At 67.6% G+C, this 113230-nt stretch carries 115 protein-coding genes and 1 pseudogene (2 of these 116 running past the window's edge); 68 read left to right on the plus strand and 48 right to left on the minus strand.

What is annotated here, in order from left to right; genetic code table 11:
• Positions 1 to 1563, minus strand: the 5' portion of a protein-coding gene (locus C5C17_RS03130; RefSeq protein WP_146079061.1) for an ABC transporter ATP-binding protein. Its footprint begins 219 nt before the window's first position; 1563 of the gene's 1782 nt are visible here — the first part of the coding sequence; the start codon lies at positions 1561 to 1563; its stop codon lies off the left edge, out of view.
• Positions 1564 to 1648: 85 nt separating this feature from the next.
• Between C5C17_RS03130 and C5C17_RS03135 the strand changes: the two genes are divergently transcribed.
• Positions 1649 to 2434 carry an AraC family transcriptional regulator gene (locus C5C17_RS03135; RefSeq protein WP_104251929.1) on the plus strand — a complete coding sequence of 262 codons (786 nt, stop codon included), beginning with the start codon at positions 1649 to 1651 and terminating at the stop codon, positions 2432 to 2434.
• A 39-nt stretch (positions 2435 to 2473) separates the two neighbouring features.
• Here the strand turns inward: C5C17_RS03135 and C5C17_RS18490 are convergent, their stop codons facing one another.
• Positions 2474 to 3292, minus strand: a complete 819-nt coding sequence (locus C5C17_RS18490; protein ID WP_181028460.1) for a hypothetical protein — start codon at positions 3290 to 3292, stop codon at positions 2474 to 2476.
• A gap of 159 nt (positions 3293 to 3451) precedes the next feature.
• Here C5C17_RS18490 and C5C17_RS18495 point away from each other — a divergent pair, with 159 nt between their 5' ends.
• From C5C17_RS18495 to C5C17_RS03160, 5 genes are read left to right on the plus strand one after another with little or no spacing between them, the layout of a single operon-like run.
• Positions 3452 to 4570: an ABC transporter substrate-binding protein gene (locus C5C17_RS18495; RefSeq protein WP_181028461.1), complete on the plus strand. Its 1119-nt coding sequence runs from the start codon at positions 3452 to 3454 to the stop codon at positions 4568 to 4570.
• A complete protein-coding gene (locus C5C17_RS03145; RefSeq protein ID WP_104251931.1) occupies positions 4567 to 5496 on the plus strand; it encodes a siderophore-interacting protein in 930 nt (309 codons plus the stop codon). The genes C5C17_RS18495 and C5C17_RS03145 overlap by 4 nt, the downstream gene beginning before the upstream one ends.
• Before the next feature lie 7 nt (positions 5497 to 5503).
• The gene (locus C5C17_RS03150; protein WP_104251932.1) at positions 5504 to 6622 is read left to right on the plus strand and encodes an iron ABC transporter permease; all 1119 of its coding nucleotides are present in this window, start codon (positions 5504 to 5506) and stop codon (positions 6620 to 6622) included.
• Entirely contained in the window at positions 6619 to 7839 is a 1221-nt protein-coding gene (locus C5C17_RS03155) for an iron chelate uptake ABC transporter family permease subunit (RefSeq protein WP_258065855.1), read from the plus strand. The genes C5C17_RS03150 and C5C17_RS03155 overlap by 4 nt, the downstream gene beginning before the upstream one ends.
• Positions 7839 to 8714, plus strand: coding sequence for an ABC transporter ATP-binding protein (locus C5C17_RS03160; RefSeq protein WP_104251933.1), 876 nt, complete (start codon positions 7839 to 7841; stop codon positions 8712 to 8714). Before C5C17_RS03155 ends, C5C17_RS03160 begins: the two co-directional genes overlap by 1 nt.
• A gap of 263 nt (positions 8715 to 8977) precedes the next feature.
• On the opposite strand, the gene araA is transcribed toward C5C17_RS03160, so the two are convergent.
• The 4 genes from araA to C5C17_RS03180 form a co-directional block, all read right to left on the minus strand.
• Positions 8978 to 10495: an L-arabinose isomerase gene (araA, locus tag C5C17_RS03165; protein WP_104251934.1), complete on the minus strand. Its 1518-nt coding sequence runs from the start codon at positions 10493 to 10495 to the stop codon at positions 8978 to 8980.
• Entirely contained in the window at positions 10492 to 11193 is a 702-nt protein-coding gene (locus C5C17_RS03170; RefSeq protein WP_104252278.1) for an L-ribulose-5-phosphate 4-epimerase, read from the minus strand. Before C5C17_RS03170 ends, araA begins: the two co-directional genes overlap by 4 nt.
• 35 nt (positions 11194 to 11228) lie before the next feature.
• Positions 11229 to 13076: a ribulokinase gene (araB, locus tag C5C17_RS03175; RefSeq protein ID WP_104251935.1), complete on the minus strand. Its 1848-nt coding sequence runs from the start codon at positions 13074 to 13076 to the stop codon at positions 11229 to 11231.
• A gap of 119 nt (positions 13077 to 13195) precedes the next feature.
• Positions 13196 to 14203, minus strand: coding sequence for a LacI family DNA-binding transcriptional regulator (locus tag C5C17_RS03180; protein WP_104251936.1), 1008 nt, complete (start codon positions 14201 to 14203; stop codon positions 13196 to 13198).
• Between the two features lie 177 nt (positions 14204 to 14380).
• Here C5C17_RS03180 and C5C17_RS03185 point away from each other — a divergent pair, with 177 nt between their 5' ends.
• The 8 genes from C5C17_RS03185 to C5C17_RS03220 all read left to right on the plus strand — a co-directional run bounded on the left by C5C17_RS03185 (position 14381) and on the right by C5C17_RS03220 (position 23270).
• Positions 14381 to 15370, plus strand: coding sequence for an ABC transporter substrate-binding protein (locus C5C17_RS03185; protein ID WP_307852801.1), 990 nt, complete (start codon positions 14381 to 14383; stop codon positions 15368 to 15370).
• A gap of 126 nt (positions 15371 to 15496) precedes the next feature.
• Positions 15497 to 17083: a sugar ABC transporter ATP-binding protein gene (locus tag C5C17_RS03190; RefSeq protein WP_374953890.1), complete on the plus strand. Its 1587-nt coding sequence runs from the start codon at positions 15497 to 15499 to the stop codon at positions 17081 to 17083.
• Positions 17080 to 18216: an ABC transporter permease gene (locus tag C5C17_RS03195; RefSeq protein WP_308471302.1), complete on the plus strand. Its 1137-nt coding sequence runs from the start codon at positions 17080 to 17082 to the stop codon at positions 18214 to 18216. Before C5C17_RS03190 ends, C5C17_RS03195 begins: the two co-directional genes overlap by 4 nt.
• A complete protein-coding gene (locus C5C17_RS03200; RefSeq protein ID WP_104251939.1) occupies positions 18213 to 19238 on the plus strand; it encodes an ABC transporter permease in 1026 nt (341 codons plus the stop codon). The genes C5C17_RS03195 and C5C17_RS03200 overlap by 4 nt, the downstream gene beginning before the upstream one ends.
• A gap of 83 nt (positions 19239 to 19321) precedes the next feature.
• The gene (locus C5C17_RS03205; RefSeq protein WP_104251940.1) at positions 19322 to 20596 is read left to right on the plus strand and encodes a M23 family metallopeptidase; all 1275 of its coding nucleotides are present in this window, start codon (positions 19322 to 19324) and stop codon (positions 20594 to 20596) included.
• Between the two features lie 279 nt (positions 20597 to 20875).
• The gene (locus tag C5C17_RS03210; protein ID WP_104251941.1) at positions 20876 to 21985 is read left to right on the plus strand and encodes a type III polyketide synthase; all 1110 of its coding nucleotides are present in this window, start codon (positions 20876 to 20878) and stop codon (positions 21983 to 21985) included.
• 109 nt (positions 21986 to 22094) lie between these two features.
• Positions 22095 to 22823 (plus strand): class I SAM-dependent methyltransferase, encoded by a 729-nt coding sequence (locus tag C5C17_RS03215; protein WP_258065857.1) that lies wholly within the window; start codon positions 22095 to 22097, stop codon positions 22821 to 22823.
• Positions 22824 to 22907: 84 nt separating this feature from the next.
• A complete protein-coding gene (locus C5C17_RS03220; RefSeq protein WP_104251942.1) occupies positions 22908 to 23270 on the plus strand; it encodes a hypothetical protein in 363 nt (120 codons plus the stop codon).
• A gap of 202 nt (positions 23271 to 23472) precedes the next feature.
• Here the strand turns inward: C5C17_RS03220 and C5C17_RS03225 are convergent, their stop codons facing one another.
• Positions 23473 to 24342, minus strand: coding sequence for a ThuA domain-containing protein (locus C5C17_RS03225; RefSeq protein ID WP_104251943.1), 870 nt, complete (start codon positions 24340 to 24342; stop codon positions 23473 to 23475).
• Positions 24343 to 24511: 169 nt separating this feature from the next.
• Here C5C17_RS03225 and C5C17_RS03230 point away from each other — a divergent pair, with 169 nt between their 5' ends.
• The gene (locus C5C17_RS03230) at positions 24512 to 25318 is read left to right on the plus strand and encodes a nitroreductase family protein (RefSeq protein ID WP_104251944.1); all 807 of its coding nucleotides are present in this window, start codon (positions 24512 to 24514) and stop codon (positions 25316 to 25318) included.
• Between the two features lie 151 nt (positions 25319 to 25469).
• Here the strand turns inward: C5C17_RS03230 and hutH are convergent, their stop codons facing one another.
• Positions 25470 to 27182, minus strand: coding sequence for a histidine ammonia-lyase (gene hutH, locus C5C17_RS03235; RefSeq protein ID WP_104251945.1), 1713 nt, complete (start codon positions 27180 to 27182; stop codon positions 25470 to 25472).
• A 594-nt stretch (positions 27183 to 27776) separates the two neighbouring features.
• On the opposite strand from hutH, the gene C5C17_RS03240 reads away from it, so the two are divergent.
• Positions 27777 to 28559: an IclR family transcriptional regulator gene (locus tag C5C17_RS03240; RefSeq protein WP_258065859.1), complete on the plus strand. Its 783-nt coding sequence runs from the start codon at positions 27777 to 27779 to the stop codon at positions 28557 to 28559.
• Positions 28560 to 28572: 13 nt separating this feature from the next.
• Here the strand turns inward: C5C17_RS03240 and C5C17_RS03245 are convergent, their stop codons facing one another.
• Positions 28573 to 28815, minus strand: coding sequence for a hypothetical protein (locus C5C17_RS03245; protein ID WP_104251947.1), 243 nt, complete (start codon positions 28813 to 28815; stop codon positions 28573 to 28575).
• Between the two features lie 156 nt (positions 28816 to 28971).
• Between C5C17_RS03245 and C5C17_RS03250 the strand changes: the two genes are divergently transcribed.
• A complete protein-coding gene (locus C5C17_RS03250; RefSeq protein WP_104251948.1) occupies positions 28972 to 29706 on the plus strand; it encodes an SDR family NAD(P)-dependent oxidoreductase in 735 nt (244 codons plus the stop codon).
• Positions 29707 to 30032: 326 nt separating this feature from the next.
• On the opposite strand, the gene C5C17_RS03255 is transcribed toward C5C17_RS03250, so the two are convergent.
• Positions 30033 to 31055 carry a VOC family protein gene (locus tag C5C17_RS03255; RefSeq protein WP_104251949.1) on the minus strand — a complete coding sequence of 341 codons (1023 nt, stop codon included), beginning with the start codon at positions 31053 to 31055 and terminating at the stop codon, positions 30033 to 30035.
• A gap of 175 nt (positions 31056 to 31230) precedes the next feature.
• On the opposite strand from C5C17_RS03255, the gene C5C17_RS03260 reads away from it, so the two are divergent.
• The 4 genes from C5C17_RS03260 to C5C17_RS03270 all read left to right on the plus strand — a co-directional run bounded on the left by C5C17_RS03260 (position 31231) and on the right by C5C17_RS03270 (position 34452).
• Positions 31231 to 31980 carry an IclR family transcriptional regulator gene (locus C5C17_RS03260; protein WP_104251950.1) on the plus strand — a complete coding sequence of 250 codons (750 nt, stop codon included), beginning with the start codon at positions 31231 to 31233 and terminating at the stop codon, positions 31978 to 31980.
• Between the two features lie 177 nt (positions 31981 to 32157).
• A complete protein-coding gene (locus tag C5C17_RS03265; protein ID WP_104252281.1) occupies positions 32158 to 33585 on the plus strand; it encodes an ice-binding family protein in 1428 nt (475 codons plus the stop codon).
• Positions 33586 to 33756: 171 nt separating this feature from the next.
• Positions 33757 to 33930, plus strand: coding sequence for a hypothetical protein (locus C5C17_RS18500; RefSeq protein ID WP_181028462.1), 174 nt, complete (start codon positions 33757 to 33759; stop codon positions 33928 to 33930).
• Positions 33931 to 34122: 192 nt separating this feature from the next.
• A complete protein-coding gene (locus C5C17_RS03270) occupies positions 34123 to 34452 on the plus strand; it encodes a MarR family winged helix-turn-helix transcriptional regulator (protein ID WP_181028463.1) in 330 nt (109 codons plus the stop codon).
• Positions 34453 to 34624: 172 nt separating this feature from the next.
• On the opposite strand, the gene msrA is transcribed toward C5C17_RS03270, so the two are convergent.
• The 3 genes from msrA to C5C17_RS03285 all read right to left on the minus strand — a co-directional run bounded on the left by msrA (position 34625) and on the right by C5C17_RS03285 (position 37265).
• Positions 34625 to 35134, minus strand: coding sequence for a peptide-methionine (S)-S-oxide reductase MsrA (gene msrA, locus C5C17_RS03275; protein ID WP_104251952.1), 510 nt, complete (start codon positions 35132 to 35134; stop codon positions 34625 to 34627).
• Positions 35134 to 35589, minus strand: a complete 456-nt coding sequence (msrB, locus tag C5C17_RS03280; protein WP_104251953.1) for a peptide-methionine (R)-S-oxide reductase MsrB — start codon at positions 35587 to 35589, stop codon at positions 35134 to 35136. Before msrB ends, msrA begins: the two co-directional genes overlap by 1 nt.
• Positions 35590 to 35795: 206 nt before the next feature.
• Positions 35796 to 37265 carry a sugar porter family MFS transporter gene (locus C5C17_RS03285; RefSeq protein WP_104251954.1) on the minus strand — a complete coding sequence of 490 codons (1470 nt, stop codon included), beginning with the start codon at positions 37263 to 37265 and terminating at the stop codon, positions 35796 to 35798.
• 139 nt (positions 37266 to 37404) lie between these two features.
• Here C5C17_RS03285 and C5C17_RS03290 point away from each other — a divergent pair, with 139 nt between their 5' ends.
• From C5C17_RS03290 to C5C17_RS03315, 6 genes are all read left to right on the plus strand, one after another.
• Entirely contained in the window at positions 37405 to 38418 is a 1014-nt protein-coding gene (locus C5C17_RS03290) for a Gfo/Idh/MocA family oxidoreductase (protein ID WP_104251955.1), read from the plus strand.
• A 104-nt stretch (positions 38419 to 38522) separates the two neighbouring features.
• Positions 38523 to 39275 (plus strand): TIM barrel protein, encoded by a 753-nt coding sequence (locus tag C5C17_RS03295; protein ID WP_219820471.1) that lies wholly within the window; start codon positions 38523 to 38525, stop codon positions 39273 to 39275.
• The gene (locus C5C17_RS03300) at positions 39272 to 40351 is read left to right on the plus strand and encodes a LacI family DNA-binding transcriptional regulator (protein WP_104251957.1); all 1080 of its coding nucleotides are present in this window, start codon (positions 39272 to 39274) and stop codon (positions 40349 to 40351) included. Before C5C17_RS03295 ends, C5C17_RS03300 begins: the two co-directional genes overlap by 4 nt.
• A gap of 179 nt (positions 40352 to 40530) precedes the next feature.
• Positions 40531 to 40905, plus strand: coding sequence for a hypothetical protein (locus tag C5C17_RS03305; RefSeq protein ID WP_258065860.1), 375 nt, complete (start codon positions 40531 to 40533; stop codon positions 40903 to 40905).
• A 9-nt stretch (positions 40906 to 40914) separates the two neighbouring features.
• Positions 40915 to 42126, plus strand: coding sequence for an MFS transporter (locus C5C17_RS03310; RefSeq protein ID WP_104251958.1), 1212 nt, complete (start codon positions 40915 to 40917; stop codon positions 42124 to 42126).
• Positions 42127 to 42417: 291 nt separating this feature from the next.
• Positions 42418 to 43125 carry a GNAT family N-acetyltransferase gene (locus tag C5C17_RS03315; protein ID WP_181028464.1) on the plus strand — a complete coding sequence of 236 codons (708 nt, stop codon included), beginning with the start codon at positions 42418 to 42420 and terminating at the stop codon, positions 43123 to 43125.
• A gap of 185 nt (positions 43126 to 43310) precedes the next feature.
• On the opposite strand, the gene C5C17_RS03320 is transcribed toward C5C17_RS03315, so the two are convergent.
• Positions 43311 to 43949 (minus strand): TetR/AcrR family transcriptional regulator, encoded by a 639-nt coding sequence (locus tag C5C17_RS03320; protein WP_104251960.1) that lies wholly within the window; start codon positions 43947 to 43949, stop codon positions 43311 to 43313.
• Between the two features lie 169 nt (positions 43950 to 44118).
• On the opposite strand from C5C17_RS03320, the gene C5C17_RS03325 reads away from it, so the two are divergent.
• Positions 44119 to 45438: an MFS transporter gene (locus C5C17_RS03325; RefSeq protein WP_258065862.1), complete on the plus strand. Its 1320-nt coding sequence runs from the start codon at positions 44119 to 44121 to the stop codon at positions 45436 to 45438.
• Positions 45439 to 45488: 50 nt separating this feature from the next.
• Here C5C17_RS03325 and C5C17_RS03330 read toward each other — a convergent pair whose 3' ends face one another.
• The 6 genes from C5C17_RS03330 to C5C17_RS03355 form a co-directional block, all read right to left on the minus strand.
• Positions 45489 to 46601 (minus strand): acyl-CoA desaturase, encoded by a 1113-nt coding sequence (locus C5C17_RS03330; protein ID WP_258065864.1) that lies wholly within the window; start codon positions 46599 to 46601, stop codon positions 45489 to 45491.
• Between the two features lie 200 nt (positions 46602 to 46801).
• Complete coding sequence (locus C5C17_RS03335) at positions 46802 to 47359, minus strand: hypothetical protein (protein WP_104251963.1); 558 nt, start codon at positions 47357 to 47359, stop codon at positions 46802 to 46804.
• Positions 47356 to 47736: a PadR family transcriptional regulator gene (locus tag C5C17_RS03340; RefSeq protein WP_104251964.1), complete on the minus strand. Its 381-nt coding sequence runs from the start codon at positions 47734 to 47736 to the stop codon at positions 47356 to 47358. The genes C5C17_RS03335 and C5C17_RS03340 overlap by 4 nt, the downstream gene beginning before the upstream one ends.
• Before the next feature lie 61 nt (positions 47737 to 47797).
• Positions 47798 to 48436 (minus strand): ABC-2 transporter permease, encoded by a 639-nt coding sequence (locus tag C5C17_RS03345; protein ID WP_104251965.1) that lies wholly within the window; start codon positions 48434 to 48436, stop codon positions 47798 to 47800.
• Positions 48433 to 49281 (minus strand): ABC transporter ATP-binding protein, encoded by an 849-nt coding sequence (locus C5C17_RS03350; RefSeq protein ID WP_181028465.1) that lies wholly within the window; start codon positions 49279 to 49281, stop codon positions 48433 to 48435. Before C5C17_RS03350 ends, C5C17_RS03345 begins: the two co-directional genes overlap by 4 nt.
• Entirely contained in the window at positions 49274 to 49654 is a 381-nt protein-coding gene (locus C5C17_RS03355) for a GntR family transcriptional regulator (RefSeq protein ID WP_104251967.1), read from the minus strand. Before C5C17_RS03355 ends, C5C17_RS03350 begins: the two co-directional genes overlap by 8 nt.
• Positions 49655 to 49816: 162 nt before the next feature.
• On the opposite strand from C5C17_RS03355, the gene C5C17_RS03360 reads away from it, so the two are divergent.
• Together C5C17_RS03360 and C5C17_RS18505 are read left to right on the plus strand one after the other, a co-directional pair.
• Positions 49817 to 50761, plus strand: coding sequence for a MerR family transcriptional regulator (locus C5C17_RS03360; RefSeq protein ID WP_104251968.1), 945 nt, complete (start codon positions 49817 to 49819; stop codon positions 50759 to 50761).
• A gap of 62 nt (positions 50762 to 50823) precedes the next feature.
• The gene (locus C5C17_RS18505; protein ID WP_181028466.1) at positions 50824 to 50976 is read left to right on the plus strand and encodes a hypothetical protein; all 153 of its coding nucleotides are present in this window, start codon (positions 50824 to 50826) and stop codon (positions 50974 to 50976) included.
• A gap of 68 nt (positions 50977 to 51044) precedes the next feature.
• Here the strand turns inward: C5C17_RS18505 and C5C17_RS03365 are convergent, their stop codons facing one another.
• Positions 51045 to 52070 carry a nitronate monooxygenase gene (locus C5C17_RS03365; RefSeq protein WP_104251969.1) on the minus strand — a complete coding sequence of 342 codons (1026 nt, stop codon included), beginning with the start codon at positions 52068 to 52070 and terminating at the stop codon, positions 51045 to 51047.
• 25 nt (positions 52071 to 52095) lie between these two features.
• Positions 52096 to 52527, minus strand: a complete 432-nt coding sequence (locus tag C5C17_RS03370; protein WP_104251970.1) for a MarR family winged helix-turn-helix transcriptional regulator — start codon at positions 52525 to 52527, stop codon at positions 52096 to 52098.
• Between the two features lie 107 nt (positions 52528 to 52634).
• On the opposite strand from C5C17_RS03370, the gene C5C17_RS03375 reads away from it, so the two are divergent.
• Entirely contained in the window at positions 52635 to 53549 is a 915-nt protein-coding gene (locus C5C17_RS03375; RefSeq protein WP_104251971.1) for an SDR family NAD(P)-dependent oxidoreductase, read from the plus strand.
• 9 nt (positions 53550 to 53558) lie between these two features.
• Here C5C17_RS03375 and C5C17_RS03380 read toward each other — a convergent pair whose 3' ends face one another.
• Entirely contained in the window at positions 53559 to 55241 is a 1683-nt protein-coding gene (locus tag C5C17_RS03380) for an amidohydrolase (protein WP_181028467.1), read from the minus strand.
• 148 nt (positions 55242 to 55389) lie between these two features.
• On the opposite strand from C5C17_RS03380, the gene C5C17_RS03385 reads away from it, so the two are divergent.
• A complete protein-coding gene (locus C5C17_RS03385; RefSeq protein ID WP_181028468.1) occupies positions 55390 to 56793 on the plus strand; it encodes an APC family permease in 1404 nt (467 codons plus the stop codon).
• A gap of 24 nt (positions 56794 to 56817) precedes the next feature.
• On the opposite strand, the gene C5C17_RS03390 is transcribed toward C5C17_RS03385, so the two are convergent.
• From C5C17_RS03390 to C5C17_RS03400, 3 genes are all read right to left on the minus strand, one after another.
• Entirely contained in the window at positions 56818 to 57402 is a 585-nt protein-coding gene (locus tag C5C17_RS03390; protein ID WP_104251974.1) for a TetR/AcrR family transcriptional regulator, read from the minus strand.
• A 142-nt stretch (positions 57403 to 57544) separates the two neighbouring features.
• The gene (locus tag C5C17_RS03395) at positions 57545 to 58390 is read right to left on the minus strand and encodes an HAD family hydrolase (RefSeq protein WP_181028469.1); all 846 of its coding nucleotides are present in this window, start codon (positions 58388 to 58390) and stop codon (positions 57545 to 57547) included.
• A gap of 9 nt (positions 58391 to 58399) precedes the next feature.
• A complete protein-coding gene (locus C5C17_RS03400) occupies positions 58400 to 59038 on the minus strand; it encodes an isochorismatase family protein (RefSeq protein ID WP_104251976.1) in 639 nt (212 codons plus the stop codon).
• A 124-nt stretch (positions 59039 to 59162) separates the two neighbouring features.
• On the opposite strand from C5C17_RS03400, the gene C5C17_RS03405 reads away from it, so the two are divergent.
• The 3 genes from C5C17_RS03405 (at position 59163) to C5C17_RS03420 (ending at position 61475) form a co-directional block, all read left to right on the plus strand.
• Positions 59163 to 60140: a GlxA family transcriptional regulator gene (locus C5C17_RS03405; RefSeq protein ID WP_104251977.1), complete on the plus strand. Its 978-nt coding sequence runs from the start codon at positions 59163 to 59165 to the stop codon at positions 60138 to 60140.
• A gap of 452 nt (positions 60141 to 60592) precedes the next feature.
• Positions 60593 to 60853 (plus strand): hypothetical protein, encoded by a 261-nt coding sequence (locus C5C17_RS03415; protein ID WP_104251978.1) that lies wholly within the window; start codon positions 60593 to 60595, stop codon positions 60851 to 60853.
• Between the two features lie 118 nt (positions 60854 to 60971).
• Positions 60972 to 61475, plus strand: coding sequence for a hypothetical protein (locus tag C5C17_RS03420; protein WP_104251979.1), 504 nt, complete (start codon positions 60972 to 60974; stop codon positions 61473 to 61475).
• A 78-nt stretch (positions 61476 to 61553) separates the two neighbouring features.
• Here the strand turns inward: C5C17_RS03420 and C5C17_RS03425 are convergent, their stop codons facing one another.
• The 3 genes from C5C17_RS03425 to C5C17_RS03435 all read right to left on the minus strand — a co-directional run bounded on the left by C5C17_RS03425 (position 61554) and on the right by C5C17_RS03435 (position 63173).
• Positions 61554 to 62021 (minus strand): hypothetical protein, encoded by a 468-nt coding sequence (locus C5C17_RS03425; protein WP_104251980.1) that lies wholly within the window; start codon positions 62019 to 62021, stop codon positions 61554 to 61556.
• A gap of 30 nt (positions 62022 to 62051) precedes the next feature.
• On the minus strand, positions 62052 to 62543 hold the full coding sequence (locus tag C5C17_RS03430; RefSeq protein ID WP_146079062.1) for a hypothetical protein: 492 nt from the start codon (positions 62541 to 62543) through the stop codon (positions 62052 to 62054).
• 150 nt (positions 62544 to 62693) lie between these two features.
• On the minus strand, positions 62694 to 63173 hold the full coding sequence (locus C5C17_RS03435; protein ID WP_104251982.1) for a MerR family transcriptional regulator: 480 nt from the start codon (positions 63171 to 63173) through the stop codon (positions 62694 to 62696).
• Positions 63174 to 63238: 65 nt separating this feature from the next.
• Here C5C17_RS03435 and C5C17_RS03440 point away from each other — a divergent pair, with 65 nt between their 5' ends.
• Positions 63239 to 64261: an arsenic resistance protein gene (locus C5C17_RS03440; RefSeq protein ID WP_104251983.1), complete on the plus strand. Its 1023-nt coding sequence runs from the start codon at positions 63239 to 63241 to the stop codon at positions 64259 to 64261.
• Between the two features lie 165 nt (positions 64262 to 64426).
• Positions 64427 to 64930 (plus strand): hypothetical protein, encoded by a 504-nt coding sequence (locus C5C17_RS03445; protein ID WP_181028470.1) that lies wholly within the window; start codon positions 64427 to 64429, stop codon positions 64928 to 64930.
• Positions 64931 to 65011: 81 nt separating this feature from the next.
• On the opposite strand, the gene C5C17_RS03450 is transcribed toward C5C17_RS03445, so the two are convergent.
• The 8 genes from C5C17_RS03450 to C5C17_RS03485 form a co-directional block, all read right to left on the minus strand.
• Positions 65012 to 65503: a hypothetical protein gene (locus C5C17_RS03450; RefSeq protein ID WP_146079064.1), complete on the minus strand. Its 492-nt coding sequence runs from the start codon at positions 65501 to 65503 to the stop codon at positions 65012 to 65014.
• A 696-nt stretch (positions 65504 to 66199) separates the two neighbouring features.
• Positions 66200 to 66952 (minus strand): ABC transporter, encoded by a 753-nt coding sequence (locus tag C5C17_RS03455; protein ID WP_104251986.1) that lies wholly within the window; start codon positions 66950 to 66952, stop codon positions 66200 to 66202.
• A complete protein-coding gene (locus C5C17_RS03460; protein ID WP_104251987.1) occupies positions 66949 to 67866 on the minus strand; it encodes an ABC transporter ATP-binding protein in 918 nt (305 codons plus the stop codon). Before C5C17_RS03460 ends, C5C17_RS03455 begins: the two co-directional genes overlap by 4 nt.
• Positions 67863 to 68090: a PLDc N-terminal domain-containing protein gene (locus C5C17_RS03465; RefSeq protein ID WP_104251988.1), complete on the minus strand. Its 228-nt coding sequence runs from the start codon at positions 68088 to 68090 to the stop codon at positions 67863 to 67865. The genes C5C17_RS03460 and C5C17_RS03465 overlap by 4 nt, the downstream gene beginning before the upstream one ends.
• Before the next feature lie 26 nt (positions 68091 to 68116).
• Complete coding sequence (locus C5C17_RS03470) at positions 68117 to 68695, minus strand: hypothetical protein (RefSeq protein WP_146079065.1); 579 nt, start codon at positions 68693 to 68695, stop codon at positions 68117 to 68119.
• A 230-nt stretch (positions 68696 to 68925) separates the two neighbouring features.
• Complete coding sequence (locus tag C5C17_RS03475; protein WP_258065871.1) at positions 68926 to 69237, minus strand: ATP-binding cassette domain-containing protein; 312 nt, start codon at positions 69235 to 69237, stop codon at positions 68926 to 68928.
• A gap of 46 nt (positions 69238 to 69283) precedes the next feature.
• Positions 69284 to 69637: an ATP-binding cassette domain-containing protein gene (locus C5C17_RS03480; protein ID WP_104251991.1), complete on the minus strand. Its 354-nt coding sequence runs from the start codon at positions 69635 to 69637 to the stop codon at positions 69284 to 69286.
• The gene (locus C5C17_RS03485; RefSeq protein WP_104251992.1) at positions 69637 to 70176 is read right to left on the minus strand and encodes a helix-turn-helix domain-containing protein; all 540 of its coding nucleotides are present in this window, start codon (positions 70174 to 70176) and stop codon (positions 69637 to 69639) included. The genes C5C17_RS03480 and C5C17_RS03485 overlap by 1 nt, the downstream gene beginning before the upstream one ends.
• A gap of 333 nt (positions 70177 to 70509) precedes the next feature.
• On the opposite strand from C5C17_RS03485, the gene C5C17_RS03490 reads away from it, so the two are divergent.
• Positions 70510 to 71886, plus strand: a complete 1377-nt coding sequence (locus C5C17_RS03490; protein WP_104251993.1) for an Imm61 family immunity protein — start codon at positions 70510 to 70512, stop codon at positions 71884 to 71886.
• 9 nt (positions 71887 to 71895) lie between these two features.
• Here C5C17_RS03490 and C5C17_RS03495 read toward each other — a convergent pair whose 3' ends face one another.
• Complete coding sequence (locus C5C17_RS03495) at positions 71896 to 72549, minus strand: hypothetical protein (protein WP_104251994.1); 654 nt, start codon at positions 72547 to 72549, stop codon at positions 71896 to 71898.
• Positions 72550 to 73216: 667 nt separating this feature from the next.
• On the opposite strand from C5C17_RS03495, the gene C5C17_RS03500 reads away from it, so the two are divergent.
• Positions 73217 to 73843: a hypothetical protein gene (locus C5C17_RS03500; protein WP_146079066.1), complete on the plus strand. Its 627-nt coding sequence runs from the start codon at positions 73217 to 73219 to the stop codon at positions 73841 to 73843.
• Between the two features lie 110 nt (positions 73844 to 73953).
• On the opposite strand, the gene C5C17_RS03505 is transcribed toward C5C17_RS03500, so the two are convergent.
• Positions 73954 to 74607: a response regulator gene (locus C5C17_RS03505; RefSeq protein WP_104251996.1), complete on the minus strand. Its 654-nt coding sequence runs from the start codon at positions 74605 to 74607 to the stop codon at positions 73954 to 73956.
• Positions 74604 to 76235: a sensor histidine kinase gene (locus C5C17_RS03510; RefSeq protein ID WP_308471303.1), complete on the minus strand. Its 1632-nt coding sequence runs from the start codon at positions 76233 to 76235 to the stop codon at positions 74604 to 74606. The genes C5C17_RS03505 and C5C17_RS03510 overlap by 4 nt, the downstream gene beginning before the upstream one ends.
• A 163-nt stretch (positions 76236 to 76398) precedes the next feature.
• On the opposite strand from C5C17_RS03510, the gene C5C17_RS03515 reads away from it, so the two are divergent.
• The 3 genes from C5C17_RS03515 to C5C17_RS03525 all read left to right on the plus strand — a co-directional run bounded on the left by C5C17_RS03515 (position 76399) and on the right by C5C17_RS03525 (position 80743).
• Positions 76399 to 77937: a CitMHS family transporter gene (locus C5C17_RS03515; RefSeq protein ID WP_104251997.1), complete on the plus strand. Its 1539-nt coding sequence runs from the start codon at positions 76399 to 76401 to the stop codon at positions 77935 to 77937.
• A 508-nt stretch (positions 77938 to 78445) separates the two neighbouring features.
• Positions 78446 to 79189, plus strand: a complete 744-nt coding sequence (locus C5C17_RS03520; protein ID WP_219820463.1) for a hypothetical protein — start codon at positions 78446 to 78448, stop codon at positions 79187 to 79189.
• A 174-nt stretch (positions 79190 to 79363) separates the two neighbouring features.
• Entirely contained in the window at positions 79364 to 80743 is a 1380-nt protein-coding gene (locus C5C17_RS03525) for a hypothetical protein (protein WP_219820464.1), read from the plus strand.
• Here C5C17_RS03525 and C5C17_RS18890 read toward each other — a convergent pair.
• The 4 genes and pseudogenes from C5C17_RS18890 to C5C17_RS03545 all read right to left on the minus strand — a co-directional run.
• A pseudogene (locus C5C17_RS18890) lies at positions 80740 to 81143 on the minus strand (IS5/IS1182 family transposase); the annotation flags it as partial. The gene C5C17_RS03525 and the pseudogene C5C17_RS18890 overlap by 4 nt on opposite strands.
• Positions 81144 to 81239: 96 nt before the next feature.
• Entirely contained in the window at positions 81240 to 82370 is a 1131-nt protein-coding gene (locus C5C17_RS03535) for an HNH endonuclease (protein ID WP_258065875.1), read from the minus strand.
• Between the two features lie 168 nt (positions 82371 to 82538).
• Positions 82539 to 82724 (minus strand): hypothetical protein, encoded by a 186-nt coding sequence (locus C5C17_RS03540; protein ID WP_104252001.1) that lies wholly within the window; start codon positions 82722 to 82724, stop codon positions 82539 to 82541.
• A gap of 308 nt (positions 82725 to 83032) precedes the next feature.
• Positions 83033 to 83626, minus strand: coding sequence for a recombinase family protein (locus C5C17_RS03545; protein WP_104252002.1), 594 nt, complete (start codon positions 83624 to 83626; stop codon positions 83033 to 83035).
• Between the two features lie 270 nt (positions 83627 to 83896).
• Between C5C17_RS03545 and C5C17_RS03550 the strand changes: the two genes are divergently transcribed.
• From C5C17_RS03550 to C5C17_RS03565, 4 genes are all read left to right on the plus strand, one after another.
• On the plus strand, positions 83897 to 84826 hold the full coding sequence (locus C5C17_RS03550) for an ABC transporter ATP-binding protein (protein ID WP_104252003.1): 930 nt from the start codon (positions 83897 to 83899) through the stop codon (positions 84824 to 84826).
• The gene (locus C5C17_RS03555; protein ID WP_104252004.1) at positions 84823 to 85668 is read left to right on the plus strand and encodes an ABC transporter permease subunit; all 846 of its coding nucleotides are present in this window, start codon (positions 84823 to 84825) and stop codon (positions 85666 to 85668) included. The genes C5C17_RS03550 and C5C17_RS03555 overlap by 4 nt, the downstream gene beginning before the upstream one ends.
• A gap of 101 nt (positions 85669 to 85769) precedes the next feature.
• Positions 85770 to 86969, plus strand: a complete 1200-nt coding sequence (locus tag C5C17_RS03560) for a sensor histidine kinase (RefSeq protein ID WP_146079067.1) — start codon at positions 85770 to 85772, stop codon at positions 86967 to 86969.
• Positions 86966 to 87634 (plus strand): response regulator transcription factor, encoded by a 669-nt coding sequence (locus C5C17_RS03565; RefSeq protein WP_104252006.1) that lies wholly within the window; start codon positions 86966 to 86968, stop codon positions 87632 to 87634. Before C5C17_RS03560 ends, C5C17_RS03565 begins: the two co-directional genes overlap by 4 nt.
• A 166-nt stretch (positions 87635 to 87800) precedes the next feature.
• On the opposite strand, the gene C5C17_RS18325 is transcribed toward C5C17_RS03565, so the two are convergent.
• A complete protein-coding gene (locus C5C17_RS18325; RefSeq protein ID WP_146079068.1) occupies positions 87801 to 88457 on the minus strand; it encodes a hypothetical protein in 657 nt (218 codons plus the stop codon).
• Between the two features lie 373 nt (positions 88458 to 88830).
• Here C5C17_RS18325 and C5C17_RS03570 point away from each other — a divergent pair, with 373 nt between their 5' ends.
• The 17 genes from C5C17_RS03570 to C5C17_RS03650 all read left to right on the plus strand — a co-directional run bounded on the left by C5C17_RS03570 (position 88831) and on the right by C5C17_RS03650 (position 106891).
• Positions 88831 to 89727, plus strand: a complete 897-nt coding sequence (locus C5C17_RS03570) for a hypothetical protein (RefSeq protein ID WP_146079069.1) — start codon at positions 88831 to 88833, stop codon at positions 89725 to 89727.
• Positions 89728 to 89926: 199 nt separating this feature from the next.
• Positions 89927 to 90592 carry a recombinase family protein gene (locus C5C17_RS03575; RefSeq protein WP_104252008.1) on the plus strand — a complete coding sequence of 222 codons (666 nt, stop codon included), beginning with the start codon at positions 89927 to 89929 and terminating at the stop codon, positions 90590 to 90592.
• Between the two features lie 339 nt (positions 90593 to 90931).
• The gene (locus C5C17_RS03580; protein ID WP_181028471.1) at positions 90932 to 91957 is read left to right on the plus strand and encodes a PASTA domain-containing protein; all 1026 of its coding nucleotides are present in this window, start codon (positions 90932 to 90934) and stop codon (positions 91955 to 91957) included.
• 60 nt (positions 91958 to 92017) lie between these two features.
• Positions 92018 to 92656 (plus strand): hypothetical protein, encoded by a 639-nt coding sequence (locus C5C17_RS03585; protein WP_146079070.1) that lies wholly within the window; start codon positions 92018 to 92020, stop codon positions 92654 to 92656.
• Between the two features lie 103 nt (positions 92657 to 92759).
• The gene (locus C5C17_RS03590) at positions 92760 to 93773 is read left to right on the plus strand and encodes a YhcG family protein (RefSeq protein WP_104252011.1); all 1014 of its coding nucleotides are present in this window, start codon (positions 92760 to 92762) and stop codon (positions 93771 to 93773) included.
• Between the two features lie 264 nt (positions 93774 to 94037).
• Positions 94038 to 95312: a 4-hydroxybenzoate 3-monooxygenase gene (locus C5C17_RS03595; protein ID WP_104252012.1), complete on the plus strand. Its 1275-nt coding sequence runs from the start codon at positions 94038 to 94040 to the stop codon at positions 95310 to 95312.
• Positions 95309 to 96172 (plus strand): protocatechuate 3,4-dioxygenase subunit beta, encoded by an 864-nt coding sequence (pcaH, locus tag C5C17_RS03600; RefSeq protein WP_104252013.1) that lies wholly within the window; start codon positions 95309 to 95311, stop codon positions 96170 to 96172. Before C5C17_RS03595 ends, pcaH begins: the two co-directional genes overlap by 4 nt.
• Complete coding sequence (pcaG, locus tag C5C17_RS03605) at positions 96165 to 96770, plus strand: protocatechuate 3,4-dioxygenase subunit alpha (RefSeq protein ID WP_104252014.1); 606 nt, start codon at positions 96165 to 96167, stop codon at positions 96768 to 96770. Before pcaH ends, pcaG begins: the two co-directional genes overlap by 8 nt.
• Positions 96767 to 98014 carry a lyase family protein gene (locus tag C5C17_RS03610; protein ID WP_104252015.1) on the plus strand — a complete coding sequence of 416 codons (1248 nt, stop codon included), beginning with the start codon at positions 96767 to 96769 and terminating at the stop codon, positions 98012 to 98014. Before pcaG ends, C5C17_RS03610 begins: the two co-directional genes overlap by 4 nt.
• Positions 98011 to 99258, plus strand: a complete 1248-nt coding sequence (gene pcaC / locus C5C17_RS18895) for a 4-carboxymuconolactone decarboxylase (RefSeq protein ID WP_104252016.1) — start codon at positions 98011 to 98013, stop codon at positions 99256 to 99258. Before C5C17_RS03610 ends, pcaC begins: the two co-directional genes overlap by 4 nt.
• Complete coding sequence (locus C5C17_RS03620; protein WP_104252017.1) at positions 99251 to 100069, plus strand: CoA transferase subunit A; 819 nt, start codon at positions 99251 to 99253, stop codon at positions 100067 to 100069. The genes pcaC and C5C17_RS03620 overlap by 8 nt, the downstream gene beginning before the upstream one ends.
• Entirely contained in the window at positions 100069 to 100725 is a 657-nt protein-coding gene (locus C5C17_RS03625) for a CoA transferase subunit B (protein ID WP_104252018.1), read from the plus strand. The genes C5C17_RS03620 and C5C17_RS03625 overlap by 1 nt, the downstream gene beginning before the upstream one ends.
• Positions 100722 to 101936: an acetyl-CoA C-acetyltransferase gene (locus C5C17_RS03630; protein ID WP_258065880.1), complete on the plus strand. Its 1215-nt coding sequence runs from the start codon at positions 100722 to 100724 to the stop codon at positions 101934 to 101936. The genes C5C17_RS03625 and C5C17_RS03630 overlap by 4 nt, the downstream gene beginning before the upstream one ends.
• 212 nt (positions 101937 to 102148) lie before the next feature.
• On the plus strand, positions 102149 to 102781 hold the full coding sequence (locus C5C17_RS03635) for a TetR/AcrR family transcriptional regulator (RefSeq protein ID WP_104252019.1): 633 nt from the start codon (positions 102149 to 102151) through the stop codon (positions 102779 to 102781).
• Positions 102782 to 102929: 148 nt separating this feature from the next.
• Entirely contained in the window at positions 102930 to 104198 is a 1269-nt protein-coding gene (locus tag C5C17_RS03640) for an ABC transporter substrate-binding protein (RefSeq protein ID WP_104252020.1), read from the plus strand.
• Positions 104195 to 105181: an alpha/beta hydrolase gene (locus C5C17_RS03645; RefSeq protein WP_258065881.1), complete on the plus strand. Its 987-nt coding sequence runs from the start codon at positions 104195 to 104197 to the stop codon at positions 105179 to 105181. Before C5C17_RS03640 ends, C5C17_RS03645 begins: the two co-directional genes overlap by 4 nt.
• 102 nt (positions 105182 to 105283) lie before the next feature.
• On the plus strand, positions 105284 to 106891 hold the full coding sequence (locus C5C17_RS03650; RefSeq protein WP_104252022.1) for a carboxylesterase/lipase family protein: 1608 nt from the start codon (positions 105284 to 105286) through the stop codon (positions 106889 to 106891).
• 217 nt (positions 106892 to 107108) lie between these two features.
• Here the strand turns inward: C5C17_RS03650 and C5C17_RS03655 are convergent, their stop codons facing one another.
• Positions 107109 to 107903, minus strand: coding sequence for a hypothetical protein (locus C5C17_RS03655; protein ID WP_104252023.1), 795 nt, complete (start codon positions 107901 to 107903; stop codon positions 107109 to 107111).
• Positions 107904 to 108006: 103 nt separating this feature from the next.
• On the opposite strand from C5C17_RS03655, the gene C5C17_RS03660 reads away from it, so the two are divergent.
• Positions 108007 to 108774 (plus strand): SDR family NAD(P)-dependent oxidoreductase, encoded by a 768-nt coding sequence (locus C5C17_RS03660; RefSeq protein WP_258065883.1) that lies wholly within the window; start codon positions 108007 to 108009, stop codon positions 108772 to 108774.
• 27 nt (positions 108775 to 108801) lie between these two features.
• Here the strand turns inward: C5C17_RS03660 and C5C17_RS03665 are convergent, their stop codons facing one another.
• Together C5C17_RS03665 and C5C17_RS03670 are read right to left on the minus strand one after the other, a co-directional pair.
• Positions 108802 to 109056, minus strand: a complete 255-nt coding sequence (locus C5C17_RS03665) for a hypothetical protein (RefSeq protein WP_258065884.1) — start codon at positions 109054 to 109056, stop codon at positions 108802 to 108804.
• Between the two features lie 90 nt (positions 109057 to 109146).
• Complete coding sequence (locus C5C17_RS03670; protein ID WP_104252025.1) at positions 109147 to 109602, minus strand: prevent-host-death protein; 456 nt, start codon at positions 109600 to 109602, stop codon at positions 109147 to 109149.
• 192 nt (positions 109603 to 109794) lie between these two features.
• Here C5C17_RS03670 and C5C17_RS03675 point away from each other — a divergent pair, with 192 nt between their 5' ends.
• The 4 genes from C5C17_RS03675 to C5C17_RS03690 all read left to right on the plus strand — a co-directional run.
• On the plus strand, positions 109795 to 110790 hold the full coding sequence (locus C5C17_RS03675; RefSeq protein ID WP_258065885.1) for a fumarylacetoacetate hydrolase family protein: 996 nt from the start codon (positions 109795 to 109797) through the stop codon (positions 110788 to 110790).
• 35 nt (positions 110791 to 110825) lie between these two features.
• Positions 110826 to 111836 carry a cyclase family protein gene (locus tag C5C17_RS03680; protein ID WP_104252286.1) on the plus strand — a complete coding sequence of 337 codons (1011 nt, stop codon included), beginning with the start codon at positions 110826 to 110828 and terminating at the stop codon, positions 111834 to 111836.
• 89 nt (positions 111837 to 111925) lie between these two features.
• On the plus strand, positions 111926 to 113059 hold the full coding sequence (locus C5C17_RS03685) for an FAD-dependent monooxygenase (RefSeq protein ID WP_104252027.1): 1134 nt from the start codon (positions 111926 to 111928) through the stop codon (positions 113057 to 113059).
• Positions 113056 to 113230, plus strand: the 5' end (the start) of a protein-coding gene (locus C5C17_RS03690) for an amidohydrolase family protein (RefSeq protein ID WP_104252028.1). 905 nt of this gene lie beyond the right edge of the window; only the first 175 of its 1080 coding nucleotides appear in the window; its start codon is at positions 113056 to 113058; the stop codon falls past the right edge of the window. Before C5C17_RS03685 ends, C5C17_RS03690 begins: the two co-directional genes overlap by 4 nt.

Genomic DNA, 113230 nt, shown 5'->3' on the forward strand with positions numbered 1-113230 from the left:
CAGCACGCGAGCGTCACTCGCGAAGGCGCGCGCGAGCAGGACGCGCTGGCGCTGCCCGCCCGAGAGGCGACGGCCGCGTTCGCCGAGCTGCCGGTCCCATCCGAGCGCGGAGACCTCCGTGAGTGCCGCCCGTTCGGCAGCCGTTTCCCGGCACGTGTCGGAGTTCGTCGGACGCCTGCCCGCCACCCCCGTCGCGAGAGTCCCCGTCCCCGTCCCTCGCTCCGCCGCTTCTGCCACTTCCTCCGCTTCAAGAAGGAGGTTCTCCTCGAGCGTCGCCGAGAAGACGATGGCGTCGTGGGGTGGCGCGAAGACGAGGCGCCGGTAGGCGTCGGGGCCGATCGTGCGGGCATCCAGGCCAGCGACCGTCACCTCGCCCGCCTCGAGCGGGACCCGGAACGCGAGCATGGCCGCGAGGGCCCGCGCCGACGCCGGCGTCGAGGGCCTGATGCCGACGAGCGAGCCCGGGGCCACGTCGATGAGGCTCCCGTCCGGTGCCCGCCAGGAGAACGACGCGGGGGAGTCGGCGCTCGCGCGCACCGCATCCACGAGCCCCGCGCCGCCGGAGTGCGTGTCCTCGATCGGCACGGAGTGCTCCTCGCCGAGCACTGCGACGACTCGGAGCGCCGAGGCCCGCTTGTGCAGCCAGTTGGAGGCGAAGGTGCCCACGTGCGCGAGCGAGCCCTGCAAGTACTGGCCGAGCCCGACGACGGCGACGAGCTCGCCGAGCGTGATCCGCCCCAGCGAGGCGAGTGCCGCCGCCGAGAACGCCAGGACCGCCAGGAACGCACCGGACGCGACACCGCTGACCGCGAGGTACCGCTGGATGCCGCGGTTCGCGGCGATCGCGCCGGTCTTCGCCTCCGCGCTCGCGTCCAGGTAGCGGCGCGTGGCCTCCGGCTGAGCGCGGATGCCGCGGATGATGCGGAGCCCGGCGACGAGGTCAGTCGCGACGTCGCTGGCGGCGCTCGCCGATGCCTGCTCTCGGGCACCTCTCGCTTCGATCGGCTTGGACGCTGCGTGCATGCCCACGAGGATCAGCAGCGACGCGACGAGCACCCCGATGCCGAGCGGCACCGAGATGGCGAGCAGCGCGGCGGACGATACGAGGATCGCCGCCGCGCTCGCCCCCTGCTGCACAACCGACCACGAGACGCCCGCGACTCGGTAGCTGTCGGAGGTCGTGATCTGCAGCAGCTCACCCGGGCTGCGGCGACTCGTGACCCCGTTGGGGTGCAGGACCCGCGTCAGCAGTGACCGCCGGAGCTCCAGCTCGCCGTGCCCGTAGATGCGCACCATGAGCCTCGCCGCCCACCGGTAGGAGAAGGAGAGGACGAGGAAGTTCGCGAGCAGCACGCCGAGCCACAACGCGAGCTGGGCGGCGTCGTCGGTGGCGATGGCGCGATCGATGATGACGCCGACGAGGACCGGCACCAGGGCCTCGGCAGCTTCATGGACGACGTAGCCGAGCGTCGCGAGCGTGAGCCGCCAGCTGCGTCCCGACGCGAACAGCGCGTCTCGCATGACGGATGCGGGGGTCGGGGCCTTGGGGTTCTCACGGGGCATCTGACGATAGTAAGGTTCACCTAAGTCCAGCTAGCGATACGTCCGGCCAACTTCTGTTGCGTTCCGGACAACCAGGAGATCCACCGTGTTCCAGGCGCTCGAATTCAGCCAAGGGCCTGCGACCGTCGAGGTCAGGCCCGTTGGCATCCCCGCACCGTTCCTCCTCACGACGGCCGTGCTCACCGGCCCGAACCTCGGGGGCCGGGAGCCGCACGTGCATCCCGAGGGCATGATCATGTGGCCGTCGCGCGGCAGTGTCGTGGTGCTCGTCGAAGGCGCCCTGCGCACGCTCGCCGTCGGGCAGGGCATCTGGGTGCCGTCCTTCACGCCGCACACGATGGAGGTCGACGCCTCGTCGACCGGTTGCTGCACCTACTTCACGAGCGACGTCGCCCCGGACTGGCCCTCGGTCGGCACCGTGCAGCTGGGCGCCGCCTTCCGCGAGCTGCTGCTGCACCTCGCAGAGTCGCCCATGCAGACCGACCAGCGCCTGCGGGCGCAGACGGTCGTCATCGAACTGCTGCCAGAGGCGACGAGCTACGTCGAGACGGTTCCCGTCCCCCGCGACGAGCGCCTCGCCCCGCTCGTGCGCCGCGTGCTGAACGACCCAGCTGACGATCGTGGCGTCGAGGCGTGGGCGTGGCAGCTGTCGCTGAGCGTCCGAACGATCGCCCGCATCTTCGCGGCCGAGGTCGGCATGACCTTCTCGCACTGGCGCACCATGGTGCGCATGGCCGCGGCCGCGCGGATGCTCGCCGACGACGTCCCCGTCGGCACCGTCGCGGGCCGCGTCGGGTACGCCACGACGAGCGCGTTCAGCGCCGCCTTCCGTCGCGCCATGGGGTCGAAGCCCAGCGACTGGCGGCCGTAGCAGCCCGACCAGCAAGGATCAGGCGTCAGGCATCGGCTGTCATTCGTCGGCGTCAGGCGCGCTGCGCTCGGGGCCAGGCAGGAAGTGCATCTGCTCGAAGCGCCCGTACTTCACGACGAGCGCCTCGACGAGGTCGCGCTGGTCCTCGTCGTCGATGCGGATCTGGGTGTGCCCGTTGTAGAGCAGCAGGTCATGGGCGTTGGAGAAGATGAGCCGCTCCCAGCGGCTCGACCAGAGTCGTCGCCCGCGCTCGTCGAACGCGACGATGTCGTCGTCGGTGAGGGTCATCATGGCGACGCCGTCGCTGCCACGCACGATCAGGCCGACCGGGAGCTCGGTCTTCTCGTACTCCTCGAAGTACACGTTGAAGCCCACGAGGGCGAGCGGATACACCGAGCGCAGCTCCCGAGAGACGCGGGAGACACGCATCTGCCGCACCTCCGGGATCTTCTCGGCGGCACAGACCGAAGGGGTGTCCCCGCCGGCATCTGCGCCCAAGGGGGCGGTGTCGGCAGTGGCCTCGGCGTCTTCCGCCTCGCTGCGGCCGCTGTTGTCGGCACTGTCCACGACTGGCTTCGGCGCGACCGGTTCCGACGCCACCGGAACGGCGACGATGCTGCCGGGGGTGTGGCTCTCGCGCCAGAGCTCCCAGAGACGCTGCTCGCTTGCCGGGAACGAACCCGTGGAGGTCGCGTAGGGCTGGTCCTTGCCGATGACGCGGTGCGTGTACTGCCAGACCGGCAGGCGGCGCGGACGGGGGCGGATGCTGAGGTCGCCGTACACCACGATCGTCGCGATCGCGATCACGGCGAGCACGAAGATGACGAGCAGCCCCCCGACCAGCTCACCTTGATTCACTCTCGAAGCGTAGCGCGGCGCGCGGGCGGCCCGCCGCCAGACGCGGTGGCAGGAATGCGACGCCGAGTGACCGCGGAGCGATACGCCACCTCCGTAGGCTCGGTGTGTTCTGAGGTAACCCTTACTTCTAGCGTCTGCACTCTGTCGAATGGAGCCACCTTGACCTCGACTGTCCCCCGCCGCTCGTCCGCCCCGCCCCGACCTTCGACGCACCGTTCCGCACGCCGTCGCTGGACCGGGGCTCTCGCCGCCACCACCGTCGGGGTGCTCGCGCTCGCGGGATGCGCATCCGGTGACACCGCGGCAGCCGACGGAGTGATGGCGACGCCAGCGGAGGAGGGCGCCCTGCCCGTGACGATGACCCACGCCTTCGGCGAAACGACGATCACGGAGGCCCCCGAGCGCGTCGTGACCGTCGGCTGGGCGACGCAGGATGTCGTCGCCGCCTTCGGCACTGTCCCCGTCGGGATCCCCGAGACCTGGGGTGGCGATGAAGCGGGCTACTCGCCGTGGTTCCGCGCCGAGGTCGAAGAGCTCGGCGGCACGATGCCCGAGATCCTCAACTACAGCGACGCCGGGGACCTCGACTTCGAGCAGGTGCTCGCCCTCGAACCCGATGTCATCCTCGCCCCGCACTCCGGCCTCACCGAGGTCGAGTACGACCGCCTCACCGAGATCGCCCCCACCGTCGCGTACCCCGAGAAGCCGTGGGCTTCCGAGTCGTGGCAGTCGCTCGTCGAGATCGTCGGCGACAGCCTCGGGCAGCCCGCGAAAGCCGACGAGATCATTGCGGAGACCCAGGGTCAGCTCGACACCGTGAAGGAGGAGAACCCCAAGTTCGCGGACACGACCTTCGCGTACGGCCTCACCCTCAGCGACGGTGGGACGGAAGCCGGTATCTACATTCCGACCGACCTGCGCGTGCAGTTCCTCACCGACCTCGGCCTGCAGAACACGCCAGCCATGGACACCGTTCTCGGCACCGTCGAGGGCGACAACTGGTACGGCGCCGTCAGCCTCGAAGAGCTCGACACCATCCCCGCCGACCTCTTCGTCGCCTGGTCCAACAGCCCGGAAGAGCTCGAGTACACGCTGAACCACCCCACGTTCAAGCTGTGGGAGCCCATCGCCACCGGCCACTACCTGTTCCTCGAGAGCGAGCCGCTCGCCATGGCCACCAACGCGCCGACGCCCCTCTCCATCCCGTGGGCCCTCGACGAATTCGTCCCCATGCTCAACTCGGCGATCGACGGCAACGGAGTAGGCGGCGCAGAATGACCTCCCTCGACACAACCGGAACCGGGGCGAGCGACTACGTCGAGCGCATCCACCGTGCGGTCGTGACGGGCGTGAAGCAGCTCGGACCCGGGATGATCCGCGTCACGCTCGGCGGCGACGACCTGCGCGACTACCCCACGACGGGCGTCGGCGACGAGTACGTGCGCCTCTTCTTCCCGGACGAGGCGCACCTCGAACCTCGCCTGCCGTTCGTCTCCGGCCGCGGCTGGGACTACGAAGAGGGCGTCGAGCCATCGCAGATGCGCACCTACACGATCCGCGACCACCGTCCGGGCGAGGTCGACATCGACTTCGTCGTCCACGAGGGCGGCATCGCGAGCACGTGGGTGCTCGGAGCGAAGCCGGGGTACGTGCTCGGCATCAACCCGCCGCGCGACCTCTACGTGCTGCCGGCGGGCGTGACGAAGCAGATGCTCATCTGCGACGAGCCCGCCCTCCCAGCGGCCCTGCGGGTGGCGGAGCTGACGCCGGACGTGGAGACGGAGATCGTCTGCGAGATCCGGGATGCGGGCTACGAGCTGTTCCCGTCCACAGACCTCAAGGCCGCGAACTGGGTGCGCGGTTCCGGCAATGGGCACCGCCCGAGCCGCCTGGTCGAGACCGTCAAGCGCCTCGACATCCCGAACGACGGCAGCGTCTACGTGTGGGTGGCCGGTGAGACCCGCGTCACGCGCGAGGTGCGCAGCCACCTGCGTCACACGCTTGGCCTGCCCGTCTCCGCGTACAAGGTCGTCGGCTACTGGACCTACGAGGTCGAGGCCTGGTCGGCGAAGTGGGAGGCGCTCGACGAGTCCGTCAGGCAGCAGATCATGGACCTCTACGCTGAGCCGGAAGACGGCGAGCAGGTCGACGAGGAGGCCCGCATCGACGAGGTCTTCCGCATCTACGCCTCGGTCGGGCTCTAACCGCGTCGTGGTCGCAGTCAACACGGCGGGGCCGCGGGCAGCAGGGGCTCGTCCAGGCTCGGATGCCCGCGGCAGCCGCCCGGATTCGCACAGCAGCGCCCAGGGTGCTCCCGGCAGCGGCCTGGCGAGCAGCAACGCGAAGCGCACCCTGGCCCTGGTCATCGCCCTCGTGGTGCTGGCTGGAACGGTCGCGCTGAGCATCTTCGTGGGCGCCCGCGCCATCTCACCGGATGTGGTCTGGGAGAGCATCCTCGGCTCGCGCGCCACCGAGGAGCACGTCATGGTGCTCGACCTGCGCATCCCGCGCACGCTCGTGGGGCTCGTCGTGGGACCTGCGCTCGGCCTGTGCGGTGCCCTCATCCAGGCGTTCACCCGGAACCCGCTCGCCGACCCCGGCATCCTCGGCGTCAACGCCGGTGCGAGCTTCGTCGTGACGCTCGCCGTCGGCATCTTCGGCCTCACCGCACCCGGCCAGTACGTGTGGTTCGCGCTCCTCGGCGCGTTCCTCGCGACCATGCTCGTCTACGCCATGGGATCCGTCGGCGGCGGCAAGTCGACGCCGCTGACCCTGACCCTGGCGGGGGTCGCGATCAGCGCCGTGCTCGGCGGCCTCACGTCGGCGATCGTGCTGAAGAACATCGACGCCCTCAACGTGACCCGCTTCTGGGGTGTCGGGTCGATCGGCGGCCGGTCCATGGACGTGCTCCTCACCTGCCTGCCCCTCATCGTCATCGGCGTGGTGCTCGCGCTGCTCTGCGCGCGCTCCCTCAACGCCCTGTCACTGGGCGACGAGCTCGCCGCCTCGCTGGGGGTGCGCATCCGCTCGACCAGAGCGCTCGTGGTCATCGCCGTGACGCTGCTCGCCGGCACTGCCGTCGCCATCGCGGGCCCCATCGGCTTCGTCGGCCTCATGGTGCCGCACGTCGTGCGCTGGTTCGTCGGCCCCGACCAGCGCTGGATCCTCGTCATGTCGATCGTCATGTCTCCGATCCTCCTGCTGGCCGCCGACATTCTCGGTCGCATCGTGCTGCCCTCCGGCGAGCTGCGGGTCGGGCTCGTGACGGCCATCATCGGCGCGCCCGTGCTCATCGGGCTCGTGCGCCGTAAGAAGGTGAGCGGGCTGTGACCAGAACACACGACGAGACACCGGTGGCCGCATCCAGAGTCGGGTCCACGGCCACGGCCACGGCCACGGCCACGGCCAAGACGCGGACGCGCGGCAACAGCCTGCACAGCGGGCGCACCGACGTCGTCGACCACGGCGCTCCGTTCGGCCCCGGAGCAGGCGCTCCGCGTGGCATCGACTTCGGCGGCCGCACCTACGCCGTCCGCTTCGGCCGGTTCTCGAACCTGCACCGACACCGCGCCGTCATCGTGTGCGGCGCGATCGTCGTCGCCATCCTGGCCCTCGGCGTCGTCTCGCTCGGCTCCGGCACGCTCGCCCTCTCGCCCGGCGAGGTGCTGGCGGCGCTCTTCGACGCGGATGCGTCGCGCGCGCACCGGCTCGTCGTGTTCGAGTGGCGTCTTCCGCGGTTCCTGTTCGCCGTGCTCGCGGGCCTCGCGCTCGGCGCGAGCGGCGCGATCTTCCAGTCGATCACCCGCAACCCGCTCGGTTCCCCCGACATCATCGGCTTCTCGACGGGCTCCTACACGGGCGCCATCATCGTGATGCTCTGGATCGGCTCGACCTCCTACTCCGCGATCGGCGCCGGAGCCCTGCTCGGCGGGGCCGCCGTCGCGGTCGTGGTGTACCTGCTCGCGTATAGGAAGGGACTGCGCCCGTTCCGGCTGATCATCGTGGGCATCGGGGCGAGCGCCATGCTCGCCTCCGTGAACTCGCTCATGATGATGCGGGTCAGCCAGGAGGAGGCGATGCTCGCCGCCGTCTGGGGGTCAGGCTCGCTCAGCGCGCTCGGCTACGCGCAGCTGCTGCCGGCCACGCTCATCTTCGCCGCACTCATCGTCGGGTGCGGCTTCCTCGGACGCCCGCTCGCGGCCCTCGAGGTCGGTGACGACGCGGCGCTCTCGCTCGGCGTGCACGCGAACCGAACCCGCGCGTTCTCGACGCTCGTCGGCGTCGCCCTCACCGCGCTGGTCACTGCGGCGGCGGGCCCGATCGCCTTCATCTCGCTCGCCGCCCCGCAGATCGCGCGGCGCCTCACGAACGGGGCCAGCCTGCAGCTGCTCCCATCCGCGCTCGTCGGCGCGCTCCTCCTCGTCGCGGCTGACCTCGTCGCGCAGATGGTCGACCTCCCCGTCGGCGTGCTCACCGTGTGCGTCGGCGGCATCTACCTCGCCTGGCTGCTCGTCCACGAGCAGGTCACGAAGAAGGGACGTCAGTGATGACGATCGAAGTGGACACGGAGTCACAGGCCCGTGGCTCAGCGCATCCCGCGGACGAGCGCTGCGCGCGCGGCCAGGTCAGCGCATCCGCCGACCTGGCGGCCCGCTCGGTGCACGTCGGCTACGACGACCAGCCCATCATCCAGGGCCTCGACTTCGAGGTGCCCGCCCACTCGTTCACAGTCATCATCGGGCCCAACGCGTGCGGCAAGTCGACGCTGCTGAAGGCCCTCGCGCGCCTCCTCAAGCCGAGCGAGGGCAGCGTCCTGCTCGACGGCGCCGACATCTGCACCCTCAAGACGAAGGACGTCGCCAAGCGCCTCGGGCTGCTGCCGCAGACCTCGCTCGCCCCGGAGGGCATCCGCGTCGCCGACCTCGTCGCGCGCGGCCGCTTCCCGCACCAGGGCATGTTCGACCGCTGGTCGGCGGCCGACGAGCGAGCCGTGACCGAGGCGATGGCCGCGACACGAGTGGATGCGCTGTCGTCGCGCTTCGTGGACGAACTGTCCGGTGGACAGCGGCAGCGCGTGTGGGTCGCGATGGCGCTCGCGCAGGAAGCCCCCGTGCTGCTGCTGGATGAACCGACGACGTTCCTCGACATCTCGCACCAGTACGAGCTGCTCGAGCTGTTCCGCCGGCTCCGCGGCGAGGGGCGCACGCTCGTCGCGGTGCTGCACGACCTCAATCAGGCTGCCCGTTTCGCGACGCACCTCGTGGTCATGCGCGACGGCGAGATCGTCGCGCAGGGCAAGCCGGGCGAGGTGCTCACGGCGGAGCTGGTCGAGGACGTCTTCTCGCTGCCCTGCCGCATCATCGACGACCCCGAGACGGGCACGCCGCTCGTGATTCCCCGCGAAGGGGTGTGGGCGGAGTAGGGGCACGCTCCCTCTGCTCTTCTTCTCCCCTTCCCCCGTCTCCCCGTCTCCTCTCCGCCTGCGCCGAGCCCTCCCTCCGCACAGCCCAGGTCTGTCATCAGCGGGAGGCGGAGGGAGCGGAGGGGCGGAGGAGGGCGCGCCACGGGGTGGCGCCGTTGGCCCTCTCCGAAGAAGAGTGGCGCCACCACGTGGTCATCGTGTGGTTGCCGCCGCCACAAGGAGGCGCAGCGGCGGCAACCCGTCTGAGATCCCCGGCGCGAGACCTACAGGCCCTGCGCGAGGCGGTAGTAGGCCTGGTTCCAGCGCACTTCCTTGCTGAACTCGCGCAGGGTGGTGTCGGCGTCGATGCGCAGCATCTCGGTCTTCGCGATGGTCGCGAAGTCCTCGAACACGTCGATGCCGACGGCGGTCGACATGACCGTGTGGTGCGCGGCGCCCGCCGTCAGCCAGGCAGCGGCCGACACCTCGAACGATGGCTCCGGCCTCCACACGGCGCGGCCCACGGGCAGCTTCGGCAGGGGAGCGGTGGGCTCCACGACCTCGATCACGTTCGCAACGAGGCGGAACCGGTCGCGCATGTCACTGAGCGCGACGACAACCGCAGGGCCCGGGTCGGCCGTGAAGACGAGGCGCACCGGGTCATCCTTCCCGCCGATGCCGAGCGGATGCACCTCGAGCGTCGGCTTGGCAGTCGTCAACGAAGGGCTCACCTCGAGCATGTGCGCGCCCAGGATGAGCTCGCTGCCCTCGGTGAGGTCGTACGTGTAGTCCTCCATGAGGCTCGCGCCACCTGGCAGGCCAGCGCCCATGACGTTCGCGGCGCGCACGAGGATGGCCGTCTTCCAGTCGCCCTCCGCGCCGAAGCCGTACCCGTCCGCCATGAGGCGCTGCACGGCCAGACCGGGGAGCTGCTTGAGCTCCCCGAGGTCCTCGAAGCTCGTCGTGAAGGCGCTGAACCCGCCTGCCTCGAGGAACGAGCGCAGGCCGAGCTCGATGGCGGCGCCGTCGCGCAGCGACTGGTGGCGCTCCGCGCCGAGACGCAGCTCGGGGGCGACGTCGTACAGCTCCTCGTACTCGGCCACCAGCGCATCCACTGCCGCATCATCGACCGCGGCGACGGCGTCGGCGAGCTCGTTGACGCCCCACGTGTTGACCTGCACGCCGAAGCGCAGCTCGGCCTCCGTCTTGTCGCCCTCGGTGACGGCGACGAAGCGCATGTTGTCGCCGAAGCGGGCGAGCTTCGTGGTGCGCACCGCCTGCCAGGCGGCCGCGGCGCGCGACCAGCTGTCGATCTGCCGCGTCACGCTGGCGCTCGACGCGTGTCCGACGACCGTCTTGCGGGGGATGCCGAGGCGCGTCTGGATGTACCCGAACTCGCGGTCGCCGTGCGCCGCCTGGTTGAGGTTCATGAAGTCGAAGTCGATGTCGGCCCACGGCAGCTCCACGTTGGCCTGCGTGTGGAGGTGCAGGAGGGGCTTCGCGAGCGCGTCGAGGCCCTGGATCCACATCTTCGCGGGGCTGAAGGTGTGCATCCACGCGACGATGCCGATGACGTTGTCGTTCGAGTTGACCTCGAGTGCCGCGCGGCGGATGGCGTCGGAGTCGGTGAGCACCGGCTTCCAGACGATCTTCACGGGCGTGCTCGGCGACTCGTTGAGGGTGTCGACGATGGCCTGCGACTGCTCGGCGACCTGACGCAGCGTCTCCTCGCCGTAGAGGCCCTGGCTGCCGGTGAAGAACCAGATCTCGTAGGCGTCGAAGGAAGTGGTGAGTGCGCTCAACTGAGGGCTCCTGTCGGGTCTTGTCCGTAGACGTTCTGGTAGCGGTCGAACAGCGAGTCGACGGCCTGCTGGGGGATGGGTTCCGGGCTCCCGAGCTGGCGGGAGATGTGCACGGTGCGGGCGACGTCCTCGACCATGACGGCCGCCTTGACGGCGTCGCGGGCGTCCTTCCCGATCGTGAACGGGCCGTGGTTCTTCATGAGCACGGCCCGCGAGCGGTGCCCGCGCAGCGTCTCGACGATGCCGCGGCCGATGGAGTCGTCGCCGATGATCGCGAACGGGCCGACGGGGATCTCCCCGCCGAACTCATCCGCCATCGCCGTGATGACGCAGGGGATCGGCTCGCCGCGCGCCGCCCACGCGACCGCGTAGTCGGAGTGCGTGTGCACGACCCCACCCACCTCCGGCATGTTGCGGTACACGTAGGCGTGGGCCGCTGTATCGCTCGAGGGGGAGCGGTCGGAACCAGGCGTGCCCGGAACGACGTCGCCGTCGAGGGTGCAGAGGATCATGTTGTCGGCGGCCAGGTCGTCGTAGCTGACGCCCGACGGCTTGATGACGAACAGGTCCGTGCCCGGCACGCGGCCGGAGATGTTGCCGCCCGTCCAGACGACGAGCCCGTAGCGCACGAGCTCGTCGTGCAGCGAGGCGACCTCGGCGCGGATGGCGTCGATGCTCGCCTGCACCTCCGGCGTGATGTCGGTGGCCGGCCCGGTGCGTGTGCCGTCGGTGCTCAAGCGCTGACCTCCTCAGGCTGACCGGCGGGGGCGGTGCGCGCGTCTGCGGGCGACGCGGACGCTGGCGCTGTGGACGCCTGCGACGCGGATGCGGCGGATGCTTCTGCGGGCGCCGCGGCAGCGGATGCGCCGGCGAGCGCCTCCCGGCGGCGTCGCTTGAGGCGCTTCATGACCTGGTTCGCGCCCCGCCCGAAGTGGTCGTGCAGCTCGTCGTACTCGGCGTAGAGCTCGTCGTAGGCGGCCACGGCGTCGGGGTTCGGCGTGTACCTGGCGCGCGTCACGCGGCCCATGGCTGCTGCCGCTGCGCGCGCATCCGGGTACGCGCCTGCCGCGATCGCGGCGTGGATGGCTGAGCCGAGCGCCGGACCCTGCGCGCTGTCGATCGTGGAGATCGGCATGCCGAGGATGTCGCTGTAGGTCTGCATGAGGAACGCGTTCTTGAGGAGGCCGCCGGCGGCGATGAACTCGGTGACCGGGACTCCGGAGGCGTTGAAGGTCTCGACGATCTTGCGTGTGCCGAACGCGGTCGACTCGAGCAGTGCGCGGTAGACGTCTTCTGTCTTCGTCGCGAGGGTCGCGCCGACGAGCAGGCCGGAGAGCTCGTGGTCGACGAGCACCGAGCGGTTGCCGCTGTGCCAGTCGAGCGCGATCAAGCCGTGCGCGCCAACCGGCTGCGAGGCCGCGAGGTTCGTGAGGTGTTCGTGCACCGAGATGCCGAGCTCGGTGGCTTCGCGCTCGTAGCGCGCTGGCACCTGGTTCTCGACGTACCAGGCGAAGATGTCGCCGACACCCGACTGGCCGGCCTCGTAGCCGTAGAGGCCCGCGACGATGCCGCCATCCACGACCCCGCACATCCCTGGCACCTCGGTGAGGGTGCCGGAGCTCATGACGTGGCAGGTGGAGGTGCCCATGATGGCGACCATCTGGCCGGGTTCGGTCGCTGCCGCGGCCGGGGCGGTGACGTGCGCGTCGACGTTGCCGACGGCGACCGCGATGCCCTCCGGCAGGCCGGTCCAGGCAGCTGCCTCCGCCGAGAGCGTGCCGGCGGCGTCGCCGAGCTGTCCGATCTCGTGCGCGAGCTTGCTGTCCACGAAGTCGGCGAAGTCCGGGTTGAGCGTCGCCATGAACTCGCGGCTCGGGTACTCGCCGTCCTGCAAGATGCCCTTGTAGCCGGCGGTGCAGGCGTTGCGGATGTACGTGCCAGTCAGCTGCCAGACGATCCAGTCGGCCGCCTCCACCCAGTGGTCCATGGCGGCGTACACCTCGGGGTCCTCCTCGAGCAGCTGGAGGCCCTTTGCGAACTCCCACTCGCTCGAGATGAGGCCCCCGTAACGGGGCAGCCACTTCTCGCCGCGATGCTCGGCGAGCTGGTTGATGCGGTCGGCCTGCGGCTGCGCCGCGTGGTGCTTCCACAGCTTCACGAACGCGTGCGGGCGAGACTCGAAGCCGGGCACCTCGTTGAGCGGGGTGCCGTCGGCGAGCGTCGGCACCATCGTGCAGGCCGTGAAGTCCGTGCCGATGCCGATGACATCCAGCGGGTCGATACCCGCGTCTGCGATGGCGGCGGGTACGGCGACCTTGAGCACGTCGACGTAGTCGCTCGGCACCTGCAGCGCCCACTCGGGTGGGAGCCTCTCGCCCGTTGCTGGCAGCTGCTCGTCGACCACTGCGTGCGGATACGGCAGCTCGCCGACGCCGAGCTCGGCGCCGTCCCGCACGCGCACGACGACGGCGCGGCCCGAGAGTGTCCCGTAGTCGACGCCGATGACGTAGCTGTCGCGCTCGGCTGGCCCTGCGTGGGCGGTGTCGTTGGCGCGCGATTCCGAGTTCGTCGCATGGCTCATCCTGGCGGTCTCCTTTGGCTCGACCGGACGTAATGTGATCGATCACACCACGGAGGAGCCGAGATGCGCAAGCCCGAGTCTGTCGGCGAGGACCGAGCGTGGGTGCGCTGAATCCGGAGTTATACCCGGCGCGTCGAGGCGCGCACGATCAGTTCCGGCAGCACGTCCGCAGCCCCCTGTGCGCCGTCGAGGAGGCGCGCGACGCATTGGGCTCCCGTCGCAGCGAAATGCTGGCGCACGGTGGTCAGCGGGGGCCAGAAGTGCGCGGCCTCGGGGATGTCGTCGAACCCCACGACGCTCAGCTGCTCCGGCACGGAGACTCCGGTGTCGTGAGCGGCGTGAAGCACTCCGAGGGCAGTCTGGTCGTTTGCGCAGAAGACGGCCGTCGCGTTCGACTCGAAGATGGTGGCGGCAGTGGCGTAGCCGGCTTCCGGGGACCAGTCTTGGGCGTCGACGTGCCGTGGCGTCAGTCCGCGAGACTCCATCTCGATGCGGAAGCCCCGGAGGCGGGACGTGGCATCGATCCAGTCACCGGGGCCGGCCAGGTGCACGATGTCGACGTGGCCCAGGTCGAGCAGGTGCGCGGTCGCGACCCGTGCGCCTTCGAGCTGGTCCTCGGCCAGGTCGACGCCCCCGTCGGTCGTCCAGGTCTGGAGGGTCACGAACGGGATGCCCGAGGTCATGTTGCCGAGCACCTCGAGCAAAGGGGTCTGCGGCGCGACCGCGACGATGCCCTCGACGTTGAGGCTCGCCAGGTTTCCCAGCGCCTCCTCGATCGACGCGACATCGAAGCCGTCCGTCTGCTCGACGATGGTCGTGTATCCGCGGGTTCGTGCGGCCTCGGTAATGGCGATGATGCTCGAGGAAGGGCCGTACTCGCCGCTGGCGGTCGAAAGGACGCCGAGTGTCCGACTCCGCTTCGAGGAGAGCGCCCTCGCGGCGAGGTTCGGGCGGTAGTCAAGCTCGCCCATCGCAGTCAGCACCTTCTGCCTGGTCGCGGGCCGCACGTTCGAGTGGTCGTTGAGCACTCTCGAGACGGTCTGGTGCGAGACCCCCGCCGCCCGGGCCACATCGAACACACTGGCAGCCCGCTTCGGCTTCGTCGCATCCACAGGTCCGCTCGTCATGCGGCAATTATGCCCGCACGGGCGTCGCTGCGCCGCCCGAAGAACAATTCAGATTGCTGGTTGCGCCAGCCCGATGTGATCGATAACATTCCCGACAGATGCCAGGAAGCATTCAACTGCGCAGCGTCACGACCGGCCACGGCACGAGTGAACTGCTCTCAACGAGGAGAGACCAGCGTGAACAAGACAACCATCAGGACCATCGCCGGAATCGCGATGGCAGGGGCACTCACCCTGAGCATGGCGGCCTGCTCCGGCGGATCGGGTGACGCCCCCGCCGGGAGCGACGGCGAGCTCATCACCGTCGGCTTCGTCGCCGTCGGACCCGAGGGTGGATGGCGCACGGCCAACGAGCAGAACATCCAGGACTCGTTCTCGACCGAGAACGGCTTCGAGCTCAAGTACGCCCCCGCCACCAACGGAGACCAGAACTCCCAGATCACCGCCTTCACCTCCTTCATCGACGAAGGCGTCGACGCCATCCTGCTCTCGGCAACCGAAGCAACAGGCTGGGAGAGCGTCCTGGAACGCGCCCAGGAAGCCGAGATCCCCGTCGTGCTCCTGGACCGCGGAATCGAACCGAACGACGAGGCGCTCTACACGAGCCACATCGCCCCGGACAACGTGGGCATCAGCTCGGCGGCCGCCGAATGGGCGAACGGCCAGTTCGCAGACGGCGGCAACTACGTCGTCCTCGAAGGCCCTCCCGGCCTCTCCGTGGTCAACGACCGCAACAAGGGCTGGGATGAGAGCATCGACTCGAACCTGACGAAGCTCGAGAGCCAGTCGGCCAACTGGTCGACGGAAGAGGCGAAGAGCGTCTTCGAGACGATCCTCAAGTCGAACAGCAATGACGTGCAGCTCGTCTTCGCCCAGAACGACGAGATGGGCCTCGGCGCCGCCCTCGCCGTCGAGGAAGCCGGCCTCAAGCCGGGCACCGACGTCAAGATCATCACGATCGACGGCACCAAGGCCGCACTCGAAGCGCTTGCCGCCGGCCGCCTCTCCTTCGTCGCCGAATACAACCCTCTCTTCGGAGACGTCGCCGTCGACGTCGTCAAGGCCGCCGTCGCAGGAGAGACCGTCGAGAAGAACATCGTCGTCGAGAGCGTCACCTTCGACTCCCCGGACGCAGCCACCGCCGCGCTCCCAGACCGCAAGTACTGACCCGAGTCACGCTCCCCGGTGCGCCACCGCTCTCTCGGCGGCGCACCGGGGCCCCACCCCGACACTCGACGCCGGCCACCGGCAGAACGCTAGGCGATCATGGCAGCGAACCAGCCAATCGTTGAGATGAGCGGCATCTCAATCGAGTTCCCCGGAGTCAAAGCACTCCAAGACGTGAGCTTCCGCCTCTTCCCCGGCGAAGTGCACACCCTCATGGGCGAGAACGGCGCGGGGAAGTCCACGCTCATCAAAGCCCTCACCGGCGTCTACAAGATCGACGACGGTGCCATCCGCATCGGCGGCGACGAGCGGCAGCTCAGGGGCACGGCCGACGCCCAAGCCGCAGGCATCTCCACCGTCTACCAGGAGGTCAACCTCTGCGACAACCTCTCCATCGGCGAGAACGTGATGCTCGGGCACGAGATTCGAGGCCCCTTCGGCATCAACTGGCGCAAGACGAATGCCGCAGCCCGGGAGGCACTCGCCGCGCTCGGACTCGACCACCTCGACCCGAAGCGATCCCTGTCCAGCATCTCCCTCGCGATGCAGCAGCTCGTCGCGATCAGCCGGGCCATGGTCATCAAGTCGAAGGTCCTGATCCTCGACGAACCCACGTCCAGCCTCGACGCACAGGAAGTCGACGGCCTGTTCGCCGTCATCCGCCAGCTCCGCGAGCAGGGCGTGGCGATCCTCTTCGTCTCGCACTTCCTCGACCAGGTGTACGCCATCAGCGACCGCCTCACCGTGCTCCGCAACGGCCAGTTCGTCGGCGAGTACGCCACCGCCGAGCTCAGCAGGAGCGACCTCATCTCGAAGATGATCGGCAAGGAGTTCTCCACCCTCGAGTCGCTCGGGGCGAACCGACGCGTCGACGCTCGCGACACCGCGGACATCCCCCTCTACCGGGCGCAGGGCATCGGCAGGAAGGGCTCGATCGACCCCGTCGACATCGAGGTGCACCGCGGCGAAGTCGTCGGCTTCGCGGGGCTCCTCGGCTCCGGACGCACCGAGCTCGGACGCCTGATCTACGGTGCCGACAAGCCGGACACCGGGTCAGCGCAGCTCAACGGGGATGACGTCGAAGTGCATTCTCCCGCCGCAGCGCTGCGCAAGCACATCGCCTTCTCCACCGAGAACCGGCGCGACGAGGGCATCGTCGGCGACCTCACGGTGCGCGAGAACCTGATCCTCGCCGTCCAGGCCCGACGAGGGTGGGCACGGCCCCTCTCCCGCCGCGAGCAGAACGAGCTCTGCGCGAAGTACCTCACGGAGCTCAACGTGCGCCCCGCCGACCCGGAGCGCGCCATCCGCAACCTCTCCGGCGGCAACCAGCAGAAGGTGCTCCTCGGCCGGTGGCTCGCCACCAGGCCCGAGCTGCTCATCCTCGACGAACCGACCAGGGGCATCGATGTCGGAGCCAAGGCCGAAATTCAGGAGACCATCGCGCAGCTCGCCGAAGACGGCATGTCGGTCATCTTCATCTCCTCCGAGCTCGACGAGGTGGTCAGGCTCAGCGAGCGGATCGTCGTCCTCAAGGACCACCGGAAGATCGCGGAGATCGCGAACGGGCCGGACGTCAACGCCGACCTCATCGTCCAGACCATCGCCGCAGACGGCGTCGACGCGGAGGACGTCGCCCCGGTCGCCGAAGACACGCCCTCCGCCCCGACCGCCCCACCCGCATCCGCTGACGCCGAGGGAGCACGCGCATGAGCCAGTCAACGGCCCCGCACACCACGTCGACGGCAGCCCCCTCGCCCCAGGAGCCGCGCCGGACGCCCGACGCCATGCAGGCGGCACGAGGCGCATTCCGGCAGCCCTACATCTGGGCCGTCGTCGCGCTCGTCCTGCTCATCATCATCAACCTGATCAAGGACCCAGGCTACCTCGGCGTCTCCGTCAACCAGGCCACCGGCGACCTCAACGGCAACCTCATCGACATCCTCCGCGCCAGCGCCCCGGTCATGATGATCGCCGTCGGCATGACCCTCGTGATCGCCACTCGCGGCATCGACCTCTCCGTGGGCTCGGTCATGGCCGTGGCCGGCGCCGTCTCGATGGAGTTCATGGCGTCCGCCCAGAACTCGTTCGGCTCGGCGCTCACCGCCATCGCGCTCGCCCTGCTCATCAGCGCACTCCTCGGCACCGTCAACGGACTGCTCGTCTCCGTGGTCGGCCTGCAGCCCTTCATCACGACGCTCATCATGATGCTCGCGGGGCGCGGGCTCGCCAAGGTCATCACGGCCGGTCAGAACACATCAGCCACCAACGACTCGTTCCGCTGGATCGCGAACGGCACCATCGCCGGGTTCCCCGTGATCTTCCTGCTCGCCGTCGGCATCGTCGTCCTCGTCGCGCTGCTCGTTCGACGCACCGCCCTCGGCCTCATGATCGAGTCCATCGGCATCAACCCGAAGGCATCCCGTATGGCGGGCATCCGCCCCATCGGGCTCCTGTTCTTCGTCTACATCTCGAGCGCCATCCTCGCGGGCGTCGCGGGCATCCTCAGCACGGCTACCGTCATGACGGTCGAAGTCGCCAAGACAGGATCGGCGTCGGAGATGGATGCGATCCTCGCCGTCGTCATCGGCGGGACCTCGCTCGCCGGAGGCAAGTTCTCGCTCACGGGCAGCGTCATCGGCGCCCTGCTCATCGCGACGCTGGACAAGACCGTCGTGTTCCTCTCCATCCCATCCTCAGCCACTCCCGCCTTCAAGGCCATCGTCATCGTCCTCGTCTGCCTCCTGCAGTCGCAGCGCGTCCGCGACTTCTTCAAACGGCGACGAGCCAAGACCCCCACCGGCCCCGCGAGTTCCGCACCAGCGCAGAAGGCAGTTGACGCATGACCACCATCGTCGAACAGACCAGCGAGGTCACCCGGCTCGCGAAGTTCAAGCCGAACCTCGACTCCCTCCCGACGCTCGCCGCCGTCGTCATCTTCGTCGGGATGCTCGCATACGGGGAGCTCGCCTACGGCGGCATCCTGCAGTTCAGCACCCTCTCCAACCTCCTCATCAACAACGCCTACCTGATCGTGCTCGCCATCGGCCTGACGTTCGTCATCCTGACCGGCGGCATCGACCTGTCCGTAGGTGCGGTCATCGCCGTCAGCAGCCTCATCGGGGTCATGCTCTCGAGCGCCGGACTACCCGCGATCCTCGTCATCGTGCTGATGATCGGCATCGGCTCCCTCTTCGGCCTCGCCTCCGGAATCCTCATCCATTACTTCCGAGTGCAGCCGTTCATCGCGACGCTCGCCATGATGTTCCTCGCCAGAGGGCTCGCCTCGATGCTCAGCACCGAACCGCAGCGGCTCGCGGACGACTCGCCCATCCGCGGCCTCTCCGCCGAGATCAAGATCATCGATGGCCCGAAAATCAACGACCTTGTCGTCACCCCGGCGGTCATCATCGCGGTCGCGATCATCGCGGTCGCCTTCTTCGTCCTGCACCGCACCCGCTTCGGGAGGACCGTCTACGCCATGGGAGGCTCGGAGCAGTCCGCGCTCCTCATGGGCCTCCCGGTCGCGCGCACGAAGGTCGCGATCTACGTCATCAGCGGCACCCTCGCGGGAATCGCCGCCGTGCTCTACACGTCGAAGCTCGGCATCGCGCAGAACATCACGGGCGTCGGCTGGGAGCTCGACGCCATCGCCGCAGTCATCATCGGCGGCACTCTGCTGACCGGTGGCGGCGGGTTCGTGCTCGGCTCGGTCGTCGGCGCACTCGTGCTGGGGCTCATGAACGTCCTCATCACCCGCGACGGCAGCATCCCCCCGGAAGCGACGACCATCATCACGGGTGGCATCCTGCTCGTGTTCGTGCTGCTGCAGCGGGCAGTGACCTCCAGGAAGCGCCGATCCCAGTAGGGGTCCCGCGTCCAGCCTTGGCGCTGCCGAGCCGGGGCGCATCTGCCCTGGCGGGGCTCCATCCGCGGGCATAAACTCAGGCCATGATCGGCATCAGGGCGGGGAAAGCGGGTGTCTTCGCGGCCGCCGTCGCCGTCGCGTGCCTCCTCGCCACGAGCGCCTGCTCGGCGAGCCCGGCCCTCACCATCGGGGCGGATGCGCCCCCGTCCGTCAGCGAGACGGCGCCGGTCGAAACGAGCCCTGGCGTCGTCGGCGAGCAGTTCACCCCTGTCGTCGTCTCCGCGCTCGCCGACCCGATCCCCGTGCTCGGAACCGACGAGCGCATCCACCTCGCCTACGAACTGCAGCTCACCAACGGGTCGCCGTCCAAGGTCAAGATCACGGGAGTCGAGGCGGGCGCGAACGGCACAATGCTGCAGGAGCTCAAGGGCGACGACCTCGACGACGTGATGCGCGTCGCCGGCACCACCGACGGCGGCGGGCTCGAACTCGGCCCCGGACAGAACGCAACCGTGTGGATGGACGCCACCATCGCATCCGACGCCGACGTGCCCGACCGCATCGAGCACACCGTCACCGTCGAGATGCCCAAAGCGCAGCCGCCCCTCTACGAGAAGACCATCGAGCAGAGCACGCAGGCCGTGAGCGTCGACAAGCGCGACGTCGCCGCCATCGGCCCGCCCCTCACCGGCGACAACTGGCTCGACGCCAACGGCTGCTGCGGACTCACCGCGCACCGCGGCGCCGTCAGCCCCATCAACGGCACCTACTGGGCGCCAGAACGGTGGGCCATCGACTACGTCAAGCTCACCCCCACGATGAAGCTCTCCGACGACGGCGCCCGCGACAACGCACGCAGCTACCCCGGCTACGGCCAGAACGTCATCGCCGTCGCCGACGGCCCCATCGTCACCATCACCACCGACCGCCCCGAACAGGAACCAGGCACCGCGCCCGGCCCAACCCTCACCCTCGACGAATACGGCGGCAACTACGTCGTGCAGGACATCGGCGGCGGCACCTACGCCTTCTACGCGCACCTCAAGACCGGCAACCCCTTCGACCTCCAAGTCGGGCAGCAGCTCACCCGCGGCGACCGCCTCGGCCTGCTCGGCAACACGGGCAACACCGACGCCCCCCACCTCCACTTCCACCTCATGGACTCCCCGAACCCACTCGCCTCCAACGGGCTGCCGTTCGTGTTCGACACGTTCACGCTCGACGGGAAGGTCACCTCGCAGGCCGCCCTCGACGCCGGCGAACAGGGCAAGGCCTACAAGGTCGACAAGGCAGACGCGGGGGAGCGAAGCGGCCAGGTGCCGCTCACCGGGGACCTCATGACCTACCCCGGCGAGTAGCGCGGGCGAGGGGGTCCCGCTTCCTCTCTGACGGGCTTCCCCGCTGACGCGTTCTCGCGGGTCTCTGAGTCTTCCGGGGATCGCCGAGTATCCCCGGTTCTCGCGGCTCCATCGCTGCCAGTCAATATGCCCTTCAGGGGCACCCGTCCGGGATCGCTGCCAGTCGATGTGCCCCTCTGGGCTGGCGAAAAGGGCCATCTCTCTGGCAGTGATCGTGCTGGGCCCGCACCGGTCCCCGCCTCGCGGGTGCTCTCAGGATGCGGGGCGTACCGTCGTGGCGTGAGCGTGCACATCCGCAGCATCGGCACCGCAGTGCCCCCGACCGAGCTGCCGCAGACCCAGGCCCGTGACCTGTTCGCAGGTCAGCCAGGCATCAACCGCCTCGGCGCGCGCCTCATCGGCGCGGCGTTCGACGGCTCGGCGATCGACCGCAGGCACACCGTCGTGGATGCGCTCGCGGGCGGAGAGGACTCGGCGCTCGTCGCCGGCGGCCAGGTCCTTGACGCATCGACGGGCGCCCGCAACCAGCTCTACGCCGAGCGCGTCCCCGAACTGCTCCTCGGTGCCACCCGCGCCGCGCTCGACGGCAGCGGCCTCGACACGGCCGACATCACGCACGTCGTCACCGTCTCCTGCACCGGCTTCTACGCGCCCGGCCCCGACTACGAGATCGTGCGCGGCCTCGGCCTGTCACCGCGCGTGCAGCGCTTCCACCTCGGCTTCATGGGCTGCTATGGAGCCTTCCCCGCGCTGCGGGCAGCGGATGCGTTCGCTCGCGCCGACCCGAACGCGGTTGTGCTCATCGTGTGCGTCGAGCTGTGCACCATCCACCTCACCAGCTCGAACGACCCCGAGCAGATCGTCGCGACCTCCGTCTTCGCCGACGGCGCGGCAGCGGCCCTCGTAACGGCGCGCCTCGCCCCGGCCGGCGCGAGCATCCTCACCATCGACGCCCTCGAGAGCACCATCACCGACGAGGGCGAGTCGGAGATGGCGTGGACCATCGGCGACAGCGGATTCCGGATGCGCCTCTCCGGGTACGTGCCCAGCATCATCGGAGCGTCCATCGGCGATGTCGTCGGGCCGCTTCTCGCGCCGACCGTGCCGTCGGAGACGCCGCTGTGGGCGATCCACCCCGGCGGGCGGAGCATCCTCGACAAGGTCGAGCAGTCGCTGGGACTCACGGAGGAGCAGCTCGCCCCGTCCCGCGGCGTGCTGCGCGACTACGGCAACATGTCGAGCGCGACGGTGCTGTTCATCCTCGAGCGGCTGCTCGGCGAGGGTGCCGACGACACCCACCTCGAAGGGGCTGGCGAGGCTCTCTGCGCGATGGCGTTCGGGCCCGGCCTCACGGTGGAAGTCGGCAGGTTCACGCGGATGCGTGCATGAGATCCGTGCTGGGGGCAAAAGTCGCGCGAACTCACGACCGCGGTGTCGGCGCTACCTGTGCCCGCCGCGTTGAGATCGCCACCGGCCACCCGCGCGAGGCCCCACGCCCGTGAGCGCGACCATTCTCACTTCGCTTCGTCCTCTGCCGCGCGACACGACCTCGCTCGAGCTCATGGACGACCCCGACTGCGACCGCGACCGCCTCTTCGCCACGTACGCGCAGTTCCGCGCGGTGAACGCGCTCGTCGCAGGATGGCGGCGCGTGTACCTGCGCGACGTGCGGCCCGTCCTCGACCGGCGGCGCGCATCCAGGCTGCTCGACATCGGCTTCGGCGGCGGCGACATTCCGCTCGCCCTCGCCGGCTGCGCGGCCCGCGACGGGCTCAGGCTCGAGGTCACCGCCATCGACCCGGATGAACGCGCGCACGAGTTCGTCGAGTCGCGCGGGCTGACGCGGCGCGGCGTGCACTTCCGGGCGGCGTCGAGCGGGGAGCTCGTGGCAGCGGGGGAGCGGTTCGACATCGTCACCTCCAACCACCTGCTGCACCACCTCGACCCGCACGCGCTTGCCAGCCTGCTCGACGACAGTGCGTCCCTCGCGCCGCTCGCCCTGCACAGCGACATCGAGCGCGGGCACCTCGCGCTCGCCGCGTTCGGCGTCGCGACGAAACCCCTCGACCGCGGGTCGTTCGTCCACTACGACGGCACCCTCTCCATCCGCCGCAGCTACACGGCCCCCGAACTTCGGGCAGCCGTGCCTCAGGGTTGGCACGTGCGACGCCAGTTCCCCTACCGACTGCTGCTGACCCGAGACGAGACGCTCACACCGCAGCGGTGAGCGGATGCGCGACCCGCAGTGAGCGCTGAGCTTCCGGCGCCAGCTCCAGCGTTCGCTTCAGGCCGCCCGTGTAGGTTCGGCGTCGTGAATGTGCCCCCGCTGCTGGTCGCCGCGACGACGAGCTACGCCGCCAACTGCGCGCTCGGCGCCGGGGTGGCGACCGGGGTCGTGCGAACCGGTCGCTGGCACTGGATCCATCACGCTCTCTACATCTGCACGTCCGCGCTGACACTCGCCGCGGGCATCGCGCTGCTCACGAGCCACGACGAGCGCCACCGCCGGGCCGGCCAGCTGCTGCTGCCGACCGCGGTGCCGCTCGCCGCGATCCCCTTCGCCGGCACGCACTCGCGGCGCCACCCGTCGATCGCCCTCACCGCCGCCCCCTTCTACGCGCTCGCGGTGCGCGCATCCACTCGCCCCGCATCTGGCGTCCTCGCCCAGCGCTGACCGCCGCCCCACTCTCCGGCTGACCGCCGCCCCGCATCGCTGCCAGAGAAACGGCCCTTCTGACCAGGCGAAAGCGGCACTTTGGCTGGCAACGCGCGCCAAGGGGGCAACCCAAGCGGCACTTTGGCTGGCAGCGATGAGGGCGAAGTCGAGAGCAGCCGTTCGGCTGGCAGCGTTCCGCCGCGATCCGAGAGGCGGCGCGTCAGCCCTCGCCGTTGTAGTACGGCCACGGGTTGATGCGTCGGTCGCCGCGGCGGTCCGGCCCGGTGAGCGTCACCTCGCCGGTCGCGGCCCACTCGACGCCGCGCGGGAACATGCGGATGAACTCGATGCGGCGGAACGTGTCGATGTCGTGCCCGATCGTGATCGTGAAGGAGCGGCCGGTGCCGTACTCATTGATCCAGGCGAGGGGCTGATCTGTGTTGATGCCAGGCAGCGCGGATACGCCCTCCGCTGGAATGGCGACGGGGTAGTGCGGCATCGGCCAGATGGGCGCCTTCTCGTAGGACTCGAGGTCGTCGAAGGTCGTGAGCAGCACCCGCGTGCCCTCATAGAGTTCGACGCCGACGAGGATGTCGTCCCCGGTGACCGTCCAGGTGTTGTTGATGCCGTCCGTGATGGCATGACGCGGTTCGGTCGTGCGCAGCTGGGCCTCACCCCACGGGCGGGGGCGGATGCCCGTCGGTACGCTGAGCTTCGAGCCGCGCATGACGTTGTACTCCTCCGGGTACCCCCAGTCGTCCTCCTGCACGGCCGAGCCGTGGAACCAGACGATGCCCTTGCCGTCGTCGTGCACGAACTTCAGGATCGCCGCATCCGTCTCCGACCCGAAGCCGGTGCCCTGATCGTGGTAGCCGTCGCGGCCCTCGAAGACGATGAGCAGCACATCGTACTTGTCGATGATCTCGGAGGTGAGACCGCGGGGGTCCTCGGTGACGCGCACCTTGAAGCGGCCCGTGTCTTCGAGGAGCGTCGTCAGCCACTGGTTGTGCTGACGGAAGCTGCGGAACTCGTTGTCATGCTCGGATGTCATGTGCCCCGAGAGGATGAGCACGTTGAGGGGACTGGTCACTGGTTCTCCTTTGAGCCGGGTGGCCCAGCCAGGCTGACACGCTTCTGTCGCATTCGCACATAAGAAATTCGGATCGCGACCATCATCCCTTCGGTGTGGACTTTTGCGACGCGATGTCACCTCTCACACGCTCGGCATAGGTTTCAGGCGGATGCGACAGACTCTGCGCATGGAATTCCTCGACGTTCTGCGACGCCGCAAGACCACGAACGGCCCCTTCCTCCCCGATCCCGTCAGCGAGGAGCACCAGCGCCTCCTCATGGAGGTCGCCGGCCGCGCGCCCTCGCAGCTCAACAGTCAGCCGTGGCGGTTCGTGGTGGTCGAGGCGCGGGAGACGATCGAGGCGATCGCGAGCATCAGCGGCGAGAGCATGACAACCGCCATGAGCAATGGCACCTTCTTCGAGCGCTACAAGCCGTACTTCCGCTTCAGCAAGGAGGAGATGGAGCAGCGGCGCGACGGGATGCTGTTCGACAAGCTCCCAGCCCCACTGCGGCCGTTCACGAGTCAGGTCTTCACGAAGCGCGGCCAGTTCCTCATGAACTCCCTGCGCGTGCCCAACACGCTCGGCGAGGAGAACCGGAAGCTCGTCGCCGGCTCCCCGCTCCTTCTCGGCGTCATGCTCGACCGCGCCGAGTACCGGCCGGGCGAGCTGTCGTCGTTCTACTCGGTGTTCAGCATGGGCGCGGCCATGGAGAACATCTGGCTCACGACGGGCGAGATCGGCATGGGAATCCAGTTCGTGTCGTTCCCCATGGAAGTGCCCGGCCAGTGGGACAAGATCGTCGACCTCCTGAAGGTGCCGGACGAGTTCGAGCTCATGGCCGTCTACCGCCTCGGCTACCTCCCCAAGGAGCAGCGCCGCCCCGCCATCGACTGGTCGTCGCACCAGCGCAAGCTGCCCTCTCAGTACGTATTCCGAGACACCTGCGAAACCCCGCAGCAAGGATGGGACGAGGCGCAGGCGGGCAGATAGCTCGGCTCGGCCACGAACCTGCCGCAACTCCGTTTCGGGATGGGAACCTTGCTTCGTTATGGGGAACTTCCCGCAACGAAGTGAGTTTCCCATCCTGAAATCGGGGGCTGCGCGCGAGCGAGCGGATGCGCGGGTCAGGACACCGCGTCTGTCACCTCGCGGAGTCAGGCGCGGTTGAGTTCGCGAGCGCGGTCCGCGCGACTTCGCCGGAGAGTACGAGTTCGGCCACGGCCTCCATCTCGGGGCTCAGGAAACGGTCGGGACCGGTGCCGGGCGAAACCGTGGCGACGAGGTCGCGGACAGCGCCCGTCGCGCGCCCCGGTTCAAGCGGAGCTCGCAGCTGCAGCGCCCGCGACCCCGTGAGCACTTCGATGGCGAGCACCCTCCCGAGCCCGTCGACGGCTCGGCGCAGCTTCCGCGCGGCGGCCCACCCCATCGACACGTGGTCCTCCTGCATCGCCGACGATGGGATCGAGTCGACCGATGCTGGCACCGCCAGCCGCTTCAGCTCAGACACGATGCCGGCCGCCGCATACTGCGCGATCATGAGGCCGGAGTCGACGCCCACCTCGTGGGCGAGGAACGGCGGCAGTCCCCGGTTGCGTGCCGGGTCGAGGGCCCGGTCGGTGCGCCGCTCGGAGATGCTCGCCACGTCGGCGACCGCGATCGCAAGGAAATCGAGCACGTACGCGAGGGGCGCCCCGTGGAAGTTGCCGTTCGACGCGACACGACCATCCAGGGTCACGACCGGGTTGTCGACGGCGGATGCGAGCTCACGCGAGGCGATCAGGGCCGCGTGCGCCACCGTGTCGCGGGCCGCGCCGTGCACCTGCGGGGAGCAGCGAAGCGAGTAGGCGTCCTGCACCCGGCCATCCTCCGGCCCGCGGTGGCTTGCGATGATGGGGGAGTCGGCGAGGAAGCGCCGCAGGTTCGCGGCCGAGTCGCGCTGCCCGAGCTGCGGGCGCAGGGCCTGAAGATCAGCGGCGAAGACGGCGTCTGTCGCGAACTGGCTCTCGACCGACATCGCCGCCGCGACGTCCGCCGTCGTGAGCAGCATCTCGATGTCGTGGAGAGCGAGCAGCAGCATGCCCAGCATCCCGTCGGTGCCGTTGATGAGCGCCAGGCCCTCCTTCTCGCGGAGCACAAGGGGCTCGATGCCGGCCGAGGCGAGCGCATCTCGCGCATCCACCTCGGTTCCGGATGCGTCGCGCACCGTGCCCTCGCCCGTCGCGGCGAGCGCCAGGTGGGAGAGCGGGGCGAGGTCGCCCGAGCAGCCGAGCGAGCCGTACTCGCGCACGATCGGCGTGATGCCAGCGTTGAGCATCGCCGCATACGTCTCGACGACAACCGGGCGTACGCCGGTCCGCCCCGTCGCGAGGGTCTGCAGGCGGAGCAGCTGCAGCGCCCGGATGACCTCGCGCTCCACCTCCGGGCCGGTGCCCGCCGCGTGCGAACGCACGAGGCTCGCCTGCAGCTGCACGCGCCGCTCGGGCGCGATGAACGTCGTCGCAAGCGCGCCGAACCCCGTCGAGATGCCGTAGTGCGGGTTCGGGTCATCGGCGAGGCACTCGATGAGCTCACGCGAGCGGGCGACCTCCGCCAGTGCAGTCGGTGCGATCTCGACGCGCGCGCCGTGGCGCGCGACCGCGACGACCTCGGCGGGCTCGAGCGGACGCAGCCCGAGGACGACGGCCTCTGAGTTGACGGTGCTGCTGCCGGTCCCGCTGGTGTCCGTCCCCGCGATGATGGTGCCGGCCCCGCCGGCCCCGCCGGCACCTTGCGCGGCACTCTGGGCGGCGCAGGTCGTGTCGGCGGCGCTGTCCTGGTGCTCGTTGTGACCCGTTGCGGGCGCTGCTGTGCTCATGCGTCGATTCCACTCCACCCGTTGCGCGATGTCTGCGCGGGGAGGACACTCAGTGTCTGTGATCTCAGACAACTGGCCTCATGGCGGCGAACGAAGACCTGCCGCGCAGTTGGCGGTCGGCTCGGTGTCCAACATGAGTGCAATTCCTGCCCATTCCTGGGCTTTCGGGTGTTCCAGGCCGCTTATCGCACTGATGTTGGTCACGGCTACCACTCACCGGTGTGCGGCGGTCCGGGTGCAGGTCCGGGTCCCAGTCCCAGTCCCAGTCCCAGTCCCGGCGCAGGTGCCCGCCCGCCCGGCCAACTTCGGTGATAATTCGGGCCGACGAGGGGGTTCGGTGCGCTCCGGGCCTCGTTTGTCACCGAAGTCGGCCACCGGTGCCGGGGACTCGGTTGCGTCGGACCAGTCTCTGGCGCTCGTGCTCCTGACCAACATGCGTGCAATACCCGCCTCCCGTGGGCTCTCAGCGCGGTTCTGGCCGTTTTTCGCACTGATGTTGGTCACCGTCACCGTCACCGTCACAGCCACCGGCACCGCGACCGGTACCGCCGACGACAGGCCGAGGTCCCGTCGATGCCTGGCAGGGGGAAGCGCGTGAACGATGTCAGCGGCGAAGCGCCCGCCCGCGCCCAGGTGCCGGCGGCCGATCAGACCCTGGCGATTCTCAGCTTCTTGAGCCATCAGCGGGGCCCCGTCGCGGCGAGCACCATCGCGACGCAGCTCGGCATTCCGCGTTCGACCGTCTACCACCTGCTGACGACGCTCCTCGAGCGACGCTTCGTGGTGCACCTGCGCGGAGAGCGACGCTGGGGGCTCGGCACGGCCGCGTTTGAGCTCGCCGGCGGATACGCGCGGCAGGAGCCCCTCGCCCGAATCGGCCATCCGGTGGTCGCCGACCTCGTCGACCAGGTGGGGGAGAGCGCGCACCTCGCCGTGATGAGCGGGCGGGACGTGCTCTACATCGTCGACGAGCGCGCGCCGCGCCGCCCGGTGCTCGTCGCCGACGTGGGCGTGCGGCTGCCGGCGCACCTCACCGCATCCGGTCGCGCGATGCTGGCCGCGATGCCGCAGAAGCAGGTGCGGGCGCTGTACCCGGACGCCGCGTCGTTCGCAGACCGCACGGGCCGCGGCCCCAGGAGCCCCCGCGAGCTGCGGGGGCTTCTGGACGGCATCCGCAGCGGCGCGTTCGCGTCGGAGAACGGCGAGGTGTCCGCTGGGATGCGTTCTGTGGGGATGCCCGTGCTCGACCACGAGGGTTGGCCCGCAGCGGCGCTCGCCGTCACGTGGTCCGAGGAGCGCCCGCAGGACGAGGCCCGCCTGCGGGCGCTGCTCGAGGGAGCCGCGGGAGAGATCAGGCGCCGTATCCACGGCCTGTAGGCGGCCCGGCAGCTCAGCTGAGGTGCGGTGGGTTGCTGGTGTCCGGCTCGTAGTCGGTGGTTCCGAGCGGATGCCGTCTGCGCTGCCTGGCGCCCTTGACCATCGTGACGACGCCGTAGCCGCCGGCGAATCCTCCCACCCAGGTGAGGGCGTGCAGGTAGGCGGGGCCGCCCATGAGGTCGGCGACGAGGGCGATCATGCCGAGTGCGAGCCCCGCGACGAGGTATCCGAGGGCGAGGCCTTCTTGTCGAGTCATGTCCTCCTCCTTGTGCCAGGCAAGCGTGGGGGCTGACGCCGCTGAGCGCAGGGCCGATCGATGCGGTCGCTGGGGCCCTTGAGCGGTGTCATCTTTCTGCGCTACGCGCGGGAAGGGCCAGGGTGTGCGGAACCCGGCGGGTGTGAGGATGGGCGCATGGCTCGCATCCTCATCACCGGGTCCACCGACGGCCTCGGCCGCGCGACGGCCGAGGCGCTCCTCGACCAGGGGCACGCGGTGATTGTGCACGCCCGCAACCCGGGTCGAGCGGATGCGGTCTCCGACCTGGTCGACCGAGGTGCGGACCTCACGATCGTCGACCTCGTCGACCTCGCAGCGGTGCTGGATGCCACGCGCGAGCTGAACGGCGGCGCAGCCATCGACGCGGTCATCCACAATGCAGGAGTTCTCTCGGGTCCGAGCCTGCTGCCCGTCAACGTGGTCGCGCCCTACCTCTTCACTGCTCTGCTGACCGCCCCGACCAGGCACGTCTACCTGAGCAGCAGCATGCACCGGGATGGCAGGGCGACGCTCGATGGACTCGACTGGGATGGCGGTTCGGCGACTGCGAGCTACTCCGACACGAAGCTGCTCGTCGCGGCCTTCTCGGCCGCGGTCGCAGAGCGTTGGGCTCCTCGCGTGCTCGCGAACTCCGTCGACCCCGGCTGGGTGGCGACGAAGATGGGCGGTGCCGGGGCCCCAGACGACTTCGATCTCGGGCACGAGACGCAGGAGCGACTCGCGGTCGACCCCGATCTGCAGGTCAGCGGCGGCTACTGGCATCACGGTGCGCAGCAGCAGCCCGCAAGCGGCGTGCGCGACCCGGAGTTCCGCGCGCTCCTCCTCGAGGAGCTCGCATCCGTCACCGGCGTCGCGCTCCCTGAGCGCTGACGCTCATCCCGGCCTGACGGGCACTCCGCCTGCCGCGCTGCTGCTCTGCCCCTGCCCTGCCGTGAGTCGTCGCGAAGGGGTGTCTCGGGCCGCACTTTGCAACCACATGCGGCAACTCGCGCGATGAGGTGGGGCGCGAGATGGCAGCGGCAGCGGCAGTGGCAGTGGCAGTGGCAGTGATGCGCGCATCGCGCGCATCCGCACGAGCGCGGGCCCCGCGCATCCGCCAGGAAAGGAGGACCTGGTGGATGCGCGGGGCCCGCGCAGATCTTGAGTGTGCGGATCTCACGTCGCCGGTGGAGAACGGCGACGTCGTCGGGTGCGATCTAGCCGCGGCCCTGCACGGCGTACGGGTTGAGGATGGCCTCTTCCGTGCCGGGGAGGATGCCTTCTTCGGTGGCGGTGGGGTGGCCGGCGTCTGGCGGGAACGACTCGGTCATGGAGATCGGCATGGCGCCGTTGCGGTAGAGGTTGTTGGAACCGGTCGAGGGCTTCCAGTCGTTGGGCTCCCAGTCGGGAACGTAGTTGCGGTAGCCGCCGGTGTTGACCTCGATGCGCATGCCGCTGGGGTCGCGGAGGTAGAGGAAGCTCTGCTCGCCGATGCCGTGGATGGAGGGGCCGTACTCGATGGGGATGTTGTTCTCCATGAGCACGTCGGCGCCCTGGAGGAGCTCCTCGCGGGTGTCGACCCAGTACGCGTAGTGGTTGATGCGGCCGGGGCGTGACGAGCTGTCGAGGACGACGCCGAGGTCGTGGGACTTCTCGTTGGTGGTGAGCACGGAGAAGACGGTGACGGGGTGGTCGTCGAGGACCGTGTAGGCCATGATGCGGAAGCCGAGGACCTCGTTGTACCACTTCGCGAAGCCGCGGACGTCGGAGGCTGCGACGGTGACGTGGTCGAGCTGGCGGGGGCCGACGGCGTGCTTCGACCGCTTCTCGGGGCGGTCAGGGAAGACGGAGGCGTGCTCGGCGTCTGCCTGGTACTTGTCGACGTCCCAGTAGAGCTCCATGGTGTGTCCGTAGGGCCCGGTGAAGGTGTACGACTTGCCGTGGCCGACGCTGCGGTCAGTCCACTGGCCTTGCACGCCTGCTGCCTCGACGCGCTTCGCGGCCTCGTCGAGCGCTTCGGCGCTGGAGGTGCGCCATCCCATGATGTTGAGGGCGGCCTCGGGGCCCTCGGCGATGACGAGGCTGTACGTGTAGTAGTCGCCCCACGAACGGAGGTAGACCTTGCCGTCCTCGCGTGCGACGACGCGGAGGCCGAACTCTTCTTCGTAGAACTTCACCGAGGCCGCGACGTCTGGCGTTGCGATCTCGATGTGCGAGAGGTGGGAGAGCAGTTTGATCATCGTCGATCCTTTTCGTCTGGTGCAGTGCGTCTGTGGCGGTTCTCGGCCGCGGTGTGCGCGTGCCGTTCTCGGGCACACCACAACTTTCGTCTTGAACCCACATATCAGGGAAGCTGAACTTCATGATGCCGAGCATCATCGATGTGGATGATCCGCTCGCGGCTACCATTGCGGCATGTCCGGTGGCGGTGGTGACGAGCGCAGCGTCGCGCAGAAGCTGTTCGCGATCGCTGAGGCCTTCTCCGCGCGGGAGGAGCTGACGCTCACGCAGATCGCGGCGGCGGCGAACCTGCCGGTGTCGACGGCGCACCGGATGCTCGCATCCTGGACCGAGTGGGGTGGCCTCGAGCGGGCCGACTCCGGCGCCTACCGGGTTGGCATCAAGCTGTGGCGCCTGGGTGCGCGGCGCACGACGGCCGAGCGGTTGCGCGCGATCGCGCGTCCGTACCTCGAGGACCTCCTCGAGTCGACCGAGGAGAACGTGCACATCGCGGTGCGGGATGGCCTGGGCGCGGTGTATCTCGAGCGCATCTCGAGCCCGAACGCGGTGCGCGTGATCTCGGACGTCGGAGCGCGCCTTCCGCTGCACGCGACGGGGGTCGGGCTCGTGCTGCTCGCTCACGCGCCCATCGAGCTCTTCGACGAGGTGGTCGCGTCGAAACCGCGCCAGTACCTGCCGAACACGATGACCGACCCGAAGGCGCTGCGCCGACGGCTCGCGGAGATCCGCGCGACGGGCCTCGCCCGCTCGGTGGAGGAGATGACGCCGGGGGCCTTCTCCATGGCCGCCCCGGTGGTGGATGCGCACGGCGAGGTCGTCGCGGCGGTCTCGATCATCGCGCACGTCGAGCGCCTCGCGGAGCCGCAGTTCGCGCTCGGGGTGCGGATGGCGGCGCGGGGGATATCGGGGGCGCTCGGGCGCTGAGGCGCTGCGGTGATGAGGCGCGTGGATGGGCCCGGTTGCCCCGGGTGTTTCATGCCCGAGTGTCGCATCTGATACCGGATTGCGGGATTCCGTAGGTTAAGCAACATCGTTGCCGTACTGTCAGCCATGCCCGCACTTCGCGCGCTCGCCGCCCTTGTGCGGCACGAGGAGGCCTTCATGGCAAATCCCACCCTTCCATCGAACTCCGCCCCCCGCAGAGCTCGAATCCCTCTCCTGGCTGCAACCGGCAGCGTGCTCGCCGTGCTCGCCTTCGTGCCCGCGCTACTGCAGGCCAACTCCGCCCAGGCCATCGGCACTGCAGTGGACCTCGGCACCGCGTCGAGCTTCTCGGTGCTCGGCGGCGCATCCGTCTCCAACACCGGCGACAGCATCCTCTCTGGCGACCTCGGTGTCGCCCCGGGGAGCGCCATCTCCGGGTTCCCGCCCGGCATCGTGCTCGGCGAGACGCGGCCCCTCGAGGATGCCGCCGCCGCTCAGTCGGATGCCGCGATCGCGTACAACGCGCTCACCAGCCAGGCGTCCGACGCTCCTATCGCCGCGGACCTCGGCGGCCAGACCCTCGTGGCGGGCGTCTACAAGGCCGACACCTCGGCCGGCTTGACCGGCACGGTGACCCTCGATGCCGAAGGCGACCCGAACGCGGTCTTCATCTTCCAGATCGGTTCGACCCTGACCACCGCGCCGAACAGCACCGTCGCCCTCGTCAACGGTGCGCAGGCCTGCAACGTCTTCTGGCAGGTCGGGAGCTCCGCGACGCTCGACACGGACACGACCTTCGTCGGCACCATCATCGCGCTCGCATCCGTCACGGTGAACACCGACTCGACCATCGCGGGCCGTGCCATCGCACGATCCGGATCCGTCACCTTGGACGACAACACGTTCACGCCCGCGCTCTGCGCGCCGCCGACCGAGACCGAGCAGCCGACGGTCCCGCCCACCGAGACGGAGACCGAGCAGCCGACGGTTCCTCCGACGGAGACGGAGCAGCCCACGGTTCCGCCGACCGAGACTGAGGAGCCGACGGTTCCGCCGACGGCGACTGAGCAGCCGACGGTTCCGCCGACGGCGACTGAGCAGCCGACCGTTCCTCCCACGGAGACCGAGCAGCCGACCGTTCCTCCCACGGAGACCGAGCAGCCGACGGTTCCTCCGACGGAGACGGAGCAGCCCACGGTTCCGCCGACGGAGACCGAGCAGCCGACTGTCCCTCCGACGGAGACGGAGCAGCCCACGGTCCCGCCCACGGAGACCGAGCAGCCGACTGTCCCTCCGACGGAGACGGAGCAGCCCACGGTCCCGCCCACGGAGACCGAGCAGCCGACTGTCCCTCCGACGGAGACGGAGCAGCCCACGGTCCCGCCCACGGAGACCGAGCAGCCGAGCGCATCCCCGACGACAACCTCGAGCGCATCCCCGACGGCAACGTCCAGCGTGGCTCCCGGCCCGGTGAAGACGACCTCGCCGGAGCTCGCGACGACCGGCGCCGCTGACTTCAACCCGTGGATGGCGTTCGGAGCCGGGACGCTGCTTCTGGGAGGCGCCCTGAGCATTCTGGCGCTGCGCAGGAAGAACACGGCGTAGACCGGATCCATGCTGAAGAGCCGCCGCACCCTCCACGGGGTGCGGCGGTTTGCGGTGTCCCCGGGCTTCTGGAGGACCTGTTGCTGGTCGGCTACGGGATTCGAACGTCCGGCCTCACGCCCGCGGGCCAGGCTCCTTGTGGACCACAATGAATGTAGCTAGGCTAACTACATGACTTCCGCGACCCCCACCACCACGCCCGAGAAGTCCACCGCGCTGTCGTCGTCCGACACCTACTGGGACTCCTACCAGCAGCGGACGCTGCCCAAGGAATTCCTCGCCCTCTGCGCGATCGGGGCGACGCTCAGCGTCGGCTTCCTCGCCGCGGTCTCCGCCTTCCTCTGAGCCCGGCTTGGTTCCGCGCCGATGACTGACGTCTCGAACAATCGCGAAAACAGGTCGACGACCCGCGAGCATCCGTCACGCACCCCAGGCGATGACGCCTCGGAAGCTGTCGACGAACTCCGTCGCGCGGAAGCGCGCCTCGGCCGCCGGCGCCAAGCGACCGGCGAGCTGAGTGAAACGCATCGGTCTGCGATGAGGTTCATTCTCGAACGCACCAGCGACGGCATCACGACCAGCCCCAGCGCGCTCGCGGAGTACCTGGACGTCACGAGTGCGTCGGCCACGATGCTCGTGCAGCGCCTCACGGAGGCTGGCCTCATCCGCACCACGCCTGACCCGGATGACCGGCGACGCAAGATGATCGTTCCGGTCGATACCGACCTCGACGCCGATGAGATCGACCCGGTCACCGGCCAGATCCGTCACCTGTCTGAGGACCTCTCGCCGCAGGAGGCGAAGCTCGTCTCGCTGTATCTCGACCGGGTCACCGCGGTCGTCGACGGGGAATCCTCGAACGGCTGACGGCGACCTGCTCGAGATGAGCAACCATCGCGCTCGTCCAGCACTTGACCAAGCCGAGCAAGTACCCGGGGCTCACGACTTCAGTGGCGACGTCAGATCTGCAGGATGCCCGCAGTCGAGAGAACTCGACTGCGGGCATCCAAGCTAGCTGGGGGTCTGGGCGACCTCGCGGCTAGCTCGTCGCAGCCGAGCCTTCGAGCACCCAGCCGGGGCGCACGTAGTGGCACGTGTAGCCGCCCGGGTGCTTGCGGAGGTAGTTCTGGTGTTCTTCCTCCGCATCCCAGAATTCGCCGGCCGCTTCGACCTTCGTGACGACCTTGCCGGGCCAGCGACCCGACGCGTCGATGTCAGCGATCGTCTCGCGCGCCACTCGCTCCTGCTCGGGGGTGAGCGTCAAGATCACCGAGCGATAGCTCGTGCCGCGGTCGTTGCCCTGCCGGTTCTTCGTGGTCGGGTCGTGGACCTGGAAGAAGAACTCGAGCAGATCACGGTACGAGGTCTTCGACGGGTCGAACTCGATCTCGACGGCCTCGGCATGGTCGCCGTGATGCCGGTAGGTGGCGTTCGGGGTGGTGCCGCCGGCGTAGCCAACCCGCGTGCTGAACACCCCAGGCAGGTCGCGGATGAGTTCCTCGAGCCCCCAGAAGCATCCGCCGGCAAGGATCGCGCGCTCCTCAGCCATCAGATGCCCGCCTTGTCCTCGAACAGTGCGATGTACTGGCCGTAGCCGTCCGTCTCGAGGTCTTCGAGCGGAACGAAGCGCAACGCAGCCGAGTTGATGCAGTAGCGCAGTCCTCCCTGGTCGACGGGGCCATCGTCGAAGACATGGCCGAGGTGGCTGTCAGCGGCGGCCGATCGCACCTCCGTGCGCCGCATGCCGAGCGACGTGTCTGAGTTCTCGACGATGTTCTCCGCGTTCAGTGGCTTCGTGAAGCTGGGCCACCCGCATCCGCTGTCGTACTTGGTGGTCGAGGCGAACAGGGGCTCGCCGGAGACGATGTCGACGTAGAGGCCCCGGTCGTCGTTGTGCCAGAACTCGTTGTCGAAGGGGCGTTCGGTCGCCGACTGCTGTGTCACCGCGTACTGCTCAGGCGTGAGCCGAGCGATGGCGTCTTGGTCTTTCGTGTACTGCGTCATGGGTATGTCCTCTCCAACATCAGGTCAACACGCGGGCGGGTGAAAGCGTTCCGACATCGGATGCGCGTCTGCGCGCTTTTCGGCGGACGCTCAGGTTGGAGCGCAGAAAAAGCCCGCGGGGTCCGGCCAGGACGTCCAATCGAAGCCGATCCCCGCGGGCGGGTCGGCCGCTCGCAGAAGCGGCCGAGTCTTGAATTCTGTGGTGTCTAGCGGCTCTTGCCGAGCACGTGGATGGCTCCCGTCGTGACGCCGACCTCGAGCTTCTCGAGGGTCACGCCGCGGGTCTCGGGAACCTGCGTGATCGTGAAGATCAGCGCGAGCGCCCCGATCCCGGCGAAGAGGAAGAACACCCCGCTGATGCCCATCCCGGCGATGAGGCTCGGGAAGTAGAGGGCGAGGAACCCGTTGGTCATCCAGCCGAAGAACACGGAGACGCCGATGCCGAGGCCGCGCATGTGCAGCGGGAAGATCTCGGCGAGGTACACCCAGACGGCGACGTTGAGGAACGTCTGCATCGAAGCGACGAACGCGACGACGAGGATGAGGATCACGAACGGGCGGGCCGGGTTTCCGACGGGCAGCAGCAGCGACGAGGCGCCGATGAGCAGGTGGCACGTGGTCGTGAGCGTGAGGCCGATCGCGAACGTCTTCCGGCGGTCCACGCGGTCCATCATGTACAGCGCGATGAACCCGCCGATGACGGCGACGACGCCTGGCGCGATGTTCGCGATCAGGGCGGCGCTGGCCTCGAAGCCCGACTCGATGAGCACGACCTGCCCGTAGTACATGATCGAGTTGATGCCCGTCAGCTGCTGCATCATCGAGACGCCGATGCCGATGAGCAGGATGCGGATGAGCCACTTGTTGGTCAGGACGGCCGCGAGGCCGACCTTCGACTCTTTCTGCTCCTCCTCCGCGACCTGCTCGACCTCGCCGAGCTCGGCGATCGCGCGCTCCTCGGAGCGCACCGTCTTCAGCACGGCCAGCGCGTCGGCGTGACGACCCTTCTCGACGAGCCAGCGGGGCGACTCGGGCATGCGCAGCATCCCGAAGAACAAGCAGATGGCGGGGATCGCGCACACCGCGAACATGATGCGCCAGACCCCGTCGATGTGGCTGAGCGTGTTGCCGAGGATCGCATTGATCACGAATGCGGAGAGCTGGCCCGTGACGATCGCGACCTCGTTGCGGCCCGTGATGGACCCGCGGATCTCGAACGGCGCGAGCTCCGCCAGGTAGACCGGCACCACGGTGGATGCGCCGCCGACGGCGAGGCCCAGCATGATGCGGCCCACGACCAGCAGGGCGAAGTTCGGCGACGCCACGACGACGACCGTGCCGACGAAGAACAGGACGGCGAGGATGATGATCGTGCGGCGCCGGCCGGTGGCGTCGGAGATGCGCCCGCCGAAGAGTGCGCCGAAGGCGGCGGCGAACACGAGCGAGCTCGTGACGACGCCCTCGGTGAAGGCGTCGAGGCCGATCTCGGCGGCCATCGGACGCAGTGCGCCGTTGATGACGCCCGTGTCGTAGCCGAATAGCAGGCCGCCGAAGCAGGCGACGATCGAGATGAGCCCGAGCCGCTTGCGGTACGGGCCTGGCGTGAGTCTGGGGAGGGCCGTCTCTGACGCTGATGCCCCGTGCGTGGAAGTGATGAGAACTCCTTTGTCCGCGATCTGGGCCGGGTCGACCGGCCGATTGCAGGCAACCTTATACGTACTAGACGCCGAGCGCTAGTACGTAATAGTCTTGGCGTGCTGGGCGCACCCAGCAGCACAGTGTCGTGTCGGCACCGCCGTCCCCAGGAGAAACACCATGACCACGAACCCCCTCATCCGCGTCGCCCTGATCGGTGCCGGCCGCATCGGCAGCAATCATGCAGCGCTCATCGCCCGCGACATCCCGAACGCCGAGCTCATCGCCATCGCCGACCCCGTCGAGGGTGCAGCCGCGAAGCTCGCCGAGACGCTCGGCGTCGAGCAGTCGTACACGGACATCGCCGAGCTGCTGGCCCGCCCCGACCTTGACGCGGTCGTCATCACGGCCCCGCCGCGCTTCCACACCGCCCTTGTCGAGCAGGCGGCCGCCGCCGGAAAGGCCATCTTCTGCGAGAAGCCGACCGGAGTCTCGCTCGAGGAGCTGCGGCGCGTCGAGGCCGCCGTCGAACGCCACGGCGTCGTCTTCCAGGTGGGCTTCAACCGCCGCTACGCCAACGGCTTCCCCGAGCTGCGCTCCGCCCTCGACGCGGGAACCCTCGGCACCCCGCAGCTGCTGCGCTCCGTGACCCGCGACCCGGGCCTCGCGAACCCCGCCGCGATCCCGCCGTTCACGATCTTCCTCGAGACCCTCATCCACGACTTCGACACCCTCAACTTCTTCAACCCTGGAGCCCGCGCGACCTCGGTCTACGCCGTCGCCGATGCGCTCGTCGCCCCTGACTTCAAAGACAAGGGCCTCCTCGACACCTCCGTTGTCACGATCCGCTACGACAACGGCGCCATCGCAACGGCCGAGGCGAACTTCTCGGCCGCCTACGGCTACGACACCCGCGCCGAGGTCTTCGGCAGTGCAGGCATGGCGACCGCCGGCGAGCTCGCCGCATCCAGCCTCCGCCTCTACGGCGCGGCCGGCGCATCCTTCGACACCGTCCGCGCGGACACGCAGCTCATGCGCGCCGCCTACACGGGCGAGCTGCAGGCGTTCGTGAACGCCGTCGCCGGCGTCGAGAGCCCCCGCCCCGGCACGGAAGCCGCGCTCGAGGCGATGGTCATCGCGCTCGCCTGCATCGAGTCGGTCAAGACCGGTGCACCAGTCGAGGTCGTCCGATGAGCGGGGCTGGTTCGGCCAGTGAAGGTGACGTGAGTCGCGGCATGGGCTCGAACGGTGGAGCCGGCACCGCCACGTCACCGTTCGTGCTCGCCGCCTGTGCTGAGATGCTCTTCCCCGATCTGCCGTTCGAGGAGCGCGTGCGCCGCATCGACGAGGCCGGGTTCGAGGTCGAGATCTGGCGCTGGTGGGAGAAGGACCTGGATGCGCTCGTCGCGACCGGCGCGACGTTCGGCTCCATGTCGGGCTACATCCGCGGCGAGCTCATCGACCCGGATGGGGCCGACGCGATCGTCGAGACAGCCCGCGAGTCGCTCGAGGCGGCGCAGGTCCTGAACGTGCCGCGCCTCGTCATCCACGGAACGGGCCTCGACGACAACGGCCTGCCCGTGCGGCCGAGCGCGCACACGACCCCGGCCGACTGGCTCGCCGCGCTCCGCACGCTCGAGCGGCTCGCGAAGCTCGGCGAGGAGTACGGCAAGGTCTTCACGCTCGAGAACCTGAACCACGCCGTCGACCATCCCGGGGTGCCGTTCAACCGGGCGAGCGACACGATCGCGCTGGTCGCGGCCGTCGACAGCCCGCACCTCCGCCTCAACCTGGACCTGTACCACGCGCAGATCGGCGAGGGCGATCTTGTCGACCTGTGCGGGCGTGCGCTGCCGTACATCGGCGAGATCCAGGTGGCGGATGTGCCGGGCCGCTGCGAGCCAGGGACGGGCGAGATCCACTACCCGCGGGTCGCGCGTGCGCTCGACGAGCTCGGGTACCGGGGAGTCGTTGCGATGGAGGCGTTCGCGTCGGCCGACTCCGACCTCGCGCTGCGCCGCTTCCGGGAGGCCTTTAGCATCGACGTATGAGCGACGTGAGCGCAGGAGATGCCCGCCGCCCGGCGCGACCGGGCGGCGGCAGGCGTGTCACGATGCGCGACGTCGCCGACGCGGCGGGCGTCTCGCAGCCGCTCGTGTCGATCGTCATGCGGGATGTGCCGGGCGCGAGTCCGGAGTCGCGCGCGCACGTGCTCGAGGTCGCGGCGCGCCTCGGCTATCGGCGCGACGAGCGGGCACGCCTGCTGAAGCAGGGTCGGTCGCGGCTCGTCGGCATCGTCTTCCACGCGGCGCAGCCATTCCACGGTCAGCTCATCGACGAGCTGCAGCTCGCCGCCCGCGCGGCCGGGTACAACGTGTCGCTCGCCGCCGTCACCAAGCGGCGGGGCGAGGCGGATGCGATCGAGGCGCTGCTGGGGGAGCGGGTCGAGGGGCTCGTGCTGCTCGGAGCATCGCTGGACGAGCACCAGCTGGACGGCATCGCCGACGAGGTCCCCGTCGTGGCGGTCGCCAGCCAGTACTCGTCCGAGCGATTCGACAGCGTCTCCATGGACGATGCACGCGGCACCGAGCTCGCCGTCCAGCACCTGCACCAGCGCGGGCACTCCCGCATCCTGTACCTCGGGGCACCGGGCGTCTCGGGGGATGAGGTGCGCACGGCGACGTTCCTCGAAGCCGCGGCCGAGGCCGGGATCGGCGACGAGATCGCGATAGTCGCCGGGGGAGCGTCCGAAGCCGCGGGCGCGGATGCCATCGAGGATGCGCTGCGGCGTTACCCCGACACGACCGCCGTGATCGCGTTCAACGACCGCAGTGCGCAGGGGGTTGTCGCGCAGGCGCGCCTCCTCGGCAGGCGCGTCCCCGAGGATCTCGCCGTCGTCGGCTTCGACAACTCGGAACAGGCCGAGCTGCCCTACCTCCAGCTCACGAGCCTCGCGCAGGACCCCGCGCAGCTCGCTTCCGCCGCCGTCGAGATGGTCGTCGGGCGAGTGGATGCGAACGCGGAAGGCGAGTCGCCGCGGATCGGTGAGCACCGCATCCTGCCGACCCAGCTCGTGGTGCGGAGCAGCAGCGGGGGCAGCGGCAACCCTGTTGAGCGCTCGCGGTGACGGACCGCCGGCAGCCACCCTCCGACGGAGCGCGGCCGTCTCGACCGAGCGGTTCGCGGCCTCGCACTCGACATGACGCGCGCCGCCAATACCTGTCACTCGGTGCCGGCGAGCTGACGTCAGTTGCGACGTTCACGATGCTGGGGGTGTGGGCCGCGCCGACCATCCTGACGACTGGCATGGACCTCGCGGCATTCTGGTTGGCGCTCGCCCCACTGCTCTTCGTGCTGCTGCAGGGCGGCGCCTACTGGCTCCTGGCGCGGAACTGGGTCGGGGCTTCGAGGATGCCCGTCGGGCTCGCCCGCGTGTTCGGGGCTCTGAAGTGGCTGAACCTCGCGGTGTATATTGGCGGGCTCGTCGGCATTGTTGCCTGGTGGCCCAGTTCATGGCCGATCGCAGCGCTGGTCGGGTTCACGTGGGTGTTCGGGGTCGTCGAGTATGTCAACTACTTCGTGGTGCGGCTGAGCTACCCGGCCCGGGTCTGGCTGCTCGAGGTGCGGCACTTTCGGACTCCGCGCCTGATGAGGGATCTCAGGCTAGCCGGGCGTCGGTAGGCTTCCTGGATGCCGTTCGGTCGGGGTTTCCGTGTGCTCTGGAGCGCGAACGCCCTGTCGAACCTGGCGGACGGCATCGCCTTCGTGTCGATGCCGTTGCTCGCTGCCGCGGTCACCGACGACCCGCGCCTCGTGGCAGGCCTGGCGACGCTCTATGCGCTCGTCCGTCTGCTGGTTGCGCTGCCCATCGGAGTCTGGATCGACCGGTTCGACCGCCGCACCCTGCTCGTCGCGGCGAACCTGCTCCGCGGCTGCTCCTTGCTGGGGCTCGCTCTGGCCATCCAGTTCGGCGTCCTCACGCTGCTGATCCTGTACGCGGCGATGGCCGTGGTCGCGACGCTGGAGAGCATGGCCGACAACGCGGCCTCGGCGATCCTGCCGTCGCTGGTCGACCGCGAGCGGCTCGACTCCGCGAACGGCAAGGTCGCGGCCGCGCAGCTCGTCGCCGACGAGTTCGCGGGCCCTCCCCTCGGGGGCTTTCTGTTCGCCGTTGCCGCGGCGATGCCCGTCTACGCGATGGGTGGGCTGTGGGCCGTCGCGGGCCTCGTCGCGCTCGCGCTGCCGATCCGGAACGCGGTCAGGCGAGGCGAGGAAACGGTCAGCGCTCGACGTTCCCTCGCCGTCGAGGTACGCGAAGGCACCGTATGGCTGGCGCGCCACCGAATCGTCGGCAGCCTGGCGCTGATCGGAGCCCTGGCGAGCGTCGGCTACATGCTGCCCTTCTCGATTCTCGTGCTGTTCGCCGAAGAGCGCCTCGGACTGGACGGCACCGGGTACGGGCTGCTGCTCGCGTGGTCGGCCCTCGGCGGGCTGCTTGGCACGTTCCTGGCCGCCCGACTTCGTACGGGGCTCGGGTACCGGTGGACGATCGCGGCGAGTCTTGCACTCGGAGCCGTGACCCTCGGGGGGCTCGCCGTCACGACGCATGCGATCGTCGCTGGCGTGCTCCTGGCGCTCTACATCCTGCACGCGACAGTCTGGAACGTCTGCGCGCAGTCCCTCCGGCAGCACCTCATCCCCGACGAGCTGCTCGGCCGCGTCGGCGCGAGCACGCGCGTGCTCAGCCTCCTGGGACTCGCAGTCGGCGCGACGCTCGGCGGACTCCTGGGGTCGATCGACCTCGCGATCCCGGTCGCCGTCGGGGGCGGAGTGTTCGTGGTCTGCTGCATGGTCGCGGCGGGCACGCTGCCGGCCAGGTCGGAGGTGCTCCTCAATGACTGAGGCGGGCGGGCGTCGGCTCCAAGCGCACGGGTCGGCCTGGCCTGATCTCACACCGAAGACGATCGTGCTCTTCTCCGACGGGAGCCCCTTGCTGACGAGAAGGAAACGTCATGAACCGTGCGGAGCACGATGATCATCGGATCGCGTCAGCGCTCGGCGTCGTGGAGGGTCCGAGAGCGATAGGCCTCGCGCCGTCCATCGCCGCAAGACGTCGCCGCTGACGGGGCTGGCCTTCGCGAGTGGTCAGCGCCGCTGGCGCCGTCGTCCCCGATCTCGGGCAGTATGAATGCCGTGTTCTCCTCTTTCGTGACCGACCAGTGGATGCCGACTGTGCTGGATGCGGGCGTCAGCGACCTTGCCCTCGTCGTGGTCGACCCGACACTGCCCGAGCGTCGATCGGTGGCGCGCCTGCGTGTGGAGGCGGGCCCGGTGCTCGTCTCCCTGACGCCGGCACGCGCCCGTGAACTCGCGCTTGCTGAGGGGGACCGCATCGACGACGCCTCGCTCGGGCTCGTCCTCGAGCGTGCCGGCGTGACGCTCAACGGCGCGGATCATCTCTTCTATCTGACGCTCGACGCGCAGGCCGTGCTTCGCGGCGAGGCACCCAGCCCAGCAACCCGGCAGCTGACGGAAGCGGATGCTCCCGCCTTCGAAGAACTGACAGCAGCAGCACCCGAGGCTGATCTCGACGAGGCGTTCGTCGAACTCGACCACTGGCTCGTGTTCGGCACCTTCGTCGGTGACAGGCTTGCCTCCGCCGTGAGCATGTATCCCTGGGACGGCACTCGACTGGCAGATCTCGGCGGGATCACGCTCCCCGAGTTCCGCGGTCGAGGCCTTGGCCGCACGACAGTCCGCGCGGCGAGCTCGGCAGCACTCTCGCGGGGATACGAGCCGCAGTACCGCTGCCAGGAGGACAACGTGGCGTCCGTTGCGCTGGCGCGGGCCGCGGGCTTCACGCCCTTCGGCCTCTGGGAAGTCGTCACCGCCGAGGAATGACGACGCGTCGCATCGGGAGGGTCGCTCTCTGTGGCGGTCGGACAGCGAGGACTTCGCGGAGATCGGGCGATCGGGGCGTCGTTGGGCGTCTGCAGGATCGATGTCCGCGTGTCGTGGGCGCTGCCGCAGCGGGCAGCATCACTTGCTGCTCTTCGAAGAGTTGAGGGAGCCTCGGTCGGCGGCACCTAGGTGTGTAGTTGCTCCCGCCAGGCGGGGGCGGCGATGCCGGACAGAACGCTGAGTACCGTGCGCTCGGCGAGCTTCGCGTCGATCGGCTGGTGGCCGAAGAACGCCCGGTAGTAGAGCGGGGCCGCCAGTAGGTCGAGGGTGAGCTCCATATCGAGGTCTGCTCGTAGGTCTCCTCGCTCGATGGCGTGCTCCAGCACTGTCCTGGTGGTGGCACGGCGAGCCTCGAAGTACTCGCGGAGGAACAGCTCGCGGAGCTCTGGGTCTGCCTCGAGGTCGGCGAGGAGCCCGGGGAGCGCACGAGTGATGGGGGAGTTGCCGAACCCGTCGGCGATGTTCGAGATGCCGCTGACGAGGTCGCAGTGCACGCAGCCGGTATTCGGAGTCGGTGTCGTTCCGAGCACCGAGATGAGCGTGTGCACGACGATGCCCGGCAGGCTCTTCCAGCGCCGCCGAAGCGCCGGCTTGCTCGTGCCGGCTGCTGCCGCGACGTTCTCCATGGTGAGTGCGCGGTACTGACCGGTGTCGAGCAGGCTGATGACCGCCTCGGTCGCACGGGCATCGATCGTCGTGTCGCGGGGACGCCCATGTGGCGCCGATCGGGCCCGGGGCTCGGCGTGCGGCTCTGGTTGCGGCATGACCTCACCGTACCCTACATTCATTACGTTCCGATGTGGAATGTAATGAAGAGGAGTCAGCATGCGACACGAAGAATCGGGCTCGACGGCACGAACAGGAGTGCGCGCGGAAGGCGAAGCCGGAGGTGTCTTCTCGCCCCGGCTGCGAGGGTTCACGATTGGGATACTCGTGAGCGTTGGCGCGGTCGCGTTCGAGTCCCTCGGGGTCGCTACCGTTCTCCCGGTCGTCGCCGAAGAGCTAGGTGGCCTGAGCGGGTACGGCTGGGGACTCTCAGCGCTCATGCTCGCGAGCATCGTCGGCACCGTCGTCGCCGGGAGGGACATCGATCAAAGAGGCCCGGCGCGGTCGGTCGTGGCCGGCAGCCTGGTCTTCGCACTCGGCTGTCTGCTCGCTGGCCTCGCCTCCGGGTGGGGCATGTTCGTAGCCGCCCGAGCGCTTCAGGGGTTCGGGGTCGGCGCCATCATGGCCTACGCGTACAGCCTGGTCGGACTCGCGTATCCGCCCCGGCTCCAGGCCGTCATGTTCGCGTTCCTGTCGTCGGCGTGGACGATCCCCTCGCTTCTCGGGCCCGTCTTCGCGGGCGTGCTCACGGCGGTGCTCGACTGGCGGGTCGTGTTCTGGACGATCGCGCCGATCACGCTCCTCCTGCTTCCCCTCGTCCTGCCGGGTGCACGTCGAGTTTCTGCGCGGCCGAGAGAAAAGGGCCGAACGTTGTTCTCCGCGCCAGTCTGGTTCTCCGTCCTCCTCGCGGCCGGGACAGGAGCTGTGCTCTTCGGCCTCGAGGCCGACGCGCTCCCGCTGATGCTCGCGCTCATCGTCGTGGGGGCCGTGGGGGCCTGGGTGGGCTTGCGCCGCACCCTTCCCAAGGGCTCCTTCCGCGCGCGCCGTGGCGCGCCAGCCGGAGTCGTCGTGCGGTTCATCCTGTGCGGCGTGTACTTCGGGTCCGAGGCGTTCCTGCCGCTCGGCCTCACGCGCATCCACGGCCTCGACGTCACGATCGCAGGCCTCGGGCTGGCCGCAGGCGCGCTCGCCTGGACCGTCGGTTCGTTTGTGCAGGCGCGGATCGACGCCGCCCGACCTGGTCGACGCTCGCGCTCGACAAGGCTCGGGATGCTCGTGCTGCTCGGCGGCCAGCTGCTCATGGGGGCGGCCGTCGCGCTCCCCGCAGTCTGGCCCGGGTGGGCGGTCATCGGCTGGGCCATCGCGGGCGTCGGGATGGGCATCGCCTTCAACGCGTCGACGGCGGCGACCATGTCGGCCACGCCGACCTCGGCCGCGGGGAGTATCAGCGCGAGCCTGCAGCTCGCGCAGACCCTCGCGACGGCCGTCATAGCCGGACTCGGCGGGGCGATGGTCGCACGGCTTGGCGCCACGACGCCCGCGTTCCTCGCGGTGTTCGGGGCCACCGCCGCGCTCGCCCTGCTGGGTGTGTGGATCGCTGGTCGTCTCGCGGAGCGGGCGAACGGGGCGAAGCCGGAGATGGAGTAGCGAAAGGCGACGGTGTCGAGCATCGCGCGAGATCGGCCCGCGTGGCCTCCCTATCGCCGCCGGAAGTCGCCAGCGACGGGGCAGTCGAACGGGTCGCGAGCCTGCAGCCCGACTCGGTTGAGGTACTCGATCACGATGCGGTACGACTCCAGCAGCGAGGTCTCGGTGTACGGCACGTCCTGCGCTTCGCAGTAGTCGCGGATGATCTCGCGGGCGCGCGCAAGGTGCGGTCTGGGCATGCTTGGGAAGAGGTGGTGCTCGATCTGGTAGTTGAGCCCGCCCATGAGGGCGCTGGCCCACCAGCCGCCTCGGATGTTGCGCGAGGTGAGCACCTGCCTGCTGAAGAAGTCGAGCTTCACGTCGGCGGGGATGAGCGGCATGCCCTTGTGGTTGGGGGCGAACGACGCCCCCATGTAGACGCCGAAGACCGCCATCTGCACGGCGACGAACGCGACCGCCAAACCGAGCGGGAGCATCCAGAAGATCGCGCCGAGGTAGATCGCGAAACGGACCGCGATCATCGTCAACTCCACCCACCGGCCCGTGATCTTCTCGCGCGCGAACAGCGACCTGATCGACCGATAGTGGAGGTTGTACCCCTCGAACGTCAGCAGTGGGAAGAACAGGTATCCCTGCTTGCGAGTGATCACCGCCAGCAGGCCACGCTGCTCGCGAGCCGACTCCTCCGTGAACGAGATCGTGTCGAAGTCGATGTCCGGGTCCTTCCCCTTCTTGTTGGGGTTGGCGTGGTGACGCGTGTGCTTCGTCATCCACCAGCTGTAGCTCATGCCGACGATGCCGGCCGCAAGGAACCTGCCGAGACGGTCGTTCGCCCTGCCGGAGGTCAGGACCTGACGGTGGGATGCTTCGTGCGCGAGGAACGCGAACTGGGTGAAGATGACCCCGAGCGCCGCCGCGATGAACAGCTGGAACCAGCTGTCGCCAAGCAGGACGAAGCCGGCGATCGCGGCGGCGAGCGCGACGAGGAGACCCGCGGCGAGGGAACCGTAGAACCCGAGCGTGCGATCGAGGAGCCCCTGCTGGCGGATCGCCTTCGACACGGTGCTATAGCTCTGCGTGACCCGAGGGGTCTTCTCTGGCTTACTCGTCCGGCGGACCGCGCCGTAGCTGCTTGGGGTGAGTTTCGGTTCGGGCGACTGCACGGCCGGCTCCTTGCTCGGTCGGCACGAGGCGTCAGGCGACCCCGTGGCAGGGCTTGCAATTCCGAGCAAGGAGCTTAGTTGAACGGCGGTGGCGGAGCTAACCGGTGCGGGCTCGGCCGGTGAGGGCCTGGGCCTCCGGCGAGAGCGCGCGGGCCGCGGTTCGAGGTCCATCGCAAGGTGCTGCCTGTCATGCAGGCAGGCTATCGCGCGGTCGACACCAGGTCCTGGCCGGGCAGCGCCCACCGGCGGCGGAGGTAGTCGGCGACGAAGATGTTGCCGAGGAACGGCAGTGCGCCGAAGATGATGGCGCCGACGAGCCACGCGTCTGTCCCTCGGAACGCGAAGAGCCCGATCGTCGAGACGACGATGACGGCCACGGACCCGAGGATGCCGTTCCTGCGCACTCGCGACGACCAGTGCTGGCTCGCGCCGATCATGACGAGTCCGGCCACCCAGCCGAGCACCGGCACCAGGTACCAGCCAGCGACGAGGGCGATGGACGTGATGATCGGGTACGCGCGGCTCGGCCCGGTGTCTTCGAGCGAGGTCGTCGCCGCCATCGCGTCGGCGGCGATCGTGCCTGGCGCCCCGAGCTCCCGGATGCGAACCCGGGTCTCGTCGACGTCGAGTCCGCGGAGCGTGTCCGCGATGTCGTTGAGCACTTCATCCCGAACCTGGGGTGCCCCGTCGCGAAGCGCGGTCTGGAGTTCCTTCAGATAGCTGCCTGCGACTTCGTTCTGCGATTCGAAGGGCTTCATTGGTCTCCTGCTTCCGTCTGATCGCGCGAGCCGATGCTGTCGGTCGTGGTTGTACGTGGTTGGGTGACTTCCTCCACGGCGGACGCGAACGGTGCCCACTGGGACCGGAACTGCTCCAGCTCGGCATGCCCCTGGCTGGTGAGCGCGTAGTACTTCCGGGGGCGCGCCGAGTCGGAGTCGTCGGCGTGCGCGGCGATCAGCCCGCGCTCGCGCAGGCGAGTCATCAACGGGTAGAGCGTTCCGATGCTGCCGATGAGCCCGAGGGAGACCAGTCGTTCTGAGATCAGCCACCCGTACATGGGCCCCTGTTGGAGGAGTCCGAGGACGCAGTACTCGACGACACCCTTGCGAAGTTGCGCACCGACTGAGGTTGTCATGCATTGCACTTTACTTTGCAATGCAAGGTATTGCAATGCATGGCGTGCGGGGCGGGCAGGGTCAGCGCAGTTCGCGCGCTCGGTAGAACCGCACAGCGAGGCCCTTGCCGACGGTGATGCCGATGACGCCCGTGGCGGCACACGCGGCGACGACACCCTCGAGGGGCAGTGCGGAGAACGTCTGGTCGCCGAGGATGCCGGCGGCCTGGCCCACCCATGCTCCACCCGCGATGACGATCACCGGCGCGTAGACCATGAAGCGTCCGCGGGTGTAGCCGACGCGGAAGAGCACGGGGAGCTGCACGCCGACCGCCAGGCCGACGATCGCGAACGCCGCCGCGTAGCTCACGACGAGGAGCTCTGGCGCGAGCTCGCGGTTGCGCACCAACGCCATGACGAAGGTCACGACGGTCGCGACGGCGACGGCGGCGAGGCCGTACAGGAGCACTGAGACCGCGCGGCCGACGACGACTGAGCTCCGCGAGATCGGGAGCACTCCGTAGAGCGTGTCGAGTCGATCGCGTTCATCGCCCAGGAATGGGGCGGACAGGATGAGTGAGGTGACGAGCGCGGATGCGGCGATCGCCATTCCCGGTACCGGGAGCACGATGCCGACGAGGGCGATGAACGCGAGCAGCAGGAGCGTCTGCTTCTTGACGGCCCACGACATCAGGTCGAAGCGAGTGAATGCGAGCGTCATGCTGTTGCCTCCTCGTGGGCGGCGTTCAGGTGGATGATGATGTCGTCGATGGTCGCCTCGTCGATGACGATCTCAGGTCCGTACAGCGGGGAGTCGTCCACGCGGATGAGCGCGGACCATCCCTGGCCGGTGTGCTGGGGGCCGAGGGCGCTCGCGGGTACCGTTCCCGTGCCGCGCGCGATGGCGAAGCTCTCCTTGACGTCGGGGAGTGGGCCGCGGTGCGCGATGCGCCCGCCCACGAGCACGATGAGGTCGTCGGCGAGCTCGTCGAGGTCGGTCGTGATGTGCGTCGAGAACAGCACCGCGTGCTGCGGGGCGACCATGAACTCGCGGATCACGTCGGTGATCTCTCGGCGTGATGCCGGGTCGAGGCCGCTCGAGGGCTCGTCGAGGATGAGGAGTTCGGGGCGCTGGGCCAGTGCGCACGAGAGTGCGAGCTTCACGCCCTGGCCTCGCGAGAGCTCACCGACTCGTCGCTTCTGTGGGATGGCGAACTGCTCGAGCAGCTGCGCGAAGCGGGTGTGGTCCCACCTCGGGTAGAACGGCGCGAGCCTGCGGCCGAGCGAGGTCACGCGCCAGTCTTCGGCGGCCGTCGGTCGGTCCAGCACGATGCCCGTCTTCGCGAGGGCTGCGCTCGCGCCGGCGGGGCCGCCAAGCACCTCGATGCGTCCCGCATCGGGGGTGATCAGGCCGAGCAGCGATCGGATGATCGTGGTCTTCCCGGCGCCGTTCGGGCCGACGAGTCCGACCACGGAACCGCGTGGAATGGTGAATGAGATGTCCTCGACCGTGAAGTCGGGGCGGGTGATGCGCAGGTCCGTGATCTGCGCTGCGTCGTCAGTCATTGTTCCTCCAAGCCTCATCGAGGCGTCGGTGCATTTCGTGGATGTCGATGTGGGCGCTCCGGGCTGCGATGAGCAGCTCCTGCAGTGCGGCGGCAACTCGCTGCTCCAGGGCTCCGGAGGCGATCGTGGGGTCGACCTCCAGCACGACGAATCCGCGGCCGTGCTCGTTGCGGACCAGGCCCTCGTGGACGAGGTCGTTGTAGGCGCGTGTCACCGTGATGACACTCACTCGGAGATCTGCAGCAAGCTGGCGCAGTGACGGCAACGTCTCGCCCGCCGCCACGTCTCCGGACAGGATCGCCGACCGTACCTGCGTCTTGATCTGCTCGTAGATGGGCGCCGAGGCGCTTGTCGAGATCAGTACTTTCCGCATGCGAACTCCACTGTACATAAACACCATAACACTAGAACAGTTCTCATTCTAGACCCGTCGTCTGCGGCACGATGGTCCGTCACCTCGAGCGCGGACTTGCAGCTTCCGTAGCGTCATGTGGTGCAGTGGATGCAATCCCGCCCACCCAGAGGAAGGCCGCACATGTTCTCGTCGTTCATCCCGCCGCGCCAGGTCACGATCGGGGGCGCGGCCGAGTTCGTCGGCACCACTCCGCGCGCGATCCGCCACTATCACCAGATCGGCCTGGTCTCGGAGCCCGAGCGGGGGAGCGACGACCGCCGCCGCTACGGCTACGACGAGATGATCCAGCTGCTGTGGATCCGCCGGATGGCTGAGGCCGGCATCGCCCTCGATGATATCCGGGACGCCTTCGCGGGCGCGGCCGACTCCGCCGAAAGCGGCGGCAACAGCGGCGGCGGCGGCGACGGCGATGACGTCGCGCGCATCCTGGAGCGACTGGAGGAGTCCCTCGTCGTCCGGCAGGCCGATCTCGAGCGGCAGCGGATGGCCGTGCAGCGCATGCGCGCGCAGGGCAGCAGGTTGGGGCTGCTCTCCGATGTCGTGAGCGGCCGCCTCGCAGACCTGCCGGACGGGGCTCTGCGGCAGGACGACCTGGACGCCTTGCTCGTCACCGAGCGGATCTTCGGCGAGCTCGGCGCATCCGTCCAGGCCTCACGATTCATGGCCCTCGCCACTCACCCGGATCTGCGGGACGAGTCTGACCGGGTCGACGCCGCCGAAGAAGCGCTCGACGACACGGTCGCCGTCGACGACCCCCGCGTGGCAGAGGTGGCCGCCAAGCGGGCCGCATTCGAGGCCAAGCTCAACGGGGTCATCGAGAGCTCCGGCCTGGCGCAGGCCGACAACGACCGGTTCGACGCCTGGGAGGAGTCGCATCCAGCTCCCGTCGCCGACGCCGACTCCGACTCCACCCGCGCCGATGGCCCGGATGGCCGGACCGCCGCCGGTGCGACGCGCGGGTCGACGAGCCTTGTCGAGGCCGTGCAGATGATGCCGTACGACTTCTCCCCCGCGCGTTGGCGAAGCATGGAGCTGGCGCAGGAGCTGGCTAACGAGCTCTACTGACCCAGCAGGGCTCCAGTAACCGGCGTGTTCACGCCGCAGAAGCGGCGACCTCCTATCAATATGTGTGCGGTTCCACTCCGGGTTCGTGCACTCAGGCGGCGAAGTCGTACATCCGAAACTGGTCCTTCGGGTACCGGGCGACGCTGTACACGCCCTGCGCATACGCCGCCGCGAAGGGCCGCTACTGGTCGAAGGTCACCTTCTACACCTCGTGACGACGCGTCGGATCGACGCCCCTCGCGCGGCTGGTGATCTCAGCGACTTCTCCTGTGGGTCGTCAGACTCAGTGGCGCCCCAGGGCGTCGAGGATCGGGACGATCGGGCCTTCCTTGGTGTCGCGCCACCCTTGGCCTGCCCAGAGGTGGACAAGCGTGCTGTCGCCCGCGGCCGTCGCGTTCGCCCGCATCGCGCGGGTCAGGTGATGGAGCGCCGGGTACCCGACGGGCGCATCCGCGTGGCTTTCGACGAAGGCGTTCACGAGCGCCCGAGCGGGGCGGCCGGTGAAGGCGCGCGTGAGGGTCGTCTCCGTGTAGCGCTCGTCGACGAGCGCGGCCTTGTGCGTCGCGGACGCTCCGCTCTCGTCGGACCGGAGCACCGCGGTTCCGACCGCGACCATGTCTGCGCCCGCGTCGAGCACTTCGCGCACCTGGTCGCGGCGAGTGATGCCACCGGACGCGATCAGCGGCAGGTCCGTGACCGTGCGCACGCGCTCGACGAGCGTCGCGAGCGGGACGTTCTCCGGGTAGATGTCTGCATCCCAGACGCCGCTGTGACCGCCGGCGTCGTACCCCTGAACGGTGAGAGCATCGGCGCCGGCTGCTGCAGCCCGTCGCGCCTCGTCGACGGACGTCACCGTCTGGATCATGAGGATCCCAGCCGTCCGGAGCCTGCGAAAGACGTCCGGTGAGGGGAGCCCGAACGTGAAGCTCACCACCGGGGTTTGACTGCGGATGACAGCATCCAGCTTCTCCGCCCATTCGTCGTCGTCTTCCAGCCTGGGCGCCATGGTCGCGGCGTCGTCGTGCGTGGACGCGTGCTGCCGGATGCGCTCCCAGTACGCGGCGTACCCCGCTTCATCGATGGGGTGGGGGTTGGGGACGAAGAGATTGACACCGAAGACCGGCACCCCTGCCTCGGTCACCTCAGCGATCTGCGCCTCCAGGGCCGCCGCTGTCTTGTACCCGCCAGCGAGCTGCGCGAAGTGTCCTGCGTTTGCGGCCGCGATGACGAGGCCGGGAGTGCTCGGACCGCCAGCCATGGGCGCGACGGCGATGCGCTTGAACGTGTCCAGGGGCGAGGGGAGGGTCATGTTCGTACCTTTCCGTGTGGGCGGGTCAGTCCTGGCGCGAAGGGGTGCTTCCGAGGAGCTCCGTGATCTTCGTCAGGTCGGACTCGTCGACGCCGGCGAACGGTGAGCTGGTCGAGGCGAGCTTGACGATCGCGTCGCGGGCTACGCGTCCCTCCGTGGTCAGCTCGATGACGCGCTGTCGAAGATCGGTGGGGGACGGTTTTCGGGTCACGAGCCCCTTGGCCTCGAGCTGGTGGCACATGAAGGTCACGTTCTGTGGGGTGCAGTGCGTTCGTTCGGCGGCTGTGCTCATCGATGGTGCGGGCGCATCGGGGTCGATCACCCAGAGGAGATGAGCAGTGACAGCGGTGAGCGCGAACTCCTGGAGTGCTGGTTCGAGGGCGTCGTTGGTGCGCGCGACGACGTCGTACACGGCGAAGAGGGCCTCGGACAGCTTCTGCGCGCGTTCGTCCTGCATGTGCACACGTTAGCACTTGCTACAAGACTTGAAGTTTCTGCTAGGGTAACTTCAGAACTTGAAGGAATCAATTACTCGCCCACGCGCACCAACAGAGAGCCGGAGCTGTGAACACCTCACGACTCGAAGGACAGTCGGTCGTCGTCACCGGTGCCACGAGCGGTATCGGCTTCTTCATTGCCGAAGGGCTCGCACGCCTCGGTGCGCAGATCATCGTGGCGGCCCGGTCCGCGGAACGCGCGCAGACTGCGATTGCGCTCTTCCCAGAACCCGCCCGCCACCGGCGCCTCGAACTCGATCTCTCAGACCTCGCATCCGTTCGCGCGGCCGGATCGCGCGTCGGCGTCGGTCCGCCGGTCCATGGCTTCGTGATGAACGCCGGCGTCATTGCCGCCCACCCGAGCTACGTTGAGGGGCCCTTCGGTGTGGAGTCCACTGTCGGGGTGAACGTCCTCGCCCACCTCGAGCTCCTGCGGTTGAGCTTCCCCGCGCTCATGCGTGCTCCTGCGGCGCGGATCGTCAGCACAGGCAGTTTCCTCACGAAGAAGATCCCGTTCGATGCGGGGGATTGGCTTGCTCCGGACTCCTATCGCCCTCGAGTCGCCTACGCAGCCTCGAAGCATGCGGCAGAGATCCTGGGTTTCGAGCTCGACAGGCGTCTCATCGCGAGTGGTTCTCCCGTCAGATCGGTCGTCAGTCATCCAGGCTCCGCGATCGACGCGTTGACGCCGGATCGGCCACCTCTGCATCAGCGCCCCACGGTCGTGCGCGCACTCGCCACGTTCATGGGTCCGGTGTTCTCGAAGGTCGCGCAGGGCAAGGACATGGCTGCGCAACCAGCGATCGCGGCGATGACGGCGCACGTCGTTCCAGCTGACGCCTATTTCGGGCCGCGCACGGGAGCCACCGGCACGCCGATCCTCGCAACGCCCGCGACCACGAGCCTCAACCCAGAGCTCGGCCGACGAGTCTGGATGCAGGTCGAAGAGCTTCTCGGGGCCCCGATCGTCCCTCGGTGGTGAAATTCGCGCTTAGGTGAGCGAGCCGAAAGCCAGGTGGCCTTCGAACAGGATCGCAGACGGGCTCACCTGGCTGAGCTGATCGAGATCCACGTGGAAGAGGTCCCTGTCGAGGACGACGAGGTTCGCGTCCTTCCCGACCTCGAGGGACCCGACTCTGTCATCGATCCGGAGCTGCCGCGCCGCCTCGATGGTGTGCCCGCGCACGAGCGCCGTGACGTCGAAGCGCGAATCTCGGCTCGGCCGGACGCTCCCCGGGTAGCGGTCGAGGTCGAGAGGCAGTTCCGGATCGACCCGCGTCGCCGCCACCTGCATGCCGAAGAAGGGGTTGCCCCGATGGAGTTCGTAGTTCGTCACCACGTCGCTTGCGAAGGTCATCGAGGCGCCGGCCTGCAGGACGCCGCGGAAGTCGTACATCCGATTCCAGCGCTCCTCCCCGAGGTAGCTCTTCGCTTCTTCGCCGAAGTACCCTGCCGACCAGTGGTTCGTCCAGTTGACGATGATGCCGAGCTCGGCTGGCCGGTGCATGTCGGCCGGGTCGATGAGCTCGCAGTGCGCGAACGTCACCTGCGTCCGCCAGGTACCGCCCGTCTCGGCCAGCGACTCCTTGGCGGCCGCGACGGCATCGCACCCAGCTCGGAACGCGCGGTCGCCGACCATGTGGATGTGCACGTCGATCTCCGCGTCGTTCGCCAGCAGCAGGCAGCTGACGAGCTCGTCGGTCTCGATCTGCATCTCGCCGAGGCTGCCGGAGTCGTCGTGGACCAGGGGAGCGAGGACCGCGCTGTTCCCGCTCTCGTTCGTGCCGTCGAGGAAGAGCTTGAGTGTCCGCACGCGAATGTGATCCGTGCCGTGCTCGCGGTCGAGGCGTTGAGTTCGTTCGATCGCATCGGGGAGGTCCGCGAGGGTCCGGAATCGAACGGCGCCCTCGTACCTGGTGTGCAGCTCTCCGCGTCGGTGGAGCTCGTGGAGCGCGGGGAGCACGTCCTCGTCCTCGATGAGCGCCTCGAAGAGGGACGTAACGCCGTGCCGGGTCATGAACTCGAAGAACGGCTTCAGGCTGTCGGCGGTCAGCTCCTCTGGTGGGCGCCACGCGATGGAGTCGTACAGGCGGTCGATGAAACGGAGGTGCGCGAACTCGAGGATGTGCCCCGTCGGCACGCCGTGTGCGTCACGGACGAACATCTCGAGGCCAGGCACGGGGTCCGGTGTGTGCTCGTCGACCTCGAGCAGCTCGAGCATCTTCGAGTTGACCCAGTGTGCGTGGTCGCTGAAGTCCTGGCAGAGCACCGGGCGATCGCTGATGGCCGAGTCGAGGAGGTCCTTCGTTGGGCCGCTTCCCGCGAACAGTGTGCTCGGGTAGTACTCGAAGAACAGGTACGGCGCCGCTTCCTTCGGGTGCTGCTCGCCGTATGCGCGGATAAAGGTGAGGATCGCATCCACGTCGTCCGTCTGCGGGAGGGGGACGTGCCAGGCGCTCTTCGCGACACCGCTGGGATGTGTGTGGGCATCGATCAGACCGGGCAGCACGAGTCGTCCGCCCAGGTCGTGGACCTGCTGCCCGCTCGTTGGCGGCGCCGGGGTGTCCTCATCCAGTACCTGCGCGATCCGGCCGTCACGGACGACGACTCCGCTCGCCCACGGAGCGGCCTCGTCGGCGGTGAAGAATCTGCCGTTCGTCAAGATCAGGTCCACGTGAGCGCTCCTTGCGGGTAGAGACGTAACAACTCGGAAATGCAGTCTGGCATAAATTAGCAATGTTGGTAATCTATTCGTCAGAGGGCACGCTTCGTGCTCCACTCCGCTCGACAATGCAGTCGACGGAGACCCCAGAGGAGCACCCGTGAGTCAAGCCACCCAGTTCGTCCGTTCACTCAAGCTGCGTCACCTTCTGGCATTCGGGCTTGCCTACCTCGCCCCGACGGCCATCTTCAACTTCTACGGCATCGCCACCGAGCTCAGCGGCGGCATGATGGCTCTGGCGTACCTCGTCACGCTGGTCGTCATGTTCTTCACGGCGTACTCGTACGCGCAGATGGTGAAGGCCTTCCCGGTCGCAGGATCCGCCTACACCTACGTGCAGAAGAGCGTGCATCCCTACCTCGGATTCGCGACAGGTTGGGTGTTCCTGCTCGACTACATGCTGCTTCCGATGATCTGTTACCTGCTGTTCGGGATCTACATGGAGGAGTACGTTCCCGCGATCCCGACGGCAATCTGGGTCGTGCTCGCCGCTGCGTTCGGTGCAGTCATGAACATTCTCGGAGCCAAGATCTCGGGCCGACTCAACATCACCGTCGTCTCGGCCCAGATCATCTTCGCTGTCGTGCTCATCGGCCTGATCGTGAACTACGTCCTGCAGGGCGGCGGTGCGGGCGGCCTCTTCGTGCCCGAGGCCCTCTACAACGCGGCCACGTTCAACTTCGGGAACGTCATGTGGGCGGCGTCGATCCTCGCCGTCTCGTTCCTCGGGTTCGATGCTGTCTCGACGCTTGCGGAGGAAACCCACGAACCGACCGTCACGATCCCGCGCGCGATCCTGATCATGTGCGTCGGTGCAGGGTTGGGCTTCGCGACGATCGCCTACTTCCTGCAGATCGCGTGGCCCAACGGGTACGCCGAGTTCGAGGACCCAGACACAGGGATCTTCGAGCTCCTGCCGCGCATCGGGGGAGAGGCACTGAACATCACGTTCTTCGTCGCTGACCAGGCCGCGAGCATCCTCTGCGCGATCGCCGCTGTCGCCGCCGTCTCACGCGTGCTCTACGGCATGGGCCGGGACGGCCTGCTCCCGAAGCGGTTCTTCGGCAAGCTCTCGCCGCGATTCGGGACCCCCGTCAACAACATCGTGCTCGTCTCAGTCGCGGCCATGGGTGCCGTGTTCTTTACCGACAACCTTCTCGGCGCGACCTCGCTCACGAGCTTCGGAGCCATCACCGGCTTCATCATGGTCAACATCGCCGTGATCAACCACTACTTCATCCGCTTGCGCCGCCGGTCGGGTGCGGATGCGATCCGGTACCTCGTTCTCCCGCTGATCGGCGTCGCCACCAATGTCGCCCTCTGGGTGAGCATCGATTCGTCGGCGAAGCTGCTCGGCATCACCTGGCTCATCATCGGAGTGATCTACCTCGGCTTCACGACGAAGGGCTTCCGCCGTCTGCCCGCGCAGATTCGTTCGGAGGATGAGGTGGGCGACGACGAGGGCACCCGCAGCCTCGAGGTCCCGAGCGCCGACCGCAGCTGAGTCCCGGTCCGGTGGTGGTGGCTCTCAGACAGTCGCCGCCGCATGGATCATGGACGCCGCCACATCCCGAAGTCGGCCGGTCTGCTTGGCGGGGAACTGGAGCACGCTCATGCTTGAGGACCCGATGGTGAGGCAGAGCATGGCGTAGCCAAGCGCCTCGCTCTCGGCGACGTCCATCTTCGGATACGTCGCTCTGATCGCGGCTGCGACTTCGGTAACAACCGTCTCGTAGCTGTCGAGCAGGCGTTCCCTGACGCGTTCGTCGTGCTGGGACCAAGCCAGGAACGCGTCGAAAACGGCATCGTCTGGACTCGCTTCGACGCCGGTGCCGAAGAGGAAGTCGAGCACTCCTGCGAGGCCAAGACCGGTGTGCGCGGCCTGCACGCGTTCGTGCATCTCTTGTGCGTACGGTTCCATCGTCGAGTTCCAGACGAGTTGGATGAGCTCGTCGCGGTTGCCGACATAGTGACGGATGTGTGCCCGACTCAGCTGAGCTTCGGAAGCTATGCGCTCCTGTGTCGCCCCCTCGACCCCGTACTTGCCGATGACTCGCTTCGCGGCCTCGACGATCTGCGGGCGTCGCTCGTGCACAAGACTCGGTCGGCCCATCTGGCCCCTCCTTCAACTTCCCACCACAGTACGAGATCGCCACCGGGAAGCAGGACGCGCTCAGACCTCGGTGTCCCTTTCGCGAGGCCACCGGATTCACGGAGATGCTCGATTGTGAGGAGGGGGGGGCAACCTCTGCTGGCTAGCTGCCCTCGATGAGCCCCAGTCGCACGAACGCGGCGTGCAGGCCGTCGTCGTCGACGGAGGACGTGACGAAGTCCGCGGCTTCCTTGGCGGCGGGCGTCGCGTTCCCCATCGCCACGCCGACACCGCAGGCGAGCAGCATCTCGAGGTCGTTGCCGCTGTCGCCGACGGCGATCGCATCCTCGATGCCGAGGCCGAGCGAGGGCAGCAGCGCCTCGATGGCCGCCGCCTTGTGCACCCCGAGCATGGAGATCTCGCCGCCGCCCGTGCCGAGACCGGGCATGGTGCCGCCGACGATCGCGTACTCGGTGCCGAGTCGAGCCTGAACCCGGTCGAACGTCGTCTGGTCGTCGCTGCTGAACACGACCTTCGCGGTCCGGTCGAGCTCCAGTGGGCCGGAGTCGATGACGTGATGCCTGAGCCCCGACTCCTCCAAGTCGGTGAACCCGAGCTGGGTCAGGATGCGCCGCATCCGCGACCGGTGCCCGACCGTCGTGTGCATGGCGTGCCGACCCTGCAGGCTGTAGTCGACGCCGAGCTCGTCGAGGGCGCGCGTAAGGGCGGTCGCCTCCGCCTCGCTGAGATGCTTGTCGACGATCCACGACCCCTTGTAGAGGACGTACGCGCCGGCGCCCGCCACCATGCCGTCGAAGCCGACCGCCTCGACCCGCGGGTCGATCTCCAGCGGGCTGCGCCCCGTCGCGAGGAACACGAGATGCCCGTTGGCCTGCGCCTCCTTGATGGCGGCGTGCGCCGACTCCGGCACCTCGCCGAGGTCCGTCGTCAGGGTGCCGTCGATGTCGAGGAACACCGCCCGTCGTGAGGTCGTCCTGGGTGCATCCACCACCGAAATCTACCCGCGCGCGGCGAGCTCTGCGCCGTACATCGCCGACGAAGGGAGGTTGTCCTTCGCGAGCGGCTGGCCGTCGGCGAGTGCCTGCGTCCAGTCGCGGGTGGTCGCGACGGCCGCGAAGTTCGACTGCAGCAGGGTCATGAGCGTGGTGTGCACCGTCTTGGCCGGGGCGAAGCCGGCGCTGTTCGCGATGTTGATGGCGCCGGTCGCATCCGAGAGCACCTCGACGGCGATCCCGTGCGCCTCCGCTTCGACCGCCGAGGCGATGATGCAGTTGTTGGTCATGAAGCCGATGAGGGTGATCGTGTCGACGTCCTGATCTCGCAGCCAGGGGAGCAGGTCCGTGTCGGCGAACACCGAGCCGTACTGCTTGACGACGCTCTTCCACTCGGGCTGCCGACGCTGCTCCACCTCTGGGTGCAGGGCGAACTCAGGCGTCGTGGGGTTGAAGACGGGCGCCTGGTCACCGGCCGTGTGCTGGACCGCCACGACCGGGACTCCAGAATCGACCACCGCGTCGATGGCGGCGGCGATGTTGGGCAGGGACTCGGCCAGCGGTGGGAACTGGATCTCGAGGGGGCCCGAGAAGTACTGCTGCTGCACGTCGACGAGGACGAGGGCTCTGCGAGGGGAGGTCATGATCTTCTGCTCCAGACGTTGGTGACGGCACGCGCCGTGCCTCCATGTTCTGCCGCCGCGACTCGTGGTGCCACTGGCAGGAATGCACGCTTACGATGAGATCACGCCAAGCAAAGGGGAACGCATGAAGATCGCGGTCTACGCCTTCGATGGGGCCTCGATGTTCCACCTCTCGGTGCCGCATCTGGTGTTCGACGAGGTCGCGCGCAGTGGCGCGGCGCCGTGGCAGACGTCCTTCTTCTCCGAGACTGCAGGTTCGGTGACGACGTCGGAGGGCTATACGCTCGGTGGCATCGAGGGGCTCGACAGTGCTCGCGACGCTGATCTCATCGTGGTGCCCTCCTGGATTCAGGATGGAGTCGCGCCGAGCCCCGCGCTCGCGGAGCTGCTCCAAGAACGTCACACGAGAGAGGTTCCTATCGTGGGCCTCTGCCTTGGCGCGAACGCGCTCGCGGACGCGGGCCTGTTGGTCGGGCGCAGCGCCGTGACGCACTGGAAGAGCACCGAGCAGCTCGCGCGGCGCCATCCGGAGATCTCGGTGGAGCCGTCCGCGCTGTACCTCGACCATGGGGACGTCATGACCTCGGCAGGCACCGCATCCGGTATCGACGCCTGCCTCCACATCGTGCGCACGCGGCTCGGGTCGGCGGTCGCGAACCGCGTCGCGCGCCACCTGGTCGTCGCGCCTCATCGGGAGGGCGGGCAGGCGCAGTACATCGAGCGGCCCGTGCCCGCCGACCCGAGTGGGGGAGCGATCGCGGCGGCCTGCGCGTTCGCGCTCGAGCACCTCGGCGAGGAGCTCAGCGTGGCGCGCCTCGCTCAAGCGGCGCACCTCAGCGAGCGCTCCTTCGTGCGCGCCTTCCGCGACGAGACAGGGGCGACGCCGGCCGCCTGGGTGCGCTCGCGTCGCCTCGACGAGGCGCGCACCCTCCTCGAGACCAGCGAGCTGTCCGTCGACCAGATCGCCGCGGCCTGCGGATTCGGGAGCCCCGTCACCCTGCGGCAGAACTTCGCGGCCGCATTCGGGAGCACCCCGTCGAGCTACCGGAAGCGGTTCGGCGAGACCCGTGTGGCATCCTCTCCGACGAGAGGCGAGGCTTGAGGCCTCCACGACGCAAACGAGGCTGACCTGCTGAGCGAGACGTTCGTCGTCGCCTGGCGACGCATCGACCGCATGCCCTCCGATCCCGAGCAGGCGCGGATGTGGCTCGGCGGTGGGGTCAGTGGACGACCCTTCCTCGAAGTGCCGTCAAGTCGCGACACCCTCGGTATCATCACGCCCGCAAGATTCACGGTGATCTGGCTCCCGCGAGACAACGCCGACCACGGTGAACTGCTCATCCCCAAGGTCCTCGAGTACCTCGGCACGCGGCACCACGCTCCGCAGGCACCTCGTGAAGGACCTCGGCATCGACCGCGCGCAGGTGGCCTTCATGGGTACTGGCGACGCGGGGTGTCCATGCGCGGGTGAGCACTCTCGCGAGGGGAGTTCTGACCTGGCGGATGCGCGAGCGGTTGCGCATACTCGAAATGACCCAGCTGAAGGAGCCCCCGATGAAGAAGCTGCTCACTATTGTCGCGAGTCTCGCCCTTGCCGTCGGCGTCGGCGCCGGTGCCAACGTTGCCGCCGCCCCATCTGCGGAAGCGGCGAGCGCATCCCAGTACGTGTGGGGTTCCAACCCGAGCTCGTGCACGCAGGCGGCGAAGTCATACATCCGCAACTGGTCGTTCGGCTACCGGTCGGCGCTCTACACGCCGTGCAAGTACGACGCCGCGCGGGGACAGTACTGGTCCAAGGTGACGCTCTACACCTGATGGCGGCCTCGGCCGTGGCGCAAGCTGCCACCCGTCGCGTGGAGTTCGGACGTGCGGGGATCGGGGCCATGGCCATTACCGCGATCGTCTCCGCAGTGGTCGTCGGCGTCGGTGCCGGGTGCTGCTCTTCGACCCTGCAGTACCTCTCAAGTCGCTGGCGATCGGCGCCAGTCCGATGCTCGTCGTCGGGATGGTGATCCTGATCCGGTTCTTCGGCCCGGGGCGCGCAACCGTCGACCTGACGCAGAGAATGCTGCACACGCGGCGCCGCACGGTGCCGTTTCGCGCCATCCGACGGATGGTCATGTTCAGCGTGCCTCGTGGCGGCGACTGGCTCGCGATGTTCGATGATTCCGGACGAGCGATTGCTCGGTTCAGCGTGACCTGGAGTGTGCGGCAGGAGATGGGGGCGGCAGAGTGGCGGGCGCTGCATGAGCTGTTCTGGCACTCGTCGGCCCCGGGGCTCGAGCGGGCGAAGGATGCGCGGCGCGCGCCCTCGAGCGAGGCCGTCAACCGCGAGGCCGCGCTGGCGCTCGTCACCGCCCACATCGCCTGGCTCGAGCAGGGGGGAGCGCCTGACGCGCGGTCGGCACCGATGCACCGTTTCGTCCGCGGTCGGTGACGCAGCGGCGCATCCACTGCGAAACGCTCCGCCCTCGCTCAGCGTGCAGCGACCGACGCACGCGCGAACTTCGTGCGGCTACGCCCCGAAGAGCTTGGACCAGAAACCAGACTTCCGCTCGGTCCAGCCGTGCTGCGCGAGCACGTCCCGCGCCGGGCGTTCGATCTCGTCGCTGTCGAACTTCCACCCAAAGGTGTGCCCGAGCTGGCAGTGGTCCGAGGCGATCGGTGCCGCGCTGCTGTTGAAGCTCTTCGACCGGATCTTGCCCTTGAACTTCGTGTGGCTGAAGCCCGCGGAGCCAGGACCGATGCTCGCCGAGGAGCTGTCCGTCTGGTTGGTGACCGTGAACGTGCCGTCTTCATGCAGGTCGATGCGCGCTTCGAAGGTGCGGTCGACACCCCCGGCAGCGAAGGGGCCAGCCCACTTGGCGTCGGCGTAGTTCCAAGTGCCCGTGACGCCGGTCGGCGTCGCGCGGAACACGTAGGGCACGTTCGCGCCGTTGAGCGCGAGGAGTGCGCCGGTCACCTGCTGGGGATGGGCGTGCATGACGTTCCTTCTGGGTCGAGGGGGCGGTGGTCAGGATGTGCGCTGCGCCGGGAAGTCGCCGACTGCGGTCGCTCGCCGACTCTGCACGATCCCAGCGATGGCGACGCCCACGGCGAGCAGCCAACCCGAGGCAGCAACCGCGCCGAGGCCGATCGTGACGGCCATGGTCGCGTCGGGACCGATGCCGGTGAGCATCTGCAGCGGAGCAAGGTACGAGCGCACGTCGCCGCTGTCCGGGGCCGTCAGGGCGATCGCGAAGAGCGCGACCCAGATGCCCACAGTGCCCCACACGTAGGCGATGCGCACGCTGCGCCGACGCGTCGCTTCGCGGTCGAAGCGCGTCAGGATGGGCGGCACGAGAAGGAGTATCGCCGTGGCCGGGCTGAAGACGATGCCGAAAAGCCCCAGCCAGCCGAGCTCGCCGGTGAACAGCATCCGCCCGAACACGGAGAAGAACGGCATCACTACCGCCAGGAACCACTGGAGCACAGCGACGACACGACCCGGCCGCGCGAAACCCATGGGGCGACGCTAGTCGAGGCGGGTCGGGGATCTGCTGATGCTGATGCGATCGCGGCGCATCTGCGAGGTCGGGCGTCACCTCTCTGCCCTATCTCAACGAGAACCTCTGCTTGATGATGGCGATGAGCGGCATCTTCGGCGCGCTAACGCTCACGGGCGTCGTCGCTCGGCGTGTCCGGTCCGCGGGTCCGCGCCCCGCTCCGGGGGCGCGGAGCAGGTTCCAGTCCTCTCGTCGTAGGTGCGGAATATGCACTCCGTGGAGCACCTGTCATCGCTGTCAGGACACTCAGCAGGGCCACGATTGGCGGCCGTGAGCCGTGCTCTGAGCTCGTCCAGCCGTGCCCGCTTTTCGTCGATCTGCCGCACGCGTTCAGCGAGGAGCGGCCGCAGTTGCTCGCGCACGTCGGTGCAGGAGTCGACCTCCAGGGAAGCGAGGTGTCTGCTGATGTCCGCGAGGGGGAGTCCGAGCTCTTTGCTCGCTTCGATGAGATCGAGTCGGTGCAGGGTGGTGGCATCGTAGTCCCGGTAACCGCTGCTGGAGCGGTGGGGTGTGACGAGGCCGATGCTCTCGTAGGAGCGCAGCGCGGTCGCGCTGATCCCGCTCCGCCTGCTGACCTCAGAGATACGCATGCCGGGAGCTTACGAGCGTGGAGCGGGCTTGACCATCGAGCGGGTCGAACGTTTACCGTCGGGTCGTGCCCATCAACCCACCTCGAACTCCAGCTCGTGACGCGCCCGCAGTCCTAGAGCGCCGCCAGATCGCCCTGTACCTCGCGGCGATTGCCGCTGGCGGCGCGCTCGGTCTCCTTGCCCCCGGGGCGCACCACCTCGAAATCGCGATCGAACCGGTGCTCGCGCTGCTGCTGTTCGCGACGTTCCTGGGCGTCCCGTTCGCGGCCATCGGCAGGTCACTTCGCGATGGGCGCTTCCTCGGGGCCGCTGGGGTCGTGAACTTCGTGATCGTGCCTCTCGTCGCATACGGACTCTCGAGGTTCGTGGCGGATGAGCCGGCCTTGCTGTTCGGGGTGCTGTTGGTGCTCCTCACGCCGTGCATCGACTACGTGATCGTGTTCGCCAGCCTCGCGGGCGGCGCAGCCGACCGACTGCTGGCGGCAGCCCCGCTGCTGATGCTCGCGCAGATGCTGCTCCTGCCGATCTACCTGCTGATCTTCCTCGGCCCGGATGGGGTGGCCGTGGTGGAGGTCGGCCCGTTCGTGCGCGCCTTCCTGCTGCTGATCGTGGTGCCACTCAGTGCCGCCGCACTCGTCCAGCTCCTCGCGAAACGACGCCGCAGCGGTCGGGTGATCGAGCGCAGCATGCTGAACCTGATGGTGCCGCTCATGATGGCGACCCTCTTCACGGTCGTCGCATCCCAAGCCGGAGCGGTTGGCGCTGCCGGGCCGCAGCTGCTCACGCTCGTGCCGATCTACGTCGCGTTCCTCGTGATCATGGTGTTCGTCGGCCTCCTGGCCGGACGAGTCTTCCGCCTCGACGTTCCCGCGACCCGAGCTCTGGCGTTCAGCGGTGCCACTCGCAACTCCCTCGTCGTGCTGCCACTCGCGCTCGCCCTGCCACCAGCGCTCGCGCTGGCTCCGGTGGTCGTCGTGACGCAAACGCTCGTCGAACTCGTGGGCATGGTCGCCCTCGTGCGCATCCTCCCCAGGACCACGCGACAACGAGACGGGGAGCAGACACCGCTGGGCTCGTTCAGCAGCTGACCGGCGCGCTCAGGCAGCAGGCTCGCAGGCCTGAGATGCTGGGGTGTGGCTCTCTACGACGCGACGTTTTCGCGGACTCCTGGCTTCGTCTCTCGGCGTTCCCTGCCACGCACCCTTGCTGCGACGGGTGCGCTCCTGCTGTGCGTAGCGGCGGTGGTGTTCGCGGTGGTGAACTTCGCCGGGTTGATGGAGTACTCGAAGGAGAGCGCTGAGGAAGCGTCGCGCCCGCGATATCAGGCGATGCGGGGGCTGGGGATTCTTCCCATCGCGATCATCATCCTCGCCGTGACCTTCGGAGTGTTCGCTGTCGGGGCGATCACTGGGTCCTGGACGCGAGTGTGGGTTCGCGAGCAGACCGGCACGCCACTCCGGAAGCGTTTCGAGGGGTACCACGCGCTCAGCCCGGACGCGTTCGAGCGGCTCCACGCGGCGTTCGCCTCCGGTGATCCGACCCGGTATGTGCCGCTGTCGGAGCAGACCCGCGGAGGTGACGGCGTCGTCTTCATCTGGACCGCCGACGCCGACCAGCTCGCGTTCGTCGGAATGACCTGGGGGAGCAGGCGGAAGACCACCTGCAACGCGCCCCTCATCGTGCTCAGCGGTCGTCCGTTCGACGACCTTGATCGTGCCCTCCGTGCGGGCCTCACGGCTCCGTGGGTCGTCGGTTAACGAGCTGACGAGTCGAACGGGCGCACCAAGCCGAGCGTCCGCCGGTCGTATGCGGGCGCCGCCAAGCTGAGCCGACGGCGATCAGTGCCAGGCCTGTGAGCTGAGCACGGCGCCGACGGTGAACGGGCGGTCCGGGACGATCGCCGACCATCGCAGCGCGCGGTGAATGCTCTGCCAGAGGATTGAATCGTGACCCGCCCCGAGAGGCCGCCCCGCCGCATCCACCGTGCTCGCGACGTATCCCTGCGTTCGACGTTCACCAGGCCACAGGCGCGAGACACGACCACCCATGACAACCGCGCGCTTCTCGAGCAGCGTCAGGCTGGTGTATCCCATGGGCACGTTCTCGAACAGGACGTCCTGACTGAAGTCGTCAGCCGTCCCGCACCGGGTAACCCCGCGTCCGGTCTCCACGAACAGGAGTGTCTCGTCGTGGTCGGTGTCGAAGACCGATGGATGGTCCCACAGCCAGGTCGCGTGTCCGGCAGGTTCGTGATCGATGTTGGGCACTTCGACGGCCTTGTCCCACCACGAGCTGGAATCGACGATCATCGGAACGTTCAGGCTCTTCACGAGGCGTGATCATACGGGCTCAGCTGCTGCACGAATAGAGGAGACTCGACTCCTGGCATCCGCAGCGGAAGTGCTCCGACATCTGGATGGGAACCGAGCCGAGTTCGCGTGGCTCACGCGCATCGCGACGCTCCCACCGGGCACGGCAAGAGCCGCACCCATTCTCGATCCAGGTCAGCGCTGGACCACGAAAACGTCGGTCAGGCAGCACAAGCGCCTCCGTCGCACAATGTTCTCGGTCGGTGGGAGTCTACGAGGACATCGCCGTGATGCTCCGACTAGGCAATCACTCGCGCAAGGCGGCCGTGCCGACTGAGGTGGTCCTCGACCGGCCTTCGTTCAGCACGAAGTCGACGTCGTAGGGCCAGGCCGGCAAGCCCGCATCTCCTTGCGCTGGCGAGCTGGAGGCCAGGCGCAGAATGCGCTTCTTCAGTCCACTGCTCACCATCGCAACATTATGACGGAGAGAACTCGCCAGCACCCTGTTTCGCAAAACCCATGGGTTTTGCGACAAGAAGGTTTTGAGACATGCCGGCTGCCGGAACCGCCCCCGGTGCCGATCTCGCAGACAAGAGTTCCTCGGGGACAGCTCGGCATCAACTGGCGGCCACCGTGTCTCGGACTGCCAATAGTTGTTGACACGCGGATAGCCGCTTCCCGCCCAAGGAGATTAGAGCGTCCTCCTTCGAAGGGTGTTTAGGCATCGCGACGGAGCGTCTGTTGTCTTGCGATCCTCTCTGCCACCAGTACGCAACCAATGATCACGGTTCCTGTAATGAGCAGGGGTGGCGTAGTGAGTTCTGTCTGCGCGAGAAGGGCCGTGGGCGTCCAGCTTGCTGTTGCGCCCACTTGGTTGAGGAGGGGCAGCGCGAGGAGCAGGACCACGGACACTGCAAGAGTTGCCGCGGTTCGGCGGAAGACGGTCATGAGCAGATAGCCGATGCTCATGGCCATCGCGAGATACAACGATGAGGAAACCCAGACTGTTGCGATGAGCGTCGGGGACAGCGGCCCGATGACCGCAGTGGTGACGATGCCAGCACACGCGAGGCCAAGGGTGTAGCTCGCCACCGCCGCGAGCCCGTCGACCCCAAGGCGGGGCACGGTCAGGTATGAGAGCGTTCGTACGCGAGTGCGGTAGAAGATTGACGAGCCGGGTCTCGTGTCCCACGTCAGCGACGTGATCGCGGTGGCAACGGACAGGATGAGGCCGAGTTGCATGGCACTCTGGTTGTAGAGCGCGATCCCGTCGGCTGGGGTGGCTGCTGAAGCGGTCATGCTGATCTGTTCGGTATTGGCAGCTGCGCTGAAGATCTCCTGCATATGGGTTGCGAGCACTGGTGCCGACAGGCCGAAGAACATGAACGCGACGATCAGACCCAGCAGGAGCCCCGACCGCGTGAGGCGGCGGATCTCAGTGTTTGCGGAGGCAAGAATGGTCTGTCTCATGAGCGGGTACCTCCGATGATCCGAGCGAATGCGGCGTCCAGATCTCGATCCTGGAGTGAAACCTCGAGGAGTGGCGCGGGCAGCTCGGCGATCAGTCGAGGGAGCTCGGTGTCCGCTTGTACAAAGCTCGGGAACTGCACCCGACAGATCGCGTCGGTGAGGAACCGGATGTGCGCCGTCGGGAATCGTGAGCGGAGTGCCTCTTCCGATGTGCGCGTTTGCTCTGTGGTGAGCGCTGAGGTCAGCCGGATGTTCCAGGTGGGACTGGCGGCGCGTGTGAGCAGCTGCGCCGTCGTTCCGGACGAGACCAGGCGCCCCTCGTTCAGGACTACCACTTGGTCAGCGAGGTGTTCCACTTCGCTGAGTAGGTGGCTGGAGAGGAGTATGCACCGGTGCTTTCGTTGCTCCTCAAGCACAGCTCGGATGTCCGCACGGCCGATGGGGTCGAGCGCGCTGTTGGGTTCGTCGAGGATGAGCACGTCAGGATCCAGCACCAGCGCAGACGCCAGACCGAGGCGCTGGAGCATCCCTCGAGAGAAGTCCGCGACACGGCGTGCCTCAACCTTCTTCAACCCGCAGAGCCGCAGGGCTTCCCGCGGCGCGATGCTGCTGCGTGCACCGGACATCAACGCGGAGTTTTCGACCACTTCGCGGGCCGTGAGCCACGACTCGAACTCGGGGACATCGGGGCAGTACGCCGTTCGCGTCCCGGGTGGCGACACGACTTGTCCGGAATCGGGGGAGGCGAGCCCCGCGATGATGGTGAAAAGGACAGTTTTGCCAGCCCCGTTCGGACCTATGACGGCGGTGACACCCTGACTGTTCGCCTGGAACGTGAGGTCGCGGATCCCCGTGCCGTTGGAGAAGATGCGCGTGATGCGATCGACCTGGAGCGCGACGTTGTTGGTGTTCACCGGAGGTCCTCGTCGCTCAGAGGGGCTTCCGAAGTACGGCCGAGAATGAAGTAGGCGATGGCGCCAAACGGGATCACGACGATCGCGATCAGCCCCCAAACCGGTTTGGGCAGATATCGCACCTCGGGGCGCCGAATCAGATCGACGAGACACCAGCCAAGAAGCAGGATCAAGAGGACAAGAAGCGGGAGGAGCGGGACGGCCAGGTCGAAGTCGAGATTCATGGGGTGTCCATTCTGGGGAGACGTGGTCAGCTGCCGAGGATGCGGGTACTTCGAAAGCCGCGCGCTATGAGGTGAACCGTGAGCAAGCTGGCTGCCAGGGCGCCGAGGAACATCGCCCCGAGGGCGGGGAGGGCCAGATCCGGGAGAAGCACTATGGCAGGGAGGCCAAGCAGGGAGGGGGCGATCGCAAGAAGTCGTATCGGGCCACCATTCATGCCAGCCCGCGATTCGAGACTGCGCGGGTGGAAGAGAGCGCCGAACAGGGTGACGGCCGAAGACCATAATCCCAACGAGAGCGGGAGGACAATGAGCGCAAGCACGAAGGGGAGCGTCACATCCACCACCGTCGAGGTGACAATCAGCGAAGCGGCGGTCGTCGCCGCGAATGCGAGCGTCGCTGCGAGCCACGACACGGCAGCAAGGACGCAGCCGGCAGCGAGGTAGGACAGGAATAGGTCCCGACGCGGCAAGGGCCCTGCCAGCAACACTTCGATCCCACCGCCCTGCACGTCGTCTGCGACGACACCGGGCAACGTCAACGTCGCGATGATCGAGACAAGGGATCCCAGGAGAATGGGCGTCAGCGAGAACACGAAGGAAGCCACGGGAAGAACTGCCCCCGCGGAATCTCGCACCGTCGCCAACTCGGCCAGTCCAGCAGGTATCAAGCCGTCCGCCCCGGACAACGCATTCGCTCCCGGCCCAACTAGGCACGTTAGAAAACCCACCCCAGCCCCGATACCGATCGAGAACAAGAGCAGCGCGGCTCCTTGCTGTATCCAAGCCCGCTGAGTGAACGCGCGGATCGCGAGCGAGCGACGCACCCTTCGCCCCGTCACGCGGCAACCTGCAGATGCCGCAGGATGGTCTGCTCGCTGACAGCGAATCCATCACCGCCGAGCTCCACGATCGAACGACCTCGCACGACCAGGAATCGATCGGCGAGCGCCAACGCCTCGGGCACGCTGTGCGTGGAGTACAGCACAGTTCGCGTCTCTCCCCAAGAACGAAGAAGTGAGCGGACCTGGGAAGCGAATAGAGGATCGAGCCCGGTCAGCGGTTCGTCGAGCACCACGAACTCTGGATCGCTCATGCTCATACGCGCAAGCTCGACACGCTGACACTGTCCGCGGCTCAGGGACGCCACCCGCCGATGCAAGATCGGCCTCAACTCGAACTGAGCCACAATCTCATCAATCCCGCGCATCCTGGCACGTGCCGATGCACGTGAGATGTCGCGCCAACATGAGATTCTGCTGCACGGTCAAAGCGCGAGCCACCGCGAGCTCGTGGCCGAGGTACCGCACTCGCGTCCGTACCGCGGCCCCGTCTGCGATGATTTCGCCCAGCACGGAGATTGTGCCGGAAAGGGCGGGAATGATGCCGCAGATCGTGCGCATCAGCGTGGTTTTCCCTCCGCCGTTTCGCCCAAGAAGCGCCGTCACACCGACCCCGATACGGACGTCCACGGGGTCGAGCGCCGGAGTCGTGCCGTACCCAACCACGAGCCCGTCCGCAATTGCGGTGAACTGCCCGATTGTCGACATCAGACACCGTCGATCTCGGGGCGGGGCAGCGTGATCGTCGTCAGCGCGCGACGGCGACGACCCTCACCCGGTTGATTCGCCAAAACCTTCCCAAGCGCTTCCATGACCGATGCGAAAAACGCGTCCACTTCCTCATCAGTCGCCCAGAAATCCGCCTGCGCGAAGCTCACCCGATCGTCGATGAGATCCCGCGCCTCACCCTCCACGTACGTATCGAAATCACGAATGACCCCAGAGACGAAGACAGTGAACACCGTCATCAGCTCCTCAGACGACAGCGACCGCAACTCATCCGAACTTGGGTTCGCCAGACTCGCACTAACGCGGTACGAACGCTCACTCGCACCGCGCGCACGACGTTCGTCCGCGACCTCGATGAGCTCGTGCTCGAGCAGGTGCTTGATATGGCGATACAGGGTAGCGATCGGGACATCGCTCAACCGCCCATGCAGTTCGTGAGGCGTCAGCTCGTCACCCGCTAACAACGACTGGACGATACGAAGCCGGATGGGATGGAAGAGCGCAGACGAGGAGACCATGTTAAAACAGTATCATTATCAATACTGATACGAACGCTAACCGGCAATGACGCGTTGACTCCAGTATGCAGAGACCCGCGGTGTTAGCCGCCATCCAGCAACCCACACCCAGACCGACTAGCCCCCCGTCCTCAGGTTCGCGAAACAGATGGGTTTCGAGACGAAGGAGGTTCTGAGACAGATGCACCGCCTACAAGGAGCTGCATCGACCACATTGCTTCACGCGGCCGAGTAAACCCCAGCGATGAGCCTCGACTGCAGGCACTCGAGGCACGGTGGGGTCGGGTAGACCCGGCAGGGTTCCCTCGGCCCGGGCACGCTACCGTCGCTTGCGTGACGCTTCTCAACGCACTCGGTCCCTCGTCGATGTTCGCCGAATTCATCGGGCTGGCTGGGTACGCGGTCGGCAGCGACAATGAGGACGTCGAAGTGTGGAGCAGGGGTGGCGAGGAGCGCCACCGAGTCCGATCAAGCGATGCCGGCTATCTGGTGGCCGGAGCGTCGCGATCGGGAAGCTATGTCACGGAGTTTCAGGCGTCACGGCTCGAGGACGTCGAGCGCTACCTGACCTTCCTCATCGGCAACGCATCAGTCCGGGGGACGCGTGGATTCGGGCTGCTGGCGACAAGCACTCAGCCAGCGCTCGCCGCTGGCACCGAGTCGGCGACCGACGGCAAGGGAAACGTTCGTCTCTGGAGCGTGGCCGATCCGAGCCGAACAGTGATCTTCCTTCGCGGGGTTCCCTGGGAGCCCCGAACGTTCAGTCACCTCATGGCCGTGCCCCTCGGGACCCTTCGACGAGCACTGCTGGACCCACACGGATCTCCCGTCTTCGACGTCGGTCAACCCCAGGTGAACCCGCCCGTCGTTCTGTCGTGGTCGCCCGAGTGGCTGTTCTCGACGGCCTTCCGGGAGTTCGTCGCGCTCGGCGGCGCCGAGGTGACCGCACGTGGCGACACGGTGCTCGTCGGTGACTTCGAGACCGGCTATGAAGTCTCGGACGCTGACGGATGGTGGTGCGTCCGCCGGTACTCCCGTGGCCTACATGACACGAGGATGCGAGCTCGCGGCGCCGAAGACGTTGAGCGCTATCTGCTGCTGCAGTTCGGTCCGGCTGCCCGGCACGCTCCCCAGCTCAGGCTCCCCCTCCTCGTCGAGCCCGCTCCTCCCGTCGAGATCGCGGAAGGCCTGCGGTTTGAGCCCGTCGCACCCGGGTGGGTGTCCGTGCGCGGGACAGACGGCTCCGAACGGGGCATCGAGATCGCCGATGCTGGAATCACCGCAGCAAGGGATGCCCGCGACTTCACCCACCTGCTGCGCTCGACGCCGCAGGAGATCCGCGAGTCGTACCTCGACGCGGCGGGATCACCGGCCCTATCGCCCATCCTCGTTCCCGTCAGCCGTGGGGATGCCGTGCCACCCTCGGTCGATTGGGGACGGCTCTCGGCATCGGACCGCCGACTCGCGGACTCGGGATTTCGTCTCTTCTGCTCCCTCAACGAGAAGCGGGGGAAGGTCTTTGAAGATCCCGTGTCCGCGGCCCCGTTCGATGGGGGAGTCGCGGTGTTCCGATCGATTCGTGGCGGCGGCATGATCCTCGTCGCGCACGATGGATCCGTGCTCTACCGGTCCTCGTCGTACTCCTTCGAGCGGGCCCTAGACGAGTTCCGAGAAGGGCAGCGGACACCGCTGGACTCGTTCGGCGGCTGATCGGCTGGCTCAGTCTGCTGGTCGAGTGCCGGGGCGCAGCAGTGGATTGTGCTCGTCGGGCAGCGGCTTGTACAGCTTGTTCCGGAGCGCGGCGTCGAGTGCCTGATAGCGCGGGCCAGTGTTCGAGATGAGTGGCAGATTGTGCGTGCGTCGCCGATTCTGGTCCCAGGAGATGCCGACGAACGCGGTCTGGTCGGCGTCGGCTGTCCAGATCATCACGACCGTCTGCCCGCCATCTACTTGGTGAGGAAAGGGCGCGAACACTGACGGATCACCGGTCGCGAATCGCCGGTGCGCCTCGTGAAAGAAGGTCTGATCGCTGAGATGGAAGCCGTAGTAGCGCTTGCGCAGCCGGGTCCCGGTCGCAGCGACATGCCACGGGCGAGCGCCGACGATGAGGAGGTACACCCCCCAAGCGATGCCAACGAGTTCGATCGCGATCATGACAAGCGGCGTGATGCCCGCCATGCGATTGCGAACCAGTGCCGAGTCCTCGCCTCCCTCGCGGGCCCACTCGGCGAGAGGGATGAAGTTCTGCGCAGTGAACACGATGCAGACGAAGCCCGCCAGGATGAGCGCGATCCCGAACCAGGTGAGACCTGCGACTCGTTTGCGCGCAAACCGCGGATCGGCCCGGAACGTTTTGTCGAAATGGGTGCTCACCGCCCCATACTCTCCCTCGAGCTGGCCTAGGGCGGACACGGTCCGGCGGTGTGTTCACGACGACTAGCGGGAGGTGGTGCGGAAACACGTACTCGTGGGGATCACCCTCGTTCTCGCAACCCATGGGTTTTGAGATGTCTCACTTGGCCAGATTGGGAGACACTCCAAACCTGTCTCCACCATTCCGGGCTGCGTTCGATGTCGGTCGACCGGCCATGCCGAACAGCACGCGCGCCGTTCGGCATACGCTCGTCAGATGAGTCCGTTCCTCCCTGGTGCCCGCGGAACGCAGCCCTGCCCGAACTGCGGCACCCAAGTCGTCCAATCCGATCGATACCCCAAATACCTGTGCCTCGAACGCGAGGCCCGCGCCGTAGATGCAAACGGTGCACGCGTGGCTGGATCGAACGCGTCGTACGGCGGCGGGTTCGCGTTGCACTGGCCGAACGGCGAGCACGAACCACTGCCCTGCATTTCGGCGCGGGTGTGGGTTGATGGACGCGAGTGGGACTACTCCGAGGCGCGATTCGGCGGAGTCCTGATCACGCCAGTGCGAGAGCGCTGACCAACGTCACGCCTGCGAGTCCCTCCCGCTACGAGCAATTGACCGCGCATCTTCCGATCGGCCTGCTCAGGTAGCAGGCCCGCAGACCTGGGATGCTGGGGTGTGGCTCTCTACGACGCGACGTTCTCGCAGACTCCTGCCTTCGTTTCTCGGCGTTCGCTGCCCCGCACGATCGTGGCGACGGGCGCATTCCTGCTGTGCGGGGCAGCCGTGGTATTGGCGGTGGTGAACTTCGCCGGGTTGATGGAGTACTCGAAAGAGAGCGCTGAGGAAGCGTCGCGCCCGCGATATCAGGCGATGCGGGGGTTGGGGATTCTCCCCATCGCGATCATCATCCTCGCCGTGACCTTCGGAGTGTTCGCTGTCGGGGCGATCGCGGGCTCTTGGACGCGAGTGTGGGTTCGCGAGCAGACCGGCACGCCACTCCGAAAGCGTTTCGAGGGGTACCACGCGCTCAGCCCGGACGCGTTCGAGCGGCTCCATGCGGCGTTCGCATCCGGCGACCCGACCCGGTACGTGCCGCTGCCGGAGCAGACCCGCGGAGGTGACGGCGTCGTCTTCGTCTGGACCGCCGACGCCGACCAACTGGCGTTCGTCGGAATGACCTGGGGGAGCAGACGGAAGACCACCCGCAACGCGCCCCTCATCGTGCTCAGCGGTCGTCCGTTCGGCGACCTCGATCGTGCCCTCAGTGCGGGCCTCACGGTGGGTCGCCGACGAGGAGACTGACGAGTCGAACGGGCCCGCCAAGCGGGTGATCGAACTGGACCACCGGCGCCTACACGCCCCGCGGGTGGTAGGGACAAGCGCACTGGGTCGTCACTGAAAACACGGGTCGCTCAGCCTGCTGCCACGTATCGGTGCTCGGGCCGGCCAGTTGTGCCGTAGCGCAGCCTGACCTCGATGACGCCACGTGCCGCGAGTGCGGCGAGATAACGCTGCGCCGTCGCCCGCGAGATGCCAGCGCGCTCGGCGAGCTCCGAGGCAGATGCTTCCTCCAGCCCGAGCCGCTCGAGGATGAGCGCCTCCGTCGCCGACCGCGAGAGCGACCCGGAGTCTCTCGCGCCGTGCAGGATGCTGAGCGCCCGGTCGAGGTCGTCCTGTTCGAGAGGTCCATCGCCGCCGATGAGGTTACGGAACCTCGCGTACCGGTCGAGGCGGTCGGTCAGCGAGCGGCGTGGGAACGGTTTCACGAGGAAGTCGAGCGCCCCGGCCCGGAACGCACGTCGGATGGTCGCCGCATCCGTCGCCGCCGACAGCACGAATGCGTCGACGTCGGCCGCGCGCACGAGGTCGATGCCGTCGCCGTCGGGCAGATAGACGTCCGCGAGCAGCAGGTCCGGTGCCTCACGCCGGATCGCGAGCGCCGCATCCGCCGCCGCACGCACGGGCTCGATAGCGACGAACCCTGGCCGCTCGTCAACGATCTCGCGATGCAGCCCGGCGACGCGGAAGTCGTCGTCGATGATGAGCACTCGGATGGTTTCGGTCATCTCGCTTGGTCCCCGTCCTTGTTCGTGCGCATAACTCCTGGCAGTCTCGCGCCGAGCACGGCGCCAGCGCCGCCAGCGCCGCCGACGTCGATGACCCAGAGATCACCACCAGCTCGCCGCGCGAGTTCCCGCGACAATGGAAGTCCGATCCCGTGCCCGTGCACAGTGTCGCGAGTCTCGTCTCCCGGCTTCCGACTGAAGACGTCGATGCCGTCCTGAATTCCGGCGCCGGAATCCGCGACTGTCACGACGAGTTCGTCGCCGTCGTCGAGCGCGACGACCTCGACCCAGCGCGGCTCGCCGCCGCCCGCCGCCGCAGCAATCGCGTTGTCGATCAGGTTGCCGAGGATGGTCGCGGCTTCTTCCACCAAGTCGAGGTCACCGACGAGCAGCGTGTCGTCGGCGATGCGCAGGGCAACCCCGCGTTCGCTCGCCTCGAGCCCCTTCGCGTTGAGGAAGGCACGAAGAAACGAGTCGGTCACGAGCTCGATGCCGTCGACGACCTCATCAACCGCACCTCGGCCGATGAGGTCGGTGAGGAACGCGCGCGCATCATCGACCCGCATCGCGTCGATCAGCCCCGCGACGACGTGCATGCGGTTGCCGAACTCGTGGCGTTGCACGCGCAGCGCGCCGGTCATCGCGCGCACCGTCTCCAAACGCTCACTCAACGCCACGACATCGGTGCGATCGCGGATGATGAGCACGTCGCCGAGCAGGCGCCCCTCATGCTTCACCGATCGGCGGTCGAGGTAGAGCACCTGATCGTCGAGCAACACAGTCGTGAGCGTCCCGGCGGCGGCGACCGCGTCGATCACTCCGGCCGGCAGACCAAGCTCGGTGAGCGTGCGGCCGACCGCATCACGCAGCCGTAGCATCCGCGCCGCTTCAGCGTTGCAGACCCGCACCACGCCGCTCGGGTCGAGAGCAAGCACGCCATCGCCGACCCCGTCGAGCACCGCCGCCTGATTCTGGACGAGCGCCACGAGCTCTTCGGGCTGCAACCCGAGCGTGAGGCGCTCGAAGCGGCGCCGAAGCATGAGCGTCGCGAGCAGTGCGACGAGCACAGCCATCACCCCGATCCCGGCCGCCGTCGCGAGCAGCGCCGGCAGATCGTCGAAGACACTCGCGCGCTCGAAACCGACGCTCACCTCCCCAACCACGCTCGCGGCATCCGGGGCGTAGATCGGCACCTTCGCACGGGCCGACTCGCCGAGGGTTCCGACCTCCCACTCAACCACCTCGTCGCCACCGATAACCGCCTCGAACGGGGTGCTCACCACCTGACCGAGCAAGTCCTGATCGGGGTGCGCGAGTCGAATGCCGTGGTCATCGGTCAGCACCACGAAAAGCGCGTCGGTGCGACCCGCGACTGCGACCGCACGCTCCTGCAACGGACCGTCGCGCAGGGCCAGCTCGGTCGGAGTTCCAGGATCGGCTGAGAACTCGGCGACGAGCGAGCGCACATCCGGATCCTCGGCAACTGCGCGAGCGATGTTCAGCGCCGTCGACTCGGACTCGGCGCGCAACTGCTGCACTGCGAGTACCAGGAACGCAGCGCTGCAGAGCACCACGACCGTCACCACCATCGCGAGCTGCAGCAGGAGCACCCTCGTCGCGAACCGCACGATCAGCACCCTCCCAGCACAGGCGCGTGAGCAGAATGCGCTGAACCAACGATACGCGCAGAACGCAGCGGAATGCGAGATAGCCGGCAACCACCCCAAGTTGGCCGTAGCGTCACCGAATCACCTGCAGCGCCCTCGGGCGACTGCCGACAAAGGAGTCGACATGGACGTCGTATCGCTGGGCCTGCGCACGGCCGAAGTTGAGGAAGGGTACGCGACCGCGTTCGTACCCGCGGAGTGGGTGCTCGTCATGCTCGGGTTCACGATGGTGCTCGCTTTCATGACGCTCATCATGACGAGGCGACTCACCCCGATGGTCGCGCTCATCATCGTGCCGACCGTCTTCGGTCTGTTCGCCGGTGCAGGACTCGGACTCGGCGACATGATCATCGACGCCATCGGGAACATGGCGCCTACCGCAGCCCTGCTCATGTTCGCGATCATGTACTTCGGCATCATGATCGATGTCGGCCTCTTCGATCCGCTCATCCGGTTCATCACCCGCCTGCTCGGCGACGACCCAGCGAAGGTCGTGCTCGGCACGGCACTGCTTGCCGGCGCTGTCTCGCTTGACGGTGACGGGTCTACCACCTTCATCATCACGACCTCGGCAATGCTGCCCATCTACTTGCGGCTCGGCATGAGCCCGGTCGTGCTCACCTGCGTCGCCGGCCTCATGAACGGCACCCTCAACATCGTGCCCTGGGGTGGCCCGACGGTGCGCGCCGCGAGTGCGCTTGGTCTGCAGCCGACCGACATCTTCGTGCCGATGCTGCCCTCGCTCGCCGTGGGCCTCCTCGTCGCTCTCGGCTTCGCATGGTTCCTCGGCCTGTCGGAGCGCCGCCGCCTCGCCGGCGGTATCGACACCTCACGCTTGGAAACGTCCGGCGCGCTCGGTGGCTTCATCGGATCGCGGATGTTCCGTGGCGCCGACATGAAGCCGGGGGCGGCCGCGAGCCTGCGCACCGGCAACATCGTCACCATGCGCGGCGGCCGTGACCCCATCGCGGTGACCGACCTCATCGACGCGTCGGACACCGCGATGGCCGACACGATGCTCGACCCGAACCGCGCCACGCTGCGACCCAAGCTCCTCTGGTTCAACCTGCTGCTCACCCTCGCCGTCATGGTGCTCCTCGTCATGGACCTCTACCCACTGCCCTATGTCTTCATGGTCGGCGCGGCCGTCGCACTGATCGTGAACTTCACCAAGCTCAAGGAGCAGGCCGACGAGATCGTCGCGCACGCCCCCTCCATCGTCGGTGTCGTCTCTATGGTGCTCGCCGCGGGAGTGCTCGTGGGTGTCCTCAACGGCACAGGCATGGTGGATGCGATGGCCGGGTGGGTCACAACGATCATCCCGCCGGCACTCGGGCCGTTCCTCGCCGTCATCACTGGCGTGCTGTCCATACCGTTCACGTTCTTCATGTCGAACGACGCGTTCTACTTCGGCATCCTGCCCATCCTCGCCGAGAGCGCCGCGACCTACGGCATCGAACCAGTCGAGATGGCGCGCGCATCAATCACCGGCCAACCGGTGCACCTGCAAAGCCCACTCGTGCCGGCCATCCTGCTCCTCGTGTCCCTCGCGAACGTCAACCTCGGCGATCACCACAAGAAGGTGCTCTGGCGTGCGGTCGTGGTGTCACTCGTGATGCTCGGGGTGGGGATCGTATTCGGGGCGATCCCTCTCATCGCGTAACCGCAACGACCAGGACAAATCGAAAGAGACCGGGCCAGGCGAGGCCGGTCTCTTTCGACGAGAAGCGGCCCACGTCCGCTTCACGACCGCATCGACTGCTGGCCAGGCTGATGCAATGCGACCACCCGAATCGTTCAGTCAGCTCCGGCACGCCGACTGAATCGCCCCGATCGGACCGCGGAAGCACGAGAAGCCGCAGAGCCCCCGCGTCCACAATCCGGGGTCAAGGCCGAATCTGGCTTGGGGATTGGGGGAGTCGGGCTGCAAATTGCCCACGCACCGTCGGTGGTGCTCGCTACGCTCATTCAGACGATCGGCAGCAACAGAAAACGGGGCAACTATGGACAGCTCAGCCAAGTCAGATGACGTCAAAGACGGGCTGGACGAAGCCAAGGAAGGCTTCTCGCGAGCGTTTGGTGGGCTTGGGAAGTTCGCCCGCCACGCGTCAGCCCAACTGGTTGAGCAAGCTGGAGACTTGAAGGACGCGACGGTAGATACCGTTGAGAAGTTGAACACTCCGAAGTCAGACCCGTACGAGGACGCGATCGCAGAGTACAACGCGGCCTTCACCGCGATGAGCGATAAGGGTTTCTCCCTCCTGCGGCAGCGCGAGCGTTCGACAGACCTGATCGAGCTCGTCGAGTTCTTGGTGAACAGCATCGCGAACACCCCGAAGTCGTTTGACACTGACTTCCAAGAGATCGACATCCTCAAAGCGCAGTTCCTCGAGGCGGAAGCATTCGCGCAGAACGACCTCCAAGCCGCTCGAGCGTCAGCTGCTGGGGCAGGGGCGGGCATCACCGCGGGGGCCGCGGTCGCCAGCGTCGCGCCGACCGCAGCGATGTGGGTCGCAACCACCTTCGGGACCGCATCCACCGGTACAGCGATCTCCACGCTCTCCGGCGCCGCCGCAAGCAACGCAGCCATCGCATGGCTCGGTGGGGGAGCGGTCGCTGCCGGCGGGGGAGGCACCGCGGCAGGCGGAGCGCTCCTCGCCCTCGCTGGCCCGATTGGCTGGACCGTGGCGGGTGCAGCCCTGCTCACCTCCATCGCGCTGTTCGCGAAGAAGAAGTTCGAGAACCGAGAAGCGAAACAGGAAGCACTGAAGGCCGTGATGCAGAACACCGCCCTCGTGCGCACCATGGACGCCCAGATCGGCGACCTCCACCAGCGAACCGCATCGATACGCGAACTCCTGGTCAAGACATACAGCGCTCCCCGCAGTTTTACGCAGCTGACTTCCGTGCCCTGACCTCGACGCAGCAGTCCCAGCTCGCAGCGTTGGTGAACAACACCAAGGCGTGTGCAGCGCTGCTCGGGCACCGCATTGTTCCCGCCGGCAACGATGAGTGACGCACCCAGGCTCGTCAAGAGCAGCCAGGAACAGGCCGTCGCCGCCTGGATCAGTCACCTCAACCAAGTCCGGTTGGATACCCTCCTTGGTGCTCTCGGGCAGCAGGACCTGAACCTCCAGGACGCGCTCTCCACCCTCGACTCGGCGATCAAGAAGATCAATCTCGAGGTCATCGAAACCAACCGCGGCGGCACTAAAGGCATGCATGGCTTCATCGCCGAGGTCGCCGAAGTCGGTATCAGCAACGCGCGCAGCAAGATCGTCGGTGGCGAAGCCGCGTACCAGTGGGTCAACGACAACGGACCGGTGGACCTCCTGCGGGATGGCGTCGAGATCCAGCAGAAGTTCGTTGCCGCCGGAGGTCGGCTCGGGCTGGGCGCGATCGCCGACCACCTCGAGAAGTACCCGGACTTCCTCAAAAACGGTGCGAAGTATCAGATCCCGGCAGACCACTTCGAAACGATCCAGCAGCTGCACGCCATGAGCCCCGAGGACGCGGGCAAGCTCCTGAACAGTTCCGGCGACGGGCCATCCTTCAAAGATTGGAAACGAGTTCAGGCGTTCTTCGAGCAGGGCACGGTCGACATCGATTCACTCGAACCCTCCAAACTCGACTACCAGCAGGCGCAACGCGGAGCCTACGAGCAAACCTTCGAGACAGAGCAAGAATCCCTCCGAGCAACCGACCAGGGTCTCCGCACAGACGCCGCGCAAGCGAATCGCGCGAACCTGCAGGAAGGCGCGAAAGCGACCCTCGGCGCCGCCGCCATCGAAGGCGGCACCGCCTTCGTGCTCGCCGTCATCGAGAAGCGCCGGCAGGGGACACAGCTCAAGGACTTCACGCAAGAAGACTGGACCCACATCGCAGGCTCCACGGGGCTGGGCTTCGCCAAGGGCGGCGTGCGCGGCCTCACCATCTACTCCCTGACGAACCTCACCAAGACCTCCGCCGCCGTTGCCAGTGCAGTCGTCACCGCGAGCTTCGCGATCGCGGAACAAGCCAACCAACTGCGTCGAGGCGAGATCACCGAAGCAGAATTCATCGAGAACGCGGAACTCGTCTGCCTGGACTCCGCTGTGAGCGCCTTGTCCTCGTTCATCGGACAGGCACTCATCCCCGTGCCCGTACTGGGCGCCGTCATCGGCAACACCGTCGGCACCATCATGTACAAAGCCGTCAAAGACTCGCTCACCGCAAACGAAGCGGCACTCATCGAGCAATACCTGCGCGAACAACAAACTCTCGCCGGGCAGCTCGCAGACGAGTACGGGGAGCTCACCCAACAGCTCGACACGAGCATGTCCGACTACCTCGAGGTCCTCGACCGAGCGTTCGCGCCCGACGTTGAGATTGCTCTGCGCGGATCCGTTGAGCTTGCCCTCGAGGTCGGAGTCGCGCCCGAGGACATCCTGGATACCCACGCCAAGACGTTCGCATACTTCCTCGACTAGGACGTGTCTCCTAAACGTTTGGTCCGTGCGATGACGGTGTTCGGGACTGCGGCGGCGCGGTAGGTGATGGCGAGTTTGTCGTCGCGGGTCGCGAGTCCGCGCCATTGCTTCACATGGCGGAAGCGGCGCTCGATGACTTTGCGCCCGTGGTAGTCATCTCGGTCGAAATCTACGGGCCGACCACCGCGGGAGCCTCGCGGTTTCCGGTGTCCCTGGTAGTTCGCGGGCTCGGGAACCACCGACCGAACCTCGCGCCCACGAAGGCGCGCGCGAGCGAAGCGCAACTGCTCCAGCAGAGACATGGGAGAGCCTCCCGCTTGGCCAGCGTGTCCAGGATCGCGAGCGGCAGCCCGGTCCCGTCGACGAGCTGTCGGCAATGTGATCGCTTTCGCCCAGGGCCTTAATTATTCACGTGGACCCCAGTAGGCACACCGCCACGGGAAACCACGGCCGAGGGGTCCCCTCCCGTAGGGCGATCGGGCTGATGGATGCGGGATCAGGCGGGCATCTTTGCACCCTTGGTGCGGTTGCAACGCCAGCACAGCGTCTGAAGGTTCTCGGGCTTGCTGAGACCACCCCTGGACACCGGCACGATGTGATCAATCTCGAGGAGAAGGTTCGGCTCGACAGCGACCGAGACGCCGCACGCGGGGTTCTGGCAGGTGTGGTGGTCACGATTCTTGATCCAGCCGCGCAGGTGGGCGGTCATGAGCGCACGCTGACCAGCAGCCGACTTCGCCCAGCGTATCTTCTGCACAAGCGTCGCTGAGAGAGCGTCGAGGGTCGGGGTGTTCAGGTCGATGTTCACCGTCTGGCCACTGTTACCGCCGGCAGATACGTACTGGAACTTGTAGTTCGGGTAGGGCACCGTGATTGGCGAGAGGTGCACGCCGACGAGGCTCCAGAACTCGTCCGCGTACCGCCGGAGGATGAACGCGGGAGGGCTGATCATCGCGACAATGTCAGCCTCGCGGCGCTGCACATTGGCGACGGCCTCTTCCAGCCGCGAGATGTCCTCCGCCACCCGCTGCACGTCGGCTAAGGTCTCCTGGTCTGCTCTGATCTCGAAATACTTCATCAGGTACTTGATCGGTTCCATGCTCGCGTTGCGCAGGACCTGAAGCGATGCGTTGTGGACGTGCGGCGCGTACTCGGCCACGTTGCGGTCGCGCTGGTAATTCCAGTTCGACGTGTTCTCAAAGTTCGCGAGGTGCGCGTACTGTCCGGTGGACGACCTACCCAGCTCGAATGCGCCCTGGCCGCGAATCTCCGCGACGTAGTTCACGACCTCGTTGTGCTCGGCGACGACCGAGGCAATCTGAGCGCGGAGCCCTTGGAACTCTTCACCGTTGAAGTACTTGTTCTTCCGGTACTTCCAGATGATCGGGTTCGCGATCAGCACCCCGACGAGGGCGAGAACGAACAGAATCGGGTGGACTATACCGAAGAGGAGCGGCAGCGCGATGAGTAGCGTGATGAATAACCACTTGGGCATTAGTATTTCTCCTGAGTAGAGCTCGGTGTTTTCGTTTCGTGAAGTCTGTTCCCAGACTATCGAGCACCCCCGACAATGACGGGGCCGCTCACTCTCCGCAGCTCTGCCCCGATCGCCCTGAGACGCGCTCACAAGTCATCGTTGAGCTGCGACATGGTGAGCTTATTTTGCGCGGCGGTGATGCGGTCTCGCCGGGTCTCGTACTCCCCGACCGGCTAAGACGACATCGGGCCCTTACACCACCCCATGGTGTCGCGATCCGGTAACTGGGTGAGCAGATGGAGGCTTTGTTTTCTGGGATCAGAGGAACGCGATGAGGGCGACGCCCGCGCCGAGAAGAACGATCAGCAGGGTACCGCCAATGAGGAGCGCCTCAGTCGGCATGGTGCGGCGTGCATACGCATCCCAGTACCGCGTGCTGATGCGTCGACGGCGCCGGGTCGCGCGTTGCTCGGCCGGAGTCCCTCGATCGTCACTCAGGGGCACCCCGAGACCTTTCTCATGTGCGTATCGCGTCTACTCGCACTAGGGGAACAAATCACTATTCGGCGAGGCCAGCTTCCGTGCATCATCACACATCACGGCATCAGTTCGGCGCCGCATACGACAACGTTCATGGTCGTCGTCCGCGCGAGCTGACGCGCAGGGTGGGCATCGGGAGAAGCAGCACGGGCACAGTCAGTCGGTGGGCGCGCGGAGCCGCATGAGGATGCGCCGCAGAACGCTGCTACCTGCGGTGCCTTACGGTTGCACGGCCTGGGGAGTGGACAACTGAGCTCTGAGAGAGCGCGGGCTCAGCCTTCGCTGATTTGGGCAGCGAGGGAGCGTTGATGCCGGTAAAGCGTCGCACGACTCCACCCGACAAGACGAGCTGCCTCTGCAGCCGTACGCCCACGCTTGCGCGCGTCGGCCACGACTTGAAGCTTCTCCGCAACCTGAACAGGATCGGAGAGGGGTCGGCCGAATTTCGTGCCGTTCTGGCGGGCCGCGGCGATGCCAGCATTCACGCGTTCGACGATGAGCTCACGCTCGTACTCGGCGAGGGTGGCGAGCATGTTCAACATGAGCCGGCCCGTGGACGTCGCGGGATCAATGCCGTCCGAGACGGAGCGCACGTTGATGCCGCGCTCCCGCAAGAGGTTGACGGTGTTGAGTACGTCGATGAGCGAGCGGCCCAAGCGATCAACGCGCCACACCACAACCGTGTCGCCGGCCTCCGCATGCTCAAGCAATCGCTTCATGCCCGGACGCTCGATCGCAGTCCGACTCCCGGACGTCACGTCGTCGAAGACATCGCGCTTCTGCACGCCGACACCGACGAGCGCATCGAGCTGGAGCTGCGCATCCTGAGTCGCGGTGCTGACGCGGGTGTAGCCGAGAAGTCTCACTCGGACAGTTTGCCTCAGAAACCCCATCGCGCGTGCCGGCTGAGACGATTCATGATGAGATGAGTTTTCGAGACAAGCTCGGCCCCAGATTCACGGGGGAGCGGTCGCACCATGAACACGCAGCCACGGTGTCTCGAAAACCTAATGGTTTTCACTGCACCAGGGGGAGTGGCACCTGGGTACCACTGCGTGTCCCGGTTCGGTCCCCCAGTCCGATGCGGCTTCTCCCTGCCCGCTCCTAGTGTCCTCGTGAGTCGGAAAGGACCACGAATGATCACTGCGGAATCGCTGACGAAGCGCTACAGGAACAAGACCGCTGTCGACGACATCGACTTCACGGTCGAGCCGGGACTGGTGACGGGATTCCTCGGGCCCAACGGCGCCGGGAAGTCCACGACGATGAGGATGATCGTGGGTCTCGATCGGCCCACCTCCGGTGCGGCGCTGGTCAACGGCCGCCCGTACGCGGAGCACAGGGCGCCGCTGCGGGAAGTCGGGGTGCTGCTGGACGCGAAGGCCGCCCATCGGGGACGCACCGCGTACGCTCACCTCCGTTCGATCGCGGCGACGCACGGCATCGGCAGAGGACGAGTCCGCGACGTCATCGGCATGGCCGGGCTCGACAGCGTCGCGGGCAAGCGGGTGGGCGGCTTCTCGCTCGGGATGGGGCAGCGGCTCGGCATCGCAGCGGCGCTGCTCGGCGATCCGGCGACGATCATCCTCGACGAACCCGTCAACGGCCTCGACCCCGAGGGTGTGCTGTGGGTGCGGACCTTGATGCGGACCCTCGCGAACGAGGGGCGGACCGTGCTGCTCTCCTCGCACCTCATGAGCGAGATGGCCCAGACGGCTGACCGTCTCATCGTCATCGGCCGCGGCCGCATCCTCGCGGATGGTCCGATCGGTGAAGTCGTCGCCGGGGCGACCCGCTCCGTGGTGCGCGTCCGCACGCGAGACCCCCAGAAGCTCACGGCGATCCTCTCCGGCTCGGCCGCATCGGTCTCCATGAAGCCTGATGCTGCCCTGGAGATCGTCGGACTCACGGCCGAGCAGGTCGCGGTCGTCGCCGCAGACGCGGGCATCGTGCTGCACGAGGTTGCAACACGGACGGGCACGCTCGAAGAGGCGTATCTCGCCCTGACTGCTGAACAGGTCGAGTACCGGTCGACGCAGGTCCTGGGTGGGGTGATGGGCCGATGAGCGCACCGACCCGCGTCAGGCAGGGGCACATCCACGCCCCGGTCGGACCTCGATTCCGGCACGTGCTCGAATCTGAGCTCATCAAGCTGACGAGTCTGCGCTCGACCGCGCTCCTCGCCGCCGCACTGCTGGTGCTGGGGCTCGGCGTGAGCGTCCTGTTCGCGGTGACGCTCGAGTCCGGCGGCGTTCCGTCCGCGCACTCGGTGGCCTTCTCCCTCGACGCGATCACGCTCGGAACCGTCCTCTTCGGGCAGATCATCGCCGGCGTCCTCGGCGTGCTCGCGATCAGCGCCGAGTACTCGTCTGGAACCATCCAGCCGACCCTCATCGCCGTCCCACGCCGCAGCCCGATCATCGTTGCGAAGGCGCTCGTGCTCTTCCCCGCCGTCACGGTTACTGCATTCATCGCGCTGCTGGGCTCCTGGGCCGCGACCTACCCGATCTACGCGGGGTACGGCATCCAGACGGAGTTGACCGAGCCCGGCTTCTTTTTCGCGATCGTGGGCGGGGCCGTGTATGTAGGGTTGTGTGCCGTGTTCGGTGTCGGAGTGGGTGCGCTGCTGCGTTCGGCGGCAGGAGGGGCGATCGTCGTGTTCTGCACGACGCTGCTCGCCCCCATTCTCACGTCCGTGCTCCCCACTTCAGAGCTCGTCCGCACCATCCGCCTCTACATGCTCTCGCACGCGGGCGACTCGATGGTCCGCATCGGTGACCCGACGATGGGGTTCGCCGATGCGAGCTCGCAGTATCTGAGCCCGGCCGGCGGGTGGATCACTGCGACGGTCTGGGCCCTCGCGGCGCTCCTCGCCGGACTCGTCGCGATCCGCCGGAGGGACGTGTGAACTCGAGCTCGCGCAGAACGCATCCTCCCGATGCAGAGTCCTCGACCGCTCCGACCGCTCCAACCGCTCGGGGAGCGTCGCTGAGCGGAATCCTGCAGTTCGTGCGCCGACGCCCCAGGACTGCGAGCGTCGCGCCGGTCGCCCTCTACGCGGCTGTCGCTCTCGGGCTCTGCGTCGTCTCCATGGAACCGCGGTTCGGAACCCCCTGGTGGATCCCGGCTCTGCTCGGAGGGGGCGGCACCGCCTGCCTGATCGCGCGTGTGAGGCACCAGCTGGCGACGTTCATCTGCGCCCTGCTGCTTGCGCTGCTCTCGCTCGCGTTCGGCACCGGGGCGGAGGCGCTGCTCCCCGTCATTACGCTGTACGGGGTCGGTGTCCGCCGCCCCGCTCCTGTCGCATGGATGTGCACGGCCGTGACGATGGCCTTCGGGGCGGTCGGCGCGCAGGTCCTCGTCATACGCCTCGCCTCCGGTCCATCCCTGTGGGGGTCGCCGCCGCTGACGCCTCGAAACGCGACGTTCGACTGGCTCCTCGCCTACGGCGCCATCGCGGTCGTGCTCCTCGTCACCGCACTGCTAGGGACGAGCGTGGGGCAGCGGCGCAGATACGTCGCCTCGCTCCTCGAACGCGCGGAGCAGCTCGCCAGGGAGCGGGACCAGCAGGCGGAGATCGCGAGCGCGCGCGAGCGCGAGCGCATCGCCCGGGAGATGCACGACGTCATCGCGCATAGCCTGTCGGTCATGATCGCCATGTCTGACGGCGCACAGGCGGCGGTCCAGGACCGACCGGAAGAATCGCGACGAGCCATCGGGCGGGTCGCGGAGACTGGTCGCCGAACCCTCACCGAGGTGCGCCGCCTGCTCGGATCGGTCCGCGAGGCGCCGCCCGCGAGCCCGCCCCTGCCGCCACAACCCGGCGCCGGGCAGCTCGGAGCGCTCATTGAAGAGTTCGTCGCCGCCGGACTTCCAGCGCGACTGGAAGAGCGTGGCGAGCCGACCGCCGACCCCGCAGTCGGCCTCACCGTGTACCGCATCGTGCAGGAGTCGCTCACCAACGCGCTCCGCCACAGTCGCGAGCTGGAGCAGGTCACTGCCGAGGTGACGTGGTCGAGGGAGGAGGTCGTCATCGACGTGCGAGATCGGTCGCAGCCTGCGCTGCCGAATGCCGACAGCGTCGGGAGGGGCATCATCGGCATGCGCGAGCGCGTGACGATGTTCGATGGCACCCTCGAGACGGGTCCGCAGCCCGGCGGCGGCTGGCGGGTCCTGGCGAAACTGCCCCTGAGAGAGGGGACGTCATGAGTGACGCGATCCGGGTGCTCCTCGTCGACGACCAGGAGCTCGTCCGATACGGCTTCCGTCTGGTGCTCGAAGCCGACCCGAGACTGGTCGTCGTCGGAGAGGCAGCGGACGGGGTCCAGGCGGTCGGTGCCGTGGCGCGGCTGCGCCCGGACGTCGTCCTCATGGACGCGCGGATGCCCGGCCTCGACGGCGTCGAGGCCACCCGTCGCATCACCGAGACTGCCGCTGATACGCGCGTCCTGATGCTCACGACCTACGACCTCGACGAGATCGCGTTCGGTGCGCTCGAAGCCGGGGCCGTCGGCTTCCTCCTCAAGGACACCCGCCCCGAGCAGCTCGTGGCGGCGATTCTCGCCGTTCACGCCGGGGACGCCGTGGTGTCTCCACGCATCACCGCAAAACTCATCGGCATCGCCGCACCGCGTCTCGGTACACGAGCAGAGCCGAAGCAATCGCACCCTGCACTCGACACCCTCTCCGCTCGCGAGCGAGAGATCTTTACGCTCATCGGCGCTGGACGGACGAACGGCGAGATCGCGGAAGCACTGCACCTCAGCGAATCCACCGTCAAGACGCACGTCGGTCGCGTGCTCTCGAAGCTCGAGCTTCGAGACCGCGTGCAGGCCGTGATCCGCGCCTACGAACTCGCTATTGCCAACCAATGACCTGACGCGCCAAAACCGGCGCGCACTAAACATCGCAACGCAGGTTACAGAACCCATAGGTTTTGAGATGTCTCACGAGGCACCTCTTACGATGAGGTGGGGAGCGACTCTCGGAGGGGGTGTTCAGCTACCAACCTCACGACCCTCGAGATGCCTGTGTCACTTCTTAAGGGTGGTCCGATGGGCGCGCCTTGTACGCAAAGAAAGCACGATGATCGTGACTGCCAGCACGGTGGTACTTAGCGCCAGACGCGGACATAACGAAAGTAACCGTGGTGAACTCGCTGATGTCTTTCTCTAGAACTGTCCATTCAAACTCGAATGGCATGCCAGATTCTGACACTCCCCGTTCAACGCCTCCCGATGAAACGCTCACTTCCCAGTTCAGTTTACGACCCTGCGGATCCACTCCGACACAAGTGAAGTGAACCACATCACCTGGACGCACGACCAGACCAGTATCCTTAATTCCTGCAAGTTCAACATCGCGGACGTCCGCAGACATTGGTTCGATAGAATTCCCGAAACCATCTCGAACGGATTCGATCCGGGGGTAGTATTCACCCACTGGATCAGAAGTGCTCAAATTGATCACCACGCGATTCCTTATTAGGCCAGCTATTCCCGAAAGCAATTCTTCTTCGAAAGGCAATAGTTGACGACTATGACCCACAGTGTTGCGGAGACGCTCAAAAGTTTCGAGCAGTGGCAACGTTGATGACTTTTTACCGAGGGCCCCACTGACAGGTTCCCAGTCCTTACTCAAGATTGTGATCAATTCATAGAATTCACTGTACTCAAGGTCATAATCCGAAGGGTGCACGACTCCGCGCCTTTTGGGTATTTCGGCTGCTCGTCTCGTAGCCCAAACTCCGCGCTGATCAGCCGAGGTCAGGCGGTCGAGCCAAGACGCCCCGTACGCTCGGTGGTAAGCCGCCCGCATGAGTTGCCGCAGTGCGGTCTCCGTCGTGGCGAGAGCTTGGGCGGGCTCAAGATGTGGCATAGGTAGTAATTCTGTCAGATTTCGCGGTTGTTGGGGATGATTTTCCCGGCCAGTCCCGGCGCCCGATGCTCGATCGCAGTGCCATAGTCACGCTCAGCAATGAGAGAGGTAGCGCGTTTCCCGTCGATTCAGAGAGCTCCGGGAGCGGCAAGCGGCAGTGCTGTCGGTGGCGCGCATGTTGTACGGTCACCGCATGACGCATTACGAAGTTGTGGGTACTGTCTCGCTTGGGCCAACCCTGGGAACTCTGCCGCAACTTGGGGAGGACGTTCGTGACGGCATCTCGGCTCGGATCCAAGGATCCGCCGTGACTGTCGACTTTACCTCAACCTCCCCTCGCGGGTCCCAATTTATGCCCTTCTCAATGACCGTCAGGGTTACCTGTTTTGACGACGACATCAGTTCGCGCCGCTCGGCTTTCGCGATCTTAATCAGGGTCACGAAGGACGCGCTTGACATGATTAAGGTCACGCAGCCAACAACAGGAATGCCGGGGGTTCTCCCAAAACTGGATTCAGTGGAATTTTACGAGAATGGTCTTGTCACTCCACTTGGGTTTGACTGGTCACGGGGTTACAGAGATGTTGCAATGATTCTATGGTCAACCGAAGTGCAGCCTCATGCTGAGGACTTCCGGCGGGCTATTCAAGGGGAGCTGAATCCCGACTGGGACCTGGATCTACTCCTGGGTCAGGCCAGGCACTACGCTCAGAACAACTGGGACAGCAACCCTGCTCTCTCCCTCTTCCTTTCCACGCTGGCCCTCGAGGCCAAAATGAAACGTGTTCTGCACCGGAAATGCCCGGAGAGTATGCGCGCGTTACTCCTGGAGGAGGTCCCTGAAGATAAGCAAATACAAGGTGATGTTCGAAGTCTATTCTCTTCCAAAGCTAAAAAATACTTGGGAATATCCCTCAAACGCGAGAATCCAGAACTTTGGGACAATTTGGTGACCTTGTTTCCACTCAGGAACAATTTTGCCCACCGAGCGGAGCTCGTCGACCGAGATCAGGCACAAATCGCAGCAGTCTGCGCCAGGCGCGTCATGCTATGGGCAGACCAGGGTGAGCTACAGAACTACCCACACTGATCCACTGGGATCGCAGACAAATCCCGACTGGACAGCTCGTCTCAGAACCCTAGGGTTTCGCGACAACCTACGTGAGACACCAGACCGGGGGAGTGGGTGGCGGAATCTCACGGGAGTCACATTCTCAAAACTATGCTCCATAACCGACTCGCCGCAGACGTGTCATAGGGGTCGGTTTTGCGACATGTGTAGTGCGTGAATGACCAAGCTCATCGGCTACGCCCGCGTCTCCACCCGCCACCGGGACACCGATCGACAAAAAGTTGATCTGCGCGCCGCCGGCGTCCGCGCCGATGACCTCTACGTCGATCGAGGAGCGTCGGGCGCGAACGCATCCCGACCTGCCCTCGAGGATCTGCAACAGGCGCTCGTGCGTGGCGACACCTTCGTGGTGACGACGCTTGACCGTCTCGGCCGCTCGACCGGCAACATGCTCACGCTCGCCGAAGAGCTCCGCGACGAAGGAGTCGCGTTGCGGGTCTTGAACTTGGGCGGGGGAGACGTGGACACATCGACCCCGATGGGGTCCATGGTGTTCACCGTCATGGCCGCCCTCGCGCAGATGGAGCTCGAGATCAAACGCGAACGCGTCCTCGACTCAGTCAGCAAACGACGAGCCGCCGGCTCCGACCTGGGCGGCCGGCTACGGAAGATCAGCGAGCGCCAGCTCAAGAACGCAGCTCACCTGGTCGCAGCCGACGTGCCGGTCGCAGAGGTCGCACGGAACCTCGGCATCTCGCGGGCGACGCTGTACCGCCGTCTCCAGACCGCTCGGGTTTCCGAGGTGAGCGATGTTCCGGAGATCACGGCGGGCATACATCCACCATCATTGCCTGGACTCACCGTGCCGATCGAGCGCATCTAGAAAGAGATCGCCGCTCGCAGCGAGCCAATAGTAATCACCCGGGTGCGACCCGGTCGTAGGATTTTCTGCGTCTCTCCGCTTCGATAAGCGTAAGCAGTGAGCTCTCGGCTCACCTGTGTTGAGAGCGAGCACCGCATGACACCCGATTTGAAGCCGCATTGGTCGACACATGCACCCAAGCGGGACAGCGATTCGACTCCGTTCGCTGCACGTGCGGCGCGCGTCTGGGTAAAGACGAGTCGTGTGTTCCGGTCTCGGAGAGCCCAGTGGATAGCAGCTGCGTCTGCGGCGGCAGTGCTTGCCGTCGTGGCTGTGCTCGTGTTGTCGAACCTGACCCGCGTGCCATCCCTCGTGGGCACGACCTTCGCTGAAGCGACCACACAGCTCGACACGTCTCGCCTCGAGGTTGGCGACATCGACTGGGTGAAGACCCTCGACAAAGACCGCCAGGTCGTCAAGACGCAGCTGTCGAGCCCCGCTGCGATGCTCTGGGCCGGCACCTCGGTCGACCTCGAGATGGAAGCAGCCCCCGTCTCGATCCCCGATTTTGCCGCTAGCGACGTCGCGAACGCGTTGATCTTGGCCGATGAAGTTGGAGTGTCGATCTCGATCCCCTTCACGCCGACCGAGTCACAGTCGTGGAAGGTGCTCAGTCAAGACCCATCCGCTGGTACGAACGGGCGCGCTGGGGATGCAGTCGAACTCACCTTGGAAGTCCCCAACGTTGCGGTACCGGATCTTGCTGGCCTCACTGTCAGCGAGGCGACCTCCGCGCTGACCGACGCCGGCCTGCGCGGAGAAGCATCGCCGACTGGGTACGAAACTGACTGGACAGTGTCTGCCCAGGCGACTGCGGCGGGCGCCAGCGTTCAGCATGGGACGTCCGTTGCATTCACGGTCCAAGCGCCGCTTGTGACGGTGCCAGATCTCTCCGGTAAGAACTCAACAACGGCAGACTCCGAACTCAAGGCGCTCGGCCTCACCTCAGCGTCTGCATCTCCGACTGCACGAGGCTCATGGACGATCACCGGCCAGGAGCCAGCGGCGGGAACGCAGGTCGCGGAAGGGTCGACAGTGACCTACACGCTCACCGGGCCAACCATCACGTTCGAAATTACCGGGAACGGATCGACGGCGATGGTCACGTGGGCGCCTCCGGGGTCGTTCTCCATCTCGCAGGACACCGGCGCTTCAGTCCCGTGGTCGATGACGTTCCCTGACAACGGATACGACCGCTACGAACGTGGCAATTTCAACGCGCAAATGCTCGACGGGGACAGCATCACCTGCACGATGTATCGCAACGGAGAGGTCGTTCTCACGAACACGTCGAGCGGACCGTACGCGGTGGTCTCCTGCGGATGATGCCCGGGAATCACTGCCGCCCCCGCTCCCTCTGACCAACCCTGCCAGTAACAACACCCTTTGCATCACTCGCGCTGCGCATCAGCGGGCAGTGATCGCTTGCTAGCAGGTGTTCCGGGGCCGCCGGCCCCGACAGCCCATTACCACTTCGCCACCCTGACGAAGTTCGACTCTTCACACCACATTCCAGAAAGAGACCCCATGAAATACGGAATCGTCACAGCAACCGCGTCTGCGTCACTCATCACCATGCTGGCCCTGACTGGATGCGCCAGCGGCACAGACGCAACGCCGGCAGCCAGCGCAGAATCTTCAGCTCCAGCTGAGACGGCCGCGCCGGTCACACCGGAAGCACCTGCCGAGACAGTCTCCGAAATCGAGGCCTCGGTTCAGGCATTCGTTGGGGCGCTTGGCGAGCTTGGCATCGAGCACACCGACCCCGTCCGCGCAGAAACCGGGCTGTCCGGCGCCAAGGCACGGTTCGATATCACGATCAACGGCTTCGATGCCGGCATCAATGTCTTCCCCGACACCGCGACGCTCACGACTTGGGGTGAGGCAAGCGACTCTCTCGGAGGCATCTACGTCTCCTACGGCAACACAGCCCTCACATTGAACTCCAGCGAGGGCATCACCAACTCCGCAGAGATCGCTCCCCAGATCGCGACTGCCATCGGAGGCGAAGCACACGGCGTTTAGCCTCTGTCCTGGATCCGAGAGCGCTCGGCAGGTGACCAGGTCTGTTCTCGAGCGGGTTCGGCGATGCCGAGTGACCAGAGGGCGCGCGGATAGGCTTTCGAGTATGGACGAGCTGGCACTTCCGAACGACTACGCGAGCGTGCTCGTTCGCCTCAAGCAGCGCGTCCATGAGTCCCGCTACCGAGCCCAACGCCGGGTCAATGTGGAGCTCACCCTCTTGTACTGGCAGATTGGTCAGGTCCTCGCCGAGCGCACCGACGACGCTCAGTGGGGCACCAAGATCATCCAGCGACTCTCCGCCGACCTGCGAGCAGAGTTCCCCGACTCCCGCGGATTCTCGCCCCGCAATCTGGTCTACATGCGCTCCTTCGCCCGCGCATGGACGGACGTCACCGAGATTGCGCAACAAGCTGTTGCGCAATTGCCGTGGGGACACATCACTGTGCTCCTCGACAAGCTCGATGACCCGGAATTGCGGGACTGGTACGCAGGTCAAGCAGCGGCCAACGGTTGGAGTCGAAGCACGCTCGAGCATCACCTCAAGACAACCGCACACTTGCGGTTCGGTGCCGCTCCAACGAACTTCGATCGCCTCTTGGATCCTGCTTCCTCTGACCTCGCGCAGCAGATCATGAAGGACCCCTACGTCTTCGACTTCCTTCGCATCGAGCCCGGTCACGCTGAGCGCGAGCTCGAGCAGGCCCTCGTCGAGCGCATCATCGAGACGCTGGGGGAGTTGGGCAGTGGGTTCAGCTTCGTTGGCCGGCAAGTGCCCTTCGACGTCGATGGCGACGAGTTCTTCGTCGATCTGCTGTTCTTCCATGTGGAGCAGCTGCGCTACGTCGTGGTCGAGCTGAAAGTCGGCAAGTTCAAACCCGAGTATGCCGGCCAACTTGGGTTTTACGTCGGGCTCGTCGAGGACCAGCTTCGACGGCCCGCACACGCGCCAACCGTTGGACTGCTCCTCTGCACGGACAAGAACGACCGGGTCGTGCGATATGCACTTGCCGGCAGCAGCCACCCGATCGCGATCGCGAGCTACGATCTGCTCCCTCCGGCCGAGCAGGCTGCGCTTCCGTCCGAGGTTGAGCTCCGGCGCGCACTGGAAGCTCCATAATCAGTTCGCGCAACACATCGTTGCGTGAACGAAGAAGAAGCTTCTTTATGTAACCCTCCGCGGGAGCGATGATGATGAAGCGCTCGCATTTCTCCGCGACTCTCGAGACCGGAACACGGGATGAGGCGCGAGGTCTCGCCGTCACCGCCCTGCGAGAACCCCGACGGCACAGCCGAGAACCTTCCACTCAGCGGAAACCCCCGCCCATCGCATCCGTTCGCCCCGCACACTCGTCTTATCCTTCCCAACGACGAGAGGCGTTCGATGACGAGCGACGAGAGCCCGAGCCAGACCGCCGAGGCAGGCGAGAGCACCGAGGCCGGCGGACGCCAGTCCACGCAGGTGGCGATCATCGGAGCCGGGCCAGCCGGCCTGCTGCTCGGGCACATCCTGGGACAGGCGGGCATCGACTACCGCATCCTCGAGGCGCGCGACAAGGAGTACGTGCTCGGCCGCATCCGCGCCGGCGTGCTCGAACAGGACTCGGTCGACCTTCTCGGCAAGTACGGCCTCGACGCCGACCTCAAGGCCAACGGCCTCACCCACCACGGCATCTACCTGCAGCACGAGGGGGAGCGTCACCACATCGACTTCGCCGAGCTCACCGGCCGCACCGTCACCGTCTACGGCCAGCAGGCGCTCGTCCACCACCTCGTCGAAGAACACGAGCGCCTCGGCTCGCAGCTCATCTTCGAAGCCACTGACGTGCAGCCGACCCAGATCGAATCAACGCTGACCGACGGGGAGCGTGCATCCGTCGCCTACACGGCTCCGAACGGCGAGCGGATCACCCTCGACTGCGACTACATCATCGGCGCCGACGGCTACCACGGCGTCTGCCGCCGCACCTTCCCCGAAGGCACTCTCGACGTCGCCGAACGCGTCTACGACTTCGCGTGGCTCGGCATCCTCGCCGACGTCGCGCCCTCCACCGATGACCTCATCTACGCCCTCCACCGCGACGGCTTCGCCATGCACTCCATGCGCTCCAGCACCGTCTCCCGCCTCTACCTGCAGGTCAGCCCCGACGACGACATCGCCAACTGGAGCGACGAGCGCATCTGGGCAGCCCTCCAGACGCGCCTCGGCACCGAGGGCTGGACCCTCACAGAAGGCCCCATCACCGAGAAGTCGATCCTGCCGATGCGCAGCTTCGTCGTCTCCACCCTCAACTACGGCCGCCTCTACCTCGTCGGCGACGCCGGCCACATCGTGCCGCCGACCGGCGCGAAGGGCCTCAACTCGGCCATCGCCGACGTCGCCCTCCTCGCCGAGGCCCTCCAAGCCCACTACGCGGGCGACGACACCGGCCTCGAGCAGTACAGCGACAAAGCGCTGGACCGGCAATGGAAGGTGCAGCACTTCTCGCAGTGGATGACCGACATGCTCCACGTGCACCCCGCCGACGGATCCCCCGAGCAGAGTGCCTTCGACTTCCAACGCCAGCTCGGGCAGATCCGCTACGTCACCTCCTCGCACGCCGCCCAAGTCAGCCTCGCCGAGCAGTACGCCGGCCTCCCGTTCGTGGATGCACGATGAGCGCCCCGCAAGACAACACGGCCGGGCAGGCCGGCGAGGCTTTCCAGACACCGCACGCTCCGGGCCAGCCCGAAAGTACCGAGAAGCTCGACGGCCCCGTCGGCTCGCTCGTCACCCAGTCGTTCATCTCGCAGCAGATCGCTGACACCCACGCGGCGCACGCCGACGACGCCCGGAGCCACCCGCTGCGCGACTTCGCGCCGTACCGCTCCGTCGCGCTGCGCCACCCCACGCACCAGCTCGTGCGTGCCGACCCCGAGGAGATCGAGCTCGTCTCGCCCGCCTTCGGGCACACCGACGTGGCGGCCGAGGAGTCCGACCTGACGATCCAGCACAACGGCGAACCCATCGGCGAGCGCATCATCGTCTCCGGCCGTATCCTCGACGGAGAGGGCCGCCCCGTGCGCGGCCAGCTCGTCGAGATCTGGCAGGCCAACGCCGCCGGACGCTACGTGCACAAGCGCGACCAGCACCCCGCCCCGCTCGACCCGAACTTCACCGGCGTCGGCCGCATCATCACGGGCGACAACGGCGAGTACCGCCTCACCACCATCAAGCCCGGTGCGTACCCGTGGAAGAACCACCGCAACGCGTGGCGGCCCGCGCACATCCACTTCTCGTTGTTCGGCACGCAGTTCACGCAGCGCCTCATCACGCAGATGTACTTCCCCGGCGACCCGCTCTTCGCGCTCGACCCCATCTACCAGTCCATCGTCGACCCCGCCGCGCGCGCGAGGCTCGTCGCGAACTACGACCACGACGTCAGCGAGCACGAGTGGGCGATCGGCTACAAGTGGGACATCGTGCTCACCGGCTCGGAGTCCACGTGGATGGAACCGGAGGACGACGACCATGCCTGAACCCACAACAGCAGGATCCCCGACCGAGGCCTCAACGCCGCCGCTCGGCCAGACCCCGTCGCAGACCGTCGGCCCCTTCTACGGCTACGCCCTGCCCTACGAGCGCGGCGGCGAGATCGCCGCGCCCTGGCGACCCGACTCGATCCGCCTCCACGGCACCATCACCGACGGTGCGGGCGAGGCGGTTCCGGATGCAATCCTCGAGCTCTGGGGCCTCGACGCCGACGGCCAGCCGGTCGCGCAGCGCGGCAGCCTCGAGCGTGACGGCTACACGTTCACGGGTTTCGGACGCACCCCCGCCGACCGCGACGGGCACTACTCGTTCACGACCATCAAGCCAGGACGACGGGATGCGGGAGCGGCGCCCTACCTGCTCGTCACGATCTTCGCGCGCGGCCTCCTCCACCACCTCTTCACCAGGGCGTACTTCGGCGATCAGCCGACCGAGAACGAGGGGGACGCCGTGCTCGCGGGCCTCGCCCCCGAGCGCCGCGAGACCCTCATCGCGACCCCGGATGCGCCACGCAGCTACCGCTTCGACATCCGCCTCCAAGGCGACGGCGAAACTGTCTTCTTCGACTTCGGGCAGGAACTGTGAGCGCGGGCGAGGCAGGCTCCCGCCAGGCGGATGCTCGCGGGTCAGCGGCCGGCGGGACGGGCACCGGCGGGCCGGCATCCGACGAGTTCGGCGGCCTCGTGCGGGGCATGCTCGTCGTCGAGGCCGAGCTGCTGCGCGCCTGGGCCTCCCTCGAGTCGCGCGACGCCAGCGCGGCCGCGACGGCCGTCGAAGCCGCCGACCTCGACGCCGCTGCGCTGCGCGACGGCATCGAAGCCGACGGCGTCATCGTGCCAGAGCTCGTGCGCCAGCTGCGCGCATCCCTCGCCTCCGCCGGCATCGAGGCCCCGCGCCTGCACGCCGGCGCGACGAGCCAGGACATCGTCGACTCCGCCAGCATGCTGCACGCGCGCGACGCGCTCACGGCCGTGCGCGCCGACCTGGTCGTCGCGGGCACTCGCCTGCAGGGCCTCGCCGACGCCGAACGCCGCTCGCCCCGCGTCGCCTACACGCTCGGTCGGCAGGCCGCCGCGAGCACGATCGGCGTGCAGTTCGCGGGCTGGCTCGACGGCGTCACCTCCGCCATCGCCGCCATCGACGGCCTCGCCTTCCCCGTGCAGTTCGGCGGCGCGGTCGGCACCGGCGAGGCGGCAGACCGGCTCGGATCCGGCGCGCAGACCACCAGCATCCTGCGAGCGCACCTCGCCGCCGGCCTCGGCCTCGACGACCCCCGCCGCGCCTGGCACGCCGAGCGCACCCCCGTACTCGCCGTCGCAAGCGCTGCCACGGCCGTGTGCACAGCGCTCGGCCGCATCGGCCGCGACCTCGTCACCGCCTCCGGCGAGCGGGTCGGCGAGCTCTCGCTCGGTGGCGGCGGCACGTCGTCCGCCATGCCCCACAAGCAGAACCCCGTCGCCCCCATCGTGGTCGTCTCGAACGCCCTCCAGGCGCCCGGCCTGCTGGCGACAGTCGCGTCCGCTGCGGTCTCGCAGGACGAGCGGCCGGCCGGCGAATGGCACGCCGAATGGGATGCGCTGCGCCGCCTCCTCGAGCTCGCCAGCGTCTCCGCCAGGCGGCTTGCCGCATCCCTCGACCGCGTCACCGTCGAGCGAGAGACCGCCCGCCACCACCTCGCCGACTCCGCCGTCGCAGGCGCCGACCAGGTCACGCTGCAGGCCGCCAACCGGGTCGTGAACGCGGCCATCAGCCGGTTCCTGTACCGGGAGTCGGCCAACGACCACGACGGTGACACCGACGACGACAAGAACAGCGAGGAGACGGCATGACGATCCCACGCCTCAGGGGTGCCTTCGCCCCCGGCACCCAGCCCGCGTCGCAGAACGAGCTGCTGGTCCTGCTCCCATCGCTCGGCACGACCATGACGCTCTGGGACGGCACCGTCGCGGCCCTCCGCGCCTCGACACCGGGCAGCACGCTGCGCATCCTGCGCCTCGATCTCCCGGGTCACGGCTCCAGCCCGGCCACGGCGGAGCCGTTCACGATCGACGAGCTGGCGGATGCGGTGCTCGACGTCGTCGAGGAAGCCGGCGGCGGCGCCTTCCATCTCGCCGGGCTCTCGCTGGGCGGGGCCGTCGCCCTCGAGCTGGCCCTCGCGCATCCCGAGCGTGTGAAGAGCCTCGCGCTCTTCTGCACCGACTCGAAAATCGGCACGACCGAGGGCTGGGAGCAACGCGCCGCCGCGGTGCGCGCATCCGGAACCGCATCGCTCGTCACGGGCAGCGCCGAGCGCTGGTTCGCGCCCGGCTTCCTCGAGCAGAACCCCCTCTCGGCCGCCGCGCGGTCACTCTCGACGCTCATCGACATCGACGACGAGTCGTACGCGCGCTGCAACGAGGCGCTCGCCGCCTTCGACCGCACCGCTTCGCTCGGCTCGCTGCGCGCCCCGACCCTCGTCGTGAGCGGCGAACACGACGTCGTCACGACGCCCGAGGCGATGCAGGCGCTCACCGAGCGCATCCCGAACGGCTACCACTCGACCATCGCGGGCACCGCCCACCTCGCGGCGCTCGAAGACCCGGACGCCGCCGCCAGCCTCCTCACGACGCACCTGCGCGCATCCGCCTCGCAGGGCCAGTCGACGCAGGCCGCCGCGCATGAGCAAGGGATGCGCGTGCGCCGCGAGGTGCTCGGCGACGCGCACGTCGACCGGGCCGTCGCCGGCACGACCGCCGAGACGGCGCCGTTCCAGGACTTCATCACCCGCTACGCGTGGGGCGAGATCTGGGCGCGCGACGAGCTGTCCCGCCGCGAGCGGTCCATCGCGACGCTCGCGAGCCTCGTCACCGGGGCGCACGAGGCCGAGATCCGGATGCACGTGCGCGCCGCCCTCACGAACGGCCTGTCGCGCGCCGAGATCGCCGAAGTGATCCTGCACACGGCCCTCTACGCCGGGCTGCCTCCCGCCAACGGCGCCCTCGGCATCGCCAAGGAGGTCTTCGCGGGCCTCGACGCCGCGGGTGCCGCAGACACTCAAGAATCCAGCCCCAACGAAGGAGCAGAACGTGGATAAGACCTACGCCTCGGCGGCCGACGCCGTCGCCGACATTCCGGCGGGATCGTCGCTCGCGGTCGGAGGCTTCGGCCTCTCCGGCGTGCCGATCACCCTCATCCGGGCCATCCAGGCGCTCGGCGTCGACGGCCTCGAGGTCGTCTCCAACAACTGCGGCGTCGACGGCTGGGGCCTCGGCGAGCTGCTGTCGGAGGGGCGCATCCGCCGCGTCATCGCCAGCTACATCGGCGAGAACAAGGAGTTCGCGCGGCAGTACCTGTCCGGTGAGATCGAGGTCGAGCTCACCCCGCAGGGCACGCTCGCCGAGCGGCTGCGTGCCGGCGGCGTCGGCGTCCCCGCCTTCTACACGGCGACCGGGGCCGGCACCATGGTCTCGGAAGGCGGGATGCCCATCCGCTACAACACCGACGGCACCGTCGGCCTCGTCAGCGAGCCCAAGGAGCAGCGCCCCTTCGATGTGTTCGGGGCCGCCAAGGAGTACGTGCTCGAGACCGCCATCAGCACCGACTTCGGGCTCGTGCGCGCCGCTGTCGGCGACCGCCACGGCAACCTGATCTTCGAGAAGTCGACCCGCAACTTCAACCCCCTCGCGGGCATGGCCGGGCGCATCACGATCGCCGAGGTCGACCGCCTCGTCGAACCCGGCGAGCTCGACCCCGACGAGATCCACCTGCCCGGCATCTACGTCGACCGCGTCGTCGTGCTGAGCGCAGAGCAGGCGGGCGAGCTGCCCATCGAGAAGACCACCGTCCGGCCGCGCGAAGCCGCTGGCGCATCCACTTCATCCACCGACTCGAGGGGACACGCCTGATGCCGCTGACCAGGAACGAGATGGCCGCCCGCGCCGCCCAGGAGCTCAAGGACGGCTCGTACGTGAACCTCGGCATCGGGCTGCCGACGCTCATCCCGAACTACATCGACGACGGCATCGAGGTGGTGCTGCATTCCGAGAACGGCATCCTCGGCGTCGGTCCGTACCCGTGGGAGGGCGAGGCCGACCCGAAGCTCATCAACGCGGGCAAGGAGACCGTCACCGTGCTGCCCGGCGCCTCGTTCTTCGACTCGGCGGCGAGCTTCGGCATGATCCGCGGCGGCCGCGTCACCAACGCCGTCCTCGGCGCCATGCAGGTCTCCGCGCAGGGCGACATCGCCAACTGGGCCGTGCCCGGCAAGATGGTGAAGGGCATGGGCGGGGCCATGGACCTCGTGAACGGTGCCGAGCACGTGCTCGTCGTCATGGAGCACGTCGCGAAGGACGGCTCGCCGAAGATCGTCGAGCAGTGCACCCTGCCCCTCACGGGCAAGGGCTGCATCGACCGCATCATCACCGACCTCGCCGTCCTCGACGTGACGGACTCGGGGCTCGTCCTCATCGAGCTCGCGCCCGGCGTCACAGTCGACGAGGTTCGGGATGCGACCGGAGCCGCGTTCACGGTCGCCGACTCGCTGCAGGAGGTCTCCGCGTGACCGAGCTGCGCGAGGTCGTCATCTGCTCGCCCCTGCGCACGCCGGTCGGCCGCCTCGGCGGCTCGCTCGCACCCCTCTCTGCTCGCGATCTTGGCGTCGCCGTGCTCGAGGCGCTCGTCTCTCGCAGCGGCCTCGACGTGAACGCCGTCGACTCGGTCATCGCCGCGCAGGGCTACCCCTCCATGGAATCGCCGGCCTTCGGGCGCGTGGCGGCGCTGGATGCGGGCTTCCCCATCACCACGGCCGGGTACCAGCTCGACCGGCGCTGCGGCTCGGGCCTGCAAGCCGTCATGAACGCGGCCATGGAGGTGCAGACGGGCGTCGCCGACGTGGTCGTCGCGCTCGGCGCCGAGTCAATGTCGAACGCTCCTCTCTATACGGAGCAGGGTCGCCGCGGCACCCCGCCCGCCGGCCTCATGCTGCACGACGCGCTCGCGCGCGGCCGCGAGACGGTGGGCGGCGTCAACTACCCGAGCCCAGACGGCAACGTTGGCAGCGCCGAACTGCTGCGGTCGGAGTACGGCATCTCGCGTGAGGCGCAGGACCGCTTCGCCCTGCAATCGCACCAGCGCGCCGTCGCCGCCCAGGAATCCGGCGCGTTCGACGCCGAGCTGGTTCCCGTCACCGTGCCCGGACGCAAGGGGGACGTGCTCGTCGACCGGGACGAGCATCCGCGTGCCGATTCCTCGCTTGAGGCCCTCGCCCGCCTGCGCCCGATCCTCGGGAAGAAGGACCCCGCATCCACCGTGACCGCCGGGAACTCGAGCGGGCAGAATGACGCGGCCGCCGCCTGCATCGTGACGACGCCAGAGCGTGCCGCTGAGCTTGGGCTCACGCCTTCGGTTCGGCTGGTCTCGTGGGCGGTAGCCGGCAACGACCCACGGCTGTTCGGCGTCGCGCCCGTGCCGGCGACCTCGCTGGCACTGTCGCGTGCTGGCATCGGCCTGGCCGACCTCGACGTGATCGAGCTCAACGAGGCCTTCGCCGTGCAGGTGCTCGCGTGCCTCGCCGACTGGGGCATCCACGCCGAAGACCCGCGCCTCAACCCGCGCGGCTCCGGCATCTCCATCGGCCACCCCATCGGCGCCACCGGCATCCGGATGCTCGCGACCCTCGCCAACGAGCTGCCCGCCCTCGACGCGAGCCTCGCCCTCGAGACCATGTGCATCGGCGGAGGTCAAGCCCTCGCCGCCGTCTTCGAGCGCGTGTAGCGGGGGCGCGAGTTTCGGGATGGGTTTCTCGCTTCCGGATGGCTTGCGGCCCATCCCGAAGCGCGGAACCCATCCCGAGACGAGGGGGAGCGCTTGCCTGCACCTCGATTCCCGCCCCGCTGCCTGCTCTTAGGGCTCGCGTGCCGCCGTGTGGAATCATTGGCGGCCATACCTGCATCGCGTTCGGCGGCAGGTGACGCTCTGGGGGTTCCATGGATGGCATCGCGCAGCCGAGGCAGCAGCGGAGTCGCGAGTCCTTCGCCCGTGTAAGGGCCGCCACCCTCTCCCTCATGGCCGAGCATGGTGCGGCCGGGGTCACCATTGCCGATGTGAGTGAGCGGGCCGGGGTCTCGGTCGGCACCATCTACGGCAGGGTGGGCAATCGGGCGAACCTGTTGCGCACCGTGCAGGAGGAGGAGCTCGCTCGCATCCAGGCCTCGATGGTGGCCACGCTCGCGGCGCTTGAGGCGGATGGTGCGGCGACGGTCGAATCGATAGTGGATGCCTACGTGCAGGGAATGGCATCGAGCGCCCCGACGCTCCGGTCGCTGGTGCAGCTCGCGGCGGCCCAGCAGGAGTTGGATGCGGCCGGTCCTGCCGCCTGGCGCGAGATGCGAGAAGTCATCATGGGATCACTCGAGCGAGCTTCGGACGTCGTGGTCGCGCCCTCCTCTGACTCGTGGCGTTCTTGGGTGTATGAGGTCCTGGATGCTGCAACGTTTCAATACCTTGAGTCCTCGACCCCCCAGAGCGCAGCTGGTCAGCGGCGTCTCGTCGAGAACCTGATTCGCACTGCCCGTCTGCTCCTCGAGGCGGGGGAAGGTCCGGTCGGCGCCTCGGAGTAGTGGGCGCCCGAACAACGAGAACAAAATCCGAATTCTCATTCGGATTAGTGCTACATTGGCGTTGCCCAGGACGCGTTCGCCTGGACGGACACCGCCGTCCGTCAGCTCCAGACGCGTTCGCCACGACACCGACGTCAAGGACTGGACCATGCCCCCCACGCTCACTCCCGCCCGAACCCGAGTCACGACAGGTCTCACCGCCGTCGCCGTGGTCGTCGCGCTCGCGGGCTGCAGCGACAGCAGCGCCTCCACGCCGAGCGCAGGTTCGCTCGACTTCTCCTTCTCCTACCCATCCACTGAGAACAGCCCGTATGCGGCGCTCGCCGAGCGGTACATGGAAGCGAATCCTGGTGTCACGGTCACGCTGAACCCGATCCCCTCGGAGAACTACGACAGTGTCCTCCGGACCCAGCTCCAAGGCGGCAACGCCTCGGACGTGATCATGGCGACGCCGGGATCCGGCACGACGCTCTCCGTGATCTCCTTGGCGCAAGCGAACCTGCTCGCGCCACTTGCCGAAACCAACGCGGCGCTAGTGGATGAGGGCAGCAAGTCGATGTTCTTCGTCGACGGAGAGCAGTTCGGTCACCCCACCGACATCAGCATCACGGGGACGATCTTCAACGAGGCGCCTGGCGTCGCGTACCCGGAATCGAGCGAAGAGCTGCTCGAGACCTGCGCGGCGCTCGACGGTGGGACGTCTCTCTTTGCGCTCGCAGGCTCCGTTCCGATCAACGGCGGCATCGCCGCGGTCACCATCGCGGCCACCAACGTGTACGCCGAGAATCCCGATTGGGATGCGCAGCGCGCAGCTGGAGAGGTGAGTTTCGCCGGTACTGAAGGGTGGAGGGCCACCCTCCAGCTCATCATCGACATGAAAGATGCCGGATGCTTCCAGGCCGGTGCAGAGGGCAGCGGATTCGACGCGATCGTGAACGGCATCGGTCAAGGGACGTCCCTGGGCGCGTTCATCCCTGGCGGCGCGGCGGTCGAGCTCGGACGGAGCTCGCCTGAAGCCGAGCTCGTCGTCGAGTCGTTCCCCGCTCCGAAGGGCGCGAAGCCCTTCATCTTTGCGAGTTCCGACTACGCCGTCTCGATCAGTGAGGCGTCCGAGCGCAAGGAAGCCGCACAGGCGTTCCTCGACTGGTTCGCCGAGCCGGAGAACGCTGAAGGCTATGCGGATGCGTCAGGCACGATCCCCATCACGGGCATCGATGGCATCGACCTCACGAACTCCACCTATGCCCCGGTCGCTCAGCTCATCGCGGATGGCCAGTACACGCAGTTCCCGGTCAACATCTGGAGCAACCCTTCGGTCTTCGACAAGCTCGGCTCCGGAGTGCAGGCCCTGTTGACGGGCCAGCAGTCGGTCGACGGGCTGCTGGGTGAGCTCGACGCGGCTTGGGACTCGAAGTGACGGCCGACAGCCCCGTCGGGCTCGAGACGCCAGGGGATGCTGCGCCCGATGCCGCTATGCCCGAGAACGCCGCGTCCGAGGTCACCTCGGCGGAGTTCCGTCGGATGCCGGTGGCCGACATGATCGAGTGGATCGGTCGCAACGGTGAGCCCACAGATCCGAGAGATGACATCGACGCTGACTCGCTCGTTCGTCGATTCCCCCACCTTGGTGCCGTTGCGACGAGAGACGTGACCCTCGACGGGCCGAACGGTCCGTTGCCTGGCAGGATCTACGTCGATGAGACCGCGCAGGCAGCTGGTGTCGGATTTGTCTGGGCCCACGGCGGCGCCTTCCTGGGTGGCCACCTCGACATACCCGAAGCCAATTGGACTTCTCTGGAACTCGCATCCCGGGGCGTCCCGGTGCTGTCCATCGACTACACGAAATGTGTGCGTGGAGTGCACTACCCGGTCCCGTCCGACGACGTGCTGGCCTGGTGGGAGGAGGCTAGGTCTCATTCGCTCGAATGGCTGGGTGTCCCCGGCGACCGGCTCGTACTCGGTGGGGCAAGCGCCGGAGCAACGCTGACCGCGGGGGCCGTGCAGCGGCTCATCGACGCGGAACGTCCCGTGCCAGCCGGGCTGATCCTCGTATATCCCGCCCTGCATCCCGATCCCACCGACCCGACCGCGGTGGCACCGAAGGCTGCGCACCTCGACGGCCTCACGATGAATTTCGCAGGATCCCTTGCGGCTTTGACCGACCCGCAGGTGTTCCCCGGGTGGGGCAACGGGCGCGGGTTTCCGAGGACGTTTGTCGTCGCGTGCGAGCGCGACGCGTTCGTGCCGTCAGCCGAGGCCTTCGTCCGGACCTTGGAGCGCGCGGGCGTCGCCGCGCAGTACCGCCTCGAACTCGACTCGCACCACGGACACATCGACGAGCCGTCCGATGCCGGCGCGCACCGCACCCTTGCCGCGATGCGCGAGTGGCTCGGCGCCTAGCTGCCCAGCCCGCTTTTCTTCCCGCTTTCCCTTTCCATCCACCCATCGAGAACCCGGCGACCGCACGAAGCGGCGCCGACACCTCACGACATTGGAGTCGTCATGACACATCACTCATCGGCGCGCCCGAAAGCGCGCCGCAACCCCCGGAAGGGCTACCCCGGCGTTCGTCGGGCGAGAGGCCTCGCGGGGCTCGCATTCGCCTCCGCGGCGGTGCTGACCCTTGCCGGATGCTCCCCGCAAGCGGGCGATTCGACTTCACCAGGCGGTGCGACTGCCGCGGTCGCGCAGGGATCGATCGAGGGTGTTGCTGCTGAAGGGGTGGATGCGTTCCTCGGTCTCCCCTACGCGGCGCCTCCGGTCGATGATCTCCGGTTCAAGGCGCCCGAGCCCCCCGAGGCGTGGGAGGGGACGAAGAAAGCCGACGCGTTCGGCCCGGCCTGTCTGCAGGGAGGCGAGGTGGTCGGCGTCGAGAAGAGCGAGGACTGCCTGTATCTCAACGTCTACCGACCCTCTGGCGTTGACGCTGACGCAGAGCTGCCGGTGATGATGTGGATCCACGGTGGGGGGTTCGGCGGTGGCAGCGGCGCGCTCTTCGACCCCTCGGAGTTCGTCGAGCGCACGAACACCGTGGTCGTCAACATCAATTATCGTCTGGGCGCGCTCGGTTACCTCGCGTCCGAATCGATGGGCGCTGACGCCGGTTCGTTCGGTCTGCTCGACCAGGTCGCAGCGCTGGATTGGGTGAATGAGAACATCGCCGCGTTCGGCGGTGACCCCGCACGGGTGACGGCTGCGGGACAGTCCGCGGGGGCGATGTCGATCTGCGGCCTGCTGACGTCGCCAGAGACTACCGGGATGCTCAGCGGTGCGATCCTGCAGAGCGGGTCGTGTGCATTCAGAGCCTTCACTCCCTTCGAGGCTGCGGTTGAGGCGGGCAACACGACGGCGGCCGAGATCGGCTGCCCCGCCGGCGCCGCGCAGCTGGAATGCCTGCAGGGGCTCGACGCCGAGGTGCTCATGGAGACGCCTGGCCGATTCTCGCCCACGTTCGGAAGCGACGTGCTCCCGGCGATGCCGATGGACGCGATAGAGGCCGGAGACTGGGACGCGATCCCTGTGCTGGCTGGTTCCAACCGTTGGGAAGGGAAGCAGGGGATCTTCTTCAGCGTGGGCCCGGATGCAGGTTCGATGACGGCTGAGGAGTACGAGGCGCGCGTTCGCGAGACGTACGCCGAGAAGGCCGACGACGTTCTCCAGCGGTACCCGGCTGGGGACTACGATCAGCCGGCGCTCGCCCTCGCGGCGATCGACACCGACAGCACCTTCGGGTGCAGCACGTTCACGTTCGCGGAGGGTGCCGCAGACCAGGCGACGATCTACGCGTACGAGTTCGAAGACCCGACGTCGCCGACAAACGCAGGGATGGCGTTGGACGGCATCGACATGTCGAGCGCCCACTCGGCGGAGCTGGCCTACCTCTTCGACTACGCGGAAGTGGAGCGTCCCCTGACCGGCGAGGAGAAGGAGCTCGGCTATCGGATGATGGACTACTGGGCTGAATTCCTGACCTCCGGGACGCTGGGGTCGCCGTGGGTGGCGTTCACGGCGGAGGCTCCGACCTTCATCAAGCTGACCCCGGAAGGCGAGAAGCCCTTCGAGGACTTCGCGACCGAGCACCAGTGCGAGTTCTGGGCGAGCATGAGCTGACGCATCCGCGCACTCACTGCTTCGCCCCGGTCACTGCGACCTGTCGGACGGATGCTCCTGCAGCGTCTCGAACGGCAGATCGGCCGGGGCGAAGCTGTGTTCGCCACGGCGGCGGGTGGGGTCGTGCCGTGCTCGAGCCGTAGGGTGCGAGTCCTCGCGCCGTCGAGTCCGGCGATCGGCGACATCTCGCGCGGTCCGACGAACAGAGATCGGGGTGTCACTGGAGGCGGCAGCCGGCCAGTGACACCCCGATCAGCGTCCGTGCGTGACTTAGTTCGCCCGACGACGCGAGAGCAAGACGGCGCTCTGGCGGTGCCGTCGGAACGGGGTCGCCGATCACGATCGAACCGTCAGCGGCCCGGCTGAAGTCCTGCAGGAAGTCCCAAGCTGCCTCCGTCGTCACGCTCAGTGGTTCATGGGTCGCGTCGCCGTTGATGGCGAGAGCCACCATCTCCTGGCCGCCTGCATCCGCGTAGTAGTTGACGTCAGTCTGGACCTCGAAGTACGGGCTCGTGTAGCTCGCGGTGCGGTCAGGTGCGATGCCCCAGACTGGGTCGGCCTCAGCATCAAACGTGTAGGAGTCGGTGATGCCGTTCTTCGCGAACGTTGATGCGAGCGTCTCGTCGACCGTGCTGGCAGTGCCGTTCTTGGACGGCAGCTCATCGAATGGCCCGAGGGGTGCGCCAGCGTAGAACGTCGGCAGGCGCAGATCGTTGGTTGATGCGGGCGGTGCGAAGACCCCGTTCGTCGGCGCGATACCGGCGAACAGCTCTGTCTGCAGTGCACCCAGCGACCAGCTCTGGCGACCGCCCATGGAGAACCCGGAAGCGGAGATGCGCGTGCTGTCCGCCTGTGGGATCGTCTCCAGGATGCTGTCCAGGGCCGCGCGCATCCGCTCGTCGCCCATGCCGACCGCGGCGTGATCCTGCACCGAGACGTGGCCCAGGCCGAGGCGCGCCGTGCGGCACGAGGCTGAGCACCCGAACGGTGCACGCGGCGGAGAACCTTCCATCGAGCCCACCGATGAGGCAGATCACTGATCTCCTGTGTGCCGACGCCGCCGTCCCTGCTTGGGTTGAAGTGGATGCGCAGCGCCGCGCGCCGAGAGGAGCCCCGTGCCAGACAAGACCAGCAGTGTGCCCGCCCCTGTGGTTGTCACGGGGGCCGCGTCCGGCATCGGGGCGGCGGTCGTCGAGCGGCTCGTCGCCGACGGCATCCCGGTCATCGCGGCCGACCTCTCTTGGCCAGCGGATGCACCCGAGCGACCGAGCGTCCACCGGGTCGTTCTCGACGTGCGCGACCTGGAGGGCTGGGCGGCTGTCGCCGAGCTCGCCGCCGCCTCGACCGCGGCCGCCGGCGCGCTCGCGGGGCTCGTCAACGCCGCCGGCATCACGCGGCGTGCCCGCATCGAGAATGTCACGGCCGAGGACTTCGAGCTGGCCTTCGCGGTCAACGCGACCGGCCCCGCCATGGGCATCAAGGCGCTCGCCCCGCTCATGGCGGGCGGCGCATCCATCGTCAACGTCGGCTCAGCCGCAGCAGTCACGGCGCACTATGCCGTGGCGTACGCGGCCAGCAAGTGGGCGCTGCGCGGCATCACGAAGACCGCGGCGATGGAGCTGGGGCCGCGGGGGATCCGCGTGAACATCGTGCACCCCGGCTACATCGAGACTCCCATGACGGCGAGCGCGTCGCAGGCGTTCCGGGACATCAACGTCGAGCTGACGCCGCTCGGGCGCACGGGATCACCTGCTGAGGTTGCCGACGTCATCGCGAGCCTGCTCTCACCGGCCACCTCATTCGTGACGGGCGCCGAGCTCGCCGTCGACGGCGGCCTCACCGCGCACGGGGGCGGGCTGCCGATCGCGCGGGCGATCAGCTGACTTCATGCCATGCACCCCTTGGCGCACCTACTTCGTCTCGTGGGGGTGATGTGTGTGGACTTGCTCCAGGTAGACGAGGTCACCCTCGACGTAGAACCAGATGCGGGCATCGCCGCGCAGCGTTGGCTTGTGCTGCCAGCGTGCATAGACGCAACCGTCACGTTGAAGGCTGCCGAGTTCGCCGCGAAGCCTGTAGTTGTTCGGGGTGGCCTCCTGGGGCGTCGTGGTGAGGAAGTCCCAGGCATCGGCGAGCGGGTTTCGGATCGTGGCGGCCAGATCCATCCAGCCTTTCCTGGCCGAGTTCGTCGCGAATCGGATGCGGTACTCGCCTTTCTTCGTCGGGCGGGGGACTGGTGTGTCTTTCGTCACCTTCTAGGGGCGTTCCACGGTGATATCGGCTTCGAGCCAGTCGGCTTGAACTGGGGTCAGTCCCGCCGCGAGCGCCGATGCCGTTTCCTTCCACGCCGTGAGCTCGGCAATCGCAAGATGAGCCTGGCCGGTAGAGAAGGATGCACGCGACGCATCGAGCAGGTCGTGCGCGCACTTGCGTTGGCCATCTGGGCTGAGCGCCAGCATCCATGGAAACATCTGCGACATTCGGTGCTCGAGCGAGCCGCGGTCGTCGGTCGCTACTGCGATGAGCTGCGCCGCGATCTCCAAGAGCTGATCGCGGGCCTGAGACTCGCTCTTCGACATCAGCACGAGATCTTCACCGTCGCGTCGGGTGACGTCGACGGGGTGGTCTTCAGCTGCCGCAAAGACCTTCGTCGCGTTGCGGCTGAGGTCGGACGAGTTGAACGTCCTGGCCATGGATGTTGTGGAGCGCATGGCGAAAGCGTACTTCAGAAGTAGTTCTGAATAGGCTTCCACGAGGAATCTGTGGAGAACCACTGGCCGCGAAGCACATCTCCATCACCAACCCTGATGCCCGGGATAACGGATCCCGGCTTGGCTGATGACGCCGCACGCGGTTGACTTATGTCACGAACGCACCGAAGCGTCGTGAATTGGAGACCACCCGTGACATCGTCGTCCGAAGGCCTGACCGCCGACTTCGCTCTTGCCCGCTTCAGCGTGGGGGAGGGGAAGCCGCAGCTCGGCCTCGTCGCGGCCGGCCGCATCCGCCCGCTCAGCAGCGACGAGCTCGGCGCAGACTCCCTCAACGACTTCCTCGCCGAGGCGCCCGCCTCGTGGGACCGCGTCGCCGAGCTCGCGCAGGGCAGCGCCAGCGACGACAGCGCCTGGCTGACCCTCGACGACGTCACGCTGGAAGCCCCCGTCGAGCCCCGCCAGGTGCTGCAGACGGGCGCCAACTACCGCACGCACGTCATCGACCTCGTCGCCGCGGGCCGGGCCAAGAACGATCCGCGCCCCATCGAGGAGCTGCGCGAGTGGGCGGCCGAGATGATGGATGCGCGCGCCAGGGACGGCGAGCCGTACTTCTTCATCGGCCTGCCGACGGCCGTCGCCGGCGTCGACGCCGAGCTCGAGCTGCCCGGCTACAGCGACCAGCACGACTGGGAGCTGGAGCTCGCGGTGGTCATCGGGAAGCGCGCCCACCGCGTCTCCCGCGAAGACGCCTTCGATCACGTGGCTGGCTACACGATCGTCAACGACATCTCGACGCGCGACCTCATCTTCCGCAAGGACATGAAGGAGATCGGCACCGACTGGTACCGCGGCAAGAACGCGCCAGGCTTCCTCCCCGCCGGCCCCTTCCTCGTGCCGGCGCAGTTCGTGACCGACCCGCACTCGCTCACGCTCAAGCTCACGCTCAACGGCGACACGATGCAGGACGCCGTCACCGACGACCTCCTCTTCGACATCCCCGCCCTCATCTCGGCAGCGTCCGAGAACATGCCGCTCCTCCCCGGCGACCTGCTTCTCACAGGCAGCCCAGCCGGCAACGGCATCGTGCACGGCCGCCTCCTCCGTGACGGCGACGTCATGGTGAGCGTCATCGAAGGACTCGGCACGCAGACCACGCAGGTGCGGGCGGAAGCGGTCTCGTCGTGACCTCCCTCACCGACGCCACCGGCACCACCGACGCTGTGGGAGTCCCCACGGTCACGGGGACCCCCACCGACAACCCGGCCGAGCTCGACCGCACCGACCCCACCACCGAGGTCGCCCGCGCCGCGCAGGCCTACCGCAACTGGGGCCGCTGGGGCGACGACGACCGCATCGGCACGCTCAACTTCATCGACAACACCAAGCGTGCCGCCGCCGCGCAGCTCGTGCGCACGGGCCGCAGCTTCTCGCTCTCGCAGCCCTTCGACATGAACGGCCCCCAGATGGGGTGGCGGCGCCGCACGAACCCCGTGCACACGATGCTCGACACGGGCACGGATGCGCAGCTCGCGAAACAGGGGTTCCCGCACGGCCTCGGCGGGGCCGACGACGTCATCGCCATGCCCCTGCAGTGCTCCACGCAATGGGACGGACTCGGCCACATCTTCGACCACGGCTACGCCTGGAATGGTCGCCGTTCCGGCGAGGTCGTCACGAGCGACGGCGACCTCGTCACCGGCATCGAGCACACGGCGGCCGAGATCGTGAGCCGCGGCGTGCTGCTGGACCTCGGCAGGCACCTCCGCGAAGACGGGGAGCTCGAGGACGGCTACGCGATCACGACCGAAGATCTCGAGTCGTGCATCCGCGCGCAGGGCGCGACCGCCGCGGTCGGCCGTGGCGACATCGTGCTCGTGCGCACCGGCCGCTACGCCCGCGCCCAGCGCGACGGGTGGAACGGCTACGCGGGCGGCCCAAGCGCCGGGCTCTCGTTCACGACGGCCGGCTGGCTGCACCGCAGCGAGATCGCCGCGATCGCCACCGACACCTGGGGCTTCGAGGTTCGCCCCAACGAGTTCGACGACGCCTTCCAACCGCTCCACCAGGTTGTCATCCCCAACATGGGGCTCACCATCGGCGAGATGTGGGACCTTGAATCCCTGGCCGATGCGTGCGCCGCCGACGGCACCTACGAGTTCCTCCTCGTCGCCCCGCCGCTGCCCATCACCGGCGCCGTCGGGTCTCCCGTCAATCCCATCGCCATCCGCTGAGCAGCCCTCGCATCTCAGCTCACAGCAGCCCAGCCGCCGCTGACACAGACACCTTCATCGTCAACGCAGACGCAGAAAGCAGGACCATCATGAGTGCAGTTTCCAAGGTCGCCATCGTCGGAGGCGGAGTCGCGGGCATGGTCTCAGCGATCATCCTCGCCGACGGCGGCGTCGAGGTCGACGTCTACGAGGCGAAGCCCGAGGTCACGGCCCTCGGCTCCGGCATCACCCTGCAGGGCAACGCGCTGCGCGTCTTCGACCAGGTCGGCATCTGGGAGCGCATCCAGGAGCAGTCGTACTCGTTCGACGAGGTCAGCATGCGCGCCCCCGACCCGGCGGGCACCGTCATCGCAAGCCTCACCGAGACCCGCACGGGTGGCCCCGAGTACCCCGCGACGGCCGGCATGTACCGTCCAGACCTGGCCAAGATCCTGGCCGAGCGCGCCCTCGAAGTCGGCGCGCGCATCCACTACGGCACGACCGTCACGGGCCTCGAGCAGGACGCCGACGGCGTGACCCTGACGACGGATGCGGGCGACATCTCGCGCGTCGACCTCGTCATCGGCGCCGACGGCCTCAACTCGCCCACCCGCTCACTCATCGGCATCGAGACCAAGCCCGAGCGCACGGGCATGGGCATCTGGCGCGCCTTCGTCGAGCGCCCCGCCGAGGTCACCCACACCGACCTCTACTACGGCGGCCGCTGCTTCATCGCCGGCTACTGCCCGACGGGCGAGAACAGCATCTACGCCTACCTCGTCGAGAAGGCGCAGGACCGCACCGGCCTCACGCCAGCCGAGAGCGTCGAGATCATGCGCGACCTCGCCGGCAGCTACGGCGGGCCGTGGCAGGAGATCCGCGACTCGCTCACCGAGTCGGCCCGCGTGCACTACACGCTCTTCACCTCCCACGTCGTTCCGGATGCATGGAACCGCGGCCGGGTCGTCATCATCGGCGACGCCGCCCACAGCTGCCCTCCAACCATCGCGCAGGGCGCGGCTCAGGCCTCCGAGGACGGGCTCGTGCTCGCCACGATGCTCCTCGAGAGCGACCAGCTCGACCAGCAGTTCTGGGACGACTTCCACGCCCGCCGCATCCCCCGCGCATCGCACGTCGTCGAGGCGTCCACGACCCTCGGCCAGTGGCAGCTCGAGGGCAAGCGCGACGGCAACGTGCCCGCCCTCATGGGCGGCGTCGCGCAGCTCGTGGCGGTGCCGGCATGAGCGGGGCAGTTGACGCGACCGGGACCGAGGTTGCTGCTGGGGGCTCTTCTGCGGCCGGCCAGGTCGTCGACGTCCACGCGCACCTCCTCCTCCCCGCCCTCCAAGGCGCGGTGCAGGGCCGCGATCCCGAGGGTTTCGCCGCCGCCGGGGAGCTCGAGGCCAAGCGCAACG

This window comes from Pseudoclavibacter sp. RFBA6, from assembly GCF_002931575.1.
In the GTDB taxonomy this organism is placed as follows: Bacteria; Actinomycetota; Actinomycetes; order Actinomycetales; family Microbacteriaceae; genus Pseudoclavibacter; species Pseudoclavibacter terrae.

Coding starts and splice junctions, on each gene's coding strand:
- C5C17_RS03145 (WP_104251931.1), top strand. CDS start 4,567: ATGACCTCCCTCGACACAACCGGAACCGGGGCGAGCGACTACGTCGAG.
- C5C17_RS03160 (WP_104251933.1), top strand. CDS start 7,839: ATGACGATCGAAGTGGACACGGAGTCACAGGCCCGTGGCTCAGCGCAT.
- araB (WP_104251935.1), bottom strand. CDS start 13,076: ATGAGCCATGCGACGAACTCGGAATCGCGCGCCAACGACACCGCCCAC.
- C5C17_RS03180 (WP_104251936.1), bottom strand. CDS start 14,203: ATGACGAGCGGACCTGTGGATGCGACGAAGCCGAAGCGGGCTGCCAGT.
- C5C17_RS03190 (WP_374953890.1), top strand. CDS start 15,497: ATGAGCGGCATCTCAATCGAGTTCCCCGGAGTCAAAGCACTCCAAGAC.
- C5C17_RS03195 (WP_308471302.1), top strand. CDS start 17,080: ATGAGCCAGTCAACGGCCCCGCACACCACGTCGACGGCAGCCCCCTCG.
- C5C17_RS03200 (WP_104251939.1), top strand. CDS start 18,213: ATGACCACCATCGTCGAACAGACCAGCGAGGTCACCCGGCTCGCGAAG.
- C5C17_RS03205 (WP_104251940.1), top strand. CDS start 19,322: ATGATCGGCATCAGGGCGGGGAAAGCGGGTGTCTTCGCGGCCGCCGTC.
- C5C17_RS03230 (WP_104251944.1), top strand. CDS start 24,512: ATGGAATTCCTCGACGTTCTGCGACGCCGCAAGACCACGAACGGCCCC.
- hutH (WP_104251945.1), bottom strand. CDS start 27,182: ATGAGCACAGCAGCGCCCGCAACGGGTCACAACGAGCACCAGGACAGC.
- C5C17_RS03245 (WP_104251947.1), bottom strand. CDS start 28,815: ATGACTCGACAAGAAGGCCTCGCCCTCGGATACCTCGTCGCGGGGCTC.
- C5C17_RS03250 (WP_104251948.1), top strand. CDS start 28,972: ATGGCTCGCATCCTCATCACCGGGTCCACCGACGGCCTCGGCCGCGCG.
- C5C17_RS03255 (WP_104251949.1), bottom strand. CDS start 31,055: ATGATCAAACTGCTCTCCCACCTCTCGCACATCGAGATCGCAACGCCA.
- C5C17_RS03260 (WP_104251950.1), top strand. CDS start 31,231: ATGTCCGGTGGCGGTGGTGACGAGCGCAGCGTCGCGCAGAAGCTGTTC.
- C5C17_RS03265 (WP_104252281.1), top strand. CDS start 32,158: ATGGCAAATCCCACCCTTCCATCGAACTCCGCCCCCCGCAGAGCTCGA.
- C5C17_RS18500 (WP_181028462.1), top strand. CDS start 33,757: ATGACTTCCGCGACCCCCACCACCACGCCCGAGAAGTCCACCGCGCTG.
- C5C17_RS03270 (WP_181028463.1), top strand. CDS start 34,123: ATGAGGTTCATTCTCGAACGCACCAGCGACGGCATCACGACCAGCCCC.
- msrA (WP_104251952.1), bottom strand. CDS start 35,134: ATGGCTGAGGAGCGCGCGATCCTTGCCGGCGGATGCTTCTGGGGGCTC.
- msrB (WP_104251953.1), bottom strand. CDS start 35,589: ATGACGCAGTACACGAAAGACCAAGACGCCATCGCTCGGCTCACGCCT.
- C5C17_RS03290 (WP_104251955.1), top strand. CDS start 37,405: ATGACCACGAACCCCCTCATCCGCGTCGCCCTGATCGGTGCCGGCCGC.
- C5C17_RS03295 (WP_219820471.1), top strand. CDS start 38,523: ATGCTCTTCCCCGATCTGCCGTTCGAGGAGCGCGTGCGCCGCATCGAC.
- C5C17_RS03300 (WP_104251957.1), top strand. CDS start 39,272: ATGAGCGACGTGAGCGCAGGAGATGCCCGCCGCCCGGCGCGACCGGGC.
- C5C17_RS03305 (WP_258065860.1), top strand. CDS start 40,531: ATGGACCTCGCGGCATTCTGGTTGGCGCTCGCCCCACTGCTCTTCGTG.
- C5C17_RS03310 (WP_104251958.1), top strand. CDS start 40,915: ATGCCGTTCGGTCGGGGTTTCCGTGTGCTCTGGAGCGCGAACGCCCTG.
- C5C17_RS03320 (WP_104251960.1), bottom strand. CDS start 43,949: ATGCCGCAACCAGAGCCGCACGCCGAGCCCCGGGCCCGATCGGCGCCA.
- C5C17_RS03335 (WP_104251963.1), bottom strand. CDS start 47,359: ATGAAGCCCTTCGAATCGCAGAACGAAGTCGCAGGCAGCTATCTGAAG.
- C5C17_RS03340 (WP_104251964.1), bottom strand. CDS start 47,736: ATGACAACCTCAGTCGGTGCGCAACTTCGCAAGGGTGTCGTCGAGTAC.
- C5C17_RS03345 (WP_104251965.1), bottom strand. CDS start 48,436: ATGACGCTCGCATTCACTCGCTTCGACCTGATGTCGTGGGCCGTCAAG.
- C5C17_RS03350 (WP_181028465.1), bottom strand. CDS start 49,281: ATGACTGACGACGCAGCGCAGATCACGGACCTGCGCATCACCCGCCCC.
- C5C17_RS03355 (WP_104251967.1), bottom strand. CDS start 49,654: ATGCGGAAAGTACTGATCTCGACAAGCGCCTCGGCGCCCATCTACGAG.
- C5C17_RS03360 (WP_104251968.1), top strand. CDS start 49,817: ATGTTCTCGTCGTTCATCCCGCCGCGCCAGGTCACGATCGGGGGCGCG.
- C5C17_RS03365 (WP_104251969.1), bottom strand. CDS start 52,070: ATGACCCTCCCCTCGCCCCTGGACACGTTCAAGCGCATCGCCGTCGCG.
- C5C17_RS03370 (WP_104251970.1), bottom strand. CDS start 52,527: ATGCAGGACGAACGCGCGCAGAAGCTGTCCGAGGCCCTCTTCGCCGTG.
- C5C17_RS03390 (WP_104251974.1), bottom strand. CDS start 57,402: ATGGGCCGACCGAGTCTTGTGCACGAGCGACGCCCGCAGATCGTCGAG.
- C5C17_RS03400 (WP_104251976.1), bottom strand. CDS start 59,038: ATGACCTCCCCTCGCAGAGCCCTCGTCCTCGTCGACGTGCAGCAGCAG.
- C5C17_RS03405 (WP_104251977.1), top strand. CDS start 59,163: ATGAAGATCGCGGTCTACGCCTTCGATGGGGCCTCGATGTTCCACCTC.
- C5C17_RS03415 (WP_104251978.1), top strand. CDS start 60,593: ATGAAGAAGCTGCTCACTATTGTCGCGAGTCTCGCCCTTGCCGTCGGC.
- C5C17_RS03425 (WP_104251980.1), bottom strand. CDS start 62,021: ATGCACGCCCATCCCCAGCAGGTGACCGGCGCACTCCTCGCGCTCAAC.
- C5C17_RS03430 (WP_146079062.1), bottom strand. CDS start 62,543: ATGGGTTTCGCGCGGCCGGGTCGTGTCGTCGCTGTGCTCCAGTGGTTC.
- C5C17_RS03435 (WP_104251982.1), bottom strand. CDS start 63,173: ATGCGTATCTCTGAGGTCAGCAGGCGGAGCGGGATCAGCGCGACCGCG.
- C5C17_RS03455 (WP_104251986.1), bottom strand. CDS start 66,952: ATGAGACAGACCATTCTTGCCTCCGCAAACACTGAGATCCGCCGCCTC.
- C5C17_RS03465 (WP_104251988.1), bottom strand. CDS start 68,090: ATGAATCTCGACTTCGACCTGGCCGTCCCGCTCCTCCCGCTTCTTGTC.
- C5C17_RS03480 (WP_104251991.1), bottom strand. CDS start 69,637: ATGTCGACAATCGGGCAGTTCACCGCAATTGCGGACGGGCTCGTGGTT.
- C5C17_RS03485 (WP_104251992.1), bottom strand. CDS start 70,176: ATGGTCTCCTCGTCTGCGCTCTTCCATCCCATCCGGCTTCGTATCGTC.
- C5C17_RS03505 (WP_104251996.1), bottom strand. CDS start 74,607: ATGACCGAAACCATCCGAGTGCTCATCATCGACGACGACTTCCGCGTC.
- C5C17_RS03515 (WP_104251997.1), top strand. CDS start 76,399: ATGGACGTCGTATCGCTGGGCCTGCGCACGGCCGAAGTTGAGGAAGGG.
- C5C17_RS03550 (WP_104252003.1), top strand. CDS start 83,897: ATGATCACTGCGGAATCGCTGACGAAGCGCTACAGGAACAAGACCGCT.
- C5C17_RS03555 (WP_104252004.1), top strand. CDS start 84,823: ATGAGCGCACCGACCCGCGTCAGGCAGGGGCACATCCACGCCCCGGTC.
- C5C17_RS03565 (WP_104252006.1), top strand. CDS start 86,966: ATGAGTGACGCGATCCGGGTGCTCCTCGTCGACGACCAGGAGCTCGTC.
- C5C17_RS03570 (WP_146079069.1), top strand. CDS start 88,831: ATGACGCATTACGAAGTTGTGGGTACTGTCTCGCTTGGGCCAACCCTG.
- C5C17_RS03575 (WP_104252008.1), top strand. CDS start 89,927: ATGACCAAGCTCATCGGCTACGCCCGCGTCTCCACCCGCCACCGGGAC.
- C5C17_RS03590 (WP_104252011.1), top strand. CDS start 92,760: ATGGACGAGCTGGCACTTCCGAACGACTACGCGAGCGTGCTCGTTCGC.
- C5C17_RS03595 (WP_104252012.1), top strand. CDS start 94,038: ATGACGAGCGACGAGAGCCCGAGCCAGACCGCCGAGGCAGGCGAGAGC.
- pcaH (WP_104252013.1), top strand. CDS start 95,309: ATGAGCGCCCCGCAAGACAACACGGCCGGGCAGGCCGGCGAGGCTTTC.
- pcaG (WP_104252014.1), top strand. CDS start 96,165: ATGCCTGAACCCACAACAGCAGGATCCCCGACCGAGGCCTCAACGCCG.
- pcaC (WP_104252016.1), top strand. CDS start 98,011: ATGACGATCCCACGCCTCAGGGGTGCCTTCGCCCCCGGCACCCAGCCC.
- C5C17_RS03625 (WP_104252018.1), top strand. CDS start 100,069: ATGCCGCTGACCAGGAACGAGATGGCCGCCCGCGCCGCCCAGGAGCTC.
- C5C17_RS03635 (WP_104252019.1), top strand. CDS start 102,149: ATGGATGGCATCGCGCAGCCGAGGCAGCAGCGGAGTCGCGAGTCCTTC.
- C5C17_RS03640 (WP_104252020.1), top strand. CDS start 102,930: ATGCCCCCCACGCTCACTCCCGCCCGAACCCGAGTCACGACAGGTCTC.
- C5C17_RS03650 (WP_104252022.1), top strand. CDS start 105,284: ATGACACATCACTCATCGGCGCGCCCGAAAGCGCGCCGCAACCCCCGG.
- C5C17_RS03655 (WP_104252023.1), bottom strand. CDS start 107,903: ATGGAAGGTTCTCCGCCGCGTGCACCGTTCGGGTGCTCAGCCTCGTGC.
- C5C17_RS03665 (WP_258065884.1), bottom strand. CDS start 109,056: ATGGATCTGGCCGCCACGATCCGAAACCCGCTCGCCGATGCCTGGGAC.
- C5C17_RS03670 (WP_104252025.1), bottom strand. CDS start 109,602: ATGCGCTCCACAACATCCATGGCCAGGACGTTCAACTCGTCCGACCTC.
- C5C17_RS03685 (WP_104252027.1), top strand. CDS start 111,926: ATGAGTGCAGTTTCCAAGGTCGCCATCGTCGGAGGCGGAGTCGCGGGC.